The sequence below is a fragment of the Catellatospora aurea genome (assembly GCF_042663325.1).
Lineage (GTDB): Bacteria > Actinomycetota > Actinomycetes > Mycobacteriales > Micromonosporaceae > Catellatospora > Catellatospora aurea.
On sequence record NZ_JBHTAC010000010.1, the window covers coordinates 1 to 114,204 of the forward strand.

102 protein-coding genes and 1 tRNA gene (1 of these 103 only partly in view) are annotated in these 114,204 nt (G+C 71.6%); 63 read left to right on the top strand and 40 right to left on the bottom strand.

Annotation, left to right across the window (positions count from 1 at the left end; translation table 11 throughout):
• Nucleotides 1-81: 81 nt before the first annotated feature.
• A complete protein-coding gene (locus ACFQO7_RS12075) occupies nt 82-462 on the bottom strand; it encodes a DUF5319 domain-containing protein (RefSeq protein ID WP_166383380.1) in 381 nt (126 codons plus the stop codon).
• A 184-nt stretch (nt 463-646) separates the two neighbouring features.
• On the opposite strand from ACFQO7_RS12075, the gene guaB reads away from it, so the two are divergent.
• From guaB to ACFQO7_RS12090, 3 genes are all read left to right on the top strand, one after another.
• Nucleotides 647-2,134, top strand: a complete 1,488-nt coding sequence (guaB, locus tag ACFQO7_RS12080; RefSeq protein WP_376806456.1) for an IMP dehydrogenase — start codon at nt 647-649, stop codon at nt 2,132-2,134.
• A gap of 38 nt (nt 2,135-2,172) precedes the next feature.
• Nucleotides 2,173-3,312 carry a GuaB3 family IMP dehydrogenase-related protein gene (locus tag ACFQO7_RS12085; protein WP_360539549.1) on the top strand — a complete coding sequence of 380 codons (1,140 nt, stop codon included), beginning with the start codon at nt 2,173-2,175 and terminating at the stop codon, nt 3,310-3,312.
• 125 nt (nt 3,313-3,437) lie between these two features.
• Nucleotides 3,438-4,871, top strand: coding sequence for a M1 family metallopeptidase (locus ACFQO7_RS12090; protein WP_376806457.1), 1,434 nt, complete (start codon nt 3,438-3,440; stop codon nt 4,869-4,871).
• Between the two features lie 182 nt (nt 4,872-5,053).
• Here ACFQO7_RS12090 and ACFQO7_RS12095 read toward each other — a convergent pair whose 3' ends face one another.
• Nucleotides 5,054-5,287, bottom strand: a complete 234-nt coding sequence (locus ACFQO7_RS12095; protein ID WP_376806458.1) for a hypothetical protein — start codon at nt 5,285-5,287, stop codon at nt 5,054-5,056.
• 105 nt (nt 5,288-5,392) lie between these two features.
• Between ACFQO7_RS12095 and ACFQO7_RS12100 the strand changes: the two genes are divergently transcribed.
• The 9 genes from ACFQO7_RS12100 (at nt 5,393) to ACFQO7_RS12140 (ending at nt 15,135) form a co-directional block, all read left to right on the top strand.
• On the top strand, nt 5,393-6,148 hold the full coding sequence (locus tag ACFQO7_RS12100; RefSeq protein WP_376806459.1) for a helix-turn-helix domain-containing protein: 756 nt from the start codon (nt 5,393-5,395) through the stop codon (nt 6,146-6,148).
• Nucleotides 6,149-6,175: 27 nt separating this feature from the next.
• Nucleotides 6,176-7,819: an FAD-dependent oxidoreductase gene (locus ACFQO7_RS12105; protein ID WP_376806460.1), complete on the top strand. Its 1,644-nt coding sequence runs from the start codon at nt 6,176-6,178 to the stop codon at nt 7,817-7,819.
• A 40-nt stretch (nt 7,820-7,859) separates the two neighbouring features.
• The gene (locus ACFQO7_RS12110) at nt 7,860-8,270 is read left to right on the top strand and encodes a hypothetical protein (RefSeq protein ID WP_376806461.1); all 411 of its coding nucleotides are present in this window, start codon (nt 7,860-7,862) and stop codon (nt 8,268-8,270) included.
• The gene (locus ACFQO7_RS12115; protein ID WP_376806462.1) at nt 8,267-9,445 is read left to right on the top strand and encodes a hypothetical protein; all 1,179 of its coding nucleotides are present in this window, start codon (nt 8,267-8,269) and stop codon (nt 9,443-9,445) included. Before ACFQO7_RS12110 ends, ACFQO7_RS12115 begins: the two co-directional genes overlap by 4 nt.
• Nucleotides 9,446-9,455: 10 nt before the next feature.
• On the top strand, nt 9,456-10,214 hold the full coding sequence (locus ACFQO7_RS12120; protein WP_376806463.1) for a DUF3152 domain-containing protein: 759 nt from the start codon (nt 9,456-9,458) through the stop codon (nt 10,212-10,214).
• A gap of 27 nt (nt 10,215-10,241) precedes the next feature.
• Nucleotides 10,242-11,795, top strand: a complete 1,554-nt coding sequence (gene guaA / locus ACFQO7_RS12125; RefSeq protein ID WP_376806464.1) for a glutamine-hydrolyzing GMP synthase — start codon at nt 10,242-10,244, stop codon at nt 11,793-11,795.
• A gap of 164 nt (nt 11,796-11,959) precedes the next feature.
• Complete coding sequence (locus ACFQO7_RS12130) at nt 11,960-12,919, top strand: NUDIX hydrolase (protein ID WP_376806465.1); 960 nt, start codon at nt 11,960-11,962, stop codon at nt 12,917-12,919.
• Between the two features lie 84 nt (nt 12,920-13,003).
• Nucleotides 13,004-13,936, top strand: a complete 933-nt coding sequence (locus ACFQO7_RS12135; RefSeq protein WP_376806466.1) for an NUDIX domain-containing protein — start codon at nt 13,004-13,006, stop codon at nt 13,934-13,936.
• 293 nt (nt 13,937-14,229) lie between these two features.
• A complete protein-coding gene (locus tag ACFQO7_RS12140) occupies nt 14,230-15,135 on the top strand; it encodes a CDP-alcohol phosphatidyltransferase family protein (RefSeq protein WP_360539575.1) in 906 nt (301 codons plus the stop codon).
• A gap of 125 nt (nt 15,136-15,260) precedes the next feature.
• Here ACFQO7_RS12140 and ACFQO7_RS12145 read toward each other — a convergent pair whose 3' ends face one another.
• From ACFQO7_RS12145 to ACFQO7_RS12155, 3 genes are all read right to left on the bottom strand, one after another.
• Nucleotides 15,261-16,517: a phosphatidylserine decarboxylase gene (locus tag ACFQO7_RS12145; protein WP_376806467.1), complete on the bottom strand. Its 1,257-nt coding sequence runs from the start codon at nt 16,515-16,517 to the stop codon at nt 15,261-15,263.
• Nucleotides 16,518-16,744: 227 nt separating this feature from the next.
• Nucleotides 16,745-17,008, bottom strand: a complete 264-nt coding sequence (locus ACFQO7_RS12150) for a hypothetical protein (protein ID WP_360521801.1) — start codon at nt 17,006-17,008, stop codon at nt 16,745-16,747.
• Nucleotides 17,005-18,312, bottom strand: coding sequence for a PspC domain-containing protein (locus ACFQO7_RS12155; protein ID WP_376806468.1), 1,308 nt, complete (start codon nt 18,310-18,312; stop codon nt 17,005-17,007). Before ACFQO7_RS12155 ends, ACFQO7_RS12150 begins: the two co-directional genes overlap by 4 nt.
• 148 nt (nt 18,313-18,460) lie before the next feature.
• Here ACFQO7_RS12155 and ACFQO7_RS12160 point away from each other — a divergent pair, with 148 nt between their 5' ends.
• The 7 genes from ACFQO7_RS12160 (at nt 18,461) to ACFQO7_RS12190 (ending at nt 26,351) form a co-directional block, all read left to right on the top strand.
• Nucleotides 18,461-19,696: an ATP-binding protein gene (locus ACFQO7_RS12160; protein ID WP_376806589.1), complete on the top strand. Its 1,236-nt coding sequence runs from the start codon at nt 18,461-18,463 to the stop codon at nt 19,694-19,696.
• Nucleotides 19,697-19,727: 31 nt separating this feature from the next.
• A complete protein-coding gene (locus ACFQO7_RS12165) occupies nt 19,728-20,384 on the top strand; it encodes a response regulator transcription factor (protein WP_361049179.1) in 657 nt (218 codons plus the stop codon).
• Nucleotides 20,385-20,658: 274 nt separating this feature from the next.
• Nucleotides 20,659-22,269 (top strand): peptide ABC transporter substrate-binding protein, encoded by a 1,611-nt coding sequence (locus ACFQO7_RS12170; protein WP_376806469.1) that lies wholly within the window; start codon nt 20,659-20,661, stop codon nt 22,267-22,269.
• A gap of 141 nt (nt 22,270-22,410) precedes the next feature.
• Complete coding sequence (locus ACFQO7_RS12175; protein WP_376806470.1) at nt 22,411-23,319, top strand: ABC transporter permease; 909 nt, start codon at nt 22,411-22,413, stop codon at nt 23,317-23,319.
• A complete protein-coding gene (locus ACFQO7_RS12180) occupies nt 23,312-24,304 on the top strand; it encodes an ABC transporter permease (protein WP_376806471.1) in 993 nt (330 codons plus the stop codon). Before ACFQO7_RS12175 ends, ACFQO7_RS12180 begins: the two co-directional genes overlap by 8 nt.
• A gap of 9 nt (nt 24,305-24,313) precedes the next feature.
• Entirely contained in the window at nt 24,314-25,351 is a 1,038-nt protein-coding gene (locus ACFQO7_RS12185; RefSeq protein ID WP_376806472.1) for an ABC transporter ATP-binding protein, read from the top strand.
• The gene (locus ACFQO7_RS12190; protein WP_376806473.1) at nt 25,344-26,351 is read left to right on the top strand and encodes an ABC transporter ATP-binding protein; all 1,008 of its coding nucleotides are present in this window, start codon (nt 25,344-25,346) and stop codon (nt 26,349-26,351) included. The genes ACFQO7_RS12185 and ACFQO7_RS12190 overlap by 8 nt, the downstream gene beginning before the upstream one ends.
• Nucleotides 26,352-26,635: 284 nt before the next feature.
• Here ACFQO7_RS12190 and ACFQO7_RS12195 read toward each other — a convergent pair whose 3' ends face one another.
• Both ACFQO7_RS12195 and ACFQO7_RS12200 read right to left on the bottom strand, forming a co-directional pair.
• The gene (locus ACFQO7_RS12195; protein WP_275412097.1) at nt 26,636-26,953 is read right to left on the bottom strand and encodes a chorismate mutase; all 318 of its coding nucleotides are present in this window, start codon (nt 26,951-26,953) and stop codon (nt 26,636-26,638) included.
• Nucleotides 26,954-27,162: 209 nt separating this feature from the next.
• Nucleotides 27,163-29,013, bottom strand: a complete 1,851-nt coding sequence (locus ACFQO7_RS12200; protein ID WP_376806474.1) for a bifunctional metallophosphatase/5'-nucleotidase — start codon at nt 29,011-29,013, stop codon at nt 27,163-27,165.
• A 188-nt stretch (nt 29,014-29,201) separates the two neighbouring features.
• Here ACFQO7_RS12200 and pcrA point away from each other — a divergent pair, with 188 nt between their 5' ends.
• Entirely contained in the window at nt 29,202-31,631 is a 2,430-nt protein-coding gene (pcrA, locus tag ACFQO7_RS12205) for a DNA helicase PcrA (protein WP_376806475.1), read from the top strand.
• Between the two features lie 254 nt (nt 31,632-31,885).
• On the opposite strand, the gene ACFQO7_RS12210 is transcribed toward pcrA, so the two are convergent.
• Together ACFQO7_RS12210 and ACFQO7_RS12215 are read right to left on the bottom strand one after the other, a co-directional pair.
• On the bottom strand, nt 31,886-32,692 hold the full coding sequence (locus ACFQO7_RS12210) for a M23 family metallopeptidase (protein WP_360521827.1): 807 nt from the start codon (nt 32,690-32,692) through the stop codon (nt 31,886-31,888).
• A gap of 275 nt (nt 32,693-32,967) precedes the next feature.
• Entirely contained in the window at nt 32,968-33,585 is a 618-nt protein-coding gene (locus ACFQO7_RS12215; RefSeq protein WP_376806476.1) for a M23 family metallopeptidase, read from the bottom strand.
• 427 nt (nt 33,586-34,012) lie between these two features.
• On the opposite strand from ACFQO7_RS12215, the gene ACFQO7_RS12220 reads away from it, so the two are divergent.
• The 4 genes from ACFQO7_RS12220 (at nt 34,013) to sucD (ending at nt 37,679) form a co-directional block, all read left to right on the top strand.
• The gene (locus tag ACFQO7_RS12220) at nt 34,013-34,420 is read left to right on the top strand and encodes a cobalamin B12-binding domain-containing protein (protein ID WP_120317046.1); all 408 of its coding nucleotides are present in this window, start codon (nt 34,013-34,015) and stop codon (nt 34,418-34,420) included.
• Nucleotides 34,421-34,712: 292 nt separating this feature from the next.
• Nucleotides 34,713-35,390, top strand: a complete 678-nt coding sequence (locus tag ACFQO7_RS12225) for a hypothetical protein (RefSeq protein WP_376806477.1) — start codon at nt 34,713-34,715, stop codon at nt 35,388-35,390.
• 215 nt (nt 35,391-35,605) lie between these two features.
• Nucleotides 35,606-36,784 carry an ADP-forming succinate--CoA ligase subunit beta gene (gene sucC, locus ACFQO7_RS12230; RefSeq protein ID WP_376806590.1) on the top strand — a complete coding sequence of 393 codons (1,179 nt, stop codon included), beginning with the start codon at nt 35,606-35,608 and terminating at the stop codon, nt 36,782-36,784.
• Nucleotides 36,785-36,791: 7 nt separating this feature from the next.
• Nucleotides 36,792-37,679: a succinate--CoA ligase subunit alpha gene (gene sucD / locus ACFQO7_RS12235; RefSeq protein WP_360521836.1), complete on the top strand. Its 888-nt coding sequence runs from the start codon at nt 36,792-36,794 to the stop codon at nt 37,677-37,679.
• A 67-nt stretch (nt 37,680-37,746) separates the two neighbouring features.
• Here sucD and ACFQO7_RS12240 read toward each other — a convergent pair whose 3' ends face one another.
• On the bottom strand, nt 37,747-38,136 hold the full coding sequence (locus ACFQO7_RS12240; protein ID WP_376806478.1) for a hypothetical protein: 390 nt from the start codon (nt 38,134-38,136) through the stop codon (nt 37,747-37,749).
• Nucleotides 38,137-38,159: 23 nt separating this feature from the next.
• On the bottom strand, nt 38,160-38,402 hold the full coding sequence (locus ACFQO7_RS12245) for a hypothetical protein (protein ID WP_376806479.1): 243 nt from the start codon (nt 38,400-38,402) through the stop codon (nt 38,160-38,162).
• 220 nt (nt 38,403-38,622) lie between these two features.
• Here ACFQO7_RS12245 and ACFQO7_RS12250 point away from each other — a divergent pair, with 220 nt between their 5' ends.
• Entirely contained in the window at nt 38,623-40,419 is a 1,797-nt protein-coding gene (locus ACFQO7_RS12250) for a cell division protein PerM (RefSeq protein ID WP_376806480.1), read from the top strand.
• Between the two features lie 7 nt (nt 40,420-40,426).
• On the opposite strand, the gene ACFQO7_RS12255 is transcribed toward ACFQO7_RS12250, so the two are convergent.
• Nucleotides 40,427-40,717, bottom strand: a complete 291-nt coding sequence (locus ACFQO7_RS12255; RefSeq protein WP_360521848.1) for a CD225/dispanin family protein — start codon at nt 40,715-40,717, stop codon at nt 40,427-40,429.
• 134 nt (nt 40,718-40,851) lie between these two features.
• Nucleotides 40,852-41,223, bottom strand: a complete 372-nt coding sequence (locus tag ACFQO7_RS12260) for a hypothetical protein (protein ID WP_376806481.1) — start codon at nt 41,221-41,223, stop codon at nt 40,852-40,854.
• A gap of 25 nt (nt 41,224-41,248) precedes the next feature.
• On the opposite strand from ACFQO7_RS12260, the gene ACFQO7_RS12265 reads away from it, so the two are divergent.
• From ACFQO7_RS12265 to purH, 3 genes are all read left to right on the top strand, one after another.
• A complete protein-coding gene (locus ACFQO7_RS12265; RefSeq protein ID WP_376806482.1) occupies nt 41,249-41,902 on the top strand; it encodes a hypothetical protein in 654 nt (217 codons plus the stop codon).
• 153 nt (nt 41,903-42,055) lie between these two features.
• On the top strand, nt 42,056-42,661 hold the full coding sequence (gene purN, locus ACFQO7_RS12270) for a phosphoribosylglycinamide formyltransferase (protein WP_360521854.1): 606 nt from the start codon (nt 42,056-42,058) through the stop codon (nt 42,659-42,661).
• Between the two features lie 113 nt (nt 42,662-42,774).
• Complete coding sequence (gene purH, locus ACFQO7_RS12275) at nt 42,775-44,352, top strand: bifunctional phosphoribosylaminoimidazolecarboxamide formyltransferase/IMP cyclohydrolase (protein ID WP_376806483.1); 1,578 nt, start codon at nt 42,775-42,777, stop codon at nt 44,350-44,352.
• An 83-nt stretch (nt 44,353-44,435) separates the two neighbouring features.
• Here the strand turns inward: purH and ACFQO7_RS12280 are convergent, their stop codons facing one another.
• The 5 genes from ACFQO7_RS12280 to ACFQO7_RS12300 form a co-directional block, all read right to left on the bottom strand.
• Nucleotides 44,436-45,476 (bottom strand): ABC transporter ATP-binding protein, encoded by a 1,041-nt coding sequence (locus ACFQO7_RS12280; RefSeq protein ID WP_360521860.1) that lies wholly within the window; start codon nt 45,474-45,476, stop codon nt 44,436-44,438.
• Nucleotides 45,460-46,491: an ABC transporter ATP-binding protein gene (locus ACFQO7_RS12285; protein ID WP_360521863.1), complete on the bottom strand. Its 1,032-nt coding sequence runs from the start codon at nt 46,489-46,491 to the stop codon at nt 45,460-45,462. Before ACFQO7_RS12285 ends, ACFQO7_RS12280 begins: the two co-directional genes overlap by 17 nt.
• A 5-nt stretch (nt 46,492-46,496) precedes the next feature.
• Complete coding sequence (locus ACFQO7_RS12290) at nt 46,497-47,465, bottom strand: ABC transporter permease (protein ID WP_360521866.1); 969 nt, start codon at nt 47,463-47,465, stop codon at nt 46,497-46,499.
• 13 nt (nt 47,466-47,478) lie between these two features.
• Entirely contained in the window at nt 47,479-48,405 is a 927-nt protein-coding gene (locus tag ACFQO7_RS12295; protein ID WP_360521869.1) for an ABC transporter permease, read from the bottom strand.
• A gap of 195 nt (nt 48,406-48,600) precedes the next feature.
• A complete protein-coding gene (locus ACFQO7_RS12300; protein WP_376806484.1) occupies nt 48,601-50,229 on the bottom strand; it encodes a peptide ABC transporter substrate-binding protein in 1,629 nt (542 codons plus the stop codon).
• Between the two features lie 578 nt (nt 50,230-50,807).
• On the opposite strand from ACFQO7_RS12300, the gene ACFQO7_RS12305 reads away from it, so the two are divergent.
• The 3 genes from ACFQO7_RS12305 (at nt 50,808) to ung (ending at nt 53,728) form a co-directional block, all read left to right on the top strand.
• Nucleotides 50,808-51,671 carry a bifunctional methylenetetrahydrofolate dehydrogenase/methenyltetrahydrofolate cyclohydrolase gene (locus ACFQO7_RS12305; RefSeq protein WP_376806485.1) on the top strand — a complete coding sequence of 288 codons (864 nt, stop codon included), beginning with the start codon at nt 50,808-50,810 and terminating at the stop codon, nt 51,669-51,671.
• Between the two features lie 124 nt (nt 51,672-51,795).
• A complete protein-coding gene (mdh, locus tag ACFQO7_RS12310) occupies nt 51,796-52,746 on the top strand; it encodes a malate dehydrogenase (RefSeq protein WP_203697964.1) in 951 nt (316 codons plus the stop codon).
• Nucleotides 52,747-53,056: 310 nt separating this feature from the next.
• Nucleotides 53,057-53,728, top strand: coding sequence for a uracil-DNA glycosylase (gene ung, locus ACFQO7_RS12315; RefSeq protein WP_376806486.1), 672 nt, complete (start codon nt 53,057-53,059; stop codon nt 53,726-53,728).
• Here the strand turns inward: ung and ACFQO7_RS12320 are convergent.
• Nucleotides 53,715-53,915: a hypothetical protein gene (locus ACFQO7_RS12320; RefSeq protein WP_376806487.1), complete on the bottom strand. Its 201-nt coding sequence runs from the start codon at nt 53,913-53,915 to the stop codon at nt 53,715-53,717. The genes ung and ACFQO7_RS12320 overlap by 14 nt on opposite strands.
• A gap of 296 nt (nt 53,916-54,211) precedes the next feature.
• Between ACFQO7_RS12320 and ACFQO7_RS12325 the strand changes: the two genes are divergently transcribed.
• Nucleotides 54,212-55,429: an NADP-dependent isocitrate dehydrogenase gene (locus ACFQO7_RS12325; protein WP_376806488.1), complete on the top strand. Its 1,218-nt coding sequence runs from the start codon at nt 54,212-54,214 to the stop codon at nt 55,427-55,429.
• Between the two features lie 294 nt (nt 55,430-55,723).
• Here the strand turns inward: ACFQO7_RS12325 and ACFQO7_RS12330 are convergent, their stop codons facing one another.
• From ACFQO7_RS12330 to ACFQO7_RS12355, 6 genes are all read right to left on the bottom strand, one after another.
• On the bottom strand, nt 55,724-57,157 hold the full coding sequence (locus ACFQO7_RS12330) for a CysS/YqeB C-terminal domain-containing protein (protein WP_376806489.1): 1,434 nt from the start codon (nt 57,155-57,157) through the stop codon (nt 55,724-55,726).
• A complete protein-coding gene (locus ACFQO7_RS12335; protein WP_376806490.1) occupies nt 57,154-58,020 on the bottom strand; it encodes an alpha/beta fold hydrolase in 867 nt (288 codons plus the stop codon). Before ACFQO7_RS12335 ends, ACFQO7_RS12330 begins: the two co-directional genes overlap by 4 nt.
• Before the next feature lie 10 nt (nt 58,021-58,030).
• Nucleotides 58,031-59,059 (bottom strand): galactose-1-phosphate uridylyltransferase, encoded by a 1,029-nt coding sequence (gene galT, locus ACFQO7_RS12340; RefSeq protein WP_376806491.1) that lies wholly within the window; start codon nt 59,057-59,059, stop codon nt 58,031-58,033.
• The gene (locus ACFQO7_RS12345) at nt 59,056-59,811 is read right to left on the bottom strand and encodes a DeoR/GlpR family DNA-binding transcription regulator (protein WP_376806492.1); all 756 of its coding nucleotides are present in this window, start codon (nt 59,809-59,811) and stop codon (nt 59,056-59,058) included. Before ACFQO7_RS12345 ends, galT begins: the two co-directional genes overlap by 4 nt.
• A 138-nt stretch (nt 59,812-59,949) precedes the next feature.
• Nucleotides 59,950-61,134: a glycosyltransferase family 2 protein gene (locus ACFQO7_RS12350; RefSeq protein WP_376806493.1), complete on the bottom strand. Its 1,185-nt coding sequence runs from the start codon at nt 61,132-61,134 to the stop codon at nt 59,950-59,952.
• A complete protein-coding gene (locus tag ACFQO7_RS12355; RefSeq protein ID WP_376806494.1) occupies nt 61,131-62,096 on the bottom strand; it encodes a sulfotransferase in 966 nt (321 codons plus the stop codon). Before ACFQO7_RS12355 ends, ACFQO7_RS12350 begins: the two co-directional genes overlap by 4 nt.
• Before the next feature lie 87 nt (nt 62,097-62,183).
• Between ACFQO7_RS12355 and ACFQO7_RS12360 the strand changes: the two genes are divergently transcribed.
• On the top strand, nt 62,184-62,990 hold the full coding sequence (locus ACFQO7_RS12360; protein ID WP_376806495.1) for a WecB/TagA/CpsF family glycosyltransferase: 807 nt from the start codon (nt 62,184-62,186) through the stop codon (nt 62,988-62,990).
• 461 nt (nt 62,991-63,451) lie between these two features.
• Here the strand turns inward: ACFQO7_RS12360 and ACFQO7_RS12365 are convergent, their stop codons facing one another.
• From ACFQO7_RS12365 to ACFQO7_RS12395, 7 genes are all read right to left on the bottom strand, one after another.
• Nucleotides 63,452-64,435, bottom strand: a complete 984-nt coding sequence (locus ACFQO7_RS12365; RefSeq protein WP_376806496.1) for a glycoside hydrolase family 26 protein — start codon at nt 64,433-64,435, stop codon at nt 63,452-63,454.
• A 1-nt stretch (nt 64,436) separates the two neighbouring features.
• The gene (locus tag ACFQO7_RS12370) at nt 64,437-65,189 is read right to left on the bottom strand and encodes an SAM-dependent methyltransferase (protein WP_376806497.1); all 753 of its coding nucleotides are present in this window, start codon (nt 65,187-65,189) and stop codon (nt 64,437-64,439) included.
• Nucleotides 65,190-65,242: 53 nt separating this feature from the next.
• On the bottom strand, nt 65,243-66,889 hold the full coding sequence (locus ACFQO7_RS12375) for a lipopolysaccharide biosynthesis protein (RefSeq protein ID WP_376806498.1): 1,647 nt from the start codon (nt 66,887-66,889) through the stop codon (nt 65,243-65,245).
• Nucleotides 66,886-67,758: a sulfotransferase domain-containing protein gene (locus ACFQO7_RS12380; RefSeq protein ID WP_360521920.1), complete on the bottom strand. Its 873-nt coding sequence runs from the start codon at nt 67,756-67,758 to the stop codon at nt 66,886-66,888. Before ACFQO7_RS12380 ends, ACFQO7_RS12375 begins: the two co-directional genes overlap by 4 nt.
• A gap of 101 nt (nt 67,759-67,859) precedes the next feature.
• On the bottom strand, nt 67,860-69,110 hold the full coding sequence (locus ACFQO7_RS12385) for a hypothetical protein (protein ID WP_376806499.1): 1,251 nt from the start codon (nt 69,108-69,110) through the stop codon (nt 67,860-67,862).
• Between the two features lie 36 nt (nt 69,111-69,146).
• Nucleotides 69,147-70,646, bottom strand: a complete 1,500-nt coding sequence (locus ACFQO7_RS12390) for an O-antigen ligase family protein (RefSeq protein ID WP_376806500.1) — start codon at nt 70,644-70,646, stop codon at nt 69,147-69,149.
• A 5-nt stretch (nt 70,647-70,651) separates the two neighbouring features.
• On the bottom strand, nt 70,652-72,319 hold the full coding sequence (locus ACFQO7_RS12395; RefSeq protein WP_376806501.1) for a lipopolysaccharide biosynthesis protein: 1,668 nt from the start codon (nt 72,317-72,319) through the stop codon (nt 70,652-70,654).
• Between the two features lie 299 nt (nt 72,320-72,618).
• On the opposite strand from ACFQO7_RS12395, the gene ACFQO7_RS12400 reads away from it, so the two are divergent.
• Nucleotides 72,619-75,093 carry a CBM96 family carbohydrate-binding protein gene (locus ACFQO7_RS12400; RefSeq protein WP_376806502.1) on the top strand — a complete coding sequence of 825 codons (2,475 nt, stop codon included), beginning with the start codon at nt 72,619-72,621 and terminating at the stop codon, nt 75,091-75,093.
• 43 nt (nt 75,094-75,136) lie between these two features.
• Here the strand turns inward: ACFQO7_RS12400 and cysC are convergent, their stop codons facing one another.
• The 3 genes from cysC to ACFQO7_RS12415 form a co-directional block, all read right to left on the bottom strand.
• A complete protein-coding gene (gene cysC / locus ACFQO7_RS12405; protein WP_376806503.1) occupies nt 75,137-76,657 on the bottom strand; it encodes an adenylyl-sulfate kinase in 1,521 nt (506 codons plus the stop codon).
• A gap of 251 nt (nt 76,658-76,908) precedes the next feature.
• On the bottom strand, nt 76,909-79,710 hold the full coding sequence (gene ppc / locus ACFQO7_RS12410; protein ID WP_376806504.1) for a phosphoenolpyruvate carboxylase: 2,802 nt from the start codon (nt 79,708-79,710) through the stop codon (nt 76,909-76,911).
• Nucleotides 79,711-79,958: 248 nt separating this feature from the next.
• Nucleotides 79,959-80,732, bottom strand: coding sequence for an SDR family oxidoreductase (locus ACFQO7_RS12415; RefSeq protein WP_376806505.1), 774 nt, complete (start codon nt 80,730-80,732; stop codon nt 79,959-79,961).
• Nucleotides 80,733-81,017: 285 nt separating this feature from the next.
• On the opposite strand from ACFQO7_RS12415, the gene ACFQO7_RS12420 reads away from it, so the two are divergent.
• The 3 genes from ACFQO7_RS12420 (at nt 81,018) to ACFQO7_RS12430 (ending at nt 85,721) form a co-directional block, all read left to right on the top strand.
• Nucleotides 81,018-81,470 carry a hypothetical protein gene (locus ACFQO7_RS12420; RefSeq protein ID WP_376806506.1) on the top strand — a complete coding sequence of 151 codons (453 nt, stop codon included), beginning with the start codon at nt 81,018-81,020 and terminating at the stop codon, nt 81,468-81,470.
• A 175-nt stretch (nt 81,471-81,645) separates the two neighbouring features.
• Nucleotides 81,646-85,242 carry a transcription-repair coupling factor gene (gene mfd / locus ACFQO7_RS12425; protein ID WP_376806507.1) on the top strand — a complete coding sequence of 1,199 codons (3,597 nt, stop codon included), beginning with the start codon at nt 81,646-81,648 and terminating at the stop codon, nt 85,240-85,242.
• Nucleotides 85,239-85,721, top strand: coding sequence for a methylated-DNA--[protein]-cysteine S-methyltransferase (locus ACFQO7_RS12430; RefSeq protein WP_376806508.1), 483 nt, complete (start codon nt 85,239-85,241; stop codon nt 85,719-85,721). The genes mfd and ACFQO7_RS12430 overlap by 4 nt, the downstream gene beginning before the upstream one ends.
• A gap of 29 nt (nt 85,722-85,750) precedes the next feature.
• Here ACFQO7_RS12430 and ACFQO7_RS12435 read toward each other — a convergent pair whose 3' ends face one another.
• Nucleotides 85,751-86,929 (bottom strand): hypothetical protein, encoded by a 1,179-nt coding sequence (locus tag ACFQO7_RS12435; protein ID WP_376806509.1) that lies wholly within the window; start codon nt 86,927-86,929, stop codon nt 85,751-85,753.
• A 126-nt stretch (nt 86,930-87,055) separates the two neighbouring features.
• On the opposite strand from ACFQO7_RS12435, the gene ACFQO7_RS12440 reads away from it, so the two are divergent.
• The 21 genes from ACFQO7_RS12440 (at nt 87,056) to ACFQO7_RS12540 (ending at nt 105,500) form a co-directional block, all read left to right on the top strand.
• A complete protein-coding gene (locus tag ACFQO7_RS12440; protein WP_376806510.1) occupies nt 87,056-87,739 on the top strand; it encodes a hypothetical protein in 684 nt (227 codons plus the stop codon).
• A 41-nt stretch (nt 87,740-87,780) separates the two neighbouring features.
• The gene (locus tag ACFQO7_RS12445; RefSeq protein ID WP_376806591.1) at nt 87,781-88,668 is read left to right on the top strand and encodes a nucleoside triphosphate pyrophosphohydrolase; all 888 of its coding nucleotides are present in this window, start codon (nt 87,781-87,783) and stop codon (nt 88,666-88,668) included.
• A gap of 134 nt (nt 88,669-88,802) precedes the next feature.
• Nucleotides 88,803-90,413 carry a DUF885 domain-containing protein gene (locus tag ACFQO7_RS12450; RefSeq protein WP_376806511.1) on the top strand — a complete coding sequence of 537 codons (1,611 nt, stop codon included), beginning with the start codon at nt 88,803-88,805 and terminating at the stop codon, nt 90,411-90,413.
• 41 nt (nt 90,414-90,454) lie between these two features.
• Entirely contained in the window at nt 90,455-91,192 is a 738-nt protein-coding gene (locus tag ACFQO7_RS12455) for a hypothetical protein (protein ID WP_376806512.1), read from the top strand.
• 100 nt (nt 91,193-91,292) lie between these two features.
• On the top strand, nt 91,293-92,579 hold the full coding sequence (gene eno / locus ACFQO7_RS12460; protein ID WP_203698117.1) for a phosphopyruvate hydratase: 1,287 nt from the start codon (nt 91,293-91,295) through the stop codon (nt 92,577-92,579).
• A gap of 128 nt (nt 92,580-92,707) precedes the next feature.
• Entirely contained in the window at nt 92,708-93,271 is a 564-nt protein-coding gene (locus tag ACFQO7_RS12465; RefSeq protein ID WP_376806513.1) for an FtsB family cell division protein, read from the top strand.
• Nucleotides 93,272-93,279: 8 nt separating this feature from the next.
• Nucleotides 93,280-93,798 (top strand): DUF501 domain-containing protein, encoded by a 519-nt coding sequence (locus ACFQO7_RS12470; RefSeq protein ID WP_360521969.1) that lies wholly within the window; start codon nt 93,280-93,282, stop codon nt 93,796-93,798.
• Nucleotides 93,791-94,294 carry an amino-acid N-acetyltransferase gene (locus ACFQO7_RS12475; RefSeq protein WP_191840828.1) on the top strand — a complete coding sequence of 168 codons (504 nt, stop codon included), beginning with the start codon at nt 93,791-93,793 and terminating at the stop codon, nt 94,292-94,294. Before ACFQO7_RS12470 ends, ACFQO7_RS12475 begins: the two co-directional genes overlap by 8 nt.
• A gap of 102 nt (nt 94,295-94,396) precedes the next feature.
• Complete coding sequence (locus ACFQO7_RS12480) at nt 94,397-95,296, top strand: Ppx/GppA phosphatase family protein (protein WP_376806514.1); 900 nt, start codon at nt 94,397-94,399, stop codon at nt 95,294-95,296.
• Nucleotides 95,297-95,366: 70 nt separating this feature from the next.
• Nucleotides 95,367-95,690: a PadR family transcriptional regulator gene (locus tag ACFQO7_RS12485; protein WP_155374211.1), complete on the top strand. Its 324-nt coding sequence runs from the start codon at nt 95,367-95,369 to the stop codon at nt 95,688-95,690.
• Nucleotides 95,687-96,745, top strand: a complete 1,059-nt coding sequence (locus tag ACFQO7_RS12490; protein WP_376806515.1) for an HAAS signaling domain-containing protein — start codon at nt 95,687-95,689, stop codon at nt 96,743-96,745. The genes ACFQO7_RS12485 and ACFQO7_RS12490 overlap by 4 nt, the downstream gene beginning before the upstream one ends.
• Nucleotides 96,746-96,972: 227 nt before the next feature.
• Entirely contained in the window at nt 96,973-97,419 is a 447-nt protein-coding gene (locus ACFQO7_RS12495; protein ID WP_376806516.1) for an LppU/SCO3897 family protein, read from the top strand.
• Between the two features lie 232 nt (nt 97,420-97,651).
• The gene (locus ACFQO7_RS12500; protein WP_376806517.1) at nt 97,652-98,059 is read left to right on the top strand and encodes an LppU/SCO3897 family protein; all 408 of its coding nucleotides are present in this window, start codon (nt 97,652-97,654) and stop codon (nt 98,057-98,059) included.
• 175 nt (nt 98,060-98,234) lie between these two features.
• Entirely contained in the window at nt 98,235-98,915 is a 681-nt protein-coding gene (locus ACFQO7_RS12505) for a dienelactone hydrolase family protein (RefSeq protein ID WP_360521987.1), read from the top strand.
• A complete protein-coding gene (locus ACFQO7_RS12510) occupies nt 98,912-99,688 on the top strand; it encodes a uracil-DNA glycosylase (protein ID WP_376806518.1) in 777 nt (258 codons plus the stop codon). Before ACFQO7_RS12505 ends, ACFQO7_RS12510 begins: the two co-directional genes overlap by 4 nt.
• A 68-nt stretch (nt 99,689-99,756) precedes the next feature.
• Nucleotides 99,757-100,461 carry a DUF4129 domain-containing protein gene (locus ACFQO7_RS12515; RefSeq protein WP_376806519.1) on the top strand — a complete coding sequence of 235 codons (705 nt, stop codon included), beginning with the start codon at nt 99,757-99,759 and terminating at the stop codon, nt 100,459-100,461.
• Nucleotides 100,458-101,075: a hypothetical protein gene (locus ACFQO7_RS12520; protein WP_376806520.1), complete on the top strand. Its 618-nt coding sequence runs from the start codon at nt 100,458-100,460 to the stop codon at nt 101,073-101,075. Before ACFQO7_RS12515 ends, ACFQO7_RS12520 begins: the two co-directional genes overlap by 4 nt.
• Before the next feature lie 2 nt (nt 101,076-101,077).
• Entirely contained in the window at nt 101,078-102,148 is a 1,071-nt protein-coding gene (locus ACFQO7_RS12525) for an AAA family ATPase (protein ID WP_376806521.1), read from the top strand.
• 1 nt (nt 102,149) lies between these two features.
• Nucleotides 102,150-103,535 carry a DUF58 domain-containing protein gene (locus ACFQO7_RS12530; protein WP_376806522.1) on the top strand — a complete coding sequence of 462 codons (1,386 nt, stop codon included), beginning with the start codon at nt 102,150-102,152 and terminating at the stop codon, nt 103,533-103,535.
• On the top strand, nt 103,532-104,077 hold the full coding sequence (locus ACFQO7_RS12535) for a hypothetical protein (RefSeq protein ID WP_376806523.1): 546 nt from the start codon (nt 103,532-103,534) through the stop codon (nt 104,075-104,077). Before ACFQO7_RS12530 ends, ACFQO7_RS12535 begins: the two co-directional genes overlap by 4 nt.
• Before the next feature lie 97 nt (nt 104,078-104,174).
• Nucleotides 104,175-105,500, top strand: coding sequence for an NAD(P)/FAD-dependent oxidoreductase (locus tag ACFQO7_RS12540; protein WP_376806524.1), 1,326 nt, complete (start codon nt 104,175-104,177; stop codon nt 105,498-105,500).
• 59 nt (nt 105,501-105,559) lie between these two features.
• Here ACFQO7_RS12540 and ACFQO7_RS12545 read toward each other — a convergent pair whose 3' ends face one another.
• Nucleotides 105,560-107,383: a DUF6311 domain-containing protein gene (locus ACFQO7_RS12545; protein WP_376806525.1), complete on the bottom strand. Its 1,824-nt coding sequence runs from the start codon at nt 107,381-107,383 to the stop codon at nt 105,560-105,562.
• 136 nt (nt 107,384-107,519) lie between these two features.
• On the opposite strand from ACFQO7_RS12545, the gene ACFQO7_RS12550 reads away from it, so the two are divergent.
• The 3 genes from ACFQO7_RS12550 to ACFQO7_RS12560 all read left to right on the top strand — a co-directional run bounded on the left by ACFQO7_RS12550 (nt 107,520) and on the right by ACFQO7_RS12560 (nt 109,300).
• Nucleotides 107,520-107,603, top strand: a tRNA-Leu gene (locus ACFQO7_RS12550).
• 509 nt (nt 107,604-108,112) lie between these two features.
• Nucleotides 108,113-108,910, top strand: a complete 798-nt coding sequence (locus ACFQO7_RS12555; protein ID WP_361056001.1) for a Bax inhibitor-1/YccA family protein — start codon at nt 108,113-108,115, stop codon at nt 108,908-108,910.
• Nucleotides 108,911-109,003: 93 nt separating this feature from the next.
• Nucleotides 109,004-109,300, top strand: a complete 297-nt coding sequence (locus tag ACFQO7_RS12560; protein ID WP_376806526.1) for a hypothetical protein — start codon at nt 109,004-109,006, stop codon at nt 109,298-109,300.
• 83 nt (nt 109,301-109,383) lie between these two features.
• Here ACFQO7_RS12560 and ACFQO7_RS12565 read toward each other — a convergent pair whose 3' ends face one another.
• The 3 genes from ACFQO7_RS12565 to ACFQO7_RS12575 all read right to left on the bottom strand — a co-directional run bounded on the left by ACFQO7_RS12565 (nt 109,384) and on the right by ACFQO7_RS12575 (nt 112,636).
• The gene (locus tag ACFQO7_RS12565) at nt 109,384-110,631 is read right to left on the bottom strand and encodes an acetyl-CoA C-acetyltransferase (protein ID WP_360522011.1); all 1,248 of its coding nucleotides are present in this window, start codon (nt 110,629-110,631) and stop codon (nt 109,384-109,386) included.
• A gap of 72 nt (nt 110,632-110,703) precedes the next feature.
• Nucleotides 110,704-111,507, bottom strand: a complete 804-nt coding sequence (locus ACFQO7_RS12570; RefSeq protein WP_376806527.1) for an SGNH/GDSL hydrolase family protein — start codon at nt 111,505-111,507, stop codon at nt 110,704-110,706.
• A gap of 67 nt (nt 111,508-111,574) precedes the next feature.
• Entirely contained in the window at nt 111,575-112,636 is a 1,062-nt protein-coding gene (locus ACFQO7_RS12575) for an SGNH/GDSL hydrolase family protein (protein ID WP_360522017.1), read from the bottom strand.
• Nucleotides 112,637-112,772: 136 nt separating this feature from the next.
• Here ACFQO7_RS12575 and ACFQO7_RS12580 point away from each other — a divergent pair, with 136 nt between their 5' ends.
• Both ACFQO7_RS12580 and ACFQO7_RS12585 read left to right on the top strand, forming a co-directional pair.
• A complete protein-coding gene (locus tag ACFQO7_RS12580; RefSeq protein WP_203689593.1) occupies nt 112,773-113,141 on the top strand; it encodes a YkvA family protein in 369 nt (122 codons plus the stop codon).
• A 31-nt stretch (nt 113,142-113,172) separates the two neighbouring features.
• On the top strand, nt 113,173-114,204 hold the 5' portion of the coding sequence (locus ACFQO7_RS12585; protein ID WP_203689591.1) for a cystathionine beta-synthase. It continues 342 nt past the right edge of the window; only the first 1,032 of its 1,374 coding nucleotides appear in the window; the start codon lies at nt 113,173-113,175; its stop codon lies beyond the right edge, outside the window.

Here is a 114,204-nt window from a genome sequence, read left to right on the forward strand (position 1 = left end):
GTAGTCCTCGCTGCAGAAGGCCGGGCGCGGGCCGGGCCGAGACAGGCCGGGCGGGCGGGTGGGTGGGTGGGTGGGTGGGGGTTATTCCTCGACCATGTCGTCGACGGCGTCGGCGTAGCCGCGGGCGTATTCCCAGGTCACGTAGTGGTCCGGGTCGGGGTCGTAGGCAGGCTCGTGCACGCGCGGGCGGCCGGAGTCGAGCAGGTGGCGCAGGTTGCCCCGGAGCAGGTCCCAGTCGAAGTAGTGCGGCTCCCGGCAGTCCTCGCAGTCGACCACGAGGCCGCGGATGCCCTTGGGGGAGAGCAGCACCTGGTAGACCTCGAGCTCGGCGAGGTCGGCGAGCAGGTCGGCGCGCTCGGAGGTCGAGAGTTCGCCGTACGCGTCGCCCTCGGGGTCGTCCAGGCCCGCGGTGGGGTCGGTCGGGTCCCCGTGGAAGGGGTCAATGGGCTCGTCGTGCTGCACCCCTTCACGTTAGACCCCTGAGCGCGGGAGCGCAGGCATGAGTCCCCCGCGCGTCAGCGACAGATCTCCATGAGGTGGGCCACCCCACGCCCGGGCGAATTCGGGCCTGGTCGGGCGCTGGGTACGATTCATTGGAGCCTCATCACACCCACATGCCGCGCTCCGGACCCAGGGGGACAAAAAGATGGATGCCGCCCGCGAGATTCCACTCGGCCTCACTTTCGACGACGTCCTGCTGGTGCCCGGCGAGTCGGACCTGATTCCCAGCCAGGTGACCACCCAGACCCGGTTGACCAGGAACGTCACCCTGCAGATCCCGCTGGTGTCCAGCGCCATGGACACCGTCACCGAGGCCCGGATGGCGATCGCGATGGCCCGCCAGGGCGGCATCGGCGTGCTGCACCGCAACCTCTCGGTCGAGGATCAGGCGGCCCAGGTCGACCTGGTGAAGCGGTCCGAGTCCGGCATGATCACCAACCCGGTGACCTGCTCGCCCGACGACACGCTGCGCGACGTGGACGCCACGTGCGCGCGCTACCGCATCTCCGGCCTGCCGGTCACCGACGCCGACGGCACGCTGGTCGGCATCGTCACCAACCGCGACATGCGCTTCGTCACCGACATGTCGGTGAGGGTGCGCGAGGTGATGACCCCGATGCCGCTGGTCACCGCGCCGGTGGGGGCGTCCAAGGAGCAGGCGCTGGCGCTGCTGCGCACCAACAAGGTGGAGAAGCTGCCGCTGGTCGACGAGAGCGGCCGGCTGCGCGGGCTGATCACCGTCAAGGACTTCGTCAAGACCGAGCAGTTCCCGCTGGCGACCAAGGACGCCGCGGGCCGCCTCCGGGTCGCCGCCGCCGTGGGTGTCGGCGACGACGGCTACAAGCGGGCCCGCGCGCTGATCGACGCGGGCGTCGACGTGGTCATGGTGGACACCGCCCACGGCCACAACCGGGCCGTGCTGGAGCTGGTCGCGCGGCTCAAGAAGGAGTCCGACGTCGACATCGTCGGCGGCAACGTGGCCACCTACGCCGGCGCGAAGGCGCTGGTCGAAGCAGGTGCGGACGCGGTCAAGGTCGGGGTCGGGCCGGGCGCCATCTGCACCACCCGGATCGTGGCGGGCGTCGGCGTGCCGCAGATCACGGCGATCATGGAGGCGGCTCGGGCCTGCGCGCCCGCGGGCGTGCCGGTGATCGGCGACGGCGGCATCCAGTACTCGGGCGACATCGCCAAGGCGATCGTGGCCGGGGCGGAGACCGTCATGCTCGGGCAGGCGCTGGCCGGCTGCGAGGAGAGCCCTGGCGACCTGGTCTTCATGAACGGCAAGCAGTTCAAGGCGTACCGCGGCATGGGCTCGCTCGGCGCGATGCTGGCCCGCGGCCCGGCCGCCCAGTCGTACTCCAAGGACCGCTACTTCCAGGCCGACGTCACCCAGGCCGACAAGCTCATCCCCGAGGGCGTCGAGGGCCAGGTGCCCTACCGCGGCACCCTGGCCACGGTCGCCCACCAGCTCGTCGGCGGCCTGCGCCAGGCGCAGTTCTACTGCGGCGCGGCCGACATCGCCGAGCTGCGGGCCAAGGGTCAGCTGGTGCGCATCACCGCGGCGGGGCTCAAGGAGTCCCACCCGCACGACATCCAGATGACCGTGGAAGCGCCGAACTACCACTCGCGGTAGCGTCTGCATGCTTAAGCGAACCGCGGAGAGGACCCACTGTGCGTGACATCGTCGAGATCGGCATGGGGAAGACCGCCCAGCGCGGCTACCACCTGGATGACATCGCGATCGTGCCGAGCCGCCGTACCCGCGATGTGGACGACGTCTCGACGAACTGGCAGCTCGACGCGTACAAGTTCGGCATCCCGTGCGTGGCGCACCCGTCCGACGCCATCATGAGCCCGGCCAGCGCGGTGGCGCTGGGCCGGCTCGGCGGGCTGGGTGTGCTCAACGTCGAGGGCCTGTGGACCCGGTACGAGGACCCGCGCAAGCAGCTCGAAGCGCTGGCCGAGGCCGGCGAGGACGAGAACCTGACGGCCCGGCTCCAGCAGCTCTACGCCGCCGAGCCGATCAAGCCGGAGCTGATCGCGGAGCGGGTGCGCGAGATGCGGGCGCTGGCGGGCGACGGCGGCGGCAACGTCACCGTGGCGGTGCGAGTCTCCCCGCAGCACACCCTGGCGCTGGCCCCGGTCATCCTCGACTCCGGGGTGGACCTGCTGGTCATCCAGGGCACCATCGTGTCGGCGGAGCACGTCTCCACGGTGGACGAGCCGCTGAACCTCAAGGAGTTCATCGCCGACCTGGACCTGCCGGTCATCGTCGGCGGCTGCACGAACTACCAGACGGCGCTGCACCTGATGCGCACCGGCGCGGCAGGCGTCATCGTCGGCATCGGCGCCGACCACCTGACCACCAGCGACGCCGTGCTCGGCATCAAGGTGCCCATGGCCAGCGCGATCGCCGATGCCGCCGCGGCCCGCCGCGACTACCTCGACGAGACCGGCGGCCGGTACGTGCACCTGATCGCCGACGGCGACCTGCACACCTCCGGCGACATCGCCAAGGCGCTGGGCTGCGGCGCGGACGCGGTCATGCTCGGCGCGCCGCTGTCGCTGGCCGAGGGCATGCCCGGCAACGGCCTGTGGTGGCACCCGTCGGCCAGCCACCCGAAGCTGCCGCGCGGCTCGATCGGGCTGACCCCGGAGCCGCTCGGCACGCTGGAGCAGGTGCTCTACGGCCCGGCGACCGATCCGGACGGACTGCTGAACCTGTTCGGCGGCCTCAAGCGGGCCATGGCCAAGTGCGGCTACCGTGACCTGAAGGAGTTCCAGAAGGTCGGCCTGCTGCTCGACAACTGATCGATCGAGCGAAGCCCCGCCGCTGCTGTACGCAGCTCGGCGGGGCTTCGTCGTCGTTGCGGGCCGAGTCGCCGCCCCGCTTCGGCGGCGGCGGTTAGGGTGGAGGCTCTACGGCGGGAGGTCGCATGGTCAGGCGTACGTGGGTCGTGGCGGCGGCGGTGACGGCCGCGCTGCTGGGCGGCTGCTCGGGCCAGACCCGGCCCCTGTTCAGCGGAGCGGGCGCGCAGGAGTTCCCCGCTCCGGTCCCCGTGCCGGTCAACCTGGCCGGGGCCGGCGACCCGTACTTCCCCGGTTACGGCAACGGCGGATACGACGTCTCGGCGTACGACCTGAAGATCAAGTATGACCCGGCGACGGACAAGCTGGCGGGCGTCGCCACGATGACCGCCACCGCCACCACCGACCTGTCGAAGTTCCACCTCGACCTGCACGGCCTCACCGTCGAGAAGATCACCGTCGAGGGTGTGGCGGCCACCTCGACCCGGCAGGGCGACGAGCTGATCATCACGCCGGTCGTCCCGGTCGCGTCCGGCAAGCAGTTCGTCACCGTGATCACCTACGGCGGCGTGCCCAAGGCGATCACCGCCCCCGACCTGGGCATCACCGGCTTCCTGACCACTCCCGACGGTGCCTTCACCCTCGGCGAGCCCGAGTCGGCGACCACCTGGTTCCCGGTCAACGACCACCCCAAGGACAAGGCGCTGTACGCCATCGAGCTGACCGTGCCCGGTGACCTCGACGCCATCAGCAACGGCCTGCTCCAAGGCAAGTCCACCGCGAACGGCTGGACCAGCTGGCGCTGGAAGGTCACCTCGCCGATGGCCCCCTACCTGGCCACCTTCGTGATCGGCGACTACCGCACCGTCGAGGGCGTGCACAAGGGCAAGCCGGTGCTGACCGCGATCGCCGAGACGCTGCCCAAGGGCGACATCGACGAGGCCATGGCGAAGACCACCGAGATCACCGACTTCCTGGAGCAGTACTTCGGCCCGTACCCGTTCGACGCGTACGGCGGCATCGTCATCGACGACGAGCGGGTGCGCTACGCGCTGGAGACGCAGACCCGGCCGGTCTACTCGAACGCGTTCTGGAGCCGCGGGCAGAACACGATCGTGGTCGCCCACGAGCTGGCCCACCAGTGGTTCGGCGACAGCGTGTCGGTGGAGCGCTGGGAGCACATCTGGCTCAACGAGGGCTTCGCGACGTACGCCCAGTGGATGTGGGGCGAGAAGATCGGCGTGTCCACCATCCAGAAGGAGTTCGACTCCCGGTACGAGGACCCCGGCAACCGGATCTGGGACATCGCCCCCGGCGCGCCCGGCGCGGACAACATCTTCTCCGGCAGCGTGTACGACCGCGGCGGGATGACCCTGCACGCGCTGCGCAAGCTCGTCGGCGACGACAAGTTCTTCGAGATCCTCAAGACCTGGGCCGCCGAGCAACGCGACGGCAACGCCAACACCGCCGAGTTCATCACCCTCGCCGAACGCATCAGCGGCCAGAACCTGACCGACTTCTTCCAGAAGTGGCTCTTCGAAACCGGCCGCCCCGCCCAGTGACCGTCCCGCCGGGCGATCACCTCGATCGTGTCGCCCCAGGCGAGCACCACGTCGCGCGTGCGCTCACATCATCTTTGATGTGCCCACATCAAAGATGATGTGAGTCGCCGTCGACGGACTTGTTTCGGGCGGGCGCGGGTGGGCCTGAGGTGCGAGCCATGGGCGCCACCCGCGCCCGGGTCCTATTCGGGGATACGGTGCCGCGGCTGCCCTGGGACCGGCTCGTGACCCGCCCAGTCCTGGTAGTGGACGATGAGCCGCCCGCCGTGGGCGCGCCGATCGCAGGGGTGGACCCGACCGCACGAGGTGCAGCGGCCCGTGCCGTCCCGCCGGTGCACCACGAGTAGGTGACGGCCGTAGGCGGCTTGGGCCTCGGCGTATCGGAGGAACTCCTGCTCGACCATCGGCGTGTCCATGTGGGCACCGTATGGCGATTCGGGTGTGCTCGGCGGCGTCTGCTGGGGCGTCGATCCGGTGACATCCAGGGCGTCATTTCGGCGTCATCGGCGTATGGTGTTGGTATGACGGCTCCAAACGCGACACTGCGTGCTGTGCGCATGGGCATGCTCATGAGCCAGGATGACTTCGCCCGCGCCATCCGCGACGCGGGGCGGCGGGCCGGTGTGCCCAACGATGCCAACAAGCGGCTGGTCCAGCGCTGGGAGTCGGGCGTCATCGTTACTCCGCGGCCGACGTACGCCCGCGCCCTGGAGGTCGTCACCGGTCTGCCGATCAGCGCCCTGGGGTTCTCGCTCATGGTGCCCAACCCGCCCGCCTCCGCAGACGGCGCGGACACGGCCACCGAGCCCAAGGTGCCGGCGCAGCCGATGCCGAATCTGCCACGCGCCTCGGCGGTGTCCGGGGGCAACCACTCCGGCATCTGGCTCAGCCGGTACGAGTACCACTCCAGCGGTCGCGAGGGCACCTTCGTCGGCGTGCACTACGTGGTGGTTCTCCAGCACGGCGACCGGCTCACGGTGCGCAGCCTGCCGGGCTCCTCGGACTCGCCGCTCACCCTGGACCTGACCGTGGACGGCAACGTCGTCACCGGCACCTGGGTGGAGCAGACGGCCGCCGACGGCTACTACCGCGGTGCCCGCTACCACGGGGCGATCCAGTTGCTGGTGGAGCCGACCGGGCGGCGCATGGCGGGTCAGTGGGTGGGGTTCGGCAAGGAGATGGACGTCAACACCGGCCCCTGGGAACTGGTCTTCCAGGAAGCCTCCACCAACAAGGCCGCCATGGACCGCTACAACCGCCCGCCGACCCTTCCGTGAAGTTAACTGGCCGGTAATAATCTCGGCATGCGCTACGACGTGGTGGTGATCGGCTCCGGGTTCGGCGGGAGTGTGGCGGCGCTGCGGCTGGCCGAGAAGGGCTACTCGGTGGCCGTGCTGGAGGCGGGGCGGCGCTTCGCCGACCAGGACTTCCCGAAGACCAGCTGGCGGCTGCGGCGCTTCCTGTGGGCCCCGGCGCTGGGCTGCTACGGCATCCAGCGGATCACCCTGCTGCGCCCCGACAAGGGCCACGACGGCGCGGGCGTGCTGGTGCTGTCCGGCGCGGGCGTCGGCGGCGGCTCCCTGGTGTACGCCAACACGCTGTACCGCCCCCTCGACGCCTTCTACACCGACCCGCAGTGGCGCGACATCGCCGACTGGAAGGCCGAACTGGCCCCGCACTACGACACCGCGGAGCGCATGCTCGGCGTGACCGTCTACGACCGCACCACCCCGGCCGACGAGGCGATGCGCAAGGTCGCCGAGCGTATGGGCGTCGGCGACACGTTCCACCCGACCCCGGTCGGCGTCTTCCTGGGCATGCCGGGCCAGTCCGTGCCGGACCCCTACTTCGACGGCAAAGGGCCCGCGCGGGCGGGCTGCCTGCACTGCGGCGAGTGCATGACCGGCTGCCGCCACAACGCCAAGAACACCCTGGTCAAGAACTATCTGTGGCTGGCCGAGAAGGCCGGTGCGCAGATCTTCCCGATGTCGACGGTCACCGCCGTGAAGCCGGTCGAGGGCGGCGGCTACCGGGTGGAGCTGGCCCGGACCGGGGCGCGGTTCGGGCGGCGGCGGCGCGCGGCCGGCGGCGGGGTGATCGAGGCCGGGCAGGTGGTGTTCGCGGCGGGCGCGCTCGGCACGCAGCGGCTGCTGCACGGCATGAAAGCCTCGGGCGACCTGCCGCACCTGTCCGACCGGCTCGGCGCACTGACCCGGACCAACTCCGAGTCGCTGGTCGGCGCGACGGTGCTGCCGGGGCAGGCCCGCAAGCAGGGGCTGAAGTACACCGAGGGTGTGGCGATCACGAGTTCGTTCCATCCGGACGAGCGGACCCACGTCGAGCCGGTGCGCTACGGCAAGGGCTCGAACTCGATGGGGCTGCTGCAGTCGGCGCTGACCGACGGCGGGCCGGGGCGCGGGCGACGCTGGGCGGCGGCGATGTTCCGGTGGCCGTTCGCGTACCTGCGGGCGATGTCGGTGCGCGACTGGTCCAACCGGACCATCATCGCGCTGGTCATGCAGTCGGCGGACAACTCGCTGACGGTGCGGCTGCGGCGCGGCGGGCTGCGCTCGACGCAGGGCCACGGTGCGCCGAACCCGACGTGGATCCCGGCCGGCAACGAGGCGGTGCGCCTGCTGGCCGAGGAGATCGGCGGGCTGCCGGGCGGGGCGCTGCCGGAGGTGCTCGACATCCCGCTGACCGCGCACATCCTGGGCGGCGCCGTGATCGGGGCGGACCCGGAACACGGGGTCGTGGACCCGTACCAGCGCGTTTTCGGGCATCCGGGGCTGCACGTCGCCGACGGGGCCGCGGTCGCGGCGAACCTGGGCGTGAACCCGTCGCTGACCATCACCGCGCAGGCCGAGCGGGCGTTCGCGGCATGGCCGGTGAAGGGCGAGCCGGATCGGCGGCCGCCGCTGGGCGAGCCGTACCGGAAAATCACCTGACCGTGACCTGAACGCGATGCGCACGCCCCAGCCTGACCGGGTGGACGAGAGCCGCCGGAAAGAGTCCGGCCGCGCCGACGTGGTGTACGTGCTGCTGCTGGTGCAGGTAGGTGCGGGGCTGCTGGCGATGCTGGGCGAGCTGCTGTTCATGGGCGGCAGCCCGCTCTACGCGCTCGCGCCGGTGACGAAGGCGGCGGTGACGCTGGTGTTCGCGGCGCTGGTGGTGCGCGGGCGGCGCGGCGCGCTGATCGGCGTGGTGGCGCTGCAGCTGCTGACGCTGGCCGGGTTCGGGCTGAGCGTGGTGGCCGGGGCGCTGCCCCAACTGGACTTCACGCCGACGCTGACGGGGCTGCTCACCGGGGTGGCACTACCGGTCGCGGTCACCGTGACCTGCGTACGCCTGCTGATCGAACCGGAGCCGGAACCGGCCCCGCCGGCGGTGGCCCGATGAACCCGCTGGAGTCGATGCTCACGGGTATTGCGCCGGAGCACACCGCCGCGCTGGCCGCCGGGATCGTGGCCTGTCTGTTCGTGCCGTTCCTGCGGGGCGGCCCGGCGTCGCCGGTGGCGCGCTGGGCGTTCGTGCTGCTGGGCGCGGCGGGCGCGGTGCACCTGGCGCTGCCGCTCGGCCACCGGGACAGCGCCCTGCTGACTGTGGGCTTCCTGGGCAGCGGCCTGGTCTACGGGCTGCTGTCGTGGCTGGCCTTCACCGGCCGCCGGGGCTGGCGCGCCGGGACGGTGCTGCTGGTCCCGCTGAACCTGCTCGGTTACGTGATCGTGCTGCTCCGGGGCGGTGAGGAAGCCGACCAGGTCGGCATCGCCGCGGCCCTGGTGGAGTTGGTCGCCTTCGGGCTGGCCGCCGTGCCGCAGCGGGTTCCGGGTCGCCCGCGCCGACTGCTGCGTGGGCTGGGCTCGACCTCCACCGTCGCGGGGGTGCTGCTGACCGGACTGGTCATCTGGCTGTCGACGCTCCAAGCACACCAGTCGGCCGGGTCGGCGGCGAGCGCGGAAGAGGCCCCGGCGGTCGGGCACAGCCACGCGGGCGGTCACGAGCACCTGGCCCGTGCCCAGGCCGGGGTCATCATGCGCCCGCTGTCGGGCGACCACCACCCGACCGCCGCGCAGTCGGCGGCCGCCGCCCGCCTGGCGTCGGCGACCAGAGAGTCGGTACGCCGGTTCGCCCGCCTGGCCGACGCGCTGGCCGCCGGATACCGGCTGCCGATCACCGGCCGGACCGGCACCGATGTGCACCTGGAGCATCCGGGGTTCAAGGCCGACGGAGCCGTGCTCGATCCGGCCCGCCCGGAGATGCTGGTGTTCGCGATCGAGGACGGGCGGGCGAGCCTGCTCGGCGTGGTCTTCGTGATGGAGCGCGCCGGTGCGGCGGGCCCCGACCCGGGCGGGCCGGTGACCCGCTGGCACGCGCACAACCTGTGCCTGTCGGTAGCGCCGCCGGGCATCGGCGTGGTCACCCCGTACGGCGGCTGCCCGGCGCTGGCCGTGGCGGTCACCGTGCCGGAGATGATGCACGTCTGGACGTCCGACCCGCCCGGTGGCGCGTTCGCCGAAGGAGTCGAGCAGGTTTGGGCGCGGGACTACCTCCACAGGAACGGTCTGCCCACATAAGGTGATCGCCATGGGGAGGATCTTCACCGCTCGTATGACGACGGTCGCCGTGCTCGCCCTGGCCCTGGCCGGGTGCGGCACGTCCGAGCAGCCCGAACAGCCCGCGTTCCAGCCGGCCGCGTCGCCGCAGCCGATGGCGTCGGCGGAGCCCTCGGCCGCGGAGCCGTCGCCGTCGGTGAAGCCGTCGCCGAAGCCGACGAAGAACGCCGCGGTGCTGGAGCGGGGCGAGGGCACGTTCGTCACCGCGGCGGGCAGCTCGCCGGTCGTCGGCGACGCCGGCACGCTGCGCCGGTATCAGGTGCAGGTGGAGGAGGGCATCACCGCGTTCGATCCGGACGGATTCGCGGCCGTGGTCGAGGAGGTGCTGGCCGACGAGCACAGCTGGATCGCCTCGAAGAAGTGGCGCTTCCAGCGGGTCGCCCCGGGCGCGAGCGCGAACTTCCGGATCATGCTGTCCACCCCGGGCACCACCGACCGGCTCTGCGCCAAGGCCGGGCTGCAGACCAACGGCATCTTCTCCTGCCGGTACGGCGACAACGTCGTGATCAATCTGCGGCGCTGGACCAACGGCGCGGACGGGTTCACCGACATGGAGGTGTACCGCCACATGGTCATCAACCATGAGGTCGGTCACTTTCTCGGCAAGGGCCACGTCAACTGCCCAGGCAACGGCAAGCTCGCGCCGGTGATGCAGCAGCAGACCAAGTCGTTGCAGGGCTGCAAGCCCAACCCGTACCCGTACCCGGACGGGGTCCACTACGTGGGGTGACCTGCGTCGCACCCTAAGATTGACGTCATGACGACGCCTCGCCCCGTCCTGGTGGTTGACTACGGTGCCCAGTACGCCCAGCTGATCGCCCGTCGGGTGCGGGAGGCCCGGGTCTACTCCGAGATCGTGCCGCATTCCATGCCGGTCGAGGAGATGATGCGCAAGAACCCGGCCGCGATCATCCTGTCCGGCGGCCCGTCCAGCGTGTACGAGCGCGGCGCCCCGCAGGTCGACGCGACCCTGTTCGAGCAGGGTGTGCCGGTGTTCGGCATCTGCTACGGCTTCCAGGCGATGGCCGCCGCGCTGGGCGGCACGGTCAGCCACACCGGCCTGCGCGAGTTCGGCGGCACCGTGGTCGAGGCGCAGCCCGAGGCGGGCGTGCTCTTCGCGGGCCTGCCCGCGCGCCAGGACGTGTGGATGAGCCACGGCGACTGCGTGAGCGCCGCCCCGGCCGGGTTCACCGTCACCGCCGCCTCGCCGGGCGCCCCGGTCGCCGCGTTCGAGGACGTCAGCCGCGGTTTCGCCGGGGTGCAGTTCCACCCCGAGGTGGCGCACACCCCGTACGGCCAGCGCCTGCTGGAGAAGTTCCTGCACGAGGTGGCCGGCATCGAGCCGGTCTGGACCATGGGCAACGTCATCGACGACCAGGTGGCCGCGATCCGCGCCCAGGTCGGTGACGCCGAGGTGATCTGCGGCCTGTCCGGCGGCGTCGACTCGGCGGTGGCCGCGGCGCTCGTGCACAAGGCCGTCGGCGACCAGCTGACCTGCGTCTTCGTCGACCACGGCCTGCTGCGTGCGGGCGAGGCGGAGCAGGTCGAGCGCGACTACGTGGCCGCGACCGGCATCAAGCTCAAGGTGGTCGACGCGACCGAGCGCTTCCTGGGCGCGCTGGCCGGGGTCACCGACCCCGAGGCCAAGCGCAAGATCATTGGCCGGGAGTTCATCCGGGTCTTCGAGGCGGCGGCCCGCGAGATCGCCACCGCCGGCGACGTGCGCTTCCTGGTCCAGGGCACGCTCTACCCGGACGTGGTGGAGTCCGGCGGCGGCACCGGCACCGCCAACATCAAGAGCCACCACAACGTGGGCGGCCTGCCCGACGACCTCAAGTTCGACCTGGTCGAGCCGCTGCGCATGCTGTTCAAGGACGAGGTGCGGGCACTGGGCCAGAGCCTGGGCCTGCCCGAGGAGATGGTCTGGCGGCACCCGTTCCCGGGTCCGGGCCTGGCCATCCGCATCATCGGCGAGGTCAACCAGCACAACCTCGACATCCTGCGCGCGGCCGACCTGATCGCCCGCCAGGAGCTGAGCGCGTCGGGGCTGGACCGCGACGTGTGGCAGTTCCCCGTGGTGCTGCTGGCCGACGTGCGCTCGGTCGGCGTGCAGGGCGACGGCCGCACCTACGGCCACCCGGTCGTGCTGCGCCCGGTCTCCAGCGAGGACGCGATGACCGCCGACTGGTCGCGGCTGCCGTATGACCTCATCGCCCGGATCTCGACCCGGATCACCAACGAGGTGCGGGAGGTCAACCGGGTCACCCTGGATGTGACGAGCAAGCCGCCGGGCACCATCGAATGGGAGTGAATCCCGCTTTTGCCTGATCGAGGCCTCACCCTTACCGGGTGGGGCCTTTGATCACTTCTGGGGTAGGCCGAACGGCCGGTACAAACCGTCGTTTAACGGTGTAAACATGATCGTAAAATCGGACATCTTGTCGTGATCTTCGTGCCGGGGGAGAATGGTTTCTCGTGACCACCGCGCTGGAGCCGTTGCGGCGGATCGCCGCATACGCCGTCATCACCAACGAGACCGACCAGGTGCTCCTGGTCCGCGCCTCGATGAAGTCCGGGACACCGGGCGTGTGGTCCCTGCCTGGCGGGGCAGTGGACCACGGCGAGCATCCCAATGACACCGTCGTCAGGGAGACCGCCGCAGAGACCGGATTGAGCGTGGCCGTGACCGGGCTGTGCGACGTCCTGGCCGACATGCGGGCGCTGCCGCACCGCGGCGTCACCATCCACACCGACCGCGTCATCTACGCGGCCCGGGTTCGCGGCGGCGCGTTGCGGGAGCGCGTCGACCAGCCCACCGACCTGGTCGGCTGGTTCACTCCCGAGGAGGCGGCGAAGCTGCCGCTGCGGCCGTTCACGGCGGGCGCGCTGGGCATCACCGAGGCGGCGATCGACCTGCTGCCCGACGAGGTGCCCGACTTCCCGTCCTTCTTCGCCGCGCCGGGGCCCGACGGGCTGCACCGCGCGCAGCGCTTCGCGGCGTACGCCGTGGTCACCGACCGGCTGCAGCGGGTGCTGCTGACCCGGATCGCGGCCAACTATCCCGGCGCGGGCAAGTGGCACCTGCCCGGCGGCGGCACCGACTACGGCGAGCAGCCCGGGGTCGCCCTGATCCGGGAGCTGGTCGAGGAGACCGGCCAGCGCGGCCGGCTCGGCGAGCTGCTCGGCGTGGCCAGCCACCGGGACCCGGCCTCGCTGGGCCCGGAGGGCTACCCCATCGACTGGCACGGCGTGCGGGCCTTCTACCGGGTCCGCGTCGACCGGGCCACCCAGCCCAAGGTGTACGACGTCGGCGGCTCCACCGCCGAGGCCCGCTGGGTCACCTCCGACGAGCTGGGCGAGCTCGGCCCGGAGGACGTCACCGAAGTCACCGCGGAGGCCCTGAAGGCGGCCTCGCTCACACGGCCCTCGGTCTGACCTGCTCCGGCACCGGCCCGACGTGCCACGGGGGCGGCCGTGGCACGGGGTGGTCGTGTCGTGCGGGCCCGATAGCCTGTCGTGGTGGAGAAAAGGCGGCGTATCGGGGCCTACGGCATAGCGCACGACGAGCAGGGCCGGCTGCTGCTGGTCCGCTCGTCGGCCCGATCCAACTTCCCTGGCGTCTGGTTCCTGCCCGGCGGCGGCCTGGAGCACGGCGAGGACCCGGCCGAGGCCGTGGTCCGCGAGTTCCGCGAGGAGACCGGCCTGACCGCCCGGATCGCGGGCCTGCGCGAGGTGACCTCGGACCTCGTCGAGTTCCCGTGGCGCGGGGTGCTGCTGCACCACGACCGGATCATCTACGACATGACCGTCACCGGCGGCGACCTGACCGTGGAAGCCGACGGCACCTCTGACCTGCCCGCGTGGATCGAGCTGTCGCGCCTGGGCTCGCTGGACCTCATCCCCTTCGCGGCGCGCACGCTCGGGCTGGACGCCACCGGTCCGGCGAGCGGGCAGCGCCCCGCGTCGCCCGACGAGTCGGGCGAGACCGGGCCGAACGGCCGCCACCTCGGCGGCGGGCGCAAGGTCTCCCGTTTCGGGGCGTACGGCCTGGTCACCGACCCGGCCGGCCGGGTGCTGCTGTCGCTGATCGCGGAGAACTACCCGGGTGCGGGCAAGTGGCACCTGCCCGGCGGCGGCACCGACTTCGGCGAGACCCCGGCCATCGGCCTCGTGCGCGAGATCTACGAGGAGTCGGGGCAGGTCGGTGAGGTGACCGAGCTGCTCCGGGTGAACTCGACGCACAACCCCGCCGCCATGGGCCCCGAGGGCGAGCCGTACGACTGGTACACCGTGCGTGCCGTGTTCCGGGTGGAGGTGCCGGAGCCCACAGTGCCGTCGGTCACCGAGGCGGTCGGCGGGTCGACCGCGCAGGCGCGCTGGTTCACCCCGGCTGAGCTGGACGGTATTCCGCTGACCGAGTCGGCTCACCGAGAATTGCGACATATTTCCTGATTGCCGCTGTCGGGTAGACTCGGACGCTGACAAGACGAACAGCCCCCGGAGCTTTGCTGCCTTCCGGTGGCGATTGCCCCCGTCAGCAGGGACGGCGCACGAAGATCGCGCCGGGTATCGCCAAGGCACGCGGACGTGTGCGATGGTGTAGGCCGCAAAAGCCGGTCGGTCCGCTGAGGCGGCGGAAAGGAACCGAAACCGGTATGGAGGGACGACACGTGCCGAGAGCCTTATGGCGTCGGCGTCGCTTGACGGACAGCCCGCGCCCCGCGGGCCGCCAGTGGACCGGCCGCTTGCGTGCCGGTGGCTCCTTCGCCCGGCAGATGCTGCTGGTGCCGGTGGGCCGCCTGCGCAAGGCCGACCCTTCCGTTGCGACGAGCACCGCGCTGCCTGGCCTTGACCCGGTCGAACTGCGTTCCATCGAGCAGGCCGCCACGGCCGAGCCGGTGGAGCAGCCGACCCCGACGACGATCCCGCTGCTGCCGGGCGAGCGCACGCTCGACCGCCGCATCAAGTTCGCGCTTGTACAGGCCTGCACGCTGAGCAGCCTGATGCTCGGCATGACCGCGATCTTCCTCGCGGTCATCGGCCGGCCCGACGGCCGCGCCCCGATGTACGGCGCGCTGTGCCTGCTGGCCTGCATCACCTTCGACGGCCTCGACGGCGCGCTGGCCCGCAAGTTCGGCGTCGCCAGCCCGTTCGGCGTGCAGATGGACTCGCTGGGCGACATGACGTCGTTCGGCATCGCCGCGCCCGTCGTCGTGTTCGCCACGCTCCGGGGCAGCGTGCCCACGCCCGTCCTGATCGCGGCCTGCGCCATGGTCGCCTGCTGCGCGGCGATCCGGCTCGCCCGGTTCAACGTCTCGCCGAAGGACGGCCGCTTCTTCTGCGGCGTGCCGACCACCATGGCGGCGACCGTGCTGGCCGTGACCGTGCTGCTGAAGACCACGATGGGCAGCGCGCTGCCGGCCGAGGCGCTGGTGTTCGGGGTGGTGCTGCTGGCCATCGCGATGGTCTCCAGCTTCCCGTACGCCAAGCTCGCGAAGGTGGTCAAGCTGCCGCCGACGCTGTTCCTGCTGCCGCTGGTCGGCCTGGTCTGGAACACGCAGGTGACCTTCGGCCTGCTGGTGCTGGTCTACCTGCTGAGCGGCCCGGTCATCTGGGCCCGCCAGCGCCGGGCGACCGCCCGCATGGCCTGATCACAGATCACAGCAGCGCCGCCCCGGTCCAGTGGACTGGGGCGGCGCTCTTTTGCACGGTGAGAAGGGAGCGGAGCCCGCGCCGCGGAGTGCGGCGGGGCCCCGGTCCGGGGAAGTGGTGCGGGTCAGCGCAGGCGGGCGATGACCGTGGAGCCGCCGGAGACGCGGTCGCCGGGGGCGACCAGGGCCTCGGCCTTGTCGGCGGGCAGGTAGACGTCCGTGCGCGAGCCGAAGCGGATCAGGCCGAAGCGCTCGCCCTTGGCCAGCAGCGCGCCGATCGGGGCCCGCTGCACGATGCGCCGGGCGATCAGGCCGGTGCGCTGCGCCACCACGACCCGGCTGCGGTCCGGCGTCTCCAGCACGGTGTACGCGGCCACGTTGTGCTCGGCCTCCGGCTTCATCGCGTTGGCGTACCCGCCGTCCTCGACGAAGTAGTCCACCACCTTGCCGGCCACCGGGGCCCGGTTGACGTGCACGTCGAACACGGACAGGAACACCGCGACGCGCAGGAACTCCTCGTCGGCGAAGCGCTCGTCGTAGATGTGCTCCACGCTGAGGACCTTGCCATCGGCGGAGGCGACGACCGCGCTCGGGTCGGCGGGCACCTCGCGCTCGGGGTCCCGGAAGAAGGCGGCCACGGGGGCGGCCAGCAGCGCCGGGAGCACCCACGCCTTCGACTTCGGGCGGGTGGCCTTGAGGAACGCGGCCGCGCCCAGCGCGATGCCTGCCGCCGCGACGCCGTTGGAGTCGATGTTCATGGTGCCGTAGAGCGGCACGCTGGACGGCCGGAACGCCGGGCTGAGCTTGGCGGCCACGGCCGGGTCGACGTCGGTGAAGCGCAGGCGGTGCACGCGTACCGGCGGGGTGTTGCGCAGCACCAGGTCGGAGCCGACGCCCTGGCGGGCCGCGATGCGGTCGAGCTCGTCGGTCGCGCCGCCGGACAGGCCGGGCAGGGCCACCGCGGCGATGATCAGCAGACCGCCCTCGGCGACGTACTTGCTCAGCTGCTCGACGGTGTTGCGGGCCTCCTCGCCGGAGCCGACCACCGGTTCGGCGACGATGACCAGGTCGGCGGCCTCGGCCGCGGCCAGGTCGTCGACGACCTTGACCCGCTCGGCGAGGAAGCTGCCCAGGGTGGCCAGGTGGCCCGCGACGCCCGCGTCGGCGGCGACCACGGTGAGCTTGTCACCGGGCAGCAGCGCGTCCAGCGCCTCGGCCAGCACCAGCGAGTCCGCTGACGCGCCGACCAGCAGGGCCGTCTTGGGGCCGGCGTGGCGGGCCAGCTCGGTCGTCAGGGTGCGGGCGGCGCGGTCGCCGATCCGGATCTGGCCGAGCGGGCCCAGCGCGGGGGCGCCGGGACGATCGGTCGGGTGCTGGCTCATTCCTTCTCCTCAGTGCGCTCTTCGGCGGCGTGACCGGGCGTCGTGGTCGGTTCGCTGCGCTCGCTCACGCCTGCTGCTCGCTGCGCTCGTCGGCAGCCTGGCCGAGCGGGTCGTGCTCGCTCACGGCGGCTGCTCCTCGTCGTCGTCGACCGGTGTGTCTCACCGGTCAGCATAGAGCGCCCCCCACCGCGGGCTCGCGCGGTGAGGGGCGCTTGGTGCGGGGATGCTCAGCCGGCGTGCTCGGGCTCGGCCCGTTCGGCCTGCTCCGCCTCGTCCGGCGCGGGCTCGACCGCGGCCGGCTCGGCGGCCCGCCGGGGCGACAGGGCCCCCAGCACGGCCAGCACACCCAGGATCATCAGGCCACCGGCGATGAACCAGCCCAGCGAGGGCAGCTCCACGTCGATGACCTCGCGGGCCAGGAACGCGCCCGCGACGAGCAGGAAGACCAGGCCGAAGAAGAGCGATACCGAGTCGGTGCGGTGGTTCTTCACCGGATCACCTCCGCGTGACCGAGGTTGACGTCGAGTACGAGCTTGAGCTTGCCGGGGCCCGGCTTGCCGTCGTCGCCGAGGCTGGTCTGGGTGTCGCGCTGCCCGGCCCCGCTGACGCTGCGGCCGAACACGTCGGCGTCGGCCAGGTTGACCTCGGTGACGACCGTGACGTCCACGTCCGGCGGGACGATGACCGTCAGGTCGCCGCCGGTGATCTGGGCGGTGACCTGGATGTCCTTGCCGGTCAGGTCGAGCCCGGTGAGGTCCAGGGTGGCCTCGCCGAAGCGGTGCTCGTACCGGTCGTGCAGGTCCTCGAAGGTGGTCGGGGCCCAGGTCACGCTGCCGGCCTGGGTGCGCTCGCGGCTCCAGTCGCCGCCGGCGGCGGCCATCGGCAGGGCCAGGGCGAGCGCGATGCCGATCACGATGTAGCCGCGGGCCCGGCCGAACCACGCGCCGATGACCAGGCCGACGCCCACCACGGCGAGCGCGGCGGCGACGTAGGTGCTGCCCGGCACGGACCGGCCGGTCATGTCGATCATGGCCAGGGCGCCGAGCGTGAGCATGGCCAGCCCGAAGATCAGCCGGCCGAGCCGGGACGGCTCCCGCTTCACCTTCGGCGCCTTGAGCGGGGGCGGCGGGGGCGGCGGGGCGGCGGGGGCGTACGGCCCGTGCGGGGCGAACGGGGGCCGGTAGCCGGTGGGCTCCACCGGCGGCGCCGGAACGGTCACCGTGGCCGGCACGGCGGCCGGCACGGTGACCGGCTGCGTCGCGTAGTCCGGGGGCAGGTAGGTCGCGCCGGGCCGGCTGCGCGGCTGCTGGCCGGCCGTGTTGCGGCTCACCACCAGCGCGGCGATGACCAGCCCGATCGCCGCGATCACGGCGACCTCGAAGCTGTTGGTCACCGCCCCGATGAGGATCACCGTCAGCACGCCGATCACCAGCGTCAGCGTGGACGAGGTGCTGGAGTAGCCGCGGCCGAACAGCGCCTCGACCGGCGAGGAGCTGTCGCCCTCAGCCGGGGTGAGCAGCCAGGCCGCCAGGTAGATGACGACGCCCACCCCGAACACGCAGAGCACGCCGATCAGCACCCGCCACAGCAGCGGGTCGGTCTTGGTGGCGCGGCCCAGCGCGCCGCACACGCCGGCCAGGTAGCGGCCGTGGCGCGGCCGGATCAGGCCGTACGGCGCCGCCCAGGACACGTACGGGGAGGTGGGCTCGCCCTGGGGAGGGGGTGGAGCCTGCGCCGCGGGCGGAGCCTGCTCGGAGGGCGCCGCGCCGGGGGGCGTCGGGGTCTCATCGCTCATGCTGTCGATAGTCCCGCTGAGCAGGCCTGACCTGCCTCAGGCGGCGACCCTGAGCGGACCCTGAGAATGTCGCGCGGCCCATCTCCGGGGCCTCACCCGTGGGCGACGGCACGCCTCCCGTGAAACCATCGGTGCTGTGCAGCCCTCCGTGCCGGAATACCCCCGCCTGACCCGCTCCCGCTCCGACCGTCTGGTCGCCGGGGTGGCCGGGGGCATCGCCGCGAACACCCGGCTGTCGCCGACGCTGATCCGGATCGCCTTCGTGCTGCTGCTGCCGATCAACGGACTGGGCGCGCTGCTGTACGCCGCCTTCTGGGCCGTGCTGCCGGCCGGACCGGGGGAGACCCGGCCCCGCTCGCTGCTGCGGCTGGCCCCCTTCGTGCTGGCCGGGCTGGCGCTGATGACGGTCAGCACGCTGATCAACCACAACGGCGGGATCGGGATGACCGTCGGCTGGCTGGTCGCGCTGGTCGCGGTCGGCGCGGGCATCATCTGGCACCAGAGCGACCCGGACCGCCGCCAGCGCTGGTCCGACGAGTCGCCGTCGGCGCCCTGGCTGGCCGCCCTCTCCGACGGCGACCGTCGGATCTACCTGCTGCGCTTCCTGGCCGGCGGGGTGCTGGTCGCGGTGGGCATCCTCGGGCTGGTCTTCCTCTACTCCCCGGTCGCCAACATCTCCTGGGCCGACATGTGGCGGGCGATCGCGTTCGCGCTGGTGGCGCTCGCCGGCGTCGGCCTGGTCGCGGCCCCGGTGCTGTGGCGCACGCTGACCGCGCTGCGCGCCGAGCGCGAGGGCCGCATCCGCGAGCAGGAACGCGCCGAACTGGCCGCCATGGTGCACGACCAGGTGCTGCACACGCTGGCGCTGATCCAGCGCAACGCGGGCGACCCGGCGACGGTGCAGCGCATCGCCCGCGGCCAGGAGCGCAGCCTGCGCAACTGGCTCTACCAGCCCACCGGGTCGCCGACCGAGCATTTCGCCGCCGCGCTGCAGCAGGCGGCCGCGGAGGTGGAGGACACCTACGGCATCGCCGTGGAGGCGGTGGTGGTCGGCGACCGCATGGTGGACGACAAGGTGGCCGCGATCGTCGCCGCGGCGCGCGAGGCGCTGGTCAACGCGGCCCGGCACGCCAAGGTCAAGACCGTGTCGTTGTACGCCGAGGCGGAGCCGACGATGCTGAGCGTGTTCGTCCGCGACCGGGGCGTCGGGTTCGACCCCAACGGTGTCGAGGAGCGGCGGCACGGCGTCCGTGGTTCGATCATCGGGCGCATGTCGCGGCACGGCGGCCACGCGGAGATCCGCAGCGAGGTCGGTGAGGGCACCGAGGTCAGACTGACCATGACGGTCACCTCCCCGAAGGAGCCCAAGGAGACGCCGGCATGAGCGGGCAGCACGAGCTGAGCGAGGAGTGAACATGACCACCGAGGACGGGCAGCGGTTGCGGGTGTTCCTGGTCGACGACCACGGGATGTTCCGGGCGGGCGTGCGGGCCGAGTTGGGCGCGCACGTCGACGTGGTCGGCGAGGCGGCGACGGTGGCCCAGGCCGTGTCGATGATCGGCTCGGTGGTCCCGGACGTGGTGCTGCTGGACGTGCACATGCCCGACGGCGGGGGCCGCGCGGTGCTCGACGCGGTGCGCAAGACCCAGCCGCAGGTGCGTTTCCTGGCGCTGTCGGTCTCCGACGCGGCCGAGGACGTGATCGGCCTGATCCGGGCGGGCGCACGCGGTTACGTCACCAAGACGATCTCCCCGGACGACCTGGTGGACGCGATCCGGCGGGTCGCCGACGGGGACGCGGTCTTCTCGCCGCGGCTGGCCGGCTTCGTGCTGGACGCCTTCGCCGCCCGCCCGGACGCGCCCGTGGCCGACCCGGAGCTGGACCAGCTGACCAACCGGGAGCGCGAGGTGCTGCGGCTGCTGGCGCGGGGGTACGCGTACAAGGAGATCGCCAAGGAGCTGTTCATCTCCATCAAGACGGTGGAGACCCACGTGTCCAATGTGCTCCGCAAGCTGCAGATGTCCAACAGGTATGAATTGTCGCGTTGGGCAGCAGATAGACGCCTCGTGTGACTCTCGGTATCGCCCACAGGCTGGGATGCCAGTTACCATCGTGTTTCGTTCCTCGATCGACTACGGCCCTGACCAGCACAAAAACCGCTGGTCAGGGGGCGACGTAGAGATGTGAAGCATTTCTTTGCGGGATATCGGCGTCGTCCCGTCTCGGTAACGGGTTGGTATCAGGCCCTTCCGGCGCGTGCTCGCGGGGTGCGAAAGTGTGGCCACCTCACACCCCCTCGTGAGCGCCTGAGGAGGCACACGCATGCGTGGGATTACCCCATGGAAGGTGGCAGTCGGTCTGACCGCTGTCGCCCTGGCCGCGGCTGGTTGCACCAGCACGCCTGAGCCGGAGACCCCCAAGAACGACGGCTCGTTCATCATCAGCTGGGGCGAGCCCCAGAACCCGCTGGTGCCGGCCGGTACCTCGGAGACCCAGGGCGGCGTGGTCGTCGACGCGCTCTTCACCGGTCTGACGAACTACGCGGCCGCCGACGCCAAGACCGAGATGGCGAACGCCGAGTCGATCACCTCCGCTGACGGCGGTACGACCTGGACCGTCAAGCTCAAGTCGGGCTGGAAGTGGCACGACGGCACCCCCGTCACCGCGAAGAACTACGTCGACGCGTGGAACTACGCCGCGTACACCCCGAACGGCCTCATCAACGGCACGTTCTTCGGTGACATCAAGGGCTACGCCGACGTCACCAGCGAGGACCCGGACGGCGAGGGCCCGAAGGAGGCTCCGAAGCCGGCCAAGGACAAGATGGACGGTCTGAAGGTCGTCGACGACACCACGTTCGAGGTGACCCTGGGCGGCCCGTCGAACCTGTGGCCGATCAAGGTCGGTTACTCGGCGTTCATGCCGCTGCCGGACGTGTTCTTCAAGGACCCGGCCGCCTTCGGCCAGAAGCCGATCGGCAACGGCCCCTTCAAGCTCGAGTCGTGGACCAAGAACGTCGAGCTGAAGGTCACCCGTAACGACGACTACCAGGGCGCCGACAAGCCGAAGGTGAAGGACGTCATCTTCCGCGTCTACACCGACGACTCCGCCGCCTACGAGGACGTCAAGCAGGGCCAGATCGACTTCCAGCAGCAGGTTCCGTCGGCCAAGCTGATCGGTGACCTGTACAAGACGGACTTCCCGTCGGCGTCGAGCAACAAGCCGGTTTCGACCTCCGCGTTCATCGCGATGCCGACCTGGCTGCCGGGTTACAACGACCCGAAGGTGCGCCAGGCGCTGTCGATGGCGATCGACCGCAAGCTGATCACCGAGAAGATCTTCAACAAGACCCGTATTCCGGCCAACGGCTGGGTCAACCCGAACATGGCCGGCTACAAGGCCGACGTGTGTGGCGAGTTCTGCACCTTCGACGCCGCCAAGGCCAAGGCCCTGTTCGAGTCGGCGACCACCAAGCCGAAGGAGATCTCGCTGGCCTACAACGGCGACGCCTCCCACAAGGACTGGGTCGACGCGGTCTGCAACAGCATCCAGACCTCGCTGGGTGTGCCGTGCGTGGGCAAGCCGTTCCCGACCTTCGGTGAGTTCCGCACCCTGGTCACCACCCAGAAGATGACGGGCATGTCCCGCGCCGGCTGGCAGGCTGACTACCCGCACATCGAGAACTGGCTGAACCCGCTCCTCAAGACGGGTGCCTCGTCCAACGACGGCAAGTTCACCGACGCCGCCTTCGACGCCAAGCTGAAGGAGGCCGACGGCACCGCCGACCTCGCGGCCGCCGAGAAGCTCTACCAGGAGGCCGAGGCGATGCTGCCGGCGCTCATGCCGACCATCCCGCTGTGGCACTCGTCGCAGCAGTCGGTGTGGTCCGCCAAGCTCGGCACCGTCACCATCAACACCTTCGGCGAGCTCGACCTGGCCACGGTCACGGTCAAGTGAGCTAGACACCGGATATGAACCGGCGTGCCGGGCCTTCGCGGGCACGGCACGCCGGCGGGTCCGACCCCAGGTGACGCGGCGGGTGACCGCTGTGGCATGTGGGGTCGGCCCTATCTCGGCGAGGCTCAGTGAGGAGTAGTCATGGGGCGATATGCCCTCCGCCGTTTGCTGCAGGCGATCCCTGTCTTCATCGGCACCACCTTTCTCATCTGGTTCCTGGTGTGGGGACTACCAGGTGACCCCTTTGCAGGACGATGCGGCGAGCGGCAGTGCCCGCAGGCGTACGTCGACTTCATGACCGACAAGTTCGGCCTGGACGACCCGCTGCCGATCCAGTACCTGAACTACCTGACCAACCTGATGCAAGGCGAGTTCGGCCAGACCTTCAACGGCACCGAGATCGGCGAGCTGCTGGGCCAGGCGTTCCCGGTGTCCATCAAGCTCGCGCTGGTGGCCGTGGCCGCGGAGGCCCTGATCGGCATCACCGCCGGTGTGCTCACCGGTCTGCGCCGGGGCAGCTTCATCGACAACCTGGTGCTGGTGTCGACGCTGGTCCTGATCGCGCTGCCGATCTTCGTCATCGGCCTCGTGGCCCGCTACTCGCTGAACCTCTCCTCGGTGTCGCCGGAGGCGCCGCTGGTGGAGCTGATCATTCCAGGACTCATCCTGGGCAGCGGGTCGCTGGCCTACATCACCCGGCTGACACGGGTGAACCTGGTGGAGAACCGGCGGGCCGACTACGTGCGGACCGCGGTCGCCAAGGGCCTGACCCCGAGCCGCGTCACCGGTGTGCACACGCTGCGCAACTCGATGATCCCGGTGGTCACCTGGCTCGGCCTCGACCTCGGCTCGCTCATGGGCGGCGCCATCGTCACCGAGGGCATCTTCAACATCCGCGGCATCGGCGGCCTGCTGTTCGACTCGATCAACCGTAGGCAGTCCGGCGTCGTGGTATCGATCGTGGCGATCCTTGTGCTCGTCTACCTCGTCGTCAACCTGCTCGTGGACCTTCTGTACGGGGTCCTGGACCCGAGGATCCGCTATGAGTAGCCCCGAAGTGGCCACCCCCACGGCCGAAGCCGTCCCGATGCCGGTGACCCCGGCCCCCGTGGAGTCGGCTCCCAAGAAAGACAAGAAGGACAAGCCCCGCAGCTTGTGGACGGACGCCTGGTACGAGCTGCGACGCAAGCCGCTTTTCGTGATCTCGGCGATCCTGATCATGATCTTCGTGCTGATGGCGGCGTTCCCGTCGCTGTTCAGCTCCGTCGACCCGGCTGCTGCGGACCTCAACCGGAGCCTGACCAAGCCCGACTTCGGGGCCTGGTTCCAGTTCGGCAAGGGTGGCCAGTTCGGTTACAACGTGCAGGGCCAGGACATCTACGCCCGCACGATCTACGGCGCCCGCGCCTCGATCGTGGTCGGTCTGTCCGCCGTCATCGGCAACATGCTGCTCGGCGGGTTCTTCGGCATCCTGAGCGGCTACCTTGGCGGGTGGACGGACACGCTGCTGGCGCGGTTCGGCGACATCTTCCTCGGCCTGCCGTTCGTGCTCGGCGCGCTGGTGATCCTGTCGACCTTCGCCCCGGTGCAGAGCAACCCGAGCGCGTTCCGCATCACCAGCCTGGTGATCATCACGTTCATCGCGCTGGGCTGGCCGTCGTTCGCCCGCATCATGCGGGCGGCGGTGCTGTCGACCAAGCAGCTGGATTACGTGCACGCCGCGCAGGCGCTGGGCGCCCGGCCGGGCCGGGTCGTCTTCCGGCACGTCCTGCCCAACTCCGTCGCCCCGATGGTGGTCGTCGGCACGATCACGCTCGGCGCGTACATCGGCGCCGAGGCGACGCTGTCCTTCCTCGGTGTCGGCCTGCGGGAGCCGGTCGTCTCCTGGGGCATCATGATCGGGCAGAGCCGGCAGTTCATGGAGGCCGCTCCGTACATGATGGCCTTCCCGGCCGCCTTCCTGGCCATCGCGGTGCTCAGCTTCGTCATGCTCGGCGACGCCGTGCGCGACGCACTCGACCCGAAGCTGCGCTAGGAGAGCGACGTGAGTGACATCAAGGTGAAGACGGCGCCGGTACAGGGCGTCGACGGCCGCTCCGGCGGCCACCTGCTCGAGGTCGAGAACCTCCACGTGGAGTTCCGCACCCGCGACGGCGTCGCGAAGGTGATCAACGGAGTGTCGTACCACGTGGACGCGGGTGAGACGCTGGCGGTGCTCGGCGAGTCCGGGTCCGGCAAGAGCGTCACGGCGCAGACCATCATGGGCATCCTCGACACCCCGCCGGGCTTCGTGACGGGCGGCTCCATCCGCTTCCGCGGCAAGGACCTGCTCACCATGGGCAAGGACGAGCGCCGGCTGGTCCGTGGCGAGGGCATCGCGATGGTGTTCCAGGACGCGCTCTCGGCGCTGAACCCGGTCTTCACGGTCGGGTTCCAGATCGCCGAGCTGTTCCGCAAGCGGCGGGGCATGAGCCGCGCCGACGGGTACAAGCGCGCCGCGGAGCTGCTGGACCTGGTGAAGATCCCGGCGGCGAAGACGCGCCTGAAGGACTTCCCGCACCAGTTCTCCGGCGGCATGCGCCAGCGCGTCATGATCGCCATGGCGCTGGCGCTGGACCCCGAGGTGCTGATCGCGGACGAGCCCACCACGGCGCTCGACGTGACGGTGCAGGCCCAGATCATGGACCTGCTGGCGGAGATCCGCCGCGACCGGAACATGGGCATGATCCTGATCACCCACGACCTCGGCGTGGTCGCCGACGTCGCGGACCGGATCGCGGTCATGTACGCGGGCCGGATCGTGGAGCAGGCCGACGTGCACGCGCTGTACGGCAAGCCCTGCCACCCGTACACGATGGCCCTGCTGGACTCGCTGCCGCGACTGGACCTCAAGGGCCAGGAGCTCAACACCATCAAGGGCCTGCCGCCCAACCTGCTGCGCATCCCCTCGGGCTGCGCGTTCCACCCGCGGTGCCGGATGGCGAAGGACATCTGCTCGACCGAGCGTCCCGCGCTGATCGAGCTGGGTGGCGTCCGGTCCAGTGCCTGTCACTTCGCAGAGGAGCTGTACGGCCGTGAGTGAAGTGATCCTCGAAGTACGCGACCTGGTCAAGCACTTCCCGATCCGCCAGGGCATCGTCTTCAAGCGCACCATCGGGCAGATCAAGGCGGTCGACGGCGTCTCGCTCGACCTGCACAAGGGTGAGACCCTGGGCATCGTCGGCGAGTCGGGCTGCGGCAAGTCGACGCTGGCCAAGCTGCTGATGAACCTGGAGAAGCCGACCTCGGGCGAGGTGCGCTACCAGGGCCGGGACGTGCTGCGGCTCAGCCCGGCGGAGCAGCGCAAGCTGCGCCGCAACATCCAGCTCGTCATGCAGGACCCGTACACCTCGCTCAACCCGCGGATGACCGTGGGCGACATCGTCGGGGAGCCTTTCGAGATCCACCCCGACGCCGCGCCCAAGGGCGACCGGCGGCGCAAGGTGCAGGAACTGCTCGACGTGGTCGGTCTCAACCCCGAGCACATCAACCGGTACCCGCACCAGTTCTCCGGCGGCCAGCGCCAGCGCATCGGCATCGCCCGGGCCCTGGCGCTCAAGCCGGAGGTCATCGTCTGCGACGAGCCCGTGTCGGCACTCGACGTGTCGATCCAGGCGCAGGTCATGAACCTGCTGGACCAGCTCCAGAAGGACTTCAACCTGTCGTACATCTTCATCGCCCACGACCTGTCGGTGGTGCGCCACATCGCCGACCGGGTCGGTGTGATGTACCTCGGCAAGATGGTCGAGGTCGGCACGGACGACGACATCTACACGCGGCCGACGCACCCGTACACGCAGGCTCTGCTGTCCGCGGTGCCGGTGCCGGACCCGACGGTGCGTCAGCACAAGGCGGTCATCCGGCTGGAGGGCGACGTCCCGTCGCCGGCCAACCCGCCGTCGGGCTGCCGTTTCCGCACCCGGTGCTGGAAGGCCCAGGAGATCTGTGCGACGGAGCCGCCGCTGCTGCAGATCCGCCCCACTTCCGCGCACCCGAGCGCGTGCCACTTCGCGCAGGAGAAGGACGTGGTGCACGCGGGGTAGGAGTGTCTCCCGGTGGCGAACGGTCAGGTGGGGTTGAGCCTCCGGCCGGACCGCCCGCCACCGGGTCAACATAGAGCAGGGCACCGTCCGCGTAGCGGGCGGTGCCCTGTGCATGTGCGCCTCACCGCCACCGCAGCCGCCGACCACCGTCCGCCCCACCCGCCCCACCTGCCGCAACTCTTAAAGAGTCGCGGCTAAGGCCGGTGCTGATGACCGCGACTCTTTAAGAGTTGCGACCGCCTGGGAGCTACGGCTGCGGGTGGCGGGGTGGTGGCGGCTGTTGGTTACAGGGGGCCGCGGCCGGCGCGGAGGATGAGGAGGGCCAGCTGGGTGCCGTCGGGGCCGAGTTCGGCGCGGAAGCGGTCCATGATCTCGCGCTCGCGGCTGAGCACCAGGCGGGTGCCGCCGGAGGCGACGCGGGTCTTGCCGACCTGCTGCGAGATCGCGGCACGCTCCTTCCACAGCGCGATGAGGGCGGCGTCGATCTGGTCGATGCGCTCCCGCATCGAGGTGATCTCGGTGGCTGCCTCAGGCGCGGTGGTGCCGGTCTCGTGGGCGATGGCGCTCATGTGGGACTCCTCAGTGGGATTGTCGCTCACCAGTGGCCGGGACAAAGGCGAAAGCCCCGGGCTCTGGGAGCCCGGGGCTTTCGTGAGGTCTGTGTGCTCAGGCGCGACCTACGACTGCCGGGTTCCCGGAGCCATAGGTAAAGTAGAACGCCTGGTTGATCACGTTGCCAAGTATGCCACGGATACCTCGCCGCGCAAGCACGTCGACCATCATGTGAGACCTTGATCTATCCGCGCCGCGCTCAGCCGAGCTTGGTGATGCGGTTGGCCGGCCCCGGGTTGACCGGGCCCGCGGCCAGGTACGCCACCAGCGCGTCGACGTCGAAACCGGGCGCGTAGACCCGGCCCGTCCCCGCGGTCAGCGCCGTGAAGTTGTCGCCGCCGTTGGCCAGGAAGTCGTTCGTGGTGACCTTGTAGGTCGCCGCCGGGTCGATCGGCGTGCCGTTCAGCGTCAGGCCGGAGACCCGGCTGCCGAGCGGCAGGGTGCTGTCGTACGAGTACGCGAAGCCCGCCGAGATCTGAAGGATCTTGGTGGTGTTCTGCCCGGCGTGGCCGGCGAACTGCTGCTCCAGCACCGCGTCGAGCTGCGCCCCGGTCAGCGAGTAGGTCACCACCAGGTTGTTGAACGGCTGGACGGTGAACGCCTCGCCGTACGTGACCTGGCCGGGGGCCTCGCCGCCGGGCGAGTTCGCGTAGGTGATCGCGGCCCGGATGCCGCCCGGGTTCATCAGCGCGAGCTGCGCCCCGGCGGAGGCGGTGTAGGCCAGCTGGGCGTCGGCGATGACGTCGCCGAGCGGGCTCTCGCCGCTGGGCTGCACGTCGCGCACGATGTCGGCGGAGACGCTGCCGACGACCCGGTTGGCCAGCGGCGCCACGGCGGTGCGGTACTTGTCCGCGATCACCTTGGCGGCCGGGTCGACCAGCGCGGGGTTGCGCACGAACACGCCCGGCGCGGTGGTCTGCCAGGTGCCGTCGGCGTTGCGCACACCGTTCTCGGTCACGACGTTGTGCGCCTCGATCGAGGTGAAGGTGCGGCTGCGCCGGTCCATCGTCAGCGTGATGTCGGTGACCAGCTGGCCGTTGGTGCCGGCGCTGGTGACGACGACGGGCTTGCCCGACTTGTTGGGCAGCGAGCACGAGTAGAAGCGGTGCGTGTGGCCGGAGACCACGACGCCGATCTCGTCGCGCAGGCCGGCCACGATCGGAGAGATCACGCCGGTGAACCCGTCACAGGTGGAGACGTTGCCGGTGGCACCCTGCTGGCCGCCCTCGTGCAGCAGCAGCACCTGCGCCTTGACGCCGAGCAGGCGGAGCAGGCCGCTCCACAGGTTCGCGGTCTCGACCTCGTCGCGGAAGTCGACCGTGGTGATGCCCGCCGGGTTCACGATGCCCGGGGTGCCCTCCAGCGTCATGCCGATGAAGCCGACCGGCACACCGTCGATGATCTTCACGTCGACCGGCGGCAGGATGGGCAGCTTGGTCCGCTTGTCGGTGACGTTCGCGGCGAGGTACTGGAACTCCGCGCCGTCGAAGCCGTCGCCGGCGAAGCAGCCCTCGACCGGGTGGCAGCCGCCGTGCTGCATGCGCTTGAGCTCGGTGACGCCTTCGTCGAACTCGTGGTTGCCGACCGAGGTGACGTCCAGGCCGAGCTCGCTGAGCAGCTCGATGCTGGGCTCGTCGTGGAACGCCGCGCTGACCAGCGGGGTGGCGCCGATCATGTCGCCCGCGCCGACGGTCACGACCTCCTGGCCGGCCGCCTCGCCCTCGGCGCGCAGCTTCTTGACCCAGTGGGCCAGGTATTCGACACCGCCCGCGGGGGTGCCCAGCACCGCCGCGCCGCTGCCGGTCGGCGGGTCGATCGCGCCGTGGAAGTCGTTGAACGCGAGAAGGTTGCCGTATGCCGTGTGGTCGGCCGGAGCCGCCGCGGCCATGTTCACCGACACGGGCGTGAGGGGGTTCCACGCCGGGGTGGAAGAAGAAGAGGCGCTCGATCCGCTGCTCAGCGGGATCGTCGCCACCACGGCCAGCGCCAGCGCCGGTAGCGCCAGGTGCCGCATCGTGCCTGCCCAGCCCCGAGAACGGGGGTGATTCATGGGGGGCCTCCAGAGTCGGCATCGCGCGGGGGTGCGCGATGATTTATGAAGGCATCCTTGCGTATGCGTATCCGCCGCGCCACCGCCCATCGGTGACACCTGCACGACCGTCTCGCTACGGACCGGTTTCACGCTCACCGGTGGCGGGCTGGGTCGATGTCGGTGGGGGCGCATAGACTCTCCAGACGATGCATGCGCTCTTCGATCTCCCCGAGATGACGCCGTCCGAGACGACGCCCGGGGCCAGGCCCGCCACCGCGAAACCGCCCGCCGAGAAGGCCTCCGGCGGCTCCTGGCCGTCCCAGGGCGACCGCGCCCCCACCGAGTCCGGCCCGCGCATCGCGGCGCTCCTGGAGGGCCTCAACGAGCCCCAGCGGGCGGCCGTCACCCACGAGGGCACGCCGCTGCTCATCGTCGCGGGCGCGGGCTCCGGCAAGACGCGCGTGCTCACCCAGCGCATCGCCTACCTGCTGGCCGCCCGGGGTGTGCACCCCGGCGAGATCCTGGCCATCACGTTCACCAACAAGGCCGCCGGCGAGCTGCGGGAACGAGTCGCGGCGCAGGTCGGCAACCGGGCCCGGATGATGTGGGTCTCCACGTTCCACTCGGCGTGCCTGCGCATCCTGCGTGCGGAGCACGAGCACGCCGGCCTCAAGTCGTCCTTCTCCATCTACGACGCGGACGACTCGCGCCGGCTGATGCAACTGGTCGCGCGCGAGCTGGACCTCGACCCCAAACGCTACCCGCCGCGCAGCCTCGCCGCGCAGGTGTCGAATCTGAAGAACGAGCTGGTCGACCCCGAGGCGTTCACGCCGCACGGGCCCGCCGAGCGGGTGCTCGCCGAGGCGTACACGCTCTACCAGCAGCGTCTCCAGCAGGCCCAGGCGCTCGACTTCGACGACATCATCATGCGCACCGTTCACCTGCTGCAGGCCAAGCCCGAGGTGACCGAGAAATACCGGCGGCGCTTCCGGCACGTGCTGGTCGACGAGTACCAGGACACCAACCACGCGCAGTACGTGCTGGTCAAGGAGCTGGTCGGGGACACCGGCGAGCTGTGCGTGGTGGGTGACGCCGACCAGTCGATCTACGCGTTCCGCGGCGCGACGATCCGCAACATCCTGGAGTTCGAGCGCGACTACCCGCAGGCCCGCACCATCCTGCTGGAGCAGAACTACCGCTCGACGCAGACCATCCTGTCCGCCGCCAACTCGGTCATCGACCGCAACAGCGACCGCAAGCCCAAGCGGCTGTGGAGCGACCAGGGCGCGGGCGAGCAGATCGTCGGCTACGTCGCCGACAACGAGCACGCCGAGGCCGACTGGGTGGCCCGCGAGATCGACCGGCTCACCGACGCCGAGTCGGCCCGGCCGGGCGACGTCGCCGTGTTCTACCGCACCAACGCGCAGTCCCGGGTCTTCGAGGACATCTTCATCCGGCTGGGCCTGCCCTACAAGGTCGTCGGCGGGGTGCGCTTCTACGAGCGCAAGGAGGTCCGCGACGCGCTGGCCTACCTGCGCGCGGTGTCCAACGAGGACGACGCGGTCAGCATGCGCCGGATCATCAACACGCCCAAGCGCGGGCTCGGCGACCGCGCCGAGGCCGTGGTGGAGGCGCTGGCCGCCCGCGACCGGGTCTCCTTCGGAGCCGCGCTGCGCCGGGCCGCGGACGCGCCGGGCATCTCGACCCGCGCGGTCAACTCGATCGGCGAGTTCCTCACGATGATGGACTCCGCCCGTGAGCTGGCCCGCACCGCGCCGCCGGAGCAGGTGCTGGAGCTGCTGCTCACCGAGTCCGGCCTGCTGTCGGAGCTGGAGGCGAGCCTCGACCCGCAGGACGAGGGCCGGGTGGAGAACCTCCAGGAACTCGTCAGCGTGGCCCGGGAGTACGCCGAGCGCACCGCGGCGGCCGACGAGACGCCGACCCTGGCCGGGTTCCTGGAGCAGGTCGCGCTGGTCGCCGACGCCGACCAGGTGCCCTCCGACGATCCGGAGCACCAGGGCGTGGTCACGCTGATGACCCTGCACACGGCCAAGGGCCTGGAGTTCCCGGTGGTCTTCCTGACCGGCCTGGAGGACGGGGTCTTCCCGCACCTGCGCTCGCTGGGCGAGGTCAAGGAGTTGGAGGAGGAGCGGCGGCTGGCCTACGTCGGCATCACCCGCGCCCGGCGACGGCTCTACCTGTCCCGGGCGGTGACCCGCTCGGCCTGGGGGCAGCCGCAGTACAACCCGGCCTCGCGCTTCCTGGAGGAGCTGCCGCCGGAGCTGCTCGACTGGCACCGCACCGAGGGGGCGTACACCTCCTGGGGTTCGCGCGGCGGCGGCATCGGCGGCCGGGAGCGGGCCCAGGAGCGGGGGAGCGGCAGTTTCGTCGGCGGCACCGCCCGCGCCGCGGCACTCGCCAGCAAGATCGGCATCGACCCGAGCAAGCTGGCCACGGCAAGCGATCTGGCCGCAGCGCCGTCGCTGTCGGCCGGCGACCGGGTCAACCACCAGCGCTACGGCCTGGGCCGGGTGCTGGCGGTGCAGGGTGCCGGAGCCCGCGCGCAGGTCCAGGTCGACTTCGGGGACCAGGTGCTCTGGCTGGTCCTGCGCCACGCCCCGATCGAGAAGATCTGACCCGGCCCGCCGCCGGCCTGTTCGGCGGCTCCAGGGCGCGCCGACCGCGGCGGCCTCGGGGAAGATCGCTGTTTCGGGTCAGCTGGTGCGGTCGGAGCGCACAATTCGACCGAACGGCGATCACCATTTTCATCGATACACGTGTGGCCCGGATCTCGCGATCCGGGCCACACGTATTCGGGGGAGGGGGTTACCGCTGGGGGGACGCGGTGCGCGCGTGGGCGCGCACCGGCGTCCGGGATGGGTGGGCTGGGTCAGCAGTTGATCGGCACGCCGCGCGACTTCAGCCACGCGCTCGGCTCGATCTGGTTCCACATGCCCTTGTGCACCTCGAAGTGCAGGTGGGGGCCGGTGGAGTCGCCGGTGGAGCCCTCGTAGCCGAGCAGGTCGCCGGCCTTCACCTTCTGGCCGATCTGCACCGCGTCGCGGCTCATGTGGGCGTAGTGGGTGAAGTAGCCGTCGCCGTGGTCGATGACCACGGAGATGCCGTAGCCGCTGTAGGCCCAGCCGTTGCTGAACACGGTGCCGGGGCCGACCGCGCGGATCGGGGTGCCGGCGGGCTCGGCGAGGTCGACGCCGGCGTGCAGGACGCCCCAGCGCTGACCGAAGCAGGAGGTGACCTGCGCGCCCGGCATCGGGCTGCCCCAGACGGGGCGGACCTTGACCGGTGCGGCGGCCTTCGGCGCGGCCTTGGGCACGGAGGTGCCGGCCTTCGCCTTGGCCTGCGCGGGCTGGACCGCCTTGGGGGCGATCGCCTTGGGCGCGGCCTTCGGCGCCGCCTTGGGCGCGGCGAGCTGGGTCTTGGCGGTGGCACGCGCGGCGCGGTCCGCGCGGTCGGCGGCCGCCTCCCGGTTGACCGTGGACGTCGCCGCCACGGGGGTGACCTCGGTGGGTCCGTTGTCGATGTTGGCTGCGACCAGGCCTACAGACGCGATGCCGGCCATCGCCGCGATGGCCACGACATGACGCGAGCGGCCGCGAAGGCCGCTACGGATCTTGTCGTTCACCACGTCGAACTTGGCGCGGGCTGCCTTGAGGATGTCGGTACTGCTGCCTTGCATGAGGTGGGAACCTCCGGGTCTACGTTGACACGGGCTCGAGCTATGTTGCCTGGTCAAAGCAGGTATGGCCAGCCCGGCCAAAAGCCGGAACGGACATCCGGGCAGGTAGCACTCGGGAGTTATGTACCTTTTACGTCCTCGCACCGACCCTGAGTCCCGTCAGGGGCGAGTGACCTGCGCCACCGGATTCGGGTGACCGGGGCCACCGGCCGAGGTGTTCGAATACGACAAAGCCGCCCGGATCTGGCGATACCGGGCGGCTTTGCGGAGGAAAATCAGCTCACCGAGCCGTCGTAGGCCTGTTCGATCTCCAATTCGAGGTCGACGCCGTGTGCCTTGGCCCACGGGAGGGGGTTCACGGCCACGTCGTTGACGTGGATCTCGAGGTGGACGTGCGGGCCGGTGGAGTGACCGGTGCTGCCGGAGATGGCGATGATGTCGCCCGCCTTCACCCGCTGGCCTACCTTGACCCTGAGCTGGCTGTTGTGACCGTAGGTGGTCTTGATGCCGTTGCCGTGGTCGATGATCACCTGGTTGCCGTAGCCGCCGTTGTATGAGGCCAGCACGATGATGCCCTCGTGCATCGCGGCGACCGGGGTGCCCTCGGGGACCGCGATGTCGACGCCCTTGTGCGCCTTGCCCCAGCGCTGACCGAACAGGGAGGTCAGGCGGTAGTCGTGGTTCGGCAGGACCCAGGCGTTCGGGGACTGCGCGATCGAGGTGGACAGCGAGCGGTCCTCGCCGCGGCCGGCACGCTCGGCGGCCTCCAGGCGGGCGCTGCTGAGCTCGGAGGCGGCGGTCTCGCCGACGAGAGCGTCGGTCTTCGCGTCCTTGATGCCGGCTCCGGCGCCGAAAGCGACAACCCCGGCACCTACGAAAGCAGTCGTGACCACGGCGAGGTATCTGCTCCGGGGCGGGGCGGGAGCCCGTCGGCGGCCGCGGTAGCGGTCACCCTCCCGTAACAGTGTTGGCCTGTATTGCACGTACAGCCTCCGTCATCGGTGGCGCCGCGGACTCCGACGCTCTGTCACCCACTTTTGGATGGCACTCTGGTTGGCACTGCGGCACAACTTAACCAACCCGTAGGGGTAGGCACAAGCTCCTGTACGGCATCTCTTCGCTATGAGTGCGACTGTCCGGCCCGTAATGCCCGATAGCGCCATTAATTGTCCGGATATGCGATACATACGCTGCGTAATGGGCCACCGGGCGGCGCGTATATATAGGTGTCGCGGACGGAGACCGCTGGACCGCTGGCAGTGACCGTCGGTGGGTGGGTTACCGTTCGTTAAGGTCAGTACGGCGGAGAGGTGAGCACTGATGGGCACTCGTATTCGCGTGGTCGTCGCCAAGCCCGGGCTCGACGGGCACGACCGCGGCGCGAAGGTGGTGGCCAGAGCCCTGCGCGACGCGGGCATGGAGGTCATCTACACCGGCCTGCACCAGACCGCCGAGCAGATCGTGGAGACCGCGATCCAGGAGGACGCCGACGCCGTCGGCCTGTCCGTGCTGTCCGGCGCGCACATGACCCTCTTCCCGCGCGTGGTCGAGCTGCTGCGCGAGCGCGGCGCCGGCGACATGGTGGTGTTCGGCGGCGGCATCATCCCCGACGCGGACATTCCCGAGCTGGAGCGACTCGGGGTGGCCAAGGTGTTCACGCCCGGGGCGACCACGCACGCGATCGTGGACTGGGTGCGGGCCAATGTGGCGACCGCGCAGCCTGCCTGACCGTCCACCCCTGAAGACATCCGCACCCCCGCGCCGGAACGGCTCGGGGGTGCGTGAGTTGCGGATACGCAAAAAGGGAGGAGCCGGACGCACCCCTCACACGTCCGGCTCCTCTATGCACGATGCCCCGCCGCCACCCCTCGACCGACAGGGCATCGGCCGTTTGTGTCATCCTGCCTCGGCCGTTCCGGCCTCAGCTCTCTGACATCAGACTCAACGAGGCCCCGAGCCCGGGGTTACGGGCATTCGCGGGGTCACCGAAAAGAGTGACGGGCTGCTAGGTTCACGCGCCATGACCAGCCCTGACATTCCAGCGGGCACGCCCGCCCCCGCGCCGACCATCCGGCAGCTCATCCCGGCCGGCCTGCCGGTGACGGTCCAGCTCTCCGGTGCCGGGCGGCATCTGCTGGCCCACCGCCGCGGCGAGCTCGTCATGATGGCACTGCTCGTCCTCTTCCTGGTGCCCGCAGGGATCTACCTGCTGATGCACTCGGCGGAGACGGTGCACAGCCGCAAGTACGGCGACATGAACAGCGGCCTGCTCGGCGGCGCGGTGCTGGTGCTCCTGCTGGGCCTGCTGGCCTGGCTGCCGTTCTCCGTCGTGCGCCAGCTGCGCCCGGTGCAGCTCGCCGCCGACGCCGACGGGGTGTACGTGCGGCCCTTCCTCGACAAGGCCCGGGTGCTGCACCTGCCGTGGGCGGACGTCGAATCGGTGTACGTGCGGAACTGGCACGGCCCGCAGCTGTGCGTGAAACCCCGCGACGCCCGCATCGAACCCCAGTTCAACCTCGCCAAGCAGGGCGACGCGGGGAGCCGGGCGGGTGTCGCCGTCGCGCAGAAGCGGCGCATGAAGAAGCTGGGCACCAACATCCACGTGCCGATCGCCGCGGCACCGGGCACCCACGCCGACCTGCTGGCCGCGCTGCGCTACCAGTCCGCCGGCCGGGTGCCGGTCGAGACGTCCGCCTGAGCGGGGACCCGGGACGGGCGGCCGTCGAGCCGCCCGTCCCGGGCGCGGAGGGGGTGTGCAGTTGGGCACACCGGGCGGTCGTGCCGATACGTTGCGCTGACCGACCGTTAGGCTGCGCGGAAGGCCCAGCCAGCGGAGGATGGGCAATGGTCCCTACGCGTCGCAGCGGGCGTCCAGCCCGCGACGCCATGGGCTGGACACACGAAGAGGTATCGGTGGACCTGTACGAGTACCAGGGGCGCGATGTCTTCGAAAAGCACGGCCTGCCCGTGCTCGCCGGTGGCGTCGCCGAGACCCCGGAGGAGGCCCGCGCGATCGCCGAGCGACTGGGCGGCCGGGTCGTCGTCAAGGCGCAGGTGAAGGTCGGCGGACGCGGCAAGGCCGGTGGCGTCAAGCTCGCCGCCGACGCGACTGAGGCGTACGACCGCGCGAACGACATCCTCGGCATGGACATCAAGGGCCACACGGTCCACAAGGTGATGCTGGCCGAGACCGCCGACATCGTCGAGGAGTACTACTTCTCCTACCTGCTGGACCGGGCGAACCGCACCTTCCTGTGCATCGCCAGCGTCGCCGGCGGCATGGAGATCGAGACCGTCGCCGAGGAGCAGCCGGAGAAGGTCGCGAAGATCGCGATCGACGCCAACCGCGGCGTCGACGAGGCGCTGGCCCGCGAGATCGTCGCCGCCGGCCACTTCCCGGCCGAGGTCGCCGACCAGGTCGTGGACATCGCCATCAAGCTGTGGCAGACCTTCCGGGCCGAGGACGCGACCCTGGTCGAGGTCAACCCGCTCGCGAAGATCAGCTCCGGCAAGGTGCTGTGCCTGGACGCGAAGGTGACGCTGGACGAGAACGCCGGCTTCCGCCACGCCGACCACGAGGCGCTGGAGGACAAGGCCGCCGTCGACCCGCTGGAGCAGGCCGCCAAGGCCAAGGACCTCAACTACGTCAAGCTCGACGGCGAGGTCGGCATCATCGGCAACGGCGCGGGCCTGGTCATGTCCACGCTCGACGTGGTCGCGTACGCCGGTGAGCAGTTCGGCGGGGTCAAGCCCGCGAACTTCCTCGACATCGGCGGCGGCGCGTCGGCCGAGGTGATGGCGAACGGTCTGGAGATCGTGCTGTCGGACCCGGCCGTGAAGAGCGTGTTCGTCAACGTCTTCGGCGGCATCACCGCGTGCGACGCGGTCGCCAACGGCATCGTGCAGGCGCTGGCCATGCTGGACAGCCGCGGCGAGACGGTGACCAAGCCGCTGGTCGTACGCCTCGACGGCAACAACGCCGAGGCCGGTCGCGCGATCCTCGACAGCGCGAACAACCCGCTCGTGCAGCGGGTGGACACCATGGACGGCGCCGCCAAGCGCGCCGCCGAGCTCGCTGCGGCTGGGAAGTGACATAGACATGGCTATCTGGCTCACCAAGGACTCCAAGGTCATCGTCCAGGGCATGACCGGCTCCGAGGGCTCCAAGCACACCCGGCGCATGCTGGCCGCGGGCACCCAGATCGTGGGCGGCGTGAACCCGCGCAAGGCGGGCACCTCGGTCGACTTCGACGGCACCGCGGTGCCGGTGTTCGGCTCGGTCGCCGACGCGATGAAGGAGACCGGCGCGGACGTCACGGTCATCTTCGTGCCGCCGGCGTTCACCAAGGACGCCGTCGTCGAGGCGATCGACGCGGGCATCGGCCTGGCCGTCGTGATCACCGAGGGCGTGCCGGTGCACGACACCGCCGCCTTCTGGGCGCACGCCGTCGAGACCGGCAACAAGACCCGGATCATCGGGCCGAACTGCCCCGGCGTCGCGTCCCCGGGCGCCAGCAACGCCGGCATCATCCCGGCCGACATCTCCGGCTCGGGCCGCATCGGCCTGGTGTCGAAGTCCGGCACGCTGACCTACCAGCTCATGTACGAGCTGCGGGACATCGGCTTCTCGACCGCCGTGGGCATCGGCGGCGACCCGATCATCGGCACCACCCACATCGACGCGCTCGCGGCCTTCCAGGACGACCCGGAGACCGAGGCCATCGTCATGATCGGTGAGATCGGCGGCGACGCCGAGGAGCGCGCGGCCGAGTTCATCAAGAACCACGTGACCAAGCCGGTCGTCGGCTACATCGCCGGCTTCACCGCCCCGCCCGGCAAGACCATGGGCCACGCGGGCGCGATCATCTCGGGCTCGTCCGGCACCGCCGACGCGAAGAAGGCGGCGCTGGAGGCGGCCGGGGTCAAGGTCGGCAAGACGCCGTCGGAGACCGCGCGCCTGATGCGCGAGGTCATGTCCGGCCGCTGACGCCGTACGCACACGAAACGGTGGGCGTCCTCCCGATCGGGGAGGGCGCCCACCGTTGCGTTGGGTGTCAGTAGCCGCGGTTGTTGACCGACATGCTTCCGCTGAACGCGCCCGCGACGCAGGCCAGGATTCCGGCGATCACCTGTAGCGCGGTGAACGCGATGCCGAGCCAGAAGGCGACCTTGCCCAGCGTCTGGTCGGTGCCGCGCTCCCGGGCCTCCTTCATGGACAGCCAGCCGAACAGGATGCCCAGCGGGGCGCAGCAGAACACGGCGGTGACGATGCCGATGATGCCGTAGATCAACGGCATGTCCTTGCCGCCGCCGCTCGGCGCGGGCGTCACGCCGTACGGCGGAGGCGGTGGTGGCGGTGGTGGCGGCGGCGGGTTGAGCGGCGGCGGTGCCGGTGGAGGAGTCACCGGCGGCGGCTCGTACGGCGGCAGCGGGTCGTTCGTCATGGGTTTCCCCTATCCCGACTAGGTCAGTTGAACTTCATCCCGCCGCTGGACACGCGGATGCCGTAGATGATGTTCCAGATGATGCCGATAACACCGAGGGCAATCGCGACGTAACCCAGCGTCGGCTTCTTGCCGACCTTCTTCGCCTCCTGGACGGACAGCCAGCCCAGGACGATGCCGATGACGCCGCAGCAGCAGAGGCCCAGGACGATGCCGAGCACGCCGTACAGCGTCACCTTGTCGCCGCCGCCGCCCTTCGGTGGCATGCCCGACCCGTAGGGCGGCGGGCCCGGCGGCGGTGGCGGGACCGGTGGCGGCGGAGGGGGCGGCGGCACTGAGGGCGGTGGCGGTGTGTAGGTCACGGCAAGCCTCCTCGATGAACGACCTTGTTCGCAGCGTAACCCTCCTAACTCGCATATCGGGTCGAAATGGCCACGGGGTAGGGTTCGTAGTCAACCCGGCTCGTTTGTGGTTAGGTAGCGCCTGATGACGGAGCAAGGTGAGACCCTCGGCGTGCAGCCTGAGCTGCGGCGCGCTGCGCCCGGCGAGGGTCCGGACGCTTACTCGCGGCCGGATTCCGGCGGTTCGCGCGCAACCGCGCCCCCCGCCCGCGCGCCCGGCCCGGACAAGTCCGAACGCGATGCCGCCGCGCCGGACACAACGCGCGACGACACGCCGGACGAGACCGCAACGGACACCGGCGTGTCCGAGCAGGAGGCCGAAACCGGTCCATCGGCGCACGTCGCTGACGCCCGCACGACCGTCCGAGCCGCCGACGGCGCCCCGTCCGAGCGTGCGCGCCCCGTCGCGGATCAGGACGCCGACGCGGGCGCCGGGCACGACGACACCCCTGATCACGGCGTCGCCGAGGCCGATCCGGACGCCGCCGGGTTCGAAGACGACGCCGCGTACCTGGCCACTCGGGACACCGTCAAGATCGATCTGGCGCATCTGGCGGCGCGCGACACCGTCAAGATCGACCTGAGTCGGCCCCTGCAGCGCGAGCCGGTCGACGACGAGATCGCCACCATGGACACCGTGCTGCTGCCGCGCGGCCGGCCGGCCGGCATGCTGCGCCCGCCGGGCGCGCCCCTGCCGATCGCCGCGCTGGTCAACACCGGGTGGGCGGCGCTGCTGACGCTCGGGCCGCTGCTGCTGCTGACGGTCGCCGCGCGATTCGCCGAGGGAGCCGTCGACTGGGGACTGTCCGTGCGGCTGATGCTGGCCGGTTGGCTGCTCGGGCACGGCGTGCCGATCACCGTCGGGGTCGACGGCCGGCTGGGCACCATGGAGCTGGCCCCGCTGGCGCTCACCGCGTTCGCGCTGTGGCGGGTCAACCGGGCCGGGGTGCACACCACCCGGGCGATGGGAGCCCAGGGCAGCGGCTCGATCCGGCACGCGGTGCAGGGCACGCTGGCCGTCGCCGCGGTGTACGGCTGCTTCGGCGTGCTCGCCGCGGTGCTGGCCGACGGCCCGGGGCTGTTCGTGACTCCGTGGCGGGCCGGACTGCACTGCGTGGTGCTGGGCGCGGCCGCGGGCGCTGTCGGGGTGCTGCGCAGCGGAGGAGTGCTGCGCCGGCTGGCCCGGCACACGCCGGTGGTGCTGCGCGACGGCGTACGGGCCGGGGTGGTGGCCGCGCTGCTGGTGCTGGCGGTCGGCGCGGGCGCGGTGGGCCTCGCGGTGGCCATGAACGGCGCACAGGCCACCCATGACCTCGCGGGCTTTCACACCGGAGTGCTCGGCCAGGCCGGGCTGACCCTGCTGAGCCTGGTGTACGGGCCGAACTTCGCCGTCTGGGCGGCCTCCTACCTGCTCGGTCCGGGGTTCGCCGCGGGAACGCTGCCGTTGACGCAGCTGCCGGTGTTCGCCGGTGTGCCGACCGGCCCACTGCGCGGCCTGGGCTGGCTGCTCACCGTGCTGCCGTTGCTCGGCGGCGTGGCCGCGGCGGTGCTGATGGCGCGGCGGCGGCTGCGCCCGCGCCGGAATCGGCGGGGTGACGTGCTCACGCCCGAGCCGCGCTGGCTGCGGCTGTGCGGTTCGGCGCTGACCGCGGGGCTGGTCGCCGGGGTGCTGCTGGCCGTTGCCGCGTACGCCTCCGGCGGGGTGCTGCCGGTGTCCGGCCCGGTCCGCACCGGTCCGGTGGTGTGGCAGGTCGCCACGATGGCGGCGCTGGTGGTCGCGCTGGGCGGCCTGCTCGGCGTCGCCGGGTTCTGGGTGCTGCGCGGTCTGAAACAGACCGAAGGGCGGCCCGCCGTGCGGACCGCCCGTCAGCTGGTGCAGTAACTGCTGATCACATGCCCGCGGCGCCGTTGGCGCCGATCACGAACACCTGCAGGGCGCAGCAGATGCAGCCGAGCGCCCAGCCGATGCCACCGACGATCAGGGCGAGCTTCGACCACTTCTTCGACTCGGCCGCCGCGGCCTGGGCGCCCGCGTAGTCGCCCGCCTGCAGCAGCGGGTTGACCTTGTTGGCGTTGATGATGGCCGGGATGGCCAGCGGCCAGAAGAGGAAGATCGAGACGATCGACATCGTCAGGTTGTTGTCGATCTGCGGCTGCGGCTGCTGAGAACCGTAGGTCATGGAGACTCCAGGGGTGTTGGGGTGGTGGCTCGGAGTGAGCCGTTGCCAAACGTGCGGAGTCTAATAGCAAGTTGTGACGGACGTGACTGGTGGGACAGCTGATATCCGCTGTCCCACCAGTCGGTGCGAGTCGATCAGTTGAACTGCTGGTACTGGTCGTAGATCCGATCCTGCCAACCGGTCGCGATACCGCAGATGGCGGCGATCATCGCGATGACGCCCAGCGCGATGGCGACCCAGCCGAGCCAGGACATCGAGGCGGCGCCCTTCTTCACCTTGTTGAGGTGCATCGCGCCGAGGATGACCGCCGGAATGCCGCCGATGAACGGCGCGCCGTTGAGCCACGGGCAGCAGCAGCAACCGGTGCCGATGATGCCGCAGGCCAGCGCGATCCAGCCAAACAGGTTGTTCTGCCCGCCCGCCTTCTGGTACACGGTGCCCTGGGCGGGGCCCAGCGGTGGTGGCGGCGGACCGCCGATCGGCGGTGGCGGCGGGACGGGTGGCAAAGGGGTGCTTCCCGAGGTGTAGACCGTGCCGCCACCGGCGCCGTACGGCGGACCGGGCACCGGCGGGGGCGGCGCGGGCGCCGGGTACGGCTGCTCCGCGGGCTCGGGCCAGCCGGGCGGGGTGGGCGTGCTCGCGCCGATCGACGGCGGCGGGGGCACCGGCGGCATCGGCGGCGGCGGTCCCGGCGGCGAGGGCGGCGGTGGGGGAGTCGGCGGAGTAGGTGGCGCGGTCGGGTCGCTCATCGCGGTCGGCGGTGGCCCGAACTCCGGCGCGGGTGGCGGGCTGAACGGGTTGTCCACGCTGGCCGGTGGCTCAGGCAGGCTGCTGGGCGGCTCCGGCCAGACCCCGCCGGCGGTGCCCGGCGAACCCGACTCCGGTGCGGGCTGCTCACGGGTGGTCGGCGGTTCGAACTCGGGCGCGGACGGCGGCTCGGCGGCGCTCGGCTGGTACGCCGGCTCGGCGGCCGGGGAGACCGGCTCGGAGTGGGTCGCCCCTTCAGGGGGTGCGGGAACCGGCTCGCCTGGCGGCGGCGGCACATCCGGCGAGGGCGGCGCGGGCGGCTGGTCCTCGCGCGACGGCGGCTGCGGCGGCCACGACGGCGGCTCCTCCGGCGGCTCCGGTGGTGTCGGCGGTTGCGTCAAGATCGGCTCCTCGCGTTCGGCAGCACGTGCGGGGTGACGGGCACCCGGATGTCCGGGTGGGGTCGGCACGTTCTGGAATGCAGTTCTTCGCCCAATATCTACTTTATTTACTCGTTTGTCGGGCAAAACGCCGTAAGTGCCCGCCGCACCCGACGCGAGCAGCGTCTGCGCTGCCCGATAGGGTGCAGAGGTGACCGCTCGCCTCGTCGTCCTGGTCTCCGGTTCCGGTACCAATCTCCAAGCTCTGCTCGATGCCTGCGCCGACCCCGCATACGGCGCGGCCGTCGTCGGCGTCGGCGCGGACCGCCACGGCATCGCGGGCCTGGCCCGTGCCGAGGCCGCGGGAGTGCCCACCTTCGTCGCCCGCGTCCCCGACTTCGCCACCCGGCAGGAGTGGGACGAAACGTTCACCGAGCTGACCGCGGCGCAACGGCCCGACCTCGTGATCGGTGCGGGCTTCCTCAAGCTGGTGGGCAAGGCGTTCCTGGACCGGTTCGGCGGACGTTATGTCAACACCCACAACGCGCTGCTGCCGGCTTTCCCGGGCATGCACGGCCCACGCGACGCCGTCGAGTACGGCGTGAAACTCGCCGGAGCCACGCTGCACTTCGTGGACGGCGGGGTGGACACCGGGCCGATCATCGCGCAGGTCGCGGTGCCGGTGCTCGACGACGACACCGAGGACACCCTCTCCGAGCGCATCAAGGACGCCGAGCGTGCGCAGCTGGTCGAGTACGTCGGCCGCATGGCACGCGACGGCTGGACCGTCAACGGCAGGAAAGTGATCGTCGGCTGAACGGACCGCCCTCCCGCGCCGCGAAACCAGGCCCGGGACGGTGACGACCGGGCGCGACGAGCGGACCACGGGGCCGGCGGTTCAGACCGGCCCTGAATTAGCGAGGAGAAGGCATGAGCGAGCCTGCGGAGCGTAAGCCCATTCGACGCGCGCTGATCAGCGTGTGGGACAAGACCGGGCTGGAGGGCCTCGCCGCGACGCTGCGGCGGCACGGGGTCGAGATCGTCTCGACCGGCAGCACGGCGCAGCAGATCGAGACCACCGGCTCGCCGGTGACCCGGGTCGAGGAGCTGACCGGCTTCCCGGAGACGCTGGACGGGCGGGTCAAGACGCTGCACCCGAGGGTGCACGCGGGCCTGCTGGCCGACGTACGCCTGGAGACGCACCGCGCGCAGCTCACCGAACTCGACATCGAGCCGTTCGACCTGCTGGTGTCGAACCTGTACCCGTTCACCGAGACGGTGGCCTCGGGCGCGTCCATGGACGAGTGCATCGAGAAGATCGACATCGGTGGCCCGGCCATGGTGCGCGCGGCGGCCAAGAACCACGCCAACGTCGCGGTGGTCACCTCGCCGGCCGACTACCACCTGATCGCCGCGGCGCTGGAGACCGGCGGTTTCACGCTGGGCGAGCGCCGCGCGCTGGCGGCCCGCGCCTTCGCCGACATCGCCGACTACGACGTCGCGGTGGCCAACTGGTGCGCCCAGGAGCTGGCCCCGGCCCCGGCGGAGGGCTTCGCCTGGCCCGAGTACGCCGGTCTCGGGCTGTGGCGCGGCAACGTGCTGCGCTACGGCGAGAACCCGCACCAGGCGGCGGCGCTGTACATCGACCCCGTCGCCGCGCCCGGCCTGGCCCGCGCGCAGCAGCTCGGCGGCAAGGAGATGTCGTACAACAACTACATCGACGCCGACGCCGCCTGGCGCACCGTGCACGACTTCGAGGGCGTGTACGCCGCCGCGGTGATCAAGCACGCCAACCCGTGCGGCATCGCGATCTCGTCGACCTCCATCGCCGACGCCCACGCCAAGGCGCACGCGTGCGACCCGATGTCGGCGTACGGCGGCATCATCGCGGTCAACAGCGAGGTCACCGCGGAGCTGGCCAAGCAGATCGCGGAGATCTTCACCGAGGTCGTGGTGGCCCCCGCGTACGCGCCGGAGGCCGTGGAGATCCTGACCGCGAAGAAGAACCTGCGGGTGCTGCTCGCCCCGCCGTTCCGGCCGAACACGGTCGAGCTGCGCCAGGTGTCGGGCGGCATGCTGGTGCAGACCCGCGACGACTTCGGCGCCGAGGGCGACGACGCGGCCAACTGGCGGCTGGCCACCGGCGAGCCGGCCTCCGATGAGCTGCTGCGCGACCTGGAGTTCGCCTGGGGCGCGATCCGGGCCGTCAAGTCCAACGCGATCCTGCTGGCCAAGGACGGGGCCAGCGTGGGCATCGGCATGGGCCAGGTCAACCGGGTCGACTCGTGCCGCCTGGCGATCTCGCGGGCCGGTGACCGGGCCGCCGGTTCGGTGGCCGCCTCGGACGCGTACTTCCCGTTCGCCGACGGACTGCAGCTCCTGCTGGACGCGGGCGTGACCGCGGTGGTCCAGCCCGGCGGCTCGATCCGCGACGAGGAGGTCATCGCCGCGGCCAAGGCCGCCGGCATCACCCTCTACCTCACGGGCTCCCGCCACTTCGCCCACTGACCGAAACGAAGGAAGGGCACCTTCTTAACGAACGTCCGTTAAGAAGGTGCCCTTCCTTCTGACCTTGCCCTACGGCGCGGGAGTCAGCCGACGACCTGGCGCAGCTCGGCGAAGTGGCACGCGCTCGGGTGCGGGTCGACGCCGCGGCGGATCAGCAGCGGCTCCTCCACCGAGCAGCGCTCCTGCGCCTTCCAGCAGCGGGTGCGGAAGCGGCAGCCCGACGGCGGGTTGGCCGGGGACGGCACGTCGCCGACCAGGCGGATGACGTCGCGGTGGGCGCGGGCGTCCGGGTCCGGCACCGGCACCGCCGACAGCAGCGCCTGGGTGTACGGGTGCGTCGGCCGCTCGTAGATCTCCGCGTCGGTGCCGACCTCGACCATCTTGCCGAGGTACATCACGCCGACCCGGTCGGAGATGTGCCGCACCACGGACAGGTCGTGCGCGATGAAGATGTAGGACAGGTCCAGCTCGCCCTGCAGCTTCTCCAGCAGGTTGATGACCTGCGCCTGGATCGACACGTCGAGTGCCGACACCGGCTCGTCGCAGACGATGATCTCGGGCTTGAGGGCCAGCGCGCGGGCGATGCCGATGCGCTGGCGCTGGCCGCCGGAGAACTGGTGCGGGTAGCGGTTGATGTGCTCGGGGTTGAGCCCGACCAGCTCCAGCAGCTCCTGCACCCGGCGCTGGCGGTCGCCCTTCGGCGCCACCTCGGTGTGGATCTCGTACGGCTCGCCGATGATGTCGCCGACCGTCATCCGCGGGTTCAGCGAGGTGTACGGGTCCTGCATCACCATCTGGATGTTGCGGCGCATGCGGCGCAGCTCGGACCCGGACACCTTGAAGATGTCCTTGCCCTTGAGCATGGCCCGGCCGCCGGTCGGGGTCTCCAGCCGCATCAGCAGCTTGGCCAGCGTCGACTTGCCGCAGCCCGACTCGCCGACAATGCCCAGCGTCTCGCCGCGGTGCAGCTCGAAGCTGACCCCGTCGACCGCCTTGACCGCGCCGACCTTCTTCTTGAAGAGGATGCCCTGGGTGATCGGGAAGTGCTTGACCAGGTTCTCGACCCGCAGCAGCGGCTCGCCGGCCGGGCGCACGCCCGCGACGTTCTCAGCGGAGTGTGCCATCGAGCATCTCCTTCGCGAAGTGGCACGCGCTGGTCCGGCCGTGGCCGAGGTCCAGCGAGAGGGGTGTTTCGGTGGTGCAGACCGCCTTGGCGTACTTGCAGCGCGGGTGGAACGCGCAGCCCGTCGGCGGGCGCATCAGGTTCGGCGGCAGGCCCTTGATGGTCGCCAGCTCGGTGCCCTTGGAGTCCAGCCGCGGGATCGAGTCGAGCAGGCCCTCGGTGTACGGGTGCGCCGGGTGCTTGTAGACGCTGCGCACGTCCGCGTGCTCGACGATGCGGCCCGCGTACATGACCGCGATGCGGTCCGCCACGTCGGCGACCACGCCCAGGTCGTGCGTGATCAGGATCAGGCCCATGTTGAGGTCGCGGCGCAGGTCGCCGAGCAGGTCCATGATCTGGGCCTGCACGGTCACGTCGAGCGCCGTGGTCGGCTCGTCCGCGATGAGGACCTTGGGGTCCATGGCCAGCGACATCGCGATCATGACGCGCTGGCGCATACCGCCGGAGAACTGGTGGGGATAGTCCTTGACCCGGGCCTTGGCGGCCGGGATCTTGACCAGGTCCATCAGCTCGACGGCCCGCTTGAGCGCGTCCTTGCGGGACAGGCCGGCCCGGGTGCGCAGCGTCTCGGAGATCTGCCAGCCCACCGGGAAGACCGGGTTCAGGGCCGACAGCGCGTCCTGGAAGATCATGGAGATCTCCTTGCCGCGCACCTGCCGCCGCTTCTCCTCCGGCATGGCGAGCAGGTTCTCGCCCTGGTAGAGGATCTGCCCGCTCGGGATCTTCGCCGGCGGCATGTCCAGGATGCCCATGATCGCCTGCGCGGTCACCGACTTGCCGGAGCCCGACTCGCCCAGCACGGCCAGGGTCTCGCCCGGGTCCAGGTGGTACGACACGCCGTTGATCACACGGGCGACGCCGTCGCGGGTGTGGAACTCGACGTAGAGGTCCTTCACCTCGAGCAGGTGCCGACCGCCGCGGGTCGGGGTCGAGGAGGTGACGTGGATGTCGGTCATGTGCTTCACCGCAGCTTCGGGTCGAAGGCTTCGCGGATCGTGTCGCCCAGGATGACGAAGGCGAGCACGGTCAGCGCCAGGAACGTCGACGGCACGATCAGCGGGAGGGCGTTCTCCCGCATGTACGCCCGCGCGGTCGAGATGTCGATGCCCCAGGACTGGGCCGGGGGCCGCAGGCCGATGCCCAGGAAGGACAGCGTGGCCTCGGCGGCGATGAACGAGCCCAGCGCCATCGTGATGATCACGATGAACGGGGCCAGCGAGTTCGGCAGGATGTGCCGCCACATGATGCGGCCGCTGCCCGCGCCCAGCATCTTCGCGGCGTGCACGTAGTCCTGCTGCTTCGCGGTGATCACCGAGGAGCGGATGACGCGGGCCGCGGTGGTCCAGCCGAGCAGGCCGAGGATGGAGATCAGGGCGATCAGGATCGCGGTCTGGCCGCCGCCGGCGTTGGTGACGCGCTTCATGAACACGATGCCGGCCAGCAGCAGCGGCAGGCCCAGCACGATGTCGATGATCCGCGAGACGGTGACGTCCCACCAGCTGCCGAAGTAGCCGGCGGTGACGCCGAGCAGCATGCCGAGGATCCCGGCCAGCAGTGCCGCGCCCGTGCCGACCAGCAGCGAGTTCTTGGTCCCGTAGATGGACTTGGCGAACACGTCGCAGCCCTGGACGTCGTACCCGAAGATGGCCGCGCCCGACGGGTCGCCCATGCGGTTGCTCAGCGAGCACGAGGTCGGGTCGGCCGAGGTGAACAGCGACGGGAAGGCCGCGATCAGCAGGACCAGCGCGACGATGACGAGCGCCACCCAGAACAGCGGGCGGCGGCGCAGCTCGCGCCAGGCGTCCGCGCTGGCGCTGCGGGGCTTGGACACCTCGAGGGTGTGTGGCTGGCCCGGCGCGTTGGGCGCGCCGGCCGGACCGGGGGTGGCCGTGTGCAGCTCGGTCGCGGCCACGGATTCGAAGTCACTCATGTCACGAAACCTCTTACTCGTACCGGATCCGCGGGTCGAGCACCGCGTAGAGCAGGTCGACGATCAGGTTGGCCACCAGGAAGACGATCACCAGCACGCTGACGATGCCGATCACCAGCGGGGTGTCCTCGGTCTTGAGGCCGCGGGCCAGCTGGAAGCCGACGCCGGGGACGTTGAAGACGCTCTCGGTGACGATCGCGCCGGCCATCAGGCTGCCCAGCTCGACGCCGAGGAAGGTCACGATCGGGATCAGCGAGTTGCGCAGCACGTGGATGCCGATCACCCGGCGGCCGGGCATGCCCTTGGACCGGGCGGTGCGCACGAAGTCGGCGCGCAGGTTCTCGCTGACCGAGGCGCGGGTCAGCCGCATCGCGGTGGCGACGGACAGCGAACCCAGCACGATGCCGGGCAGCAGCAGTTCGTACCACGTCGGGTTGCCGCTGGCAGTGGTGGGGAAGATCTTCCACTGGATGGTGAAGAGGTACTGCGACAATGGCGCGAGCACGACCGAGGGGATGCCGATCACGAGCAGCGTCAGCACCAGCGTGGCGTTGTCGAAGATGCTGCCGCGCCGGATGCCCGCGATGACGCCGGCGGTGACGCCGAAGACGATCGTGACGACGATGGCGATGAGCGCCAGTTGCATGGTGATCGGCCAGGCGTCCACCAGGATGTCCTTGATGGGACGTCCGGTCAGGGTGGTGCCGAAGTCGAGGTGCAGCAGATCGGTCAGGTAGTTCCAGTAGCGCTCGTAGAACGGCTGGTCGAGTCCGTAGATCCTCGTCAGCTGGGCGCGCTGGAGGTCGCTGACCGGCTTCTCGCCGGCCAGAGCCTGGATGGGGTCGCCTCCGGTCCAGTACATCAGCGAGTACACGATGAACGTGGTCGCGATGAACACCATGATCATCTGGAGGAAGCGCCGCACAAGGTAGCGGAACATCGTCGATTTCTTCTCTCACCTGGCGGCCCGATTAGCACGAAATATCCGTGTTCTTCGTACCATGGGGCCGCGGTCGACGTGGTGGTGGTGCCGCCTAACCGGGTCGGAGGACGCGGGGGCGAGGGGGTCTCGGCGCGATGGTGGTGCCGGCCCGAGCGGACCGGCACCACCACCGTCAGTCGACCGTCAGGCTGGTCAGCCGGCGATCTGGATCTTGTTGAGGTCGACCCGGTTGAACAGGTCGATGTGAACGTCCTTGACGTTGGTCGAGTGACCGAAGACGTTCTGGCCGAAGCGCAGCGGAAGCACCGGCATGTCCTTGGCGAGGATGTCCTCGGCCTCCTGGTACTTCTTGATGGCCTCGTCCTGCGTCGCCGCAGCCGAGCCCTCCTTCAGCAGGTTGTCGAAGGTGGGGTTGCTGTAGCCGTAGTAGTTCGAGGAACCACCGGTCGAGTACAGCGGGCCGAGGTAGTTCTCCATGGACGGGTAGTCCATGACCCAGCCCATGCGGAACATGCCGACGTCCTTCTTCGCCTTGGCCTTGGTGAGCAGGTCGGCGAACTTCGGCTCGGGGGTGCCCACGCACTCCACGCCCAGGTTGGTCTTCAGCTGGTTGCAGGTCGCGTCGACCCACTCCTGGTGGCCACCGTCGGTGTTGTACGTGATGTTGATCGACTTCGGGCCGCCCGCGGCGTCGTACTGCTTCTTGGCCTCGGTCGGGTTGAACTCGCACGCCGCGCCACAGGTCTTGTCGCGGTAGCCCGCCACGACCGGGGAGACGAAGGAGTAGGCGGCCTTCTGCGAACCCTGGAAGACCTTGTTCGCGATCTCCTCGCGGTCGATCGCCATGGAGATCGCCTTACGGACCTCGGGCTTCTCGAAACGCTTGTCGAAGGTCGGGAAGGCCAGCACCTGCAGGGTCGACGCCGGGCTGGTCTGGTAGCGGTCACCCAGGTCACCGGCGGCCGTGGACAGGCTGGCGGTCGGGATCTGCTTCACCACGTCCAGGTTGTTGGCCTGGAGGTCGGCGTACTCGGCGTCGCTGTTCTGGTAGATCTTGAAGAGCGCGCCGCCGACGGTCGGCTTGGTGCCGGCGAAGGCGTCGTACTTCTCGACCTCGACCTGGGCGTCGTGCTGCCACGCACCCTTGATCTTGAACGGGCCGTTGCCGATGGGGGCGTCCTCGTAGGCCTTGGTGACGACCAGCGGGGAAGCGGTCGCGCTCTCGAACGCGGCGTTCGGCAGCGGGTAGAACGCGGTGTAGCCCAGCAGCGCCTTGAACTCGCTGAACGGCGCGTTCAGGGTCACCGTGAAGGTCTTGTCGTCGACCTTCTTGAGACCGGTGAGGGCAGTCGCCGTCGGCTTGGTGTTCGCGTCGGCAGGGTTGAGGTCCTTGTAGCCCTCGACCTTGTCGAAGAAGTAGTTGTTGTCCTGGGCGTTCGGGCCGTAGGCCGCGTAGTTCCAGGCGTTGATGTAGCTGTCGGCGGTGACCGGCTCGCCGTTGTGGAACGTCCAGCCGTCCTTCAGCTTGATCGTCCAGGTCTTGTTGTCGGTGGTGCTGATCTCCTGCGCGGCCACCTCGAAGGGCTTGTTGGCCTCGTCGAAGTCGACCAGGGGGGCGAACAGCGCGGCCAGCACCTGGGAGCCACTGGTCTCCGAGGTGTTGGACGGGATCAGGTGCTTCGGTTCGGCGATGCCGATGGAAACCACACCATTGGGGTTGGCGCTACCCGAGTCGCTGCCACCGCTCTTGCCACAGGCCGACAGGCCGAGAGTGACAGCAAGCGGGAGAGCAGCCCAGGCTGCGAGCCTACGGACCTGCATTGAGCCTCCTCATCTCCTACGTCGCACCTCACGACGGCAGGCTGACCAGCCGTTGTCACGCAGTGCAACGTCCGGCAAAGGTAGGACGAAGCTCGGCCCGGCACCAAACCCACGGGTTGCAGATTCGCAACAGTCTACGGGTGGAGTACTTGCGGATCCTGTCCCGACTCTGGTATTAGAGAGCAGCCTGTCATATGGGCGGAACTAAGTCAGTATGCCCGATTCTGGCCGTGACCCCGGTAATAGTCGCCGGTCACATAGTGGGACTGTCGGGAGCCCGATTTAACCCGTTATGGCGTCCCGGATGCTGGAAGATCCTGCAACCAAGGCCACGCGGTGATCTATCCCACTGTCACCCACAGTTAGTTCCCCAGCTAAGGGGCCAAATGATCGACGCCGGTCATCACAGCCGCTAGCCCCCCACTACGCCATGATCCTCGGATTTGCCTGGCAAACGGGCGTATCGCTGCGGCGCATTCGCCCCATTGCCCGGCAAGTCGGTCGATCATGGCGGGCGGCGCGTCGAACGGGATGTCCTGGTTTCGGGTGGTCGAAGGCGTGATGGCAGGATCGACGGCATGACGGCGACGATCCTCAACGGCACCGAGACGGCAGCGGCGATCAAGGCGGACCTGCGGACGCGGGTGGCCGCGCTGCAGGCGCGCGGCGTGACCCCGGGCCTGGGCACGGTGCTGGTCGGCGACGACCCGGGCTCCCGGTGGTACGTCAACGGCAAGCACAAGGACTGCGCCGAGGTCGGCATCGCCTCGCTGCGCCGCGACCTGCCCGCCGACGCCACCCAGGCCGATGTGGAGCGTGCCGTCGCGGAACTCAACGCCGACCCCGCCTGCACCGGCTACATCGTCCAGCTGCCGCTGCCCAAGGGACTGAACGAGCAGCGGGTGCTGGAGCTGATCGACCCGGACTCCGACGCCGACGGGCTGCACCCGGTCAACCTCGGACGCCTGGTGCTGGGCGTTCCCGCGCCGCTGCCGTGCACGCCGCGCGGCATCGTCGAGCTGCTGCGCCGGTACCACGTGCCGATCGCGGGCGCGGAGGTCTGCGTCGTCGGTCGCGGCGTCACCGTGGGCCGCCCGCTGGGGCTGCTGCTGACCCGGCGTACCGAGAACGCGACGGTGACCCTCTGCCACACCGGGACCAAGGATCTGGCCGCGCACACCCGCCGGGCCGACATCATCGTCGCCGCGGCCGGCGTGCCGGGCATCATCACCCCGGGCATGGTCCGGGCGGGCGCGGCCGTGCTCGACGTCGGCGTGTCGCGAGTGGAGGGATCGGACGGCAAGAAGCACATCGTGGGTGACGTGCACGCCGACGTCGCCGACGTGGCCGGGTTCGTGTCGCCGAACCCGGGCGGGGTAGGGCCGATGACGCGCGCCATGCTGCTCACCAACGTGGTCGAGAAGGCCGAGTCGGCGCTCTAGCCCACACCCGCCGCACCCGACCGGCCGTCGATAGACGCAGCGGACTATGGTGCGGATCGTTACACCTTCGTCACAGGGCTGTGCTGGTCACCACCAGACATCCGCCAGCAGGGAGTATGTGCCAATGGGCAAGAAGGTCACCGTCGTCGGCGCCGGTTTCTACGGCTCGACCACCGCGCAGCGCCTCGCCGAGTACGACGTCTTCGAGACCGTCGTGCTGACCGACATCATCGAGGGCAAGCCCGAGGGTCTCGCCCTGGACCTCAACCAGTCCCGCTCCATCGAGGGATTCGAGACCAAGGTCGTCGGCGCCACCACGGGTGTCGACGGCTCGGGCTACGAGGCCATCGCCGGTTCCGACATCGTCGTGATCACCGCCGGCCTGCCGCGCAAGCCGGGCATGAGCCGCATGGACCTGCTCGGTGTCAACGCCAAGATCGTCCGCGGGGTGGCCGAGCAGGTCGCCAAGCACGCGCCCAACGCCGTCGTCATCGTGGTGTCCAACCCGCTCGACGAGATGACCGCGCTGGCCCAGATCGCCACCCAGTTCCCGAAGAACCGGGTCATCGGCCAGGCGGGCATGCTGGACACCGCCCGCTTCACGCACTTCGTCGCCGAGGAGCTGAACGTCCCGGTCGGCTCGGTGAAGACGCTGACCCTGGGCTCGCACGGCGACACCATGGTGCCGGTGCCCTCGCGCTGCACCGTCGACGGCAAGCCGCTGTCCGACCTGCTGCCCGCCGAGAAGATCGAGGAGCTGGTCACCCGGACCCGCAACGGCGGCGCCGAGGTCGTGGCGCTGCTGAAGACCGGCTCGGCGTACTACGCCCCGTCGGCCGCCGCCGCCCGCATGGCCAAGGCCGTGGCCGAGGACTCCGGCGAGGTCATGCCGGTCTGCGCCTGGGTCGACGGCGAGTACGGCATCTCCGGCGTCTACCTGGGCGTCGAGGCCGAGATCGGCGCCACCGGCGCCCGCAAGGTCGTCATCACCGACCTCACCGAGACCGAGCTGGCCGGCCTCAACGAGGCCGCCGAAGCCGTCCGCGCCAAGCAGGCCGACGTAGCCGGCATGTGACCTGCCGAAAGGAAGGGCACGTTCTATAACGCTTCGCGTTATAGAACGTGCCCTTCTTAACGCCTGGCGGCAGCTGACCTGCGGCAGCAGGCTACCGTGACGGCAGGTGGGCGGGTCGGCACCCGGAAGCGGGTCGGCCGCGGGGCGGGTCGGCGGATCGCCGAAGACCGAGCGCCAAGGCGTCGGCCGGGAAGTCCGGATAGGGCTCGAACGCCTGCCCGACGGTGGATAACCGCAGGCCAGGCTGAGCAAACCGCCGGGGCGGGGCTTAGCCGCGCGGTTGTCGGACGCGGGCACTATGGTGTCCCGCATGGCATTCGACCTGCTCGACCTGCTGCCCGCTGAGTGGCGCGACGTGATGAAGCCGCACCTGGACCTCGACGCCACGGCCCGGCTGTCCTCGTTCGTGGAGAACGCCTACGCCACCGAGACGGTGTACCCGCCCCGCGACGACCTGTTCACGGCGTTCCGGCTCACCTCGCCCGCGCACACCCGGGTGCTCGTCCTCGGCCAGGACCCCTACTTCAAGCCGGGCCAGGCGCACGGCCTCAGCTTCAGCGTGCGCCCCGGTGTGGCGGTGCCGCCGAGCCTGCGCAACGTGTACAAGGAACTGAAGGACGACCTGGGCGTCGAGCCGCCGCGCAACGGCGACCTGACCGGCTGGGCGAGCCAGGGCGTGCTGATGCTCAACGCGGTGCTCACCGTGGGCGTCAAGCCGGGCAGCCACGCCAACCAGGGCTGGGAGGCGTTCACCGACGCCGCGATCAAGGCCGTGAACGACTCGCCGTACCGGGTGGTCTTCGTGCTGTGGGGGTCGTACGCCCGCAAGAAGGCCGCGCTGGTCGACAACGCCCATCACGTCGTGCTGGAGGCCGGGCACCCGAGCCCGATGAACCCGAAGGGGTTCCTGGGCAGCAAGCCGTTCTCGCAGATCAAGGCCGCGCTGCAGGAAGCGGGCCGCGGCGAGATCAACTGGAGCTGATCAATCCGCCACACAGCGCCCGCCGCAGCACGCGGCGGGCGCTGCGCCTGGCGGGCTGGGTCACTGCGTGCTCAGGGCGGCGGCCAGGCCCGCGGACACGCTGAGCCAGCGTCCAGAGCAGCCCGTGCGCCAGCGCCTCGCCGGCGGAGGACTCGGCGGCGACACGGTGGTCCAGCGATTCCCGCACGGGCAGTCCGCTGCTTCGGGGGCTGCGCTGCGGTCGGCTCACCATGATCACGATTTGTGCCAGCAGGAGCAGAAAACCGGCGCCCGCGAGCCCGCCCCAGGGGCGGCGGCGCGGACTCGTCGGCTGTCACGAGCGCGCAGCGTAGTGGTACGACGCCAGTTTCGCGGGCCGTGGCGAGAGGCACCTCACCCTGGCGGTTGCGCCTGGTGGATCTGGCAGTACGCTCGTACTGCTAAACGAGACCGCCGCCCGGCCTTCCGCGCCGGACGCCGAAGGTTTTAAGGAGCGCCCTCGCGATGGCGAAGATCAAGGTAAACAACCCGGTCGTCGAGCTCGACGGCGACGAGATGACCCGGATCATCTGGAAGCAGATCCGGGAGCAGCTGATCCTGCCCTACCTCGACGTGGAGCTGGAGTACTACGACCTGGGCATGGAGCACCGCGACGCCACCGACGACCAGGTGACGATCGACGCCGCCAACGCCATCAAGCGGCACGGCGTGGGCGTCAAGTGCGCCACCATCACCCCGGACGAGGCCCGCGTCGCCGAGTTCGGCCTGAAGAAGATGTGGAAGTCGCCGAACGGCACCATCCGCAACATCCTCGGCGGCGTCGTCTTCCGTGAGCCGATCATCATGAGCAACGTGCCGCGCCTGGTGCCGGGCTGGACCAAGCCGATCGTCATCGGCCGTCACGCCCACGGCGACCAGTACAAGGCCACCGACTTCGTGGTCCCGGGGCCGGGCAAGGTCACCATCACGTACCAGCCGGCCGACGGCTCGGAGCCGATGGAGCTGACCGTCGCCGACTTCCCCGACGGCGGCGTCGCCATGGGCATGTACAACTTCGACGAGTCGATCCGCGACTTCGCGCGCGCCTCGCTGCGCTACGGCCTGGCCCGCAACTACCCGGTCTACCTGTCGACCAAGAACACGATCCTCAAGGCGTACGACGGCCGGTTCAAGGACATCTTCGCCGAGGTCTTCGAGACCGAGTTCAAGTCCGACTTCGAGGCCGCCGGCATCACCTACGAGCACCGCCTCATCGACGACATGGTCGCCGCGGCGCTGAAGTGGGAGGGCGGGTTCGTCTGGGCCTGCAAGAACTACGACGGCGACGTGCAGTCCGACACCGTGGCGCAGGGCTTCGGCTCGCTCGGCCTGATGACCTCCGTGCTGATGACGCCCGACGGCAAGACCGTCGAGGCCGAGGCCGCGCACGGCACGGTCACCCGGCACTACCGCCAGTGGCAGAAGGGCGAGAAGACGTCGACCAACCCGATCGCGTCGATCTTCGCCTGGACCCGGGGCCTCGCGCACCGCGGCAAGCTGGACGGCACCCCGGAGGTGACCAACTTCGCCGACGTGCTGGAGCAGGTCATCATCGAGACCGTCGAGGGCGGTGCGATGACCAAGGACCTCGCGCTGCTGATCTCGCGCGACGCGCCGTGGCAGACCACCGAGGAGTTCATGAACACCCTCGACACCAACCTGGCCCGCCGCCTGGCCGCCTGATTTTCACCGGGTACGGCGCCAAGCCGTCTCCTGCCCCGCCTGCGATCGTTTGACCAGGTGAAACAGCAGAAGAATCCCGCCTGAAAGTCCCTTCCCGAACAGTGCCGACCCGCGATCCGCGGGTCGGCACTGTTTGCATCTGGCCCGCCCATGATCGCCGTTTCCGGTCAGAACCTGGCGTGCCACCGCAGGATCCTGACCGGAAACAACGATCATGCTGCAGCTGCCGCTGCCGCTGCCGCTGCCGCTGCCGCTGCCGCTGCAGCTGGCGCGGGGCCGGGGCCGCGGTCTGGGTCAGGGGGTGCGGAGCCAGACGGGGCCGTCGGGGGTGTCGCGCAGTTCGATGGAGGCGGCGGTCAGGGCGTCGCGGACCCGGTCGGCGGCGGCCCAGTCGCGCTGCTCGCGAGCCTTCTCCCGGAGGCCGATCAACGCGTCCACCAGCGGGGTGAGCAGCGGCGTCGGGTCCGCGGTGCCCGCGAGCGCGCCGAGCCGCACGATCATGCCGCGCAGCAGCCCGTGCGCGTGCTCGCCGGAGTCCGAGGTGAGTGTGTCGGCGCTCCAGTCGGTGATCGCCTGCTCCAGTTCCAGCACCGCCGCGACGCAGCCGTCCACGTCCCGTTCGGCCAGCGCGGTCGAGAACCGGGCCTCGGCCTCGTCAGCGGCCTCGCGCAACGTGGCCGCGACACCACCGGGCACGGCACTCCCGCCGTCGCCCCCCTCGGCCGGGACACCCGTGGCGGCTCCGCCCGCGGCGGCTCCGCCTCCGGCCGCTGCACCTCCGCCCGCCGTGCCTCGGCCCGGAACACCCCGGCCCGGACCACCCAGGCCGTGACCACCCCGCCCCCTGCCGCTGCCCGCCACACCGTGCCCGGCCCCGCCGGCATCCCCGACCTCGCCGTCTGCGCCATCAACGTTAAGAAGGTGCCCTTCCTCTACGAAAAGCGATAAGAAGGTGCCCTTCCTTTCTTCGGTGGGGAGGGGGAGGACGGCGCCGGCGGGGTAGGTGCGGGTGCGGGTGCGGTGGCGGAGGGTGAGGGTGCCGTTGCCGAGGACGGTGGCGGTGCGGGCGTCGAGGTCGCAGACCAGGGCGGTGTGCTCGTCGATGCCGATGATGACGGTGTCGTCGGGCAGTTCGCGTTCGAGGCGGGCGAGGCGGGGTTCGCCGAGGTAGCAGAAACGGGTGTCGTGGTGGCCGCCCTCGGCGTTGTCGTAGTGCGGGATGACCACGGCGGGGATGCCGGTGAGCTGCTCGAACAGGTTGAGGCCGGGCTCCCAGTGCGGGTCGGCGCCGGCCTTGTAGATCTCGTACACGGGGATGGTGTGCGAGCCGAGGGTGAGCGCGGCGGCGCTGGCGAAGACGAGCACCTCGGCCTGGACCAGCAGGGACGGCAGCTCGGTGTCGCGCCACTGGCGCAGGGCGTACGTCGGCGAGCCCGGTCCCGCGAAGATCCAGCTCGCGCCGCGCAGGGCGGCCAGCGCGCGTTCCCGGTCGAGGCCGGGCGCGGGCGTGGTGCGCCAGGAGACGACGTCCACGGTGCGCCCGACGCTCTGCGCGAAGTAGCCGACGGCCCGCGCGCTGATCTCGTCGGCGTTGAGCTGGAACCCGTACGGCGTGTCCAGCAGGGCCGCCCGGTCTCCGTCGCCGAGTGCGGCGAAGAACTGCCGGTGCGGCTTGATCATGGTGGGAGTGGTCTCGCCGGACCCCATGATCACGAGCAGTCTCGTCACGTCGCCTCCTTGCGCCGGTCACGGGCCAGGGTGAGCAGGTCGGCGGCGACCATGGCCGGATGCTGGGCGTGCAGGTCGTGGTCGCCGCCGGGATACCAGCGCACGTCCGCGTCGGGCAGGGCCGCGGCGGCGCGGCGCACCGGTTCAGCCCGTTCGTCGTCGGGCCCGAGCGCGGGCAGCAGCAGCGCGGGCACGGCGACCAGGGGCAGGTCGGGGCCGGGCGGGCCGTCCCACATCGAGCGCAGGATCTCCAGGTGGTGCGGGATGGTCAGCCGCCGCTCCATGGTGCCGTCGGGGCGGACCCGCATGTTCGCCAGCGTCGCCGCGCGGGCCGTGTCCGACCAGTCGGGGTGGGCCGAGGCCAGCCACTGCCGCATGGCGGCGGCGGGGCGGCCGTCGATGTCCTGGGGGCGCAGCGCGCGCTCGCACGATTCCCAGTCGGGGAAGGCGGCGTGTAGATCGATCCAGCCGCCGTCGACCAGCCCGAGCGCGCCGGGCAGCTGCGGATGCTTGGCGGCCAGGCGCACCACCACGTTGCCGCCCCACGACTGGCCGACCACCACCGGGCGGTGCAGGCCCAGCACGGTGATGACGGCGGCCAGGTCCGCGGCGGCCGTGCCGGTGTCGTAGCCGGACTCCGGCGCGTCGGACTCGCCGTGCCCGCGCAGGTCCACCGCCCAGCTCGGGTGCCCGGCGGCGGCCAGTGCCTCGGCCACCTCATCCCACAGCCGGGCGTTCGATGACAGCCCGTGGACCAGCAGGAACGGGACCAGCCCGGGGCCCGGACCGGCTGCGGCGCAGTGGCGCAGGCGCAGCCGGACGCCGGGTTCGACCTCGACTTCGGTGACCTCGTCGTCGTTCACATGTACGAACTTAGAGGGAAACCGCCCTCAGCGCAGCAGCCGCCTGCTCCGGCGCGATGTCGTTGACCCACGCGCCCATCGCCGACTCCGACCCGGCCAGGTACTTCAGCTTGCCCGGCGCGCGCCGGGAGCTGATCAGCCGCAGGTGCAGGTAGCCGAGGTCGCGGTCGGCGTGCACCGGGGCCTGGTGCCAGCCGGCGATGTACGGCATGGCCACGCCGAACAGCCCGTCGAGCCGGTTGGTGATCTCCGACCACAGCGGGGCGCACGCGTCGAGTTCGGCCTCGGTGAGCGCGGCCAGGTCGGGGATCTGCCGGTGCGGGGCGAGATGGATCTCGTACGGCCAGCGGGCCGCGTACGGCACGAACGCCGTCCACAGCTCGTTGGACGCGACGACCCGCGTGCCCTCGGCGCGTTCACGGGCCAGCAGGTCGGCGTACAGGTTGCCGCCGCGCTCCGCCCGGAACCTGCGGGCCGCCTCCAGGTAGCGCCGGGTGACCGGGGTGACGTACGGGTACGCGTAGATCTGCCCGTGCGGGTGGTGCAGCGTCACGCCGATTTCGACGCCCCGGTTCTCGAAGCAGAACACCTGCTCCACACCCGGCTGGGCGGACAGCTCGGCGGTGCGGTCCGCCATCGCCCCCAGCACGGTGCGCACCCGCGACACGGGCAGCTCCCGGAACGACGAGTCGTGCTGCGGCGAGAATACGACCACCTCACAGCGCCCGGCGTCCCCGGAGAACGAGGGGAAGCGGTTCTCGAACACCACCACGTCGTAGTCGTCGGCGGGCACCTCGGTCAGGAACGCGCTCTTCGTGGGGCAGAGCGGGCACTCCTCGGTGGGCGGCAGGAAGGTGCGGGCCTGCCGGTGCGCCGCGACGGCGACCCAGTCCTCGGTGAGCGGGTCGAAGCGCAGCTGCGCGGGCGGGGGCGGCGGGGGCAGCTCCCGCTTGTCCACGGTGGCGCGTACCGCGTCGTCGTGCTCGTCGAAGTAGATCAGTTCACGGCCGTCGGCCATCGTGATGCTGGTGCGTTTCATGGGGTGATCTCCACAAGGGTGAGCTCGCTGATGTCGACCGGCGGCTCGGCGTCGGTGATGAGCAGGTCGACGGCGCTGAGCGGGACGATCGACGCGATGCCGAGCGTGTCCCACTTGGTGTGGTCGGCGAGCACGACCAGGCGGCGGGTGGCCGCGATCAGGGCCCGGTTCGTCTCGGCTTCGAGCAGGTTCGGGGTGGTCAGCCCGGCCTCGACGCTGAGCCCGTGCACGCCGAGGAAGAGCTGGTCGACGTGCAGGTCGCGCAGCGAGGCGACGGCGATCGGGCCGACCAGCGCGTCGGAGGGGGTGCGGGTGCCGCCGGTGAGCACCACCGTCTGGTCGGGGCGGCCGGAGCGGTAGAAGACGTCGGCGACCGGGATCGAGTTGGTGACCACGGTCAGCCCGGGAACCTCGACCAGGGCCTGTGCCAACCGCACCGTGGTGGTTCCCGCGGACAGCGCGACCGCGCTGCCGGGGGCCACGTGGGCGGCGGCGGCCTCGGCGAGCTTCGCCTTCTCCGTACGCTGGCGTTCGGCTTTCGCGGCGAAGCCGGGCTCGTCGGCCACGCCGGACGGGGGCGCGGTCGCCCCGCCGTGGACCTTGACCACCAGGCCGCGCTCGGCGAGCACCTCCAGGTCACGGCGGATGGTCATGTCGGAGACGCCGAGCTCGGCGACGAGGTCGGCCACGCGTACCCCACCGGAGCGGCGCACCTGGGCGAGGATCGCCTGCTGGCGTTGCGGGGCGAGCATCCCGTCTCCTCACCTGCCGGCTCCCGGGGGAGCCTAAGTCACCGAAATCCAACAAGGTTCAACACCGTATCGTACGCCGACGCGCACGGGCAACGGTGGAACGTGGTGGTCGGTGCAGGTGTGACTGTGCGAACGCGTTCAGATGCCGTGGCCGCGCCGGTGCAGCGCGGTCAGCACCGTCTCGACCTTGACCGCCCCGGTGAGGGCGGCCAGGGCGATGGCGGCCCGCGGCTCGCGCCAGTTGTTGCGTACCGTCTCCCGGGTCCAGCGCCAGGCCTGCCGCTTGTCCCCGGCCGCCGCCGACCAGCAGGCCAGCTGGCCGTAGACCCGGGCCGCGCCCGGGCGGCAGCCGGAGATCTCCGGGTGGCGGGCCATCATCCAGCGCAGCGAAGAGATCTTGGTGGAGTACTCGTACGCGTAGAAGCTGCTGCGGCCCCAGAGCACTCGCACCAGCGGCTCGTCCACGTGCACGATCGGGTGCCGGCGGGCGGCCCGCAGCAGCAGGTCCCAGTCCTCGTTCTGGCTGCCCGGGGCGTCCTCGGAGACCGGGCCGATGACACCGGACTCCAGCAGCGTCTCCCGCCGGGCCAGGAAGCCCGACGAGTGCAGCATCGACATCCGGGAGCGGGCCAGGTGCTCGACGGTCACCGAGCCGGTGCCGGCCAGCCGGGGGTGGGCGGTTCCCTCGAACTCCACCTCGATCGCACACGTCGCGAACTCCGCGTCCGGCGTGCGGACCAGCGCGCCGACCTGGCGGCGCAGCTTGCTCGGGTGCCAGCGGTCGTCGTCGTCGCAGAACGCCACCAGCTCGGTGTCCAGCGCCGCGATGCCCGTGTTGCGCGCCCCGGCCAGGCCGGGCTGCCGCCAGTTGGCCAGCACCAGCACCGGGCGGTCGTCGGTGGTGGCCAGCTCCGGATCCGGCTCGGCCTGGTCGAAGACCACGATGATCCGCAGCGTGCCGGGGTAGTCCTGGGCGCGTACCGCGTCAAGGGTCTTGCGCAGCAGCTCCGGGCGGTTGCGGGTCGGGATGACCACGCCTACGGCGGGCCACTCGCTGCGCTGCGGCACCGCGTCGTGTGCCGGATCGTCGAGCACCGGCGGCGTGCCTGCCGATGCGCCGTCGGCCTGCGCGCGTCGTGCCGCCGTGCCGGCGGCTGGGGAGGTGCCCGCGGCCGTGCCGACCTGTGGGGCGGCCGCCTGCGCGGTGCTGCCCTGGACCCCGGCGGGCGGCTCGCCGGAGACGGCGGCGGTGGCGCGCTCGGTGCCGGCGGGGCGGGCCCCGCGTGTGCCGTCGAACCGGCCGGTGTTGACCTTGACCCTCATCGGTGTGCTCCCACTATCTCAGCGGTACTGCTCAGCGGGTACCCGTACGCCCGCAGCAGCGGCGCGCACACGGCCCCGACCAGGGCGCGCTGGCGCGGCGGCAGTTGCCGGCGCCAGGCGTCGTCGCGGCGCAACTCGATGCGCCCGACCGTGAACCGCATCGGGTTGCCCGCGGCGCTGTGGCCGAGCGACAGCTCGACGGCCTCGTCGTCGACGAAGCCGAGGTCCACCATGGACGGGTCCAGCCCCATGAACGCGGCGATGCGCTGCACGCTGCTGCGGGGCCGGGCCAGGAACTCCTCGTACCGCACCCGGCGCACGGCGACGCCGCGGCGGCGCAGCAGCCCGAACGCGGCGTTGTGCGCGTTCCACAGCAGCGCGCTGCGGGTCGGGGCGTACCGGGTCATCTCTTCGGTGCCGTCCGTCTCCGGCCGCGACACCGTCTTGGTCCACGAGTACGCCACCCCGCGGGCGTCGCGCACCACGTGCAGCACCCGCAGGTCCACCGCGTCCGACCAGCGCAGGCAGTGCGCGAGCGCGCTGTGCTTGGACGAGTCGATCACGACACTCGCGCCGGAGGTCTCGGCCGCCGCGGCGTAGATGCGCGCGTAGTAGTCGGCGTACTCGGTGACCAGGGCGGCGAAGTCCTTGGCGGCCAGCCGGCTCGACCCCGCCAGCCGGGGGATGTGCCGGGTGCGCTCGACCAGGTCGCGCAGGGCCAGGATGCGGTGCACGTCGACGCGGTGCCAGCCGCCGAAGGCGGCCTTGCCGACGTGCTGCCAGAAGTCGCAGCCGCTGAACCGCTCGCCGCAGCCGCAGCGCTCGTCGTCGCGCAGGTCGCGCTGCCACAGGTGGACGATCTCGCCCAGGGCGCACACGCCGGGCAGCTCGCCCAGCACGCGTTCGATCAGGGTCGTGCCGCTGCGGCCGAGCCCACCGACGAAAAGAACCCTGGTCGTCATACATCCCCCACTGCGGCGTCGCGGTGCGACGCGCCCTCGTGCGGTATAACGACCGAACAGTGTTGTTGGTCTGTATTGTCTGAATTCATGGCTTTTACGGGGACTGTTTATGGCCGAAAGGTCCACCTCGCCGGCACCTGGTTCGACGCCGTCACCGAGGAGGCCGTGGCCGAAAGAGTGATCGCCGCCCTGGAACGGGGCGACGGGGGACGCATCCTCACCCCGAACGTCGACATCATGCGGCTGGCGTCAGGGCGCGGCGTGCGCGCCGCCGAAGTGCGCGGCTTCCTGGAGGACGCGACCCTGGTCGTCGCCGACGGCATGCCGCTGGTCTGGGCCAGCAAGCTCTCCCGCACCCCCCTACCCGAACGGGTGACCGGCTCCGGTCTCATCTGGAGCCTGTCCGCGGCCCTCGGCCGCGCCGGGCGCTCGGTCTACCTGCTCGGCGGCACGCCTCCCGACGAGACCGGCACCGACGGCGCGGTCAAGGCGGCCGCGGTGCTCGCCGCCGGGTGCCCCGGCCTGCGCATCGCCGGGCAGGTCGCTCCGCCGTTCGGGTTCGACCTCGACCCGGACACGTGCGCGCAGGTGTACACCGACGTCATCGAGGCCAAACCCGATTTCGTCTTCGTCGGCCTCGGCTTCCCCAAGCAGGAGCGCATCATCTCCGATCTGCGCGCCGAACTGCCGTTCACCTGGTTCATCGGGTGCGGCGCGGCGATCGGCTTCGTCGCCGGGGAGCTGCACCGGGCCCCGATCTGGATGCAGCGCAGCGGCCTCGAATGGGCCCACCGCCTGGCCCAGGAGCCCGGCCGTCTCGCCGGCCGCTACCTCGTCCACGACCTCCCGTACGCCGCCCGCCTCCTCGCCGGCGCCGCCCTCCGCCGCAAGTGACGAAGCAAGGGCACCTTCACATCGCTCCGCGATGTAGAAGGTGCCCTTGTTAACGCTCTGGCTGGATGACCAGCGCATTCGTTCGCGGTGGGAAGTTGTCGTGGCCGTGGCCACCGCCTTGCGCCAGCCGCAGCCTTGGGCCGACGGCCGCGTTCGGGCCGGCAGCCTTCAGGCCGGCGTCTTGGGCCGGCCGCCTTTGAGGTGGCGCTGGTCGACACCGCGCCTGTTCCCCATCGGCTGCTCGGAGCGCGGCACGTTCGACTGCCGATCCGGATCGCCCAAGATCTGTTTTTGTGGACGCTGGACGCCCCTATAGCGGCACCCAGCGTCCACAAAAACGGATCATCGCCCGCCACCCCTAGGTGATCATGAAGTTAGGGCAGCAACACGCCGTCGAACCGTGCCATAAGTTCATGATCAACGCGGCGGTGCGGCGGTGCGGCGGTGCGGTGCGGTGGGGGTCAGCGGCGGAAGTGGGGGTCGTGGGCGGTGGTGCGGAAGGCTTCGAGGGGGGCCGGGTCGGGGCGGAGGGCGAATTCGCCGGCCGGGGTGCGGTTGTCGGGGTTGGACTCGAAGTAGAGGACGGCCTTGATCTGGGTGTTGCGGCGGAAGACCGCGGCGGCGTCGCGGAGCCAGGAGGCGCGCTGGCCGGCGGTCCAGGCGCGGGAGACGCCGTACTCGCCGATCATGATGGGGTGGGGGTGGGCGGCGGCCCAGCGGAGGAACGGTTCGAGCAGGTCGCCGAGGGGGGTCAGGTCGGAGCCGGCGTACACGTCGACGCAGGTCCAGTCGACCTGGTCGTCGCCGGGGTAGTAGTCCGGGGCGCGGCCGGCGGTGAAGCCCTCCTCGGTGGGGCACCAGACCCAGGACACGTTGTCCGCGCCCTCGTCCGCGAACAGGGCGCGGGTGTGCCGCCAGGCGGCGACGTACTCCTCCGGCGAGCCGACCTCGGCGGCCAGGTTGGGCCGGTCCATCTCCCAGCGCAGCCGCACCAGCACCGGCACGTCCAGCGCGCGCGCCTGCCGGGCGCGTTCGCGGATCTCGTCGTCGTGGTCGCCGAGGACGACCTCGGCGCTGGGCCCGCCGGTCCAGCTGAACATCAGCGTCGCCCCGGACTCCAGGAACGTCCGGTCGGAGCTGGTGCCGAACTCCTCGCGCAGCCGGCGGTACGTGTTGACGACGTCGAGCCGCCGCCCCAGCTCCTGCTCGAACTCCACGACGCCGGTGACCCGGCCGGCCTGGGTGAGGCTGTCGGGGCGCACCCACGCGCCGAGCAGCGCGCCGGTCGCGGGCGCGGCGACCGGCCCGCCCGCCGCGGCGGGCGCGACGGGGGAGCCGGGCGGCGGGGACACCGCGATGCCGCGGTCCGCCGGGGGAGGGGAGCCGCACGTGGCGAGCATGGCCACGGTGGCCACACCGGCGAGGATCCGCAGCGGGCGGGTCATGTCAGTCGACGGGCCGGGTGCGGCGGGCGACGTACAGCACGTTGACGGCCCATTTGCCGCCCCAGCCGGTGCGGGCGACGACGTCGTCGACGAGCTTGGCCAGGGTGCGCAGGCCGCGCCGGCCGTACCAGCCCTGCGTGAACAGGGCGAAGCCGCGCTGCTCGACGATGGTGAAGCCGTGCCGGTCGAGCAGTTCGGCGACCTCGGTGTGGTCGAGTTCGGCGAACCAGGGCGAGCCGGTGTGCCGGGCGTGGCGCAGGTGGCGCAGCGAGTGCCGGTTGCCGTGGTTCTCCACCACGAGCAGGCCCGCGTCGTAGTTGGGCAGCACCTTCGCGGAGAACGCGATGGCCCGCTCGCGTACGTCGTTGTCGACGTTGAGCAGCAGCCGGAAGATGGTGACCAGGGCCGGGATCTCGGTCGGCGTCGGGTCGGGCACCTCGCCCTCGGCGGCGACGTGGTGCAGCTCGGCGTACGCGCCGACCTCCTCGGCCTTGGCCAGCATCGCCGCGGACGTGTCATAGCCGTGCGCACCGCGGACCAGCCCGTGCAGGATGCGGATGGCCCGGCCGGTGCCGCAGGCGAAGTCGTGCTGCACGGGGCGGCGGTAGGGGAACGCCCGTTTCGCCAGGCGCCGCAGGTAGGCGCGTTGGCGCCGATTTATCGCCGAGGCGTAGCTGTCCGGGGCGTATACGACGTGCTCGTACTTCTCGACCGTCGCCTCGTCCTGGAAGATCTCGGTGTAGTCGGCGCGCATGCGGTTCGTGTTCCTTTTCTTCTCTGAGTGGTGCTGTCGGTGCTTCCGCTCCGCTAGCCCTGCGAAGCGGTCTTGACGGTGTTCCGGCGGCCGGGCCGGGCGGCGGCGAGCAGTGCCGGGAGTCCCAGCCGGTCCTGGAAGCGGCGCAGCCCGCCGAAGTAGACCCCGGCGGCGAGCACCAGGGCCGCGCCCGCGCCCACCGGCTGGCTCGGCACGACCAGCCGCACCAGCCAGGGCACGACGCCGAAGCTGGTGGCGGCCAGTGCCATCGCGGTGCGTGTGCCGGAGCCGAAGGGGTGCAGCCGCATCGAGCCGGCGAGCTGGGCCAGCGGCAGCAGGTTGTTGACCGCGACCGCGGCGGCCAGGCCGATGGCGGCCCCGAGCACGCCGAGCCGGGGGATCGCGACCAGGTCGATGGCGACCATGGTGACCAGCGCCAGCAGCACGTTCATCAGGTTCCAGGTGGTGCGCCCGGCCATCGAGAGCACCATGTCGACCATGCCGCAGCCGGTGCTGATCAGCATCGCCGCGGCGAGCACGCGCACGGCCGGGGCGGCGGCGGTGTAGGTCGCGCCGAACAGGCCGAGGTACAGGTCGGCGTAGGTGGCCACGATGAGGTGCAGCGGCCAGCTGATCATCACGAGCCAGGCGGTGGCGGTCTGGTAGAGCCGCAGCGCGCCCGCCCGGTCGCCGACCGCGAGCGTCTCGGCCAGCCGGGGCTGCACCACCTGGGCGATGGAGCCGTTGGCGAGCTGTCCGAGCACGACGAAACGACCGGCCACGGCGTACGCGGCGGCGGGGGCGAGCCCGGCCAGCCCGGCGACCATGAGCACGTCCACCCGCTGCAGCGCGGTCTGCGCGGCGTTGGCCAGCGCGCGGGGGGCGGTGTAGCGCCAGAACGCGGAGCCCACGGTGCGGCCCTCGATCCGGGCGGCGATCCGGTCGCGGCGGGTCAGCGTCGGCTCGTGGTGCCAGCGCCGCCACACCAGGAACCCGGCGATCGCGGCGCCCGGCACGTACGGCAGCACCCAGGCCAGCGCCCAGGTGGACGGCGGCGAGACGATGTCGGACAGGGCCAGCACGGCCAGCGAGCCCACGCACAGCAGCTGCGTCGCGGGCCGCATGATCTTTTCGAGCAGCACGGTCGGGCGCATCATGCGGTAGCCGCGGGTCGCCGCGAGCAGCGCCTCCGACAGCGCCGCCACCGGCAGGAACAGGGCCAGCATGGTGAGCGGGGCGGCGTACTCGGGCACGAAGTGCTCGGCGGTCAGCCATACCGCGATGCCCAGCGCCAGGCCGAGCACCGCGACCGGGACCAGCCCGCTGCGCAGGCACGGTCCGATCAGCTCGGGGCGGCCCTGGGCCCGCAGCCGGGCCGGCCAGTAGACCAGCGCCGTCGTGGTGCCCAGCCGGGCGATGCCGCCGACCAGCACGAACGCCGAGGTGGCGGCGAAGAAGGAACCCGCCGCGACCGGGCCCAGCCCGCGCGCGACCAGCCAGGTCACGCCGACCCCGGCGACGGCGGCCAGCGCCGCGCCCGCGAGGTTGGCGACGCCACCCCGGGCCAGGCCGGCGGTGTCGCCGGAGCCGCCCGGCGGTGGCGGACCTGCAGGACCCGGCTGACCCGGCAGAACGTCGGCGAGCCCGACGCCGCTGCCGCGCGCCGCGCCGGTGGCCGGTGCTGCTCGGCGCGCGCTCATGCGCGCCAGCTCGGGGTGCGGCCCAGCCAGGTCGCGAGTTCGGCGTCGTGCGGCGCGTAGTGGGCGGTCAGCTCGGCGCGCAGCCGGGCCGGCATCGGCGCGCTGCGCGGCCGGGCGTTGTGCTGCTCGAACTGCGGGTAGCTCAGCTGGGGCAGGTCGAGGAACGTCAGCACCTCGTCGTAGGTGGGGCGCGGGTCGCTGAAGAAGCGCTCGCTCTCCACCACCAGGATCCGGTCACGGCCCACCTGCTCGGCGAGGCGGCGCAGGTAGACGGCGTACTCGCCGCGCGAGCGGTAGCCGTGGTGCTGGTGCGAGAAGGAGTACGCGTGCTGGTCGGCGAGCAGCCGCTCGCGCTGCCCGCGCAGCCTCGCCGGTTCCAGTTCGAGCGCCTGCGCGAAGTCGGCGACGGTCTCGAAGCCCCGCGCGACCTCGTGCGCGTGCTGGGAGTAGGCGCGCTCCACCGGGTCGCGGACCAGCACGATCAGCTTGACGTCGGGCAGGTCGCGGGCGATGCGCGCGCCCGCGTGCGGGTGGTACAGGTAGTACGGGCTGGACTCGAAGGTCTGCGGGCGGACGCCCAGCTCCCGCTCGATGCGGGCGGCGGTGCGCCGCAGCGGGAAGTGCCCCTGGTACCAGGCTCGGCCGCGGTGGTAGCTGGTGTCGAAGTAGTGCACACCCTTGTGCAGCACCGCCTTGAGCACGGCGGGGTGGGCGGCCAGCGCCCGGTAGAGCGAGGTGGTCCCGCACCGCTGACCGCCGCAGATCAGGAACGACGGCAGCATGCGCGCGCCCGAGGTCATCCAGCCGACCGAGCGGGAGCCGATGTGGACCACCCGCTTGACCGACTCGGGCACGTTCGACGTCTTCACTTGCTCTCCATGGGCGTTTCGGCGTGCGGCAGGCCCCGGATCTTGTGCGGTTCGTGCTGCCAGGGCGACACCAATCGCACAAGATCCGGAACGGGGTTCATCTAGAGGGACCGGACCTTGCGGATCAGCACGGGCAGCAGCCAGGTGCCGGTGACGCCGAGGCGGGCCCCGGCCTCGGCCTGGCGGTCGCTGAGGTATCGCGTCGCGAGATCCACCAGGTACAGCAGCGCCACGATCTCGGCGCTGCCGGGCGCGACGTCGAACGGGGCGAGCAGCGCCGGGGCCTGCCGCACCGTGGACTCGACCGCGGTCTGCGCGTCCACCCCGTCCTGGATCTGGCGCTGCAGGTCGTGGTGCACGGCGTCGAAGCCGAGTGGCACCCCGGGCGTGAACCGCTCCCAGTCCCAGATCAGCAGCGACTCGGCGACGTTGGCCATGTTCCAGGGTGCCCAGTCGCCGTGCCACGCGCCGAAGCGCAGGTTCAGCTCCGCGGCGTGCTCGACCAGCGCCCGCGCGGCCTCGAACAGCTGGGCCACCTCGATCGCGGCCCGGCCCGAGCCCTCGGGGGTGTCGGCGACCAGCTGGCACAGCCGGTTGCGCAGGTCCGCCCAGTACGGGCTGGTGGCCAGCCAGCCCTGGGTGAGCCCGCAGGCTCCGGCGACCTCGGCCATGGCGCGCTGCAGCCGGGCGGGCGACAGCGGCACCCGCGGCTCCCACACCGGCAGCGCCGACTGCACCAGCACCTGCATACCCCGCCATTGGCCGGCGTGCAGGATGCTCGGCACCACGATCTCGGGCAGCTGCACGTGGGACAGCGCGGACAGGGCCGCGGTCTCGGCCCGCACCAGCCGCCGGGTGAGCGGCCCGACCCCGAACTTGGCGAAGCCGATGGTGCCGCCCCGCGGGTCGAGCAGCTGCAGGACCGGCTTGCGGTTGGCGCGTACCGGTCCGATGTGGATGCTGACCTGCAACGGCGTGCCGAGCGCGGTGGACAGGAAGTGGTCGACGGTGTCGGTGCCGCCCTCCCGGGAGGTCAGCCGGACCCGGTCGCGGACCAGCGTGGACCAGGCGCCGGAGCGCAGCGCCATGGCGACCGCGTCGCGCTTGAGCCGGCCCAGCCGGCCCTGCGGCTCGGAGAACCGGCGCACCGCGGCGGCGGCGACCCGGCGGGAGCCCGCGGGCACCAGCAGCTTGCACCGCCGGGCGTCCGGGATCGCCAGGTACTCCACCACGCGGCGGCCCTCGGTGGCGGTGGAGCAGCCCGGGTAGAGCAGCTCCAGCACCTCGCGCAGGTACTGCCCGCGCAGCTGCGCGTCGCCGGTGTCCACTGCGGCCGTGCCGACCGCGGTCACGCGGAACCCCGGGTTGAACGCTCGCTGCTTGTCACGTCAGCTCCTCCGCTGGTGTCCGTTATGTCCCACGGGCTCAACGGAGCTGGGCGGGATCTGGAAGCGGGAGTTGCGCCACAGCACCACATATCCGAGGAACGTGAAGGCCAGCGGCGTGACGAGCGAGTTGTACCAGAGCGCGGCGATGAACGAGCCCGCGATCGCGGCCGAGGCGGCCAGCCCGAGCGCGGAGCGGTCCCGGCGGAAGCGCCACAGCGCGAGGCCGAAGAAGCCGAAGTAGGTCAGGGTGCCGGCCAGGCCGTGCGCGTACAGCAGCTGCCACAGCTGGCCGTTGCCGCCGACGGTGAAGTTGCCGCAGCGCTCGCAGGCCGCCGACTCGCCGACCGCGATCGACTGCCGGCCGCCCTGGGTGCTGCGGGTCGAGCCGAAGCCGAGCACCGGCGACTCGGCCACGCCCGACACGGCGCGCTCGGTGAGGAACATGCGCACCCCGTTGGACTTGCCGTTGTCGAGGCGGCGCTCGATGACCCCGCCGAGCGGGGTGGTGGCCAGCGCGACGGCCAGCCCGGCCAGCACCACTCCCAGGGCGACCAGCGCCCGCAGCCGTCCCGCGAGGGCCTGGCGCACCGCGATGAAGACCGCCGTCGCGCCCAGGCCGATCCACAGCCCCCGGTTGAGCGAGTGCACGACGGGGATGACCGACACGGCGAGCACGCCGACGGCCAGCAGCCGGGTGCGGGGGCGGCTCGGGTAGGCGAACACCGCCGCCACGAACCACACCACCAGCAGGCAGAAGTTGTTGCCCCAGGTGTTGGTGTACCCCCACGGCGCGGCCGGGCGCGGCAGCGGGTCGCCGACCAGGTCCATGATCTGCGCGGCGTACGGGTGGACCAGCGACTTCACGAAGCCCTTGCCGCGCACCCCGTCGGGCAGCAGCAGCTCCACCGGCGAGGTGAACTCGAAGTGCCCGGCGAACGTGCCGAGCAGCCCGCCGGCCACGGTCACCGCGAACATCCAGGCCAGCAGGTTCACCAGCCGCCGCTGCGGCAGCACGGCCGCCGACAGGTTGCCGGCGTACACCAGCAGCACCGTCAGGGCGAGGTGCTGGACGAGCTTGTAGACCGGGGCGGTGATCCGCTCGCCGAAGGTCGCCCCGACGGTGCCCGCCGGGTCCACGTCGAGCACGCCGAAGCCGACCACGGTCACCGCGCAGAACGCCAGCCACAGCCAGAACGCGGGCGGCAGCCGCACCGGCAGCCCCGACGCGTGCCGCCGGTAGAGCTGCCAGGCCATCGGCACGGCCATGATCGGGAAGATCAGCACGCCCAGGCCGAGCGCCCACCACAGCGGGTACAGCGCGAGCAGCGCCGTCAGCGGCCAGGCCGGTCCGAACAGCAGGCTGGGGCGGGCCGGTGCGGCGACGCCGTCCGGGGCGCCGGCCCGCAGGGCCCAGGAGCCCGTCGGAACGGCCGCTCGGTGTACATCCGGAGCGCGGCGGAGGATGGACGACCGATTAAGGCCGCGGAGCGGGCTCCGCATGTCGATCACTGCCGGTGAGCCTCGTCCAGCTCGGTCAGAGCCGAGGCGTCCAGTGGGGCCAGCATGATCGTCTGCTCGTCGGCGTGCGGCTTGTGGCCGTTCGCGGCCGCCTCGACCGGCTCCTCGTCCTCGCTGAGCAGCGGGCGTCCGGTCGGCTCGGCGGATGTGGCCTGCTCGTCGGCGGTGGCCGGCGTGCGGCGGGCCCGATGCGGCAGCCGCGGCATCATCACGCCGCCCAGCAGGGGCGTGCCGACGCGGCGCAGCTGCTCGGCGGCGTCGGCGACCTCGGGGCGGCTGGTGCGCCGGGTCTCCACCGCGAGGATCGCGGCGTCGGCCAGGCTGGCCAGGCTCTGCGCGTCGGCGCTGGCCGACGTCGAGGGGGCCTCGACCACCAGGTAGTCGGCGTGGGCGCGCAGCGTGGCGATGATGTCGCGCAGCGCGTGCGACTGCAGCATGCCTGCCGCGGTGGCGGTGCCGCCGGTGGTGATGACGTGCAACGAGGGGGTACGCGCCGCGCGCTGCGTCGCCTCGGCCAGGCTGACCCGGCCGGCGAGCACCTCGGACAGTCCCGGGGTCGGCGCGACGCCGACAAGCCGGGCCAGCGGCGCGGCCTCGGTCAGCGAGTCGGGCAGCTGCGCGCCGATGAGCACCACCTCGGCGCCGGTACGCGACAGCGCGGCGGCCAGGTTGGCAGCGACCAGCGTGGCGGCCGGGCCGCGGCTCGCCCCGGTGACCACGACGACCTGCTCGCCGGGGCGGAACGCGGCGACGACCTCGTTGCGCAGCCGGTTGAAGGCCCGCCCGCCGGGGCTGAACGGGGTGAAGACCTCGGTGCAGCCCGAACCCTTGCCAGGCACCGCGCCGAGCACCGCCACGCCGCTGCGGACCAGGTCGCGCCCGGCGCGTACGCGCTTGTCCAGGCGCTCGCGCAGGGCCGCGACGCCGAGCCCGGCCAGCAGCCCGAGCAGCGCGCCCGCGGCGTAGTTGACCGCCGCGGTCGGCTTGACCGGGCGGCCGGGCACGCGGGCCTCGCGGATGACCGTGCCGGCGCTGACCGTCTCGGTGGCCAGCTGGTTCACCTTGTTGTTGAGCTGGTTGATCTGGGTCACCGTGGTGTCGCGCTGGCTGTCCAGGGTGGCGTAGTTCGAGCTCTTCGGGTTGGCGTCGGAGAGCTTGCTGTTGATCTTCGTGAGGTCCTCGGTGAGGTCCTTGATCTTGTCGCGCAGCGCGGCGGCCTGGCGCTCCAGCTCCGCCTTCGCGTTGCCCTCCCGGTTGGCCAGGTAGGACTGCGCGAACGCCTTGGCTCCGGCCTGCGCCTCCTCGGGCACCGACGCCGCGTAGTTGATCTGGAGGACCGCGGTGTTCGGCGGCACCTCGACCGAGACCGCGCCCGCGAGCACGTCCACGTCCTCGCGCTGGAGCACCTTGGCCGCTCCGGCGACCACGGCGGTCGAGCGCATGAGCTGCGCCTCGGTGTCCAGGTTGATCTCGTCGCGGGTGCGGCCGCCGGCCACGTTGGCGTCCAGCCCGGCCGGTCGCACCAGCACGGACGCCGTGGAGACGTACTCGCGCGGCAGTGATTCGTTGTACGCCGCACCGCCGGCGGTGCCGGCCAGGGTCAGCAGCACGGCGATCCACCAGTGACGGGCGATCAAACCCAGGTAGTCGCTCATGTCGTACGACGAGGGGGGAGGCCCGGCGTATGTCGCGTCCACGGCGTGTGGCCCTTCTCCGGCGTTGTTGCGTCCGGTGAGGTCAACGGTCCGGCGGTAACGACGTAACTAGGCATATCGGCCGATACATGCGCAATGGCCGTTAGTGCAGGTGAGAGGCGCTGTCAGGTGCCAAGTGTCAGTTAACGCGTTCTTGGGTGAAAAGCTCGCAAACAAGACACAACGGTTATGATGCCCCAGAGGGTACGCGGATTCGGACAGAAATCTGAGTGCCCGCTTTCGGGGGAAGGGGCGACCTGATGAGCAGGACGCGTATCGGCATCGCGGTCACCGTCACCATGTCCACGCTGGCCTCGGCGGTGCTGCTCGGCCTGGTGGCGGGGCGGCTGTCCGCGCCGCCGACACGGGTCACCGTGTCCGAGGACTCGTACACGATGAGCACCGAGCCCGGCGTCACCGCCGGCAGCCGGCTCTACCTCACCGCAGGTGGGGTGGGCGGTGGCGCGGCGGTCAGCTACCTCAAGTTCGACGTCGAGCTGCCGGCCGGCCGCCAGCCGAAGAAGGTCTGGCTGTGGCTCGGCCGGCACAGCGGTCCGCTGCCCAAGCTGGTGGAGCTGACCACCGTCCCCGACACCCGCTGGCGGGAGGGCACCCTCACCGCCGAGACCGCGCCCCGGCTAGGCAGTGTGGTGGGCAGCGTCGCACCGGGCCGCTTCGACCGGGCGGTCGCCTTCGACGTGACCCGCGTCGTCCGCCGCTCCGGCCGGTACGCCTTCGCGATCACCGCTCCCAGCAGCACCGAGGTCGCCCAGTTCGTGGCGGGCGAAGCGCGGGCCGACAGCACCACGACCGGCCCGCCGACCATCACCTTCGAGTGGAACGAGCCCGCCGCGCCGACCCTGCCGCCGCCGGCCGACCAGCCCACGACCGCGCCGAGCCCGTCCGGGACGGGTGCGCCCGAGCCGACCGTGACGCCGTGGCCGGGCACGACGTTCGACCCGAGCGCGACGCCCCTGCCGTCCGCCGCCCCGGACCCGTCGACTTCGGCCGACCCGGCCACCGACCCCAGCCCGGTCCCGAGCGGCACCTTCGCGACCGACCCGGTCTACGAGCCCGAGCCGAGCCCGGCCGCCCCGAGCGACGAGCCGACCACGCCGGGCGGGCCCGGCGACCCCGACCCGTCGACCGCTCCCGACCCCGGCACGGAGCCCGGCCCCGGCCCCGGCACCGAGCCGAGCGCCGGCCCGGAGCCGAGCGCCGAACCCGGCCAGCAGCCCAGCCCCGACCCGGGCACCCAGCCCGGCGACCCGGGTACCGAACCGGTTCCCGGCACGGAGCCCGGACCTGGCACGGAACCCGACCCCGGCACGGAGCCCGGCCCCGGCACCGAGCCGAGCGCAGGGCCGGATCCCGGCACCGAGCCGAGTGCGGGCCCGCAGCCTGGCACCGAGCCCACCGCGGGCCCGGACCCCGGCACGCAGCCGAGCCCCGATCCCGGCACGGAACCCGGTCCCGCGCCAGGTCCTGACCCGGGACCCGGGCAGCCCGATCCGGGCACCGAACCCGGCCCCGAGCCCAGCCCCGGCGTCCCGCCGGTCGAGCCGAGCGATCCGCCGGTCACCGAACCGAGCCTGCCGCCGGTCGTCGACCCGAGCACGCCACCGGCCACGGACCCGAGCGTCCCGCCGGTCGTCGACCCGAGCACCCCGCCCGGGACCGATCCCAGCACGTCACCGGGCACGGACCCGAGCGCACCGGTGTCACCCGGCCCGAGCGTGCCGCCCACGTCGCCGTCGCCGTCGACCGACCCGAACCTGCCGGTCGAGTGCGTGATCGGGCAGGCGCTGGTGCCGACCTGCGGAGCCCTCTGGGGCGTCGCGCCGGGCGCGCACACCTCGCAGAACCGCATCCAGGCGCTGTACGAGTTCGAGCGGCGCACCAACCGCCAGCAGGTCGTCTACCACGCGTACCACCGCGGCACCTCGCTGTTCCCGACCGCGGAGGAACTGTCCATCACCAAGGATCCGCTGCACAAGCGGGTGCTGTTCCTCAACTGGAAGCCGCAGGGCGTCAGCTGGGCCGGCATCGCCCGCGGTGACGCGCGCACCGAGGCCTACCTGGACCGGCTGGCCGTGCACATCCGCGGCTCATTGCGCGACCAGTTCTTCTTCACGATGAACCACGAGCCCGAGAACGACGTCATCGCGCGGCCCGGCAGCGGCATGACCGCGAAGGACTACGCCGCGGCGTACCGGCACGTGGTCACCGGGCTGCGCACCCGCGGCGTGACCAACCTGGTCTCGGTGATGTGCTACATGGCGTTCGTGCCGTGGAACGTCAAGGACTGGTTCGAGGACCTGTACCCCGGCGACGACGTGGTGGACTGGGTCGCCTGGGACACCTACGCCTACAGCGACCCGGGCTACGGCTACGGCGACTTCGCGGAGATGATGAACCGCAAGTCGGGCAGCCGCAAGGACTGGCCGGGCTTCTACAACTGGGCCGCGACGTCCTTCCCGGACAAGCCGCTGATGCTCGGTGAATGGGGCGTGTGGCACTCCCGCAACAACCCGCAGCACCAGGCCAGGTTCTTCGACTCGGCCCGGCTGCAGCTGGAGCTGTTCCCGCGGCTCAAGGCGCTGGTCTACTTCGAGTCGCCGAACGCCGAGGAGGGCCGCAGCTCGATGATCGACATGACCTCGTCGGGGCTGTCCTCGTTCCAGCAGTTCAGCAAGCATCCGGCCTTCGACATCGTGACCGGCCCGGCCTACTGAGCCCGACCGCGACGGCCCGCCTGGTGGCGGGCCGTCGCGCTGCTCAGCTGCGGGGGTTGATCCAGCCCTCTTCGCCCAGGAACACCAGCACGGTGTCCACGGCGTCGTCGATGGTGCCCTCCGAGGTGTCCAGCACCAGCTCGGCGTCGGTCGGCACCTCGTACGGGTCGTCGATGCCGGTCATCCCGGTGATCTGCCCGGCGCGGGCGCGGGCGTAGAGGCCCTTGCGGTCGCGCTGCTCGCACACCTCGATCGGGGTCGCCACGTGCACCAGCACGAAGTCGGCCCCGGCGGCGGTGGCCATGGCGCGGGCGTTGGCGCGGGCGCTGGCGTACGGCGCGATCGGGCAGCAGATGGCCATGCCGCCGTGCCGGGCCGTCTCCGCGGCGACCCACCCGATGCGGCGGATGTTGAGGTCGCGGTCGGCCTTGCTGAAACCGAGCCCGGCGCTCAGCTCGCGGCGCACCACGTCGCCGTCGAGCACGGTCAGGCTGCGCTCACCGGTCTCCAGCAGCGCGTCGGCGACGCCGCGGGCCACCGTGGACTTGCCGGAGCCGCTGAAGCCGGTGAAGAACAGGACCACGCCGCGCTGGCGGCGAGGCGGGCGGGCCTTGGACAGCTCCCGGGCGACCGCCGGGGGCGTGTGCCACTCCGGCAGCGGCAGGCCGTCGTCGAGCAGCCCGGCGATCTCCTCGTCGGTGAGCGCGATGCGCTCGAAGCGCTCGGGCACCTCGTCGCGGTCACGCCACTGGCCGTCCCGGCTGTCGTAGACCAGCTCGCGCGGGATCAGCACGCGCGGGCCGCCGCCGGACATGGTGGTGGCCGTGCCGAGCAGGTGCGTGGCGCCGTACGCGGCGGCGACCCGGGCCCGGATCAGGGCGTCGGTGATCTCGTTGCCGCGGCTCGCCAGCGGGATGGCGACGATCACGGGCTCGTTCATCCGGTCCCGCGCGGCCAGCACACAGCGCACCAGCGACTCGGAGGTGAGTCCGTCGGGGCCGGGCGCGCCGACCGGCACCAGCACGACGAGCTGCGCGTTGAGCTGGCGGGCGGCGTGGTTGAGCTGGGCGAGCTGCGGGCGGTGCAGCGGCCGGTCGGCGAAGTAGCCGAGCACCCGCTGCGCGGTCAGCTGCGCGCGGACGTGGTCGGTGGGCATCCGCAGCCGGTCGAACGGGGCCCGCCCGCCGTCGCCGTACCGGGTGACCGGCCCGGCGACGCCGCACCAGCCCTCGCGGGTCGGCCACACCTCGGCGACGTCGAGCCGGGCGACGGGCGCGCCCTCGGCGTCGGTCAGCACCAGCGGCGGGGCGTCGGCGACCTCGATGCCGTCCAGCATCCCGGCCGGCACCTCCAGCTTCACCTGCAAAGGCCAGGGGCGTCCGTCGACGAGCCGGGAGGTGGCGGCGACCGAGCGCAGGTCGTCGCGGCCGAGGAAACCGCCGAGCGGCGCGTACGCCCCGGCCAGCAGCAGTTCGAGGTCGGACAGCTCGGTCGGGTTGGGGGTCCACGTGGGGGCGCCGCGCAGCGCCTCATCGCCGATCACCCGTTCGCTCCGCTCGCTCACGTCTGCTCCTGCCTCCCCAGCGTCGGCATCGCACCGCGACGCTCCACTGTTGCCCATGACCTCTGCCCGGCTGACCGCCGCTGTCGCGGCGCGTCAAGCGACTCACCGTGTTCCGCAGGTGACAAGTGTGGCAGCAGTGCGCACCACGGTCGAGTGCATCACGCCCATGATGAGATCGTGCCGCGGTTTCGGCGAAGTAACACCCACCGATATGTCCGGTAGGCGTGACTTAGCCGAAACATTCGGTCCGTTCAGCCTGTGTTGCGCATCCCGGCGGCGATGCCGTTCACGGTCGTGAGCAGTGCCCGCTCCAGGGTCGGGTCGGTGGTCGGTGCGCGGCGGCTCCCCGGTGCGGTGGCCACCGCCCGGCCGGCCAGCCCGGCGTCCCGGTACTGGCGCAGCAGCGCCACCTGCAGGTGGTGCAGCGGCTCCAGGTAGGTGTCGCGCACCCCGAGCGTACGCCGCAGCACCGGCTGCGACTCCAGCAGCGCCGACTCGCCGGTGATCGCGAGCACCTCGGCGACGCTGCGCTCGTACTCCTCCTCGATGCTGTCGAAGATGGGCAGCAGCGGTCCCGGCACCAGCGTCTGCACGTAACCGCGGGCGATGGTGAGGTCGGTCTTGGCCAGCATCATCTCCACGTTGGACAGGAACGTGCCGAAGAAGTGCCAGCGCTCGAACATCTCCCGCAGGTCGTCGGACAGGCCCGCCTCGCGGGCGGCGCGCAGGCCGGTGCCGACGCCGAACCAGCCCGGCACGATCTGGCGGGACTGGGTCCAGCCGAACACCCACGGGATGGCGCGCAGGCCGCCCAGGCCCGCGCCGGAGTCGGGCCGCTTGGCCGGGCGGGAGCCGATGTTCAGCGCGCCCAGCAGCTCGGTCGGCGTCGCCGCCCAGAAGTACTCGGGCAGCTGCGGGTTCTCCACCAGCTCGCGATACTTCACGAAGGCCGCGTCGGAGACCACCGTCATCGAGCTGTCCCACTTGGCCAGCGCCTCGTCGGGCTGGCGCGGGGTGGTGTGCAGCAGCGTCGCCTGCAGCACCGCGGCCACGGTCAGCTCCAGGTTCTCCCGGGCCAGCGCGGGCAGCGTGTACTTGTCGGAGATGACCTCGCCCTGCTCAGTGACCTTGATCGCGCCGTCGAGCGTGCCGTACGGCTGGGCCAGGATCGCCTCGTGGGTGGGGCCGCCACCGCGGCCGACCGTGCCACCCCGGCCGTGGAACAGCCGCAGCCGCACGCCGTGCTTGGCGGCGATGTCGCGCAGCGAGCGCTGCGCCTTGTGGATCGCCCACTGGCTGGTGGTGATGCCGGCCTCCTTGTTGGAGTCGGAGTAGCCCAGCATCACCTCCTGCACGTCCCCGCGCGCCCGCACCAGCGCCCGGTACGGGGCCAGGCTGAGCAGCTGGTCGAGGATCTCGCCGCCGGCCCGCAGCTCGGCGACCGTCTCCAGCAGCGGCACGAACCCGATCGAGGCCCGCGGCGCGTGCGGGTCGACCAGCCCGGCCTCCCGGGCCAGCACGGCCGCCGCCAGCACGTCGTCCACCCCCCGAGTCATCGAGATGATGTACGACTCGACCACGTCCTCGCCGAAGCGCTCCTGCGCGACGCGGATGGTGCCGAACACGTCGTAGGTCTTGCGGGCCGAGTCGGTCAGCGGGCTGTCCACGCTCGACAGCGGCCGCCGCCCGGTCAGCTCCTTGGCCAGCAGCGCGATGCGCTCCGTGCGGCTCAGCGAGGCGTAGTTGGTGACCTCGCCGACCTGCGTGTAGAGCTGTGCCAGCACCGCGTGGTGCGCGTCGGCGTGCTCGCGCACGTCCATCGTCGCCAGGTGCAGGCCGAACGCGCTGACCGTGCGGATCACCGAGGCGAGCCGGCCGACCGCGGTGAGCTGTCCGGCGTTGCGGGCCAGCGAGGCGCGCATCAGCTCCAGGTCGGCGACCAGGTCGCGGGTGCCCCGGTAGTCGCGGCCGGGCACGTGCTCGGTGCCGCGGGCCAGCCGGGTCCGGGTGTTGGCCAGCTTCGCCCGGATGCAGCGGGCCTTGAGCCGGTACGGCTCCTCGGCGTTGACGCGGCGGAAGCGCTCGTCGACCTCGCTCAGCGCGTCCAGGTCCTTGGCCAGGCTGGCGGAGAGGTCCAGGGACACCCCGCGCAGCCGGCGTGACACCGACACCTCGTTGATCAGCTCTTCGAGGGCGTGCTCGACCGCGCGGATGCCGTGCTCGTGCTGCAGCAGCAGGACGTCGCGGGTGACGGCCGGGGTGACGTACGGGTTGCCGTCGCGGTCGCCGCCGATCCAGGTGCCGAACGTCAGCGGGCGGGTGGTCGGCGCGGTGTCCACCCCGAGGCGCTTGAGGGTCTCGGCGAGGTCGTCGAGCACCTGCGGGGCGGCGTCGTCGTAGAGGTCGCGCAGGTAGTAGACGGCGTTGCGGGCCTCGTCGGTCGGGTCCGGCCGGTCCAGGCGCAGCTCGTCGGTCTGCCACAGCAGGTCCAGCAGCTCCGACAGGCGGCGGTCGTTGAGCGCGGTCTCGCCGTACAGCGCCGCCGCGGCGAACTCGCCGTCGAGCTGGTCGGCGACGCCGCGCAGCTTGGTCAGGATCGAGCGGCGGGCCGCCTCGGTCGGGTGCGCGGTGAACACCGGCCGGATCGCCAGCCGCCGCGCGGCCGCCGCGATCTCGCTGGCGGGCACGTTGCGCTCGGCGATCAGCTTGGCGGTGGAGTCCAGCCAGCCGCCGTGCACGGCGCGGCGGCGGCGCAGCTCGCGGGCCCGGTGCACCTGCTCGGTGATGTTCGCCAGGTGGAAGTACGTGGAGAAGGCTCGGGCCAGCAGGGTCGCCGTGGAGACGTCGAGGCCGCCGAGCTTCACGGCGGCGGTGTCGGCGTCGCTGCGTACCAGCGCGCGTACCTCTTCGACCAGGTCGAGCAGGCCGCGGCCCTCCTGGCGGGCCAGGGTCTGGCCGAGCAGGCCGCCGAGGCGGCGGATGTCGGCCCGCAGCGCCGCGTCCGCGCCGTCCGGATCGCCGTCGACGTCCGGGTGATGGGTCAGCTCGCTCACCGCGCTGTTCCTTCCGTGGGTACGAAGGACGGCGCTGTCCTGCGGTGGATGCTACTGCCCGAGTGCCGGAAGCGGCGCTGTGACGCGGGCCATCCCACCATTCGCGATCATCTCCGCCCCGCCCACAAGATCGCCCGACTTGCCCGGCACCTGTGCGTATCTTGACGGCTCATCCGCCCAGGTGCCTGGCAAGTCGGGCGATCAAGGGCACCCGGCGTGTCCCGGTGGCCGGGACGGGCGGCCGTCGATCAGGCGACGTGCGTGCCCCAGCCGCCGGCGGAGTCGACGATCTGGCCGGTGATCCACTCGGCGTCGGGGGAGCAGAGCCAGCCGACCAGTTTGGCGGTGTCGGCAGGGGTGCCCCAGCGCTTGGCCGGGAAGCGGTCGCGGACCCAGGCATGGGTCTCCGGATCGGCCCAGCCGGTGTCGTTCGGGCCCGGGTTGACCGCGTTCACGGTGATGCCCCGCCCGGCCAGCAGCACGGAGAAGTCCCGGGTCAGATACTCGATCGCGGCCTTGCTCGCGGCGTACGCCAGCTCGCCGGTCATCGGCCCGAGCCGCTGTCCCGAGGTGAACAGCACGATCCGGCCCGGCCGGGCGTCGTCGTGCGCGGCGGCGTACGCCTGGACCAGCAGCATGTTGGCCCGCACGTTGACGGTCAGGTGCCGGTCGATCTCGGCGGCCGCCAGCTCGCCCAGCGGCGTGGACGTCGAGTACGTGTGGCAGGACACCAGGGTGTCGAGCCCGCCGAACCGCTCGACGGCCGCCGCGACCAGCGCCTCCGGCCCGCCGGGGGCGGTCAGGTCGAACGGCTGCCAGTGCGCGCCGTCGCCGAGTTCGGCGGCGAGCGATGCCGGGTCGCCGCCCAGGAGCCCTTGCTCGGCGTCGTATGCCGGGTGCCCGGTGATCATGACGCGGTACCCGTCGGCGACCAGCCGCCGGGCCACCGCCGCACCGATGTTGACGCTCCGCCCCACGCCGGTGACCAGCGCGACGGGTCGATAAGCAAGATCGTGAGTCATCGGCTCAGACGATAGGGGGCGTGCCGAAACCGGTGCAAGCCGGAAACATCCATAAGCAGGTTATGTAGATGCGATCTACGTAGACGCCATCTACATAACCGTTCTGGGTGGAGCGTTTCCGCAGGTCGGCGAGTGTACGGCAGCGTTTCCGCAGCGTACGGCAGCGGGTGCGCGGCGGTCCGGCAGTGCGATGCCGCACGATCGTCGTCGTCAACCGCCCCGACCGGTCGCCACCTGCGCAGACGGTTCGTGGGGCGAATCCCCGTGCAAGAAAGAGGAACCCTCATGCGTCGTGCGCTCGCGGCCGTCTTCCTGGGCGGCGTGCTGCTCGCCACCGCAGCCTGCGGCACCGAGGCGGAGCCGGAGGCCGCGGCCCCCGACTACTCGGCCAACACCAAGACCGTCTGCACCTCGCTGGAGGAGGTGCTCTCCGGCAAGACGCTGGAGAAGGAGACCACCGACGCGCTGGCCGTGGCGCTCAAGGACAAGAAGACCCAGGCCGCGATCGAGAAGGCCTCGATCGCGGTGATGAAGGACGTCTTCACCAACTGGGCGGCCGGCATCGAGGCCGAGGCGGCCAAGGCGGAGGACCCGCAGTTCAAGGCCGACATCAAGGGCTTCGCCGACGCGCTCAAGGTCGAGGTCGAGAAGATCAAGAAGCTGGACGACGCCGACAAGATCACCGATGGCGCCACCGTCACCGCGGCGGGCGAGAAGCTCGACAAGTACTGCGGCTGACGCTGCTGACCTGCCAGGCACCCGGGCGGACACGTCCCGTGCCTGGCAGGTCCGGCGATGGAGGCCACCGGGCCGCGCCACGCGTCAGGGGCGTAAACCGGTCGGCGGGCAGGAGTAGGCTCGACGACGAAACCCCGTACCTGCCTGGTTGCGGGGCTTTCGCCGTGGCTTGCCCATGGCCCGTGCGCACCGGGCGGGAAGGCGCTTACCCGTGAACCTCACCGGACTCCTCCAAGCCGCGACAGCCGACCCCGCGCTGGCCCGAGCCACCGATCTGGCCCGCACCGAACCACAGCTCGACCTGACCGCCCCGGCGTCGGCCCGTCCGTTCCTGGTGGCGAGCGCCGCCAGGCAGCGCCCCGTGCTGGTGGTGACCGCGACCAGCCGCGAGGCCGAGGACCTGGCCGAGGCGCTGGGCGAGTTCCTCGACCCGGCCACCGTGGCGGTGTATCCGGCCTGGGAGACGCTGCCGCACGAGCGGCTGTCGCCGCGCTCGGACACCGTCGGGCGGCGGCTGGCCGTGCTGCGCCGGCTCGCCCACCCCGAGGGCCGCCCGCTGCGGGTGCTCGTCGCGCCGGTGCGCAGCATGCTGCAACCCCAGCTCAAGGGGCTCGGCGACCTGGAACCGATCGACCTGGGCCAGGGCACGGTCGCGCCGCTCGACGAGCTCACGCACACGCTGCACGATCTCGCGTACGCCCGGGTGGATCTCGTCACCAAGCGCGGCGAGTTCGCGGTGCGCGGCGGCATCCTCGACATCTTCCCGCCGACCGACGAGCACCCGTCCCGGGTCGAGTTCTGGGGCGACGAGGTGGAGGACATCCGCACCTTCGCCGTCGCCGACCAGCGCACCATCGCCAAGGTCGACCGGCTGTGGGCCCCGCCCTGCCGGGAGCTGCTGCTCACCCCGGACGTGCGGAAGCGGGCCGCACAGCTCGCCGCCGAGCACCCGGCGCTGGAGGAGATGCTGACCAAGCTCGCCGAGGGCATCCCGGTCGAGGGCATGGAGTCGCTGTCCCCGGCGCTGCACCACGGCCGCGACTCGATGCAGCTGCTGCTGGACTGCGTGCCCGGCGACACCCTGGTGCTGCTGGCCGACCCGGAGCGCATCCGCACCAGGGCCCACGACCTGGTCCGCACGTCGGCGGAGTTCCTGGAGGCGAGCTGGGCCGCGGCCGCCGTCGGCGGCAAGGCCCCGATCGACCTGGGCGCCGCCGCCTTCAAGACCCTCGCCGAGGTACGCGGACACGCCGCCACCCTGGACCTGCCCTGGTGGACGACGTCCCCGTTCGGCCTGGTGGCCACTGAGAAGGCGGCCGACGAGCCGTGGCTGGACACCCCCGAGGTCGAGGTCGCGCCGGACACCGGAGCCGTGCTGACCTGGTCGGCGACCCAGCCGACGGTGTACCACGGCGACACCGCGAAGGTGATCGCCGACGTGAAGGGCTGGCTGGCCGACGGCTGGCGGGTGGCGCTGGTCTTCGAGGGCCACGGCCCGGCGCAGCGTTCGGTCGAGGTGCTGCGCGACGCCGGCGTCGGCGCGGTGCTGGTCGAGCAGATCGCCGACCTGCCGGACCCGGGCCAGGTCGTGGTGAGCTGCGGACGGCTGCGGCTGGGCCTGGTCGACGAGGCCGCGAAGCTCGCCGTGCTGACCGGGGCGGAGATCTCCGGCGGGCGCGGCACGGGCACCCGTGAACTGGGGCGCATGCCGTCCCGGCGGCGCAACACCATTGACCCGCTGGAGCTGCGCGCGGGCGACTTCGTGGTGCACGAGCAGCACGGCATCGGCAAGTACGTCGAGCTGGTCCAGCGCAAGGTCAACGGCGCGGACCGGGAGTACCTGGTCATCGAGTACGCCGCCAGCAAGCGCAACCAGCCCGGCGACCGCCTGTTCGTGCCCACCGACGCCCTCGACCAGCTCTCCCGTTACGTCGGCGGGGAGCAGCCGGCGCTGCACAAGATGGGCGGCGCGGACTGGCAGAAGGCCAAGGCGCGCGCCCGCAAGGCGGTCCGCGAGATCGCCGCGCAGCTCATCCAGCTCTACGCCGCCCGGCAGGCCGCGCCCGGCCACGCCTTCGGCCCGGACACCCCCTGGCAGCGGGAGCTGGAGGACGCGTTTCCGTACCAGGAGACGCCTGACCAGCTCTCGGCCATCGAGGAGGTCAAGGCCGACATGGAGAAGTCGGCCCCGATGGACCGGCTGATCTGCGGCGACGTCGGCTACGGCAAGACCGAGATCGCGGTGCGGGCGGCGTTCAAGGCGGTGCAGGACGGCAAGCAGGTCGCCGTGCTGGTGCCGACGACGCTGCTGGCGCAGCAGCACTACAACACGTTCTCCGACCGGATGGCGCAGTTCCCGGTGGTGCTGCGGCAGCTGTCGCGTTTCGCGACCCTGAAGGAGGCCGAGGAGACGCTGAACATGGCCGCCGAGGGCCGCGCCGACATCATCATCGGCACCCACCGGCTGATCCAGAAGAGCACCCGGTTCAACCGGCTCGGCCTGGTCATCGTCGACGAGGAGCAGCGCTTCGGCGTCGAGCACAAGGAGCGCCTCAAGGAGATGCGCACCAACGTGGACATGCTGACGATGTCCGCGACGCCGATCCCGCGCACCCTGGAGATGTCGATCACCGGCATCCGGGAGATGTCCCAGATCACCACGCCGCCGGAGGAGCGCCACCCGGTGCTCACCTACGTCGGGGCGTACGACGACAAGCAGGTCGCCGCCGCGATCCACCGTGAGCTGCTGCGCGACGGCCAGGTGTTCTACCTGCACAACCGGGTCGAGACCATCGACAAGGCGGTGCGGCGCATCCGGGAGCTGGTGCCCGAGGCGCGGGTCGTGGCCGCGCACGGGCAGATGGGCGAGGACGCGCTGGAGAAGGTGATGGTCGGCTTCTGGGAGAAGGAGTACGACGTCCTGGTCGCCACCACGATCATCGAGTCCGGCATCGACATCCCGAACGCGAACACGCTCATCCTGGAGCGGGCCGACCTGCTCGGCCTGGCCCAGCTGCACCAGATCCGGGGCCGGGTCGGCCGGGGCCGCGAGCGCGCGTACGCGTACTTCCTCTACCCGCCGGAGAAGCCGCTCACCGAGCAGGCCCACGAGCGGCTGGCCACCATCGCCCAGCACACCGAGCTGGGCGCGGGCATGTACGTGGCGATGAAGGACCTGGAGATCCGCGGCGCGGGCAACCTGCTCGGCGGCGAGCAGTCCGGGCACATCGAGGGCGTCGGCTTCGACCTGTACGTGCGCATGGTCGGCGAGGCGGTGCAGCAGTTCAAGGGCGGCGGCGCGGCGCAGGAGGAGGCCGCCGAGGTCAAGATCGACCTGCCGATCGACGCGCATCTGCCGCACGACTACATCGACTCCGAGCGGCTGCGCCTGGAGATCTACCGCAAGCTCGCCTCGGCCCGCGACGAGGCGGCGCTGCAGGAGGTCGTCGCCGAGCTGACCGACCGCTACGGCGAGCCGCCCGCCCCGGTCGCCAACCTGGTCGCGGTCGCCAAACTGCGGATGACCGCGCGGGCGTACGGCCTCACGGAGATCTCGCTGCAGGGCAAGCACGTGCGGTTCGGCCCGCTGGAACTGGCCGACTCCAAGCAGCTGCGGCTCAAGCGCTACCACCCCGACTCGGTCTACAAGACGGCGAACTCGCAGGTCAGCGTGCCCACGCCGATGAACCGCCGGGTCGGCGGCGAGCCGCTGCGCGACCAGGCGCTGCTGGACTGGTGCGCCCAGCTCTTGAAGGACGTGCTCGGCTCATGAGCCGACGCTGGACTGTCGTGGACACGCCCATCGGGCCGCTGAGCTGCGCGATTGACGACATCGGGCTGTGCTCGGTGCAGTTCGGCGCGCTGGAGGTCGCGCAGGAGGTGGACCCGCTGCTCGACGACATCGCCGAGCAGGTGCGCGCGTACTTCGCGGGGGAGCTGGTGGAGTTCACCCTGCCCGTGTCGGTGCGCCGGGGCAGTGACTTCGAACGGGCGGTCTGGGCCGAGCTGTCCCGCATCCCGTACGGCGAGACGCACACGTACGGCCAGGTGGCGCGGGCGGTCGGCGAGCCCGACGCCGCCCGCGCGGTCGGCGTGGCCTGCAACCGCAACCCGGTCGCCGTGGTGGTCCCGTGCCACCGGGTGGTCGGCGCGGGCGGCAAGCTCGTCGGCTTCGGCGGCGGCCTGCCCGCCAAACGCCACCTCCTCGAACTCGAAGCCCGCGTCCGCATGGAACACGACTGGCTCGCCTGACCCACCCGCCCCTATGCGCCGAAAGGGGGTCAGGCCTGTCGGCGGTTGGTGACGACCGCGATGGCGGCCCAGCCGAGGGCGAGGACGGCGAAGCCGTAGCCGAAGGCGGGGTAGTCGATCGGCGGGGCGCCGATGAAGAAGTCCTGCAGCCAGGCCGCGCCCGCGGTGGCCGCGGTGGCGACGGCCGCGCCGAAGACCGCGGCGATCAGGGCGAGGCCGAGCCCGGACGAGCCCTTCGCGACGGCGACGCGCTCCGGGCCGGCCTGCTGCGGGATCAGCTGCTTCCTCCCCCGGGAGGCGGAGAAGGCCAGGAAGACGATGTCGATCGCGATCGCGCCGGCGAGCAGCAGCAGCGGCGGGATGGACTTCGGGAAGCCCGTGCCGGCCAGCAGCCCCCAGACGACGAGGCGGTATGCCACGTACGAGCCGGCGATGGCGGTGGCCGTGAAGCGCGCGCCGACGAGCGCACGGGCGGCGACCAGCGTCAGCAGGGCCGCGCCGGTGATCCAGACCGGGTAGACCCAGGAGTCGACCGGGAGCGCGAAGCCGGTGACCGCGATCTCGTCGACCGGGCGGCCGATCTGGTCGGCGGCGAACTGCAGCAGGATCGGCTCGGCGGTGGGCGCGCCCGCCTTCCAGCTCTCCAGGGAGAGCACGCCGTACTCCTGGTGCTGGCTGGGGAACAGGACGTTCTCCAGGAAGAAGCCCCAGATGAAGGCGCTGACCACGGTGCGGGTGCGGCTCGGCGGGGTGGAGATCCAGTAGCCACGGGCGACGCCGAGCAGCATGAACGCGGTGCCGATGTACAGCAGGGCGTGGCTGGGGCTCCAGGCGGTGATGTCCAGGCCGTTGATCCGGTGGTTCAGGATGTCGATCGGGATGGCGATCAGGAACGTCGCCGTGCCGCCGACCATCAGACGCTTCGCGATCTTGTCGACGCCCACGTTGTGGTATGCCTGGAACAGCACCAGGGCCACCACGACGACCGTGCCCGCGGTGTTCAGCAGGTGCGGCGGGGCCGCGTCGTCGCGCAGCCACTTGAAGTGCCACGACATGTCCCAGGTCGAGCCCAGCATCTTCAGCGCGAAGGCGACCAGCCAGAGCCGGTAGACGGCGGCGACCACCGCGGGGCCCTGGCCTGCGTCAGGCCCGCTGCGGGCCAGGCCCACCCAGCCCGAGGTGGTACGAGGAAGCGTCTGCGTCGTCACGGCCGGAATTCTGCCGTGTCGGAGGGGGTCTACGCGCCCTCCGAACACCTGAATCCACCCTGAGATCTCCCGGAGTCGCCGTTCGTGAGAGAGTGGCGGCGTAAGCGCCTGTCACTGGAGGATTCCGTGCGCCGTCTGACCGCCGCGGCCGGCATCGCCGTCGCCCTGCTGGCCCTGACCGCCTGCCGGTCGAATCCGAACGTCGCCGCGTACGTGGGGAACACCACGTTCACCGAGGAGCAGGTGACGCAGCTGATCGACGAGGTCGAGAAGATCCCGAACATCGATCCGCAGGCCGTGCCCGACCGTTACCAGGTCGTCCAGATGCTGGTGCTCGACGAGGTCTGCAAGCGCGCCGCCGCCGATCTGAAGGCGACCCTGCCGCCCGTGCAGACCCAGCCGGGGCAGCCCGCGCTGGCCGGTGTGCAGCAGAGCCTGCAGAACTGCCGCGAGAACCTGCCGGTCAAGGGCGTCCAGCCGACCCCCGCCGAGCTGCGCGAGGTCTACGACAACGGCGTGGCGGTGGGCGCGATCAACGCGACCGACCCGGCGAACAGCTTCGACAAGGTCGCCCCGCAGCTGGCCCAGAGCGGTGAGCTGGGTGACGCGCTGGCCAAGCGCAACGTGCTGAAGGACACCGCGGAGGCCATGAACGTGTCGGTCAACCCGCGCTACCGACCGATGAACTTCGCCGTGCTCAGCTTCAACCAGGGCCCGGCGCTCAGCCTCGGCCTCGGCCAGCCGGCCGACGCGGTCGAGGACGCCGTGGTCCCGGCGGACCCGGCGGCCCAGCCCCAGCCCCAGCAGTGACGGCGGACCGCCGGATCATCCTGCTCGTCACGTCCCCGCGGATGCCCGCGGGGCTGCTCACCGCGGCCGCGTGGGACGTGGTGCGGGCACATCCGGTGCTGACCGGCGCGGAGAACGAGCACACCGCCGCCCTGCGCGCCGCGGGTGCGGCGGTGACCGTGGTGCCGGACGCGACCGCGGCGACGCTGCTCGACGCGGCGCAGCCGGTGGCCGTGTGGCTGGCCGGGCCGGGCGGCGACGAGTCCCTCGCCCGCGAGCTCGGCCTGCGGCTGGCCCGCGAACCCGGCCTCGCCGAACTGGAACTGATGTACGGCTCCTGGGACCCGCCCGGCGCGCGCCTGCTCGACGCGGTGGCGGTCACCGACCGGCTGCAGAGCAGCGACCCGTGGCGGCGCGAGCAGACCCACCGCACCCTGGCGAAATACCTGCTGGAAGAGGCATACGAGGCCTACGACGCGATCGTCGCCGGGGACCACGCGGCCGTGCGCGACGAGATGGGCGACGTGCTGCTGCAGGTGCTGTTCCACGCTCAGCTCGCCCAGGAGCTGCCCGAGGACGAGCGCTGGAACGTCGACGACGTGGCCGGTGACTTCGTGGCCAAGATGATCCGCCGCAACCCGCACGTGTTCGCGGACACCCCGGTCGAGGACATCGAGGAGATCATCGCCACCTGGGAGCGCGTCAAGGCCGAGGAGAAGGGCGGGCGTGCGCCGCTGGACGGCGTGACCTGGTCGCTGCCCTCGCTGACGCTGGCCGCCAAGCTGCTCTCCCGCGCCCGCCGCCACGGCCTGCCCGAACCCGCGCCGTCCGACACCCTCGGCGGCCGCCTGCTGGCCCTGGTCGCCCAAGCCGGCGAGGACGCGGACGCCGAGGCCGCCCTCCGCGAGGAGCTGCACCGCTACGCCGACTCCGTCGCCGCCGCACCCTGACCCCCGCCGGGGGTCGGGCGCGCACCGCACCATGATCGTTCGACTTGCCCGGCAAGTGGGCGAAAGCGCGGGCAAGATACGCACAGGTGCCCGGCAAGTCGAACGATCAACGCGGCGGCGGGTACGTTGAGCCGATGGAGTTCGCACCGCTGGCGGAGCACATCGCCGACGCCCTGCTGGAGTCGTCGCCCGAGCTGGCCGCCTCGGCCGGTGACCACCGCTTCGACGACCGCCTGCCGGACCTGTCGCCCGACGGCACCACCGCCGACATCGGCATGCTGCGTGACGCGGCCGACGCGCTGTCGCAGGTGGACGCGGACTCCCTCGACGACGAGGAACGGGTCGACCACGCCATCCTCAGCTCGCTGGTGGACCGGCAGCTGTTCGAGCTGACCGAGGTGCGCTCGCACCAGTGGAACCCGCTGCGGCACAACCCGGGCGCGCTGCTGCACGCGCTGATGGCGCGCCCGTTCGCGCCGGTGGAGCAGCGCCTGCACGCGCTCGCCGGCCGGCTGCTCCAGGTGCCCGACGCGCTGGCCACGGCGCGTACGGTGCTGCGCGACGCGCCCCGCATCCACCTGGAGACGGCGGCCGGGCAGTTCGCCGGCACCGCCGCGCTGGTGCGCGAGGAGCTGCCGCGGCTGCTGCTGCAGGAGCCGGGACTGGCCGAGCAGATGCAGCTCGTCGCGGCGGAGGCGGTGCTGGCACTGGACGACTTCGCCGCCTGGTGCGCCACGCAGGCCGAGCGCGGAGAGGGACGGGACCCGCGGCTGGGCCGCCGGCTCTGGGAGGCCAAGCTGTGGCACACCCTGGACACCGAGCTGGGCGCCGCGGAGGTGCTCAAGCGGGCCCAGGACAACGTCGAGCGGGTCACCGCCGAGCTGCGTGAGGTCGCCGTCGAACTGGTCGGCGGCAAGGCCGACGACGAGACGGTGCGCCGGGCCCTGGACCTGATCGCCGCCGAGCACCCGGACAACGACTCGATCGTCGGGCTGGCCTACCACGCGGTCGAGGAGACCACCGCGTTCGTACGCGAGCACGACCTCATCAGCCTCATCGACGATCCGCTGGTCATCGAGGAGATGCCCGAGTTCTCCCGCGGCGTGGCGGTGGCCTACTGCGACCCGCCGGGCGCGCTGGAGACGGCGGTGGTGCCCACGTTCTACTGCATCGCGCCGACCCCGGCGGGCTGGCCCGCGCAGCGAGTCGAGTCGTTCTACCGCGAGTACAACGACCACGCCATCCGCAACCTGACCGTGCACGAGGCCATGCCGGGGCACTTTCTGCAGCTGGCGCACGCCCGCCGCTACCGGGGCAGCACCCGGGTGCGGGCGCTGGGCCGCTCCGGCACGTTCATCGAGGGCTGGGCCGTATACGCGGAGCAGGCGATGGTCGAGCGCGGCTTCGGCGGCCTGCCGGTGCGCGCCACCCAGCTGAAGATGCAGCTGCGGTCGAGCATCAACGCGATCCTCGACCAGCTCGTGCACTGCGAGGACCTCAGCGAGGCCGACGGCATGGCGCTCATGCTGGACCGCGGCTTCCAGGAGGAGGGCGAGGCGGCCGGCAAGTGGCGGCGCTCGCTGCTGTCCTCGACGCAGCTGTCGACGTACTTCGTGGGCTGGGCGGAGGTCGCCGAGATCGCGAGGCTCCGGCCGGCCGGTGTCACGGCGCGTGAGTGGCACGACCGCATGCTGTCGTACGGCTCGCCCGCCCCTCGCCACCTGCGCACTCTTCTCGGTCTGTGAGGGTTTGCGCGGCGGCGGGGCGATGGGGGAGGCTGTCGCCCATGCGAAATACGGTCGGCATGCCGCGTTCCCCGCGACTCTCCGTATTTCGGCGTGCGGCCATCGCGCCCCTGCTGGGGGCGCTGCTCGCGCTCACCGGCTGCCAGGCCATCACCGACGACGGCGTCGCGCCCGACCGCGCCCGGCTGCTCGGTGACCTGGCGGCGCAGCTGCAGCGCGCCTCGCAGCGCCCGTACCACGCGGAGTATCTGCTGGCCGGCGGCGTGCGCGGCGAGATCTCGCAGCAGACCAAGCCCGCGCGGGAGGTGTACGCCTACCCGGGCGGCCGCCTGCTGGTCGACCCGAACGGGCAGACGTCCTGCGTGACCGCGGTGCGCCCGGCGCGCTGTCAGATCCGCGCGCTGCCCGCGCCCGGCCCGGCCGCGCTCACCGGCTACAGCGAGGTGACCCGGCACGGGCTGGTCACCGCGCCGATCGTCGCCGACCTGCTGCAGGCCGCGCAGCTGCAGTCGCAGGCCGACGTGGAGGCGCACGACGTCACCCTGGCCGGCCAGCAGGCGACCTGCCTGGAGGTGTCCGGGCTGACCGACGCCGAGGCGGGCGGGTTCACCGTCTGCGTGACCGCCGCCGGGGTGCTGGCCAGCTTCGCGGGCGTGGTCGGCGGGGTGGTCATCGACCAGGCGCTGACCCGGGTCTCCACGTCGCCACCGGCGGAGGTCTTCGCGCTGCCCGAGGGAGCGCGGGTGGTGGACCACCGGCCGAAGAGCCCGGCGCCGTGACGGCTCGATAGGCTGCCTGGGTACGCACCGGCCGCTCCGGCCAGGGGATGTCATTGCCGACGACCACGCCAGTGAGCGCACATGGAACGAGGGAGCACACGTGGCCACCATTGAAGGCTTCGTAGCCCGGGAGATCCTCGACTCCCGCGGCAATCCGACCGTCGAGGTCGAGGTCGGTCTCGACGACGGCACCATCGCCCGCGCCGCGGTGCCCTCCGGCGCCTCCACCGGCGCCTACGAGGCGCTGGAGCTGCGTGACGGCGACAAGAGCCGCTACCTGGGCAAGGGCGTCGAGAAGGCCGTCGCCAACATCGAAGACCAGATCATCGACCAGCTGATCGGATACGAGGCCAGCGAGCAGCGCCTCATCGACGCCAAGATGCTGGAGCTGGACGGCACCCCGGACAAGTCCGTCCTGGGCGCGAACGCGATCCTGGGCGTCTCGCTCGCGATCGCGAAGGCCGCCGCCAAGAGCGCGGAGCTGAGCCTGTTCCGCTACCTGGGCGGCCCGAACGCGCACCTGCTGCCGGTGCCGATGATGAACATCATGAACGGCGGCGCGCACGCCGACTCCAACGTGGACATCCAGGAGTTCATGATCGCGCCGATCGGCGCGCCGAACTTCCGCGAGGCGCTGCGTTCCGGCGCTGAGGTGTACCACGCGCTCAAGAGCGTGCTGAAGAAGAAGGGCCTGTCCACCGGCCTGGGCGACGAGGGCGGCTTCGCGCCGAACCTGCCGACCAACGCCGCGGCGCTGGACCTGATCGCGGAGGCCGTGCAGGCCGCCGGCTACACCCTGGGCAGCGACATCGTGCTGGCGCTGGACGTGGCCGCGACCGAGTTCTTCGACAACGACGTGTACACCTTCGAGGGTGTCGCGAAGTCGCGCGAGGAGATGATCGCGTACTACGCCAAGCTGGCCGAGTCGTACCCGATCGTGTCGATCGAGGACCCGCTGGCCGAGGACGACTGGGCCGGCTGGAGCGCGATGACCGCCCAGCTCGGCGGCAAGATCCAGATCGTCGGTGACGACCTGTTCGTCACCAACCCGACCCGCATCGCCCGCGGCATCGCCGAGAGCGCGGCCAACGCGGTGCTGGTCAAGGTGAACCAGATCGGCTCGCTGACCGAGACGTTCGACGCCGTCGAGCTGGCTCACCGCAACGGTTTCCGCACCATGATGAGCCACCGCTCGGGCGAGACCGAGGACACCACCATCGCCGACCTCGCCGTCGCGATGGGCTGCGGCCAGATCAAGACCGGCGCGCCGGCCCGTTCGGACCGCGTCGCCAAGTACAACCAGCTGCTGCGCATCGAGGAGGAGCTGGCCGACGCGGCCCGCTACGCCGGCGCGGCAGCCTTCCCGCGCTACACGGCCGGGAAGTAAGCCAACTTAAGCAACCGCGCGGGTCCGTGACGCTGTTGCGGCACAGGGCCTAGCATGTGATCGAAGCTCCTTTCATGCCCACGCCGGACGTGGAAGGAGCTTCGATCATCGCGCAGGGGGGAGGGGTGATGCAGCGGCGACAGCCTGGAGGGCAGGGGCCGGTGCGCCGCCCCCAGGGCGGCACCCGAGGCAGCGCGCGCGGCACCGCCTCCGTCCGCACCCGTGAGGGCGAGCGCTCGCAGAGCCGTCCCGCCGCCGCCCGCCGCGCCGCCGCCGCCGGAGCGGCCAAGCGCACCAGCGCACCGAACCCGCACGGCCTCACCGGCCGGGCCACCGCCCTGCTGGTGATCCTCGCGGCGCTGGCGCTGGGCTACGCCTACCCGGTGCGCGTCTACCTCACCCAGCTCGCCGAGATCGAGGCGATGCGGCAGTCGCAGCTGGAGCAGCAGGAGCGCATCGCCGGGCTGGAGCGGCAGGCCGAGAAGTGGAAGGACGACGAGTACATCAAGGCTCAGGTCCGCCGCCGCTTCTTCTGGGTCTCCCCGGGGCAGACCCCGCTGATCCCGATCTGGGACCCGGACGGCAAGACCGACCAGGACCAGACCCCGAAACCGCCGCCGCCCGCCGAGCCCGACAGCTGGTACGGCAAGCTCTGGACCCGCCTGGACCCGGAGCCGGAGCAGAAGAACTAGGAGCACCCATGGATCGCGACCTCGTGCCGGCGCCGACGCGGCAGGAGGCGACCGAGTCCGATCTCGCCGCGGTCCGCGCCCAGCTCGGCCGCCCCACACGCGGCACCCGGGCGGTGGCGCACCGCTGCCCGTGCGGCAAGCCCGACGTGGTGGAGACGGTGCCCCGGCTGCCCGACGGCACTCCCTTCCCGACGCTGTTCTACCTGACCTGCCCGCGGGCGACCGCGGAGTGCAGCCGGCTGGAGTCGGCCGGGCTGATGAAGGAGATGAACGAGCAGCTGCGCACCGATCCGGAGCTGCGCGCCGCGTACCTGAAGGCGCACGAGGACTACCTGACCCGCCGCGAGGCGATCGGGAACGTGCCGGAGATCGAGAACGTCTCCGCGGGCGGCATGCCCGACCGGGTCAAGTGCCTGCACGTGCACCTGGGCCACGCGCTGGCCGCCGGCCCCGGGGTCAACCCGTTCGGCGACGAGGTGATCGACCTGGTCGAGCCGTGGTGGACGGCGGGTCCCTGCGTTGAGTGAGCTGACCGTACGCAAGGCCCGCACCGCCGACGTGCGCGGCATCCGCCGCCTGATCGACACGTACAGCGGGGAGCGCCGGCTGCTGAGCAAGGCCACGGTCGCGATATACGAGGACGTGCCGGAGTTCCGGGTGGCCGTCGACGACGACGGCGCGGTCGTCGGCTGCGGCGCGCTGCACGTGCTCTGGGAGGACCTGGCCGAGATCCGCACCGTCGCCGTGGACGCGACCTGGCGCGGCCGCCGCGTCGGCCACCAGATCGTCGAAGCCCTCCTCGACGACGCCCGCGAGCTCGGCGTACGCCGCGTCTTCGTGCTGACCTTCGAGACCCGCTTCTTCGCCTCCTTCGGCTTCACCGAAATCGACGGCGCCCCCGTCCCGCCCCCCGTCTACGAGCAGCTCCTCCGCTCCTACGACGAAGGCGTAGCCGAATTCCTAGGCCTGGAACGCGTCAAACCCAACACCCTCGGCAACACCCGCATGCTCCTCCACCTGTGAAAGGAAGGGCATCGTCGGCTCGCGTCAGCGAGACGAGCAGCAGCTCGGCTTATCGCTGTGCGTAGAGGAAGGGCACCTTCTTAACGCCTGTAGGGTGGTGACGTGGGAGATGCCGTCGCCGCGATCGACTGTGGCACCAACTCGATCCGCCTGCTGATCACCGAGAACGGCCACGACGTCGAGCGCCTGATGCGCATCGTGCGGCTGGGCGCGGGCGTCGACCGCACCGGCCGCCTCGACCCGGCCGCGATCGAGCGCACCCGCGTCGCGCTGACGGAGTACCGCGGGCTCATCGAGTCGCACGGGGTGAGCCGCATCCGCATGGTGGCCACCAGCGCCACCCGCGACGCGGCGAACGCGGCGGACTTCCACGACATGGTCCGCGCCACCCTCGGGCAGCCCGCCGAGGTCATCACCGGCACCGAGGAGGCCGCGCTGTCGTTCGGCGGCGCGGTCACCGGGCTGGACGGCAGCGGGCCGTACCTGGTGGTGGACATCGGCGGCGGCTCGACCGAGTTCGTCCGGGGACACCGCGCCGTGGACAGCTCGATCAGCATGGACATCGGCTGCGTACGCATGACCGAACGCCACCTGCCCACCGACCCGCCCACTCCCGCGCAGCTCGACGCCGCCACCGCCGACATCGACGCCGCGGTGACTCGGGCGCTGGCCCACGTCGGCACCGGCCCGGCCACCCTGGTCGGGGTGGCGGGCACGGTCACCACGCTGGCCGGCATCGCGCTGGGCCTGGATCGATACGACCCCGCCCGGATCCACCACTCGGTGCTGCCCGCCGCCACGATCGAGCGGCTGGCAGCGGAGCTGTCCGCGATGGACCACGACACGCGGGCGGCGATCCCGGTGATGCACCCCGGCCGGGTGGACGTGATCATCGCGGGCGGGCTGATCCTGCGGGAGATCATGCGGCAGACCGGCTTCGGTGAGATCGTCGTCTCCGAACACGACATTCTCGACGGCATCGCCGCCTCCATCAGCGACTGAGCAGCAGATTACGCGCCACGGGGTAGTCCGCTGCTTGCGGTACTGTGCATAGCGAACTACTGTGCTGAGCGTGGATACCACCCAACTGCTCAAGGGGGTCCTCGACCTGGCCGTGCTCGCCGTGCTGCGCGACGACGACGGCTACGGGTACGACATCCTCCGCCGCCTGCGCACCGCCGGGCTGACCGAGATCGGTGACGCCTCGGTCTACGGCACCCTGCGCCGGCTGTTCGCGGCCGGCTACCTCACCACGTACGTGGTGCCCTCCGAGGAGGGCCCGCACCGCAAGTACTACGCGCTCAACCCGGCCGGCCGCACCCAGCTCAAACAGGGCGGCGACGTGTGGCGCGAATTCGCCTCCACGATGAACACCCTGCTGAGGGAGCCGGCATGAGTGAGCCAGTCGAGATCGCACAGTACGCGGCGCAGGTCGGCGCGGCCCTGGCCGACCTGCCCGAGCAGGCGCGCAACGACCTGCTGGAGGACCTGCCGGCACACCTGGCCGAGGTGGCGGCGGAGATCGAGGCCGAGGGCGGCGGTGTGTCGCTTACCGAGCGGCTCGGTCCGCCGAGCATGTACGCCGCGGAGCTGCGGGCCACGCTGGGCCACACGGGGGGTCCCAGCCGGCGGTTCGCCTGGGCCGGGCGGGCGGCGTCCCGGGCGCGGACGCGCTGGGCGGGGCTGGACCGCCGGCTGGGCCCGATCATCGGGTACCAGCGCCTCGGCGAGTTCCTGGCCCTGCTGCGCCCGGCCTGGTGGGTGGTGCGCGGCTGGCTGGCCGTGATGCTGGTGGCGCAACTGTGGCGCGACGGCGACGGGCTGGGCCTGCTGCCCCGCTTCGAGGGCAGCACCGTGCTCGGCCTGCTGGTGCTGGCCGCTTTCGTGGTCGGCTCGATCTGGCTCGGCCGGCGCACCGCGGCGGTCCCGCCGACCCGTCGCCGGGACCGGGTGGCGCTGGGCGCGGCGACGGCGGTGGTGGTCGTGTTCGGCCTGGGACTGTGGGTCGCGGCGGACGACCGGCTGGTGGGTTCGTCCTGGCAGGAGTCGACGCCGACATCCTGGGTCGGCGACCCGTATCAGCAGGTCAACGACGTCTTCGTGCTCGGCCCGGACGGGCAGATCATCCAGGGCGCGCGCCTGGTGGACCAGGACGGCAGCCCGGTCGTGCTCGGATACTGCGCGCAGCGCTTCGGCTGGGAGGGCCCCGGCGGGGGCGGACGCGGCTGGGAGTGGCGGGTCGTCTACCCGTCCTGCCCCGACCTCACCGCGCCGCAGCTGCCCTGGGTGGCCGTGTCGCCGGAGCCGGTGCCGTGGCAGACACCGGCCGCCGGCACCCCGTCGGCCGGACCGTCGCCGTCGGGCACGCCGTCCCCGAGCGTCTCCGCCCCGACCCCCGCGGCCACCCCGTCGGGGACGCCCGCACCGCGGCCGAGTCCTTCCGGACAGTGAGGGCGGCCGAGCGTCCGCAAGCGGGGTGATCGGCCCCGTGGCACCGCTGAACGACCAGGACGGCCCTCCCGATGTGGATCGTGAGGGCCGTCCTTTCGGTGGGGAATGTCGGCGGTGCCGTCCGGTGGGCTGCGGGAACGGACGGACGGCGCGGCGACGGGGCGGTGCGGAGCGCGCGGCCACGACAGAATGACCGCGCCAACACCCCTCGATCACGAAGGTTTCCCATGTACGAGCAGCCCGGTCGGCAGGCGCCGTCCCCGCAGTACGCCGCTCCGGCGCCCCCGCGCCGCAAGACCGGAAAGACCATCGCCATCGTCGTCGCCGCGGTGCTCCTGCTCTGCTGCTGCGGGGGTGGCGCGGTGCTCGCGGTGAAGCCGGACGCGGTCAGCGGCTTCTTCAAGGACATCGTCGAGGCCGTCGAGAGCAACGTCGCGAACGCGAAGGTCGGCGACTGCGTGAACACCTTCACCGCCGTCGAGGACGCGCGGGTGGTCGACTGCACCTCGGCGGAGGCGGCGAACCGGGTCGTCGGGGTCCTCGCCGACAAGACCGAGACCGAGTTCAATGCCGACAGCGCCTGCGGCGCGTACCCCACGACGGAGTACGTGATCTGGATCGGCCGGAAGGGCGGCCGAGGCAACGTGTGGTGCCTGGAGCAGATCAAGAAGTGAGAGGTCGGCGTCACGGAGCATGAAATTCCGTCGCTGAACGGAGGATGCCCCGGCGCTGAATCGGTGGCACTTCCCGGCCGTCAGTACCGCATGCCGGGGGTCTCCGGCAACCAGGTCGCGAAGATTCACAGCCAACGCTAAGGTAACGCGGTCTCCGTGACGGCACGTGAGACAAGACGCCCCCGCCGCGACCCGTTCCGGACGAGGGCACCCCTCGGAAGGAAAGAAACGCATGAGCGAGCAGGTAACCCCGGCGGTCCCGGCGGCCCAGGAGACCGCGACGGAGCCCTCGGGCGCCAAGACGGTCGCGGCCGGGATCGGCAAGAAGATCCTCGGCTACATCGTCGTCGCGGTGGTCGTGCTGGGCGGCGGTCTGGCGTACAAGTACCTCAGCGGGTCCACCGACATCGCCAAGGCCGGCGACTGCATCACCGACGCGGCCAACGCCGACGACATGAAGGTCGTCGGCTGCGACTCGGCGGAGGCCAAGTACAAGGTGCTGGGTGTGCTGGAGGGCGTCAACGCGACCCAGGCCGAGTCGGCGACGGGCTGCGGCCAGTGGCCGGACGCGACCTCCTGGTTCTCGATCATCGAGCAGGGCAAGACCACGGGCAAGTTCCTCTGCCTGTCCGACAAGTGAGCTGAGCTCGCGCCCGCTATATCACTTCTGCGGCGGCGTGGTGAGTTACGACCATAAGTCGTAACTTTCGCCACGCCGCCGTCGTCTTCCCCGGTACCGTCCGGTGTGGTTGGCTACCCGGAACGCCACGACTGTGCGACCAGCCAATGACGACTGACCGTCAGGAGGACGACCAATGGGTGAAATGGTGGATTACCCCAGCAACGGGGGGACCAGTGAGGGCTACCTCGCGCTGCCCAAGAGCGGCAGTGGACCCGCGGTCATCGTGATCCAGGAGTGGTGGGGGCTGGTCCCGCACATCATCTCGCTGGCCGACCGGTTCGCCGAGGCCGGGTTCGTGGCGCTCGCGCCCGACCTGTACCACGGCGCGCACACCACCGAGCCCGACGAGGCCGGCAAGCTGATGATGGGCCTGGCCATGGACCAGGCCGCGAAGGACATCGCGGGAGCCGCGCGATACCTGGCCGGGCGGCCGGAGACCACGGGCGGTGTGGGCGCGGTGGGCTTCTGCATGGGCGGCAGCCTGGCGCTGTGGTCCGCCACGGTCAGCGACGAGATCACTGCCGCGGTCGGCTTCTACCCGGCGCTGCCGTGGGAGCGCATGGCCCCGCAGTGGTCGAACTACCAGGGCAAGACCGCGATGATCCATTGCAGCGAGGAGGACGGCACCTCCGCCGCCCCCGGCATCAAGACCGCCCGCGCCGCCATCGAGGAGGCCGGCGGCACCTGCGTCGTGCACGACTACCCCGGCACCCACCACGCGTTCGTCAACGACGACCGGCCCGAGGTGTACAACGCCTCGGCGGCGGCCAGCGCCTGGGCGCGCACGGTGGAGCTGCTGCGCACCAAGCTGTGACCTCGGCCGACGGCCCGTCCCGGCGGCCCGCCGGGACGGCCTCCGACCTGCTCGCGAGGGCGGCCGAGCTGGCCGCGCTCGACGAGCAGGTCTCCCGCTGCCGCCTGTGCCCCCGGCTGGTGGCGTGGCGGGAGGAGGTCGCCGCGACCAAACGGGCCGCGTTCCGCGACGAGGTGTACTGGGGCCGCCCGGTCCCCGGCTTCGGCGCGGCCGACGCCCGCATCCTCATCCTCGGGCTGGCCCCGGCGGCGCACGGCGGCAACCGCACCGGACGCATCTTCACCGGTGACCGCAGCGGCGACGTGCTGTTCGCCGCGCTGCATCGGGCGGGTCTGGCCAACCAGCCCACCAGCGTGTCCCGCGACGACGGGCTGCACCTGAGCGACGTGCGCATCGCCGCCGCGGTGCGCTGCGCGCCCCCGGACAACAAGCCGACGCCGGTCGAGCGCGACACCTGTGCCCCCTGGCTGCACCGCGAGGTCACGCTGCTGCGGCCGACTCTGCGGGTGGTGATCGCGCTCGGCGCGTTCGCGTGGGCGGCGTGGTGGCCTACGCTGTCCACGGTGTACGGCGTCAAGCCGCCGGCGCCGCGTCCGAAGTTCGGGCACGGGGCCGTCTTCCTTCCGGAGGGCGGCGCCGCCAGCTCGTCGCGTGGACCGGCGCTGCTCGGCTCGTACCACGTCAGCCAGCAGAACACCTTTACCGGGCGGCTCACACCCGCCATGCTGGACGACGTGCTGAGCCAGGCCCGGCACCTCGCCGGCCTCGACTGAGTCGACCTCGACCGCGTCGGGCCGCGACCTGACGCCGCCGGGCAGAAGCGAAAATCGGAGCGGGGAACATGGGAGCGTTGCGTCGCTGGTGGCCGTTGCTGGCCGTGGCCGCGCTGCTGATGCTCGCGGCCGCGACGGCCTCGGTCTCGGTGCTGCCGATCGGTCGGGCCGCGCCGGAGCAGTCCGCGTCGGCGAACCCCACCCCGACCGCCTCGCCGTCGCCCCGCACGCCCACCCCGTCGCCGTCCGCCGCGCCGGAGGACGCCGCCGACACCGGCTGGCTGGGCGTGGTCGGGCTGGGCGTGCTCCTCGCCATCGGCGCGGCCGTGCTGATCGTGCTGCTCAAGGCCGCCGCGAAGTCGACCACGAAGTTCCGCCGCCGGGCCATCCGGGAGAAGCCGCCGGTGCGCATCGCGCAGCTGACCGACGAGGAGGAGGTCGTCGCGGCACTGGACGCGGGCCTGCTCGACCTCGACGACGACGCCGCCGATCCGCGTACCGCCGTCATCGCCTGCTGGGTGCGGCTGGAGCAGGCCGCCGCCGCGGCAGGCGTGCCGCGCCTGCCCGACGACACCGCCACCGACCTGGTCGTACGCATGCTGCACCGCCGCCGTCTGGACGCCGGTGTGCTCAACGGCTTCGCCGACGTGTACCGCCGCGCCCGCTACGCCACCCACCGCGTCGACGACGACATGCGCCTGCAGGCCAGGGCCTCCCTGCACCGCCTGCGCGACGAACTGACCGCCGGCACCCGCAGCGGAGCGACCTCATGAGCGAGCGCAGCGAGCACGACGACTTCGTGGACGGTGACGTCGACGACGGCGCGACCCTGGGCGACCTGCTCGGCGGGTTCAGCCGGCCGGAGGGGCCGGTCGCGGCCCGCCCGCCCCGTCCGAAGGCGACCCGCTGGCTGAGCCTGCTCGGCTTCGCGGTCGCCTGGACCGCCGCGGGCTGGATCACGCTCCAGGTGTTCAGCCTGGAGATGTCGCTGCCACTGGTCTTCGCGGTGGCGCTGACCGTGGTCGGGGTGTGGCGGATGGCTCGCTCGCTGAAGGCCCCGCTGCCGCCCCGGCGCGCGGGCCGGGCCGTCGCTGACGACCAGTCCGAGGTCACCGACGGGCTGCGGCTGGCGGTGGCCCGCTGGGAGACCATCCTGGAGTGGAGCCATACCGACGCCGCCCGCTTTCAGCGCCGGGTGCAGCCGCGCCTGGCCGAGGTCGTCGATGAGCGGCTGCGCCAGCGCCACGGCGTGAACCGCGCGACCGAGCCCGAACGCGCGCGTAGGCTGCTCGGTGATCCGCTCTGGACGCTCCTCACGGTGCCGGCCAAGCGCCCGCCCAGCCCTCGCGAACTCGATGTGATCGTCAATGCCTTGGAGAAACTGTGAGCATGCAACCGATCCCCGCCGCTGAGGTGGGCCGTCTCGCCCAGCAGGTGCTCGACCGGGTCGGCACCGTGATGGTGGGCAAGCGCGATTCGCTGGAGCTGGTGCTGGCGGGCATCCTGGCCGGTGGCCACGTGCTGCTGGAGGACCTGCCCGGTCTGGGCAAGACGCTCACCGCGCGCACCTTCGCCCAGGCGCTTGGCCTGGACTTCCGCCGCCTGCAGTTCACCCCCGACCTGCTGCCCGCCGACGTCACCGGCTCGTTCCTGTACGACCAGCGCACCCACGACTTCACCTTCCGGGCCGGCCCGGTCTTCACGAACCTGCTGCTCGCCGACGAGATCAACCGCACGCCGCCGAAGACGCAGGCGGCGCTGCTGGAGGCGATGCAGGAGAAGCAGGTCTCCGTCGAGGGCGTGACGTACCGCCTGGAGGCCCCGTTCCACGTGCTGGCCACCGCCAACCCGATCGAGTACGAGGGCACCTACCCGCTGCCCGAGGCGCAGCTGGACCGCTTCATGCTGCGCGTGTCGTTCGGCTACCCGGAGGCCGACGAGGAGCTGAACGTGCTGCGCCGGCGCATGGTGCGCCGCCAGGAGGAGTCCGAGGTCGAGCCGGTCGTCGACGCGGCCACGCTGCTGCGCATGCAGGCCGGCCTGGAGCAGATCGAGGTCGAGGACTCCATCTGCCGCTATCTGGTGTCGCTGGCCGCGGCCACCCGCGAGCACCCCGCGGTGCTGGTCGGCTCGTCGCCGCGCGGCTCGCTGGCCCTGCTGCTGCTGTCCCGGGCGCGCGCGGCGCTCGCCGGGCGCGACTACGTCATCCCGGAGGACGTGAAGGCGGTCGCGCTGCCCGCGCTGGCGCACCGGATCACGCTGCGGCCGGAGATGTGGCTCAAGCGCATCGACCCGGTCTCCGTGGTGGCCGAGGTGCTCGCCGCGACGCCGGCCCCGGTCAGCGGCGCGCTGCCGAGCCACGCGGCGGCAGGCCGCCAGCCGGCCCCCGGGCGGCGACTGGCGGAGTTAGAGGACGAGCTGCTGGACCCGCCGTACCGGTCGACCGGGCTGCGAGGCTGACATGTCCCAGCCAGGCTCCCCCGAGGGCGACCTGGAGCCCGTCGCGTCCACCGACACCGGCGAGAACTGGGCGCCCACCCGGGCGCTGGGCCGGGCGGTGCTGGTGGCCGGCCTGCTGCTGGTCGCCGCGGTGCTGCTGGGCCGGACGGACCTGGTGATCCTCGCCGCGCCGTTGGCGCTGAGCGTGGCGTTCGCCCTGGCCAAGCGGCCGCGTACGCTGCCGGGCCTGCGGCTGTCCACGGTCGAGTCGTTCCCCGTCGAAGGCGGTGACCTCGGCGCGACCGTCGAGGTGGAGAACCGCGACATCACCGGGTACGACCTGACGGTGGTGCACCTGCAGCACTCGCCCTGGCTGCGGCTGGAGGGCGGGGCCGCCGACGCGGGCCCGTCCCGGCGCGGCGGCAACCGGCCCTACGTGACCCTGGTGCCCCGGGGCGTCGCCACGGCCGTCGAGCTGGCCGGCCCCGCCGTGCGCTGGGGGCGGCACTGGCTGGGCCCGGCGTCGGCGCACGCGGTCGCCGCGGACGGGCTGCTGGTCAGCCGGGCCGTGGTCACCGGCGCGCTGGGCGTGAAGGTGTATCCGCTGACCGAGCCGTTCAACGCCGACGAGGCGATGCCCCGGGCGGCCGGCCTGGTCGGCCAGCACCGCTCGCGGCGACCCGGCGAGGGCGGCGAGCTGGCGGGCGTACGCCAGTTCGGCCCCGGTGACCGGCTGCGCCGCGTCGACTGGCGGGTCTCCCTGCGGACCGAGCGGCTGCACGTGGCGGCGACGCTGTCCGACCGTGACGCCGAGGTGGTGGTCCTGCTGGACCTGCTGGCCGACGCGGGCCGCTCCGGCGGCATCGGCGGCGCGTCCTCCGTGCTGGACCGCTCCGTACGCGCGGCGGCCGCGATCGCCGAACACTACCTGCACCGTGGCGACCGCGTCTCGGTCCTGGAGTACGGCGCGCAGGCCCGCCGCCTGCGCCCGGCCAGCGGCCGGCGGCAGTACCTGACGGTGCTGGAGTGGCTGCTGGACGCCCACCCGAGCCCGACCGCGCAGGAGCGGGGCGGCGCGCAGCTCGCGGCGGGCATCTCCGCGGCGGCGCTGGTCGTCGTGCTGACCCCGCTGCTGGACGCCCGCTCGGCGGCGATGCTGGCCGGCCTGGCCCGCTCGGGGCGCTTCGTGGTCGCCGTGGACACGCTGCCCACCGACCTGACCTCCCCGCCCGTGAACACCTGGAGCGACGTGTCGTACCGGCTGTGGAAGGCCGAACGGGAGAACACCATGGGCCAGCTCGCCGAGCACGGGGTGCCGGTGGTCGCCTGGGCGGGCGCGGGCAGCCTGGACGCCGTGCTGCGCGACGTGTCGCGGCTGGCCGCCGCGCCGAAGGCGGTGCTGCGATGAAGCAGCTGCTCGCGCAGGTCCGCGACCTGGGCCGGATCACCGGCGGCCCGCTGCTGGTGCGCGGGGTGGTCTTCGTGGCCGCGTTCACCGGCCTGCTGCTGGCCGCCCCGGGTGGGCTGCCCGCGCGGATGATGCTCGGCTTCCTGGCGCTGGCCGCGATACCCGCGCTCGCCCCGGGCGGGGTGGCGGTGACCCTGGTGATGCTGGCCACGGTCGGGATGTGGCTCGTCGACACGATGCTGTTCCTGGCCGAGCCGTCGACCGGGCGGCTGCTGGGCACCGCCGCGGCGCTCTACCTGCTGCACAATGCGGCGGCGCTGGCGGCGGTGCTGCCGTACGACGCGATCGTGGACAACCAGGTGCTGCTGCGCTGGGCGGTGCGCTCGGGGCTGGTGCTGGCCGCGGCCGGGGCGCTCACGATCTTGCTGATGACGGTGCTGCCGGGCATGTACATCACCACGCCGACGGTGGCGCTGGTGGTCGGGCTGGCCGTGGTCGCGGCGGCCGTGGCGCTGCTCACTCGGCTGGGCAGGCGGCCCTGATCAGGCACCATGTGGCCGTCGCTTTCTCGCGCCCCTGTAAGGCAGAGCACAGGCATCGGCGCTGATCAGGGCGATGTCGCGGCGGTAGCGTGAATGTGTGAAGCCTGTACGGATCCTGGTGGTGGGCGCCGGCCACGTCGGCCTCTACGCCGCCCTGCGCCTGTCCAGCAAGTTGCGCTCGACCGAGGCCGAGGTCACGGTCGTCGACCCGCAGCCGCACATGACGTACCAGCCGTTCCTCCCCGAGGCCGCGGCCGGCAACATCTCCCCCCGGCACACCGTCGTGCCGCTGCGCCGGGAGCTGCGCGACTGCAACATCGTCCACGGGGCGGTGACGAAGGTCGAGCACTCCCGCAAGGTCGCCACGGTGCAGCCGGTGGTGGGCCCGTCCCGGGAGATCCCGTACGACCACATCATCGTCGCGCCCGGCAGCGTCTCCCGTACGCTGCCGATTCCGGGCCTGCGTGAGCACGCGGTCGGCTTCAAGACCATCGGCGAGGCCATCTGGCTGCGCAACCACGTGCTGGAGTGCCTGGACATCGCGGCCGCCACCACCGACCCGCAGACGCGGCAGCGGGCCCTGACCTTCGTGGTCGTCGGCGCGGGCTTCGCCGGGGTCGAGGCGCTGGGCGAGATGGAGGACATGGCTCGCGACGCGCTGCGCTACTACCCGGAGCTCAAGGCCGACGACATGCACTGGGTGCTGGTCGAGGCCACGCAGCGGGTGCTGCCGGAGGTCGGGCCGCAGATGGGCGCGTACACCGTCGAGGCGCTGCTCAAGCGCAACATGGACCTGCGCCTGGGCACCCGGCTGGAGTCCTGCGTCGACGGCGTGGTGAAGCTGTCCGACGGCGGCGAGTTCGCCGCGGACACCATCGTGTGGACCGCCGGCGTCAAGGCGCACCCGATGATCGCCGCGACCGACCTGCCCCGCAACGCCCAGGGCAAGCTCACCTGTAACCCGACGCTGCGGGTCGTCGACGGGGACTCCCTCGTCGAGGGCGCGTGGAGCGCGGGAGACTGCGCCGCGGTGCCCGACCTGACCGCCGCCGCGGGCGAGATGTGCTCGCCGAGCGCGCAGCACGCCGTACGCCAGGCGCGCCTGCTGGCCGACAACCTGATCGCCACCGTGCGCGGCAAGGGCATCCGGGAGTACCGGCACAAGCACGTCGGCTCGGTGGCCAGCCTCGGCCTGCACAAGGGCGTCGCGCACGTCTACGGCTTCAAGGCCAAGGGCTGGGTCGCCTGGTTCATGCACCGCACGTACCACATGAGCCGCATCCCGTCGCTGAACCGCAAGGTCCGCGTGATCGCCGACTGGACCCTGGCCCTGTTCCTCAAGCGCGAAGTCGTCTCCCTGGGCGCCCTCCACCAGCCCATGGACCCCTTCGCCCAGGTCACCCAACCGACCCAACAGCCCTGACCACCCGCGCCGCCCCTGGCCGCAGGAAGGCGGGCCCGCCGGAGGCGGGTGGGGTGGGGTCACCAAGTGCGGGGCCAGTAGAGGACGCCGCCGGAGGGGGTGCCGGGGCCGAGGAGGGCTTCCAGGGTGCGTTGGAGTTCGGCGTGGCGGGGGTGGCCGGGGGACAGGACCACGCAGGCGGCGTTCCACTTGGTCAGGTCCTTGCGGGCGTCCAGGCGGTGGTCGTCGTTGATCGCGGGCACCACTCCGGTGCGGGCCACCTCGGACAGCACCCAGGACGTGGTGCGCTTGCCGATGCCCATGGTCGCCTTGCCGTTCGACCCGTGCGGGCCGATGAAAAAGCCCTCGGGCAGGGCGAACGCGGTCAGCGCCGCGGTGGCGTACCGCATCGGCTGGGGCTGCTCCGGGGTCGGCAGCGGCACCGGGACGATGACGTCTCCGTCGGTGGCGCACTGCCGCCACAGTCCGTCGGCGAAGAACGCCGGCACGGCGGCCCGGTCGGCGGTCGGCAGCGGGGTCGGGAACAGCGGCAGCAGCGCCGCGGCGACCAGCGCGGGGACGGCGATCCGGACGCCGCGCCGGTCCGACCGCCCGGCCCGCCGCAGCGCCAGCACCACCAGCACGGCGAGCAGCGGGATCGCGGCCAGCGCGAAGCGCATCGGCAGCGCGCCGTCGACCACGGGCAGGTGCATGAGCAGCCGGTACGGGCCCGGCAGCGGGGTGCGTTCGCCGTGCAGCATGACCTGCGGGCCGAGCGCCAGCGAGCACATCACCAGCGCGCCCACGCCGCAGGCGGCCGCGAGCGCGTCCCGCCGCTGCCAGACCAGCAGCCCCAGCGACAGCAGCACCAGCGGCCAGCCCAGGAACGTGTTGTACTCGGCCGGTCCCGTGGTCAGCTTCGCCGCCGCCTCGTCACCGGCCACCGTCAGCGGCGAGAACGCGCTGAAGCTCGCCAGGTCGGCAGAGAAGTAGAACGGGCTGAAGACGCCGTCGGAGACCGACTGCGGGCCCTTGAACTGCACCCACAGCGGATACGCCAGCAGTGCCACGGCGACCGCGACGGCGATGGACAGCCCGGCGGCGAAGCGGCCCAGCACGGCGCGGGGCGGCCGGACCATCGCCACGTAGGCCACGGTCACGACGGCCAGCGCGAGCGCGGTGAGGAACAGGGTCTCCTCGCCGATGAACACCTGCAGGCTGACCAGTACGCCGAAGAGCGCGCCGCAGCCGATGACCCGGCGCGGGCGGGCGGTGCCGGAGCGGGCCGCCCGGGCCAGCTCGACGACGCACCACAGCATCGGCGGGATCAGCCACTGCGCGGTCATGTGCAGGTGGCTGTTGGACTGCGAGACCATGCCCGGGGCGAAGCCGCAGAACGCCGCGCCGACGGCGGCCGCGATCCGGCTCGCGCCCAGCGTCCGGTGCAGCAGCAGGTACCAGGCGATGGCGGTGCCGGCCAGGTTGAGGGCGACCAGCAGCGCGAACGTGGTGGCCGCGCCGAACGCGGCGGTGACCGGGGCGAGCAGGCCGCCGAGCAGGATGACCGTGGTGTTGGCGAGCAGGTTGACCCCGTACGGGGCGTTCAGACGGTCGGTGACCAGCGAGAAGTCGCCGCTCCACAGCATCGTGTCATGGGCCAGGAACCACTCGTAGAGGATCTGGTCGGGCGGGTTCAGGGCGAGGGTGCGGGTTTCCGGATCCGGCCAGAGCCCCAGGGTGAGCCATCCGGCCAGCGCCAGGAAGGCCAGGCCGACCAGGACGTCGCGCGCCCACTCGTGCCGCCGGGCGGGCCGCCCTGCCGCGGACGCGTCCGCACCACCCCGTTGGCCAGGCAGTTCGGCGTTCTCCGGGGCGGTGGTGAGGGCGGGCGCGGTGCTCGTCACGCGCTTGACCCTAGCGCTTCGCGCGCGCCCGTGGCCGATCGGCCGCTGTGCTCACGTTCTCCGGATAGTGACAACGGGCGTGCTTCGGGCCCGGGCGAACCGCTACCGTGTCAGGGCACAGCAACGTGCGTAACGCGCCCGGGTGGTGGAACGGCAGACACGGTTGCCTTAAAAGCGACTGCCGAAAGGCGTGCGGGTTCGAGTCCCGCCCCGGGCACCAGCAGGTTGTGCGGTGGCCCGCGCCGGTGTGCCGAATGGCGTTTCCGCGGCCCGGTGGGCGATGCGCGAATGACGCGGCGAAAAGCTTCACAAATAGTGACGCGCTCCGATCGCCTGCCACGGGGGAAGCGGGCGATTGGAGCGCGTTGTGGACGAGCATAGCGAGCGCCCGACGGTCTGTCACCCCCTGGTCGCCTGCTTTTCTCTCCGAATTTCGCGAGGTGTGGTAACGGTCGATGGACGCCCTGTCGTGACGTGAATTCGCAGGCTTTTCATAAGGTTTCATTAAGGATCGGGCGCGGTGATTGTTTCGGGTGCTTGGTCGAGTCCGACCGCATCCGCGCGCCGCACGCGTCGCCGACTGAGGTGACCTCCGACACCGCGCCGCGTGGGTCGGTTCTCCCCGCCCGGTCCGCCGCCCGCGGGAGGCTCGAAAAAACCGTGATCTCCGCAGGTGCGCCGATCCGCTACTCTGTCGGCACATTCCCTGTGGAGGAGGCGAGACCCGCTGTGAAGAGTTCCAACCCGGTGCTCAGCCGCATCAGTGCGGCGGCGCAGCAGCCCCGGTACTCGGTGCCGGGCCAGGGCGCCCCGGCGGGCTACCCGGAGGGCGGCTACCCGGAGGTCGTCCAGTCCGGGCACGTCGACCGGATGACGATCGACGACGTCGTCGTCAAGACCGTGACCCTGCTCGCGACGACCGCGGCGACCGCGGCGATCGCCTGGTACGTGGTGCCGTTCGAGGTCATGCGGCCGGTGCTGTACGCGTCGATGTTCCTCGGCGTGATCGTCGGCCTGGTCATCTCGTTCGCCCAGGTCACCAACGCGGCGGTGATCGTCGGATACGCGGTGCTCGAGGGTGTCTTCCTCGGCCTGATCAGCAAGGCCTACGAGTACTTCTTCGAGGGCATCGTGCTGCAGGCGGTCATCGCCACGCTCTCGGTGTTCCTCGCCATGGCCGCGCTGTACAAGATGAAGATCATTCGGGCCACCCCGAAGTTCATGAAGATCGTCATCGGCGCGGCGGCCGGCCTCGCCGTGGTCATGCTGGTCAACTTCGTGATCTACCTGTTCAGCGGCTCGGTCGGCCCGCTGCGTGACGGCGGCCCGATCGCCATCGGCTTCAGCCTGGTCTGCATCGTGGTCGCGGCGCTGATGTTCGTGGTCAACTTCAAGCAGATCGAGGACGGCATCGCCGCCGGCCTGCCGCGCAAGTACGGCTGGCTGGGCGCGTTCGGCATCCTCGTCGAGCTGGTCTGGCTCTACCTGGAGATCCTGCGCCTGATCTCCTACTTCTCGGAAGACTGACCGGTGCGCCCCGCTCGGGGCGCACCCGACGACCGCCGCCCCGGGGACGCCCCCGGGGCGGCGGTCCGTTTTCCGGCCCGGGACAATCGCGGGGTGAGCATCGAGCAGTTGACGCGCGCCGTCGACCTCCTGGCCAACCAGGTCGGGCACTGGACCCCCGCCCGCTGGCGCGACCAGGGCGACCAGGTGCACAAACTGGTCCAGCGTTTCGCCGATCAGGCCGCGGACCTCACCGGCGCGCCGCGCCGCGACGTGCCCCGGCTGTCCGATCTGGCCCTGCCCGACCAGCTGAAGGTCGTCGTGGCCGACCTCGTCGCCACCTCCCCGCCGCACGAGCTCACGACCGCCGCCGCCGAGGAGATCGCCGCCCTGCGCCACACCCTCACCTGAGACGAAGGAAGGGCACCTTCACAACGCTCCGCGTTGTAGAAGGTGCTCTTCCTAACGGCTCGACGCCGTGAAGTGCGGGAGTGTCAGCCGAGGCGTTCGATGATCATCGCCATGCCCTGGCCGCCGCCGACGCACATGGTCTCCAGGCCGATGCTCTTGTCGTGCCACTGCAGGTTGTTGATCAGCGTGCCGGTGATGCGGGCGCCGGTCATGCCGAACGGGTGGCCGACGGCGATCGCCCCGCCCATCACGTTCACCTTCTCCAACGGCAGGCCCAGTTCCCGGTACGACGGGATGACCTGCGCGGCGAAGGCCTCATTGATCTCAGCAAGGTCGATGTCGTCGATGGTCATGCCGGCCCGCTTGAGCGCCTGCCGGGTCGCCTCGACCGGGCCGATGCCCATGATCTCGGGGCTCATCGCGGTGACGCCGGTCGAGATGATCCGCGCCAGCGGGTTGAGGCCCAGCTCGCGAGCCCGGCTGCCGCTCATGATCACGACTGCGGCCGCGCCGTCGTTGAGCGGGCAGCAGTTGCCCGCGGTGATCCGGCCGTCGGGGCGGAAGACCGGCTTGAGCCCCGCGGTGCCCTCCAGCGTCACGCCCGCGCGGGGGCCGTCGTCCTGGCTGACCACGGTGCCGTCGGGCAGGGTCACCGGAGTGATCTCGCGGGCCCAGAAGCCGTCCTTGATCGCCTGCTCGGCGAGGTTCTGCGACCGTACGCCGAACGCGTCCATGTCCTCGCGGGTCACCCCGTGGACCTGGGCCAGGTTTTCGGCGGTCTGGCCCATCGTCAGGTAGATGTCGGGCAGCTCGCCCGTCTCGCGCGGGTCGGTCCAGACCGGCGTGCCGGCCCCGGCGCGCTGCGCCGAGCGGGCCTGGGCCGCCTCGAAGCGCGGGTTGTTCCAGCTCCCACCGACGGCCGCGGCCGCGTCCGGGGGCAGCCAGTCCGAGTTGCCGCGGGCATACCGGGAGACCATCTCGACGCCCGCCGAGATGAACACGTCGCCCTCGCCGGCCTTGATCGCGTGGAACGCCATCCGGCTGGTCTGCAGCGACGACGCGCAGTACCGGGTGACCGTGGCGGCGGGCAGCGAGTCGAGGCCGAGCAGGGTGGAGACCACCTTGCCCATGTTGAAGCCCTGCTCGCCACCGGGCAGGCCGCAGCCCAGGTAGAGATCGTCGATCTCGGCCGGGTCCAGGCCCGGGATCTTGTCCAGGGCGGCCTGGATGATGGTGGCGGTGAGGTCGTCCGCGCGCAGGTCCTTCAGGGAGCCCTTGCCGGCCCGGCCGATGGGGGACCGGGCGGTGGCGACGATGACAGCATCTGACATGAACGAACGTTAACTCGCCGGTAACTTGCCCACCAGACCGGGTGAGAAAGTCGTCAGCCCCGCCCGGGGCGGTCAGGGCAGGCGGGGAGTGACGCCTGCGGCGTGGGCGACGGCGGGGAGCAGTGCGTACGCCCACACGCGGTAGCCGTCCGCGGAAGGGTGGTAGCGGTCGGCCGACAGCGTGTTCGGGTCGGCGCGGAACACCGGCCCCGTCTCGACGGCCAGGTCGACGACCGCGCCCCCGGCCGCGTGCACCGCACGCACCTGCGCCCGCGCCACCCGGCGGCCCAGGAAGCCGACGACCTGGCGCAGCGGCGGCGCGATGGCGCGGGCCGCGCCCAGGTCGGGGCAGGTGCCCACGACGACCTCGACCCCGGCCTCACGCAGCCGGCGCACCGCCGCGCCCAGGTACGCCGCCGCGTCGGACGGGCGGCGCAGGGTGATCGCGTCGTTGCCGCCGACCAGGATCACCGCGACGTCCGGACGGTCGCCGAGCAGGCAGCGCGCCACCTGGGTGGCCAGGTCGGACGAGCGGGATCCGGCGACGCCGACGCTGGACAGCGCCACGGCCTGCACCGGGCCGCCCTTGCCGGACTCGCCGCCGGACAGCAGTGCGGCCAGCTGGCCGCCCACCGTGTCGGCGACCCGGTCCACGCCCACGCCGAGCGCCGCGGAGTCGCCGAGCATGACCAGCCGCAGCGGGGCGGCGGTGTCCGCGCCCACGGTGGTGCGCAGCGCGAGGCCCAGCCCCGGCTTGGCGTACCGGCGGCTGCGCGCCACCACTGCCTCGGCCGCGAGCAGCGCCGCACCGCCGACCGTGCCCGCGATGAGCGTGATCGCGGCGGCCTTCCCGATCCTCCGTGCCACGGAACTCATGCCCGCTCCTCGCTCCGCTCGTCGCGGACATGGCCGCTGAGCCCGCTGATGCGCTCGACAAGCTCGCTCATGCTTGCTCCACTACCTTCGTCTGGTCCGCCAGGCCGGCGGGGGCCTCGCCCTGGCGGACGACCTCCCACATGCGGCGGCGCAGCTGCGCCCACCGGCCGGCCGGGCCGCGATCACGGCCGTCGACGCGTACCCCGGCGACCTCGGTGCCGGCGTGGCGCGCCGCTTCGACCGCGGCCTGTGGCAGCGACCGTACCCCGTCGGCGGCGGTTCGTGCGCCCGCTTCCACGCGCTGCGGCCCGGCCGGGCTGCGCAGTGCGGCCACCACCGTGGGCAGCAGCACCGACGCGGCCAGCGCGTAGCCCTCGGCGGAGGGATGGAAGCGGTCCCGGGCGAACAACCGGTGCGGCTGGGCGGAGAACGTCGGTCCGAGCAGCTCGCCGAGGGACACGGTGCGGCCCCCGGCCTCGACCACGGCGACGGTCTGCGCCGCGGCGAGCTGGCGGCTCCAGCTGCGGGCCAGCCAGCGCAGCGGTGGCCGGATCGGCTGCACGGCGCCGAGGTCGGGGCAGGTGCCCACGACGACGGTGGCGCCGGCCTCGCGCAGCCGCCGCACCGAGTCGGCGAGGTGGCGCACGGAGGCGGCCTGCCCGGCCCGGTGCGTGATGTCGTTGGCTCCGATCAGGATCACGGCCAGGTCCGGGTTCAGCTCCAGGGCCTCTTCCACCTGGTGTGTCAGCATTCCCGAGGTCGCCCCGACCACGGCCAGGCTGTGCAGGCGCACCGGCCTTTCCAGACGGCGGGACAGTCCGGTGGCGATCAGCGCGGCGGGGGTCTGCCGGGCCCGCAGCGCCCCGAACCCGGCCGCCGAGGAGTCGCCCAGCATGGCCATGTGCACGGGCTCGCCGCCGAACCGGCCGCCGTACAGGCCGTCCGAGCGCGGCGGTGGGGCCTGCGCGATGGGGATGGTGCGCCGGGCCGCTTCGACCTGGCCGAGCAGCACGCCGACGGTGGCCAGGCCGAGCCCGGCCAGCGCGCCGCCGCCGTAGACGGCCAGCCGCGCCAGATCCCTGCCTCGACGGTGTGCCGCCGCGGCCCCCTGCGCAGTACGCTCGCTCATAGTGAACCCGCCTCACTCGGGAGACCCGTCGGGGAATCCTCGCTGAGGCTCCTACGTACCCAGCGGATCGTCGGCTGGTAACGCTCGCTCATGCGAGAAAGGTAGCGCTCTTAGGTTGCGCTCGGATGGAGGCGAGATGGGACGCACATTGCGTCGTACCGCGGCGTTCACCGCGCTGTGGAAGGCACTCATCACGGGTAACGGCAGCAACGCCAGCTTGGCGGACCGGCTGGGCGCGATGCCACGCATGGTCCTGGCCACGCTGCGCGGCAAGTACGACGGCCTCGGCCGGATCATGGCGATCACGGCGGCCACCCTGTACGTGGTGTCCCCGGTCGACATGGTTCCGGAGGCGTTCCTGCTGGTCCTGGGCCTGGCCGATGACGTGATCATCGTGAGCTGGATCGCCGGGGCGCTGATCAGCGAGACCGACCGCTTCCTCATGTGGGAGAACGGCGTCAAGACGCCCGTCGGCGGTCCGATCATCGACGGCGACGTCGCTTAACGGCGGTTCAACCCCGGTCTACGCTTGACGCGTGCGCTACTACGAGAACGTCGTCGAGCTGATCGGTAACACCCCGCTGGTCAAGCTCCGGAATGTCACCGATCCCGGCGGCCCCACCGTGCTCGCCAAAGTCGAATACCTGAACCCGGGAGGTTCGGTCAAGGACCGGATCGCGGTGCGGATGGTCGAGGCGGCCGAGCGGGACGGCCTGCTCAAGCCGGGCGGCACCATCGTCGAGCCGACCAGCGGCAACACCGGGGTCGGGCTGGCGCTGGTGGCCCAGCTCAAGGGGTACAAGTGCGTCTTCGTCTGCCCCGACAAGGTCAGCGAGGACAAGCAGAACGTGCTCCGGGCGTACGGCGCCGAGGTCGTGGTCTGCCCGACCGCCGTCGCGCCCGAGGACCCGCGCTCCTACTACAACGTCTCGGACCGGCTGGCCCGGGAGATCCCCGGCGCGTGGAAGCCGAACCAGTACTCGAACCCGAACAACCCGCTGTCGCACTACGAGCAGACGGGCCCGGAGCTGTGGGAGCAGACCGACGGCCGGATCACGCACTTCGTGGCTGGCGTGGGCACCGGCGGCACGATCAGCGGCATCGGGCGCTACCTCAAGGAGGTCTCCCAGGGCCGCGTGAAGATCATCGGCGCGGACCCGGAGGGCTCGGTCTACTCCGGCGGCACCGGCCGACCGTACCTGGTCGAAGGCGTGGGCGAGGACTTCTGGCCGGAGACGTACGACCGGACCGTCTGCGACGAGATCGTCGAGGTCACCGACAAGGAGTCGTTCGCGATGACCCGGCGGCTGGCCCGCGAGGAGGGTCTGCTGGTGGGCGGCTCGTGCGGGATGGCCGCGGTGGCGGCGCTGAAGGTCGCCGCGCAGGCGGGGCCGGACGACGTGGTCGTCGTGCTGCTGCCCGACGGCGGCCGCGGTTACCTGTCGAAGCTGTTCAACGACGACTGGATGGCCCGCTACGGCTTCCTGCGCACCGACGAGCACGGCGCGACCGTGGCCGACATCCTCGCCGCGAAGTCGCACAGCAAGGGCGCCCTGCCGGAGCTGATC

Excerpts from the sequence above, each read along its gene's own strand:
- guaB (WP_376806456.1), top strand. The coding sequence starts at position 647 with ATGGATGCCGCCCGCGAGATTCCACTCGGCCTCACTTTCGACGACGTC.
- ACFQO7_RS12090 (WP_376806457.1), top strand. The coding sequence starts at position 3,438 with ATGGTCAGGCGTACGTGGGTCGTGGCGGCGGCGGTGACGGCCGCGCTG.
- ACFQO7_RS12095 (WP_376806458.1), bottom strand. The coding sequence starts at position 5,287 with ATGGACACGCCGATGGTCGAGCAGGAGTTCCTCCGATACGCCGAGGCC.
- ACFQO7_RS12100 (WP_376806459.1), top strand. The coding sequence starts at position 5,393 with ATGACGGCTCCAAACGCGACACTGCGTGCTGTGCGCATGGGCATGCTC.
- ACFQO7_RS12105 (WP_376806460.1), top strand. The coding sequence starts at position 6,176 with ATGCGCTACGACGTGGTGGTGATCGGCTCCGGGTTCGGCGGGAGTGTG.
- ACFQO7_RS12115 (WP_376806462.1), top strand. The coding sequence starts at position 8,267 with ATGAACCCGCTGGAGTCGATGCTCACGGGTATTGCGCCGGAGCACACC.
- ACFQO7_RS12120 (WP_376806463.1), top strand. The coding sequence starts at position 9,456 with ATGGGGAGGATCTTCACCGCTCGTATGACGACGGTCGCCGTGCTCGCC.
- guaA (WP_376806464.1), top strand. The coding sequence starts at position 10,242 with ATGACGACGCCTCGCCCCGTCCTGGTGGTTGACTACGGTGCCCAGTAC.
- ACFQO7_RS12145 (WP_376806467.1), bottom strand. The coding sequence starts at position 16,517 with ATGAGCCAGCACCCGACCGATCGTCCCGGCGCCCCCGCGCTGGGCCCG.
- ACFQO7_RS12155 (WP_376806468.1), bottom strand. The coding sequence starts at position 18,312 with ATGAGCGATGAGACCCCGACGCCCCCCGGCGCGGCGCCCTCCGAGCAG.
- ACFQO7_RS12165 (WP_361049179.1), top strand. The coding sequence starts at position 19,728 with ATGACCACCGAGGACGGGCAGCGGTTGCGGGTGTTCCTGGTCGACGAC.
- ACFQO7_RS12175 (WP_376806470.1), top strand. The coding sequence starts at position 22,411 with ATGGGGCGATATGCCCTCCGCCGTTTGCTGCAGGCGATCCCTGTCTTC.
- ACFQO7_RS12180 (WP_376806471.1), top strand. The coding sequence starts at position 23,312 with ATGAGTAGCCCCGAAGTGGCCACCCCCACGGCCGAAGCCGTCCCGATG.
- ACFQO7_RS12200 (WP_376806474.1), bottom strand. The coding sequence starts at position 29,013 with ATGAATCACCCCCGTTCTCGGGGCTGGGCAGGCACGATGCGGCACCTG.
- pcrA (WP_376806475.1), top strand. The coding sequence starts at position 29,202 with ATGCATGCGCTCTTCGATCTCCCCGAGATGACGCCGTCCGAGACGACG.
- ACFQO7_RS12210 (WP_360521827.1), bottom strand. The coding sequence starts at position 32,692 with ATGCAAGGCAGCAGTACCGACATCCTCAAGGCAGCCCGCGCCAAGTTC.
- ACFQO7_RS12220 (WP_120317046.1), top strand. The coding sequence starts at position 34,013 with ATGGGCACTCGTATTCGCGTGGTCGTCGCCAAGCCCGGGCTCGACGGG.
- ACFQO7_RS12225 (WP_376806477.1), top strand. The coding sequence starts at position 34,713 with ATGACCAGCCCTGACATTCCAGCGGGCACGCCCGCCCCCGCGCCGACC.
- sucD (WP_360521836.1), top strand. The coding sequence starts at position 36,792 with ATGGCTATCTGGCTCACCAAGGACTCCAAGGTCATCGTCCAGGGCATG.
- ACFQO7_RS12240 (WP_376806478.1), bottom strand. The coding sequence starts at position 38,136 with ATGACGAACGACCCGCTGCCGCCGTACGAGCCGCCGCCGGTGACTCCT.
- ACFQO7_RS12245 (WP_376806479.1), bottom strand. The coding sequence starts at position 38,402 with ATGCCACCGAAGGGCGGCGGCGGCGACAAGGTGACGCTGTACGGCGTG.
- ACFQO7_RS12250 (WP_376806480.1), top strand. The coding sequence starts at position 38,623 with ATGACGGAGCAAGGTGAGACCCTCGGCGTGCAGCCTGAGCTGCGGCGC.
- ACFQO7_RS12255 (WP_360521848.1), bottom strand. The coding sequence starts at position 40,717 with ATGACCTACGGTTCTCAGCAGCCGCAGCCGCAGATCGACAACAACCTG.
- purH (WP_376806483.1), top strand. The coding sequence starts at position 42,775 with ATGAGCGAGCCTGCGGAGCGTAAGCCCATTCGACGCGCGCTGATCAGC.
- ACFQO7_RS12280 (WP_360521860.1), bottom strand. The coding sequence starts at position 45,476 with ATGGCACACTCCGCTGAGAACGTCGCGGGCGTGCGCCCGGCCGGCGAG.
- ACFQO7_RS12285 (WP_360521863.1), bottom strand. The coding sequence starts at position 46,491 with ATGACCGACATCCACGTCACCTCCTCGACCCCGACCCGCGGCGGTCGG.
- ACFQO7_RS12290 (WP_360521866.1), bottom strand. The coding sequence starts at position 47,465 with ATGAGTGACTTCGAATCCGTGGCCGCGACCGAGCTGCACACGGCCACC.
- ACFQO7_RS12295 (WP_360521869.1), bottom strand. The coding sequence starts at position 48,405 with ATGTTCCGCTACCTTGTGCGGCGCTTCCTCCAGATGATCATGGTGTTC.
- ACFQO7_RS12300 (WP_376806484.1), bottom strand. The coding sequence starts at position 50,229 with ATGCAGGTCCGTAGGCTCGCAGCCTGGGCTGCTCTCCCGCTTGCTGTC.
- ACFQO7_RS12305 (WP_376806485.1), top strand. The coding sequence starts at position 50,808 with ATGACGGCGACGATCCTCAACGGCACCGAGACGGCAGCGGCGATCAAG.
- mdh (WP_203697964.1), top strand. The coding sequence starts at position 51,796 with ATGGGCAAGAAGGTCACCGTCGTCGGCGCCGGTTTCTACGGCTCGACC.
- ung (WP_376806486.1), top strand. The coding sequence starts at position 53,057 with ATGGCATTCGACCTGCTCGACCTGCTGCCCGCTGAGTGGCGCGACGTG.
- ACFQO7_RS12325 (WP_376806488.1), top strand. The coding sequence starts at position 54,212 with ATGGCGAAGATCAAGGTAAACAACCCGGTCGTCGAGCTCGACGGCGAC.
- galT (WP_376806491.1), bottom strand. The coding sequence starts at position 59,059 with ATGAAACGCACCAGCATCACGATGGCCGACGGCCGTGAACTGATCTAC.
- ACFQO7_RS12345 (WP_376806492.1), bottom strand. The coding sequence starts at position 59,811 with ATGCTCGCCCCGCAACGCCAGCAGGCGATCCTCGCCCAGGTGCGCCGC.
- ACFQO7_RS12350 (WP_376806493.1), bottom strand. The coding sequence starts at position 61,134 with ATGAGGGTCAAGGTCAACACCGGCCGGTTCGACGGCACACGCGGGGCC.
- ACFQO7_RS12355 (WP_376806494.1), bottom strand. The coding sequence starts at position 62,096 with ATGACGACCAGGGTTCTTTTCGTCGGTGGGCTCGGCCGCAGCGGCACG.
- ACFQO7_RS12360 (WP_376806495.1), top strand. The coding sequence starts at position 62,184 with ATGGCTTTTACGGGGACTGTTTATGGCCGAAAGGTCCACCTCGCCGGC.
- ACFQO7_RS12365 (WP_376806496.1), bottom strand. The coding sequence starts at position 64,435 with ATGACCCGCCCGCTGCGGATCCTCGCCGGTGTGGCCACCGTGGCCATG.
- ACFQO7_RS12370 (WP_376806497.1), bottom strand. The coding sequence starts at position 65,189 with ATGCGCGCCGACTACACCGAGATCTTCCAGGACGAGGCGACGGTCGAG.
- ACFQO7_RS12375 (WP_376806498.1), bottom strand. The coding sequence starts at position 66,889 with ATGAGCGCGCGCCGAGCAGCACCGGCCACCGGCGCGGCGCGCGGCAGC.
- ACFQO7_RS12390 (WP_376806500.1), bottom strand. The coding sequence starts at position 70,646 with ATGCGGAGCCCGCTCCGCGGCCTTAATCGGTCGTCCATCCTCCGCCGC.
- ACFQO7_RS12395 (WP_376806501.1), bottom strand. The coding sequence starts at position 72,319 with ATGAGCGACTACCTGGGTTTGATCGCCCGTCACTGGTGGATCGCCGTG.
- ACFQO7_RS12400 (WP_376806502.1), top strand. The coding sequence starts at position 72,619 with ATGAGCAGGACGCGTATCGGCATCGCGGTCACCGTCACCATGTCCACG.
- ACFQO7_RS12415 (WP_376806505.1), bottom strand. The coding sequence starts at position 80,732 with ATGACTCACGATCTTGCTTATCGACCCGTCGCGCTGGTCACCGGCGTG.
- ACFQO7_RS12420 (WP_376806506.1), top strand. The coding sequence starts at position 81,018 with ATGCGTCGTGCGCTCGCGGCCGTCTTCCTGGGCGGCGTGCTGCTCGCC.
- mfd (WP_376806507.1), top strand. The coding sequence starts at position 81,646 with ATGGCCCGTGCGCACCGGGCGGGAAGGCGCTTACCCGTGAACCTCACC.
- ACFQO7_RS12430 (WP_376806508.1), top strand. The coding sequence starts at position 85,239 with ATGAGCCGACGCTGGACTGTCGTGGACACGCCCATCGGGCCGCTGAGC.
- ACFQO7_RS12445 (WP_376806591.1), top strand. The coding sequence starts at position 87,781 with ATGCCCGCGGGGCTGCTCACCGCGGCCGCGTGGGACGTGGTGCGGGCA.
- ACFQO7_RS12450 (WP_376806511.1), top strand. The coding sequence starts at position 88,803 with ATGGAGTTCGCACCGCTGGCGGAGCACATCGCCGACGCCCTGCTGGAG.
- ACFQO7_RS12455 (WP_376806512.1), top strand. The coding sequence starts at position 90,455 with ATGCGAAATACGGTCGGCATGCCGCGTTCCCCGCGACTCTCCGTATTT.
- ACFQO7_RS12465 (WP_376806513.1), top strand. The coding sequence starts at position 92,708 with ATGCAGCGGCGACAGCCTGGAGGGCAGGGGCCGGTGCGCCGCCCCCAG.
- ACFQO7_RS12470 (WP_360521969.1), top strand. The coding sequence starts at position 93,280 with ATGGATCGCGACCTCGTGCCGGCGCCGACGCGGCAGGAGGCGACCGAG.
- ACFQO7_RS12490 (WP_376806515.1), top strand. The coding sequence starts at position 95,687 with ATGAGTGAGCCAGTCGAGATCGCACAGTACGCGGCGCAGGTCGGCGCG.
- ACFQO7_RS12495 (WP_376806516.1), top strand. The coding sequence starts at position 96,973 with ATGTACGAGCAGCCCGGTCGGCAGGCGCCGTCCCCGCAGTACGCCGCT.
- ACFQO7_RS12500 (WP_376806517.1), top strand. The coding sequence starts at position 97,652 with ATGAGCGAGCAGGTAACCCCGGCGGTCCCGGCGGCCCAGGAGACCGCG.
- ACFQO7_RS12505 (WP_360521987.1), top strand. The coding sequence starts at position 98,235 with ATGGGTGAAATGGTGGATTACCCCAGCAACGGGGGGACCAGTGAGGGC.
- ACFQO7_RS12515 (WP_376806519.1), top strand. The coding sequence starts at position 99,757 with ATGGGAGCGTTGCGTCGCTGGTGGCCGTTGCTGGCCGTGGCCGCGCTG.
- ACFQO7_RS12520 (WP_376806520.1), top strand. The coding sequence starts at position 100,458 with ATGAGCGAGCGCAGCGAGCACGACGACTTCGTGGACGGTGACGTCGAC.
- ACFQO7_RS12525 (WP_376806521.1), top strand. The coding sequence starts at position 101,078 with ATGCAACCGATCCCCGCCGCTGAGGTGGGCCGTCTCGCCCAGCAGGTG.
- ACFQO7_RS12530 (WP_376806522.1), top strand. The coding sequence starts at position 102,150 with ATGTCCCAGCCAGGCTCCCCCGAGGGCGACCTGGAGCCCGTCGCGTCC.
- ACFQO7_RS12535 (WP_376806523.1), top strand. The coding sequence starts at position 103,532 with ATGAAGCAGCTGCTCGCGCAGGTCCGCGACCTGGGCCGGATCACCGGC.
- ACFQO7_RS12565 (WP_360522011.1), bottom strand. The coding sequence starts at position 110,631 with ATGTCAGATGCTGTCATCGTCGCCACCGCCCGGTCCCCCATCGGCCGG.
- ACFQO7_RS12570 (WP_376806527.1), bottom strand. The coding sequence starts at position 111,507 with ATGAGTTCCGTGGCACGGAGGATCGGGAAGGCCGCCGCGATCACGCTC.
- ACFQO7_RS12575 (WP_360522017.1), bottom strand. The coding sequence starts at position 112,636 with ATGAGCGAGCGTACTGCGCAGGGGGCCGCGGCGGCACACCGTCGAGGC.
- ACFQO7_RS12580 (WP_203689593.1), top strand. The coding sequence starts at position 112,773 with ATGGGACGCACATTGCGTCGTACCGCGGCGTTCACCGCGCTGTGGAAG.